This is a genomic window from Gordonia sihwensis (genome assembly GCF_029632925.1).
Lineage (GTDB): Bacteria > Actinomycetota > Actinomycetes > Mycobacteriales > Mycobacteriaceae > Gordonia > Gordonia sihwensis.
The window spans coordinates 1765230-1880572 of record NZ_CP121248.1 but is presented as its reverse complement, the minus strand read 5'-3'; the positions used below and the strand labels follow the sequence as shown (position 1 = coordinate 1880572).

98 protein-coding genes, 7 tRNA genes and 1 riboswitch (2 of these 106 cut by a window edge) are annotated in these 115343 nt (G+C 68.8%); of the genes, 29 read left to right on the top strand and 76 right to left on the bottom strand.

Translation table 11 applies throughout. The annotated features are described in order from the left end of the window. Both P5P27_RS09050 and P5P27_RS09045 read right to left on the bottom strand, forming a co-directional pair. Window positions 1–205, bottom strand: partial view of a hypothetical protein gene (locus P5P27_RS09050; RefSeq protein WP_278127296.1) — the 5' portion only. 563 nt of this gene lie to the left of the window's left edge; the window shows 205 of its 768 coding nt (coding positions 1–205); its start codon is at window positions 203–205; the stop codon falls past the left edge of the window. Between the two features lie 38 nt (window positions 206–243). Beyond that, window positions 244–1200, bottom strand: coding sequence for a heme o synthase (locus P5P27_RS09045; protein ID WP_278127428.1), 957 nt, complete (start codon window positions 1198–1200; stop codon window positions 244–246). 361 nt (window positions 1201–1561) lie between these two features. Here P5P27_RS09045 and tkt point away from each other — a divergent pair, with 361 nt between their 5' ends. The 9 genes from tkt to ehuA all read left to right on the top strand — a co-directional run bounded on the left by tkt (window position 1562) and on the right by ehuA (window position 11406). Beyond that, window positions 1562–3637 carry a transketolase gene (tkt, locus tag P5P27_RS09040; protein WP_006894851.1) on the top strand — a complete coding sequence of 692 codons (2076 nt, stop codon included), beginning with the start codon at window positions 1562–1564 and terminating at the stop codon, window positions 3635–3637. 83 nt (window positions 3638–3720) lie between these two features. After that, window positions 3721–4839 (top strand): transaldolase, encoded by a 1119-nt coding sequence (tal, locus tag P5P27_RS09035; RefSeq protein WP_006894850.1) that lies wholly within the window; start codon window positions 3721–3723, stop codon window positions 4837–4839. Window positions 4840–4878: 39 nt separating this feature from the next. Further along, entirely contained in the window at window positions 4879–6420 is a 1542-nt protein-coding gene (zwf, locus tag P5P27_RS09030; protein WP_006894849.1) for a glucose-6-phosphate dehydrogenase, read from the top strand. Next, a complete protein-coding gene (locus P5P27_RS09025; protein WP_045539959.1) occupies window positions 6417–7361 on the top strand; it encodes a glucose-6-phosphate dehydrogenase assembly protein OpcA in 945 nt (314 codons plus the stop codon). Before zwf ends, P5P27_RS09025 begins: the two co-directional genes overlap by 4 nt. After that, on the top strand, window positions 7358–8083 hold the full coding sequence (gene pgl, locus P5P27_RS09020; RefSeq protein ID WP_278127291.1) for a 6-phosphogluconolactonase: 726 nt from the start codon (window positions 7358–7360) through the stop codon (window positions 8081–8083). The genes P5P27_RS09025 and pgl overlap by 4 nt, the downstream gene beginning before the upstream one ends. 301 nt (window positions 8084–8384) lie before the next feature. Next, complete coding sequence (gene ehuB, locus P5P27_RS09015) at window positions 8385–9218, top strand: ectoine/hydroxyectoine ABC transporter substrate-binding protein EhuB (RefSeq protein ID WP_278127427.1); 834 nt, start codon at window positions 8385–8387, stop codon at window positions 9216–9218. Between the two features lie 16 nt (window positions 9219–9234). Further along, on the top strand, window positions 9235–9963 hold the full coding sequence (gene ehuC / locus P5P27_RS09010; protein ID WP_006894845.1) for an ectoine/hydroxyectoine ABC transporter permease subunit EhuC: 729 nt from the start codon (window positions 9235–9237) through the stop codon (window positions 9961–9963). After that, complete coding sequence (gene ehuD, locus P5P27_RS09005; RefSeq protein ID WP_045539808.1) at window positions 9960–10601, top strand: ectoine/hydroxyectoine ABC transporter permease subunit EhuD; 642 nt, start codon at window positions 9960–9962, stop codon at window positions 10599–10601. Before ehuC ends, ehuD begins: the two co-directional genes overlap by 4 nt. Before the next feature lie 49 nt (window positions 10602–10650). Further along, window positions 10651–11406, top strand: coding sequence for an ectoine/hydroxyectoine ABC transporter ATP-binding protein EhuA (gene ehuA, locus P5P27_RS09000; RefSeq protein WP_039866791.1), 756 nt, complete (start codon window positions 10651–10653; stop codon window positions 11404–11406). A 4-nt stretch (window positions 11407–11410) separates the two neighbouring features. On the opposite strand, the gene ppc is transcribed toward ehuA, so the two are convergent. The 9 genes from ppc to uvrC form a co-directional block, all read right to left on the bottom strand. Continuing rightward, complete coding sequence (gene ppc / locus P5P27_RS08995; RefSeq protein ID WP_278127288.1) at window positions 11411–14263, bottom strand: phosphoenolpyruvate carboxylase; 2853 nt, start codon at window positions 14261–14263, stop codon at window positions 11411–11413. A gap of 50 nt (window positions 14264–14313) precedes the next feature. Then, window positions 14314–14547 carry a preprotein translocase subunit SecG gene (gene secG / locus P5P27_RS08990; protein ID WP_006894841.1) on the bottom strand — a complete coding sequence of 78 codons (234 nt, stop codon included), beginning with the start codon at window positions 14545–14547 and terminating at the stop codon, window positions 14314–14316. Window positions 14548–14670: 123 nt separating this feature from the next. After that, a complete protein-coding gene (gene tpiA, locus P5P27_RS08985) occupies window positions 14671–15468 on the bottom strand; it encodes a triose-phosphate isomerase (RefSeq protein ID WP_006894840.1) in 798 nt (265 codons plus the stop codon). Continuing rightward, complete coding sequence (locus P5P27_RS08980; protein ID WP_045539815.1) at window positions 15465–16682, bottom strand: phosphoglycerate kinase; 1218 nt, start codon at window positions 16680–16682, stop codon at window positions 15465–15467. The genes tpiA and P5P27_RS08980 overlap by 4 nt, the downstream gene beginning before the upstream one ends. Before the next feature lie 5 nt (window positions 16683–16687). Continuing rightward, window positions 16688–17707: a type I glyceraldehyde-3-phosphate dehydrogenase gene (gene gap, locus P5P27_RS08975; RefSeq protein WP_006894838.1), complete on the bottom strand. Its 1020-nt coding sequence runs from the start codon at window positions 17705–17707 to the stop codon at window positions 16688–16690. 141 nt (window positions 17708–17848) lie between these two features. Next, window positions 17849–18832 carry a DNA-binding protein WhiA gene (gene whiA / locus P5P27_RS08970; protein ID WP_039866771.1) on the bottom strand — a complete coding sequence of 328 codons (984 nt, stop codon included), beginning with the start codon at window positions 18830–18832 and terminating at the stop codon, window positions 17849–17851. Window positions 18833–18943: 111 nt separating this feature from the next. Then, a complete protein-coding gene (locus P5P27_RS08965) occupies window positions 18944–19972 on the bottom strand; it encodes a gluconeogenesis factor YvcK family protein (protein ID WP_006894834.1) in 1029 nt (342 codons plus the stop codon). Continuing rightward, window positions 19969–20865 carry an RNase adapter RapZ gene (gene rapZ, locus P5P27_RS08960; RefSeq protein WP_045540113.1) on the bottom strand — a complete coding sequence of 299 codons (897 nt, stop codon included), beginning with the start codon at window positions 20863–20865 and terminating at the stop codon, window positions 19969–19971. The genes P5P27_RS08965 and rapZ overlap by 4 nt, the downstream gene beginning before the upstream one ends. Then, a complete protein-coding gene (gene uvrC, locus P5P27_RS08955) occupies window positions 20862–22862 on the bottom strand; it encodes an excinuclease ABC subunit UvrC (RefSeq protein ID WP_045540110.1) in 2001 nt (666 codons plus the stop codon). Before uvrC ends, rapZ begins: the two co-directional genes overlap by 4 nt. A gap of 108 nt (window positions 22863–22970) precedes the next feature. On the opposite strand from uvrC, the gene P5P27_RS08950 reads away from it, so the two are divergent. Next, window positions 22971–23813 carry a hypothetical protein gene (locus tag P5P27_RS08950; RefSeq protein ID WP_278127284.1) on the top strand — a complete coding sequence of 281 codons (843 nt, stop codon included), beginning with the start codon at window positions 22971–22973 and terminating at the stop codon, window positions 23811–23813. A 42-nt stretch (window positions 23814–23855) separates the two neighbouring features. Here P5P27_RS08950 and P5P27_RS08945 read toward each other — a convergent pair whose 3' ends face one another. The 14 genes from P5P27_RS08945 to mihF all read right to left on the bottom strand — a co-directional run bounded on the left by P5P27_RS08945 (window position 23856) and on the right by mihF (window position 37084). Further along, entirely contained in the window at window positions 23856–24326 is a 471-nt protein-coding gene (locus tag P5P27_RS08945) for a PH domain-containing protein (protein WP_006894825.1), read from the bottom strand. Then, window positions 24323–24793, bottom strand: a complete 471-nt coding sequence (gene ribH, locus P5P27_RS08940; protein ID WP_278127283.1) for a 6,7-dimethyl-8-ribityllumazine synthase — start codon at window positions 24791–24793, stop codon at window positions 24323–24325. Before ribH ends, P5P27_RS08945 begins: the two co-directional genes overlap by 4 nt. After that, a complete protein-coding gene (locus tag P5P27_RS08935; RefSeq protein ID WP_006894823.1) occupies window positions 24790–26127 on the bottom strand; it encodes a bifunctional 3,4-dihydroxy-2-butanone-4-phosphate synthase/GTP cyclohydrolase II in 1338 nt (445 codons plus the stop codon). Before P5P27_RS08935 ends, ribH begins: the two co-directional genes overlap by 4 nt. Continuing rightward, the gene (locus tag P5P27_RS08930) at window positions 26120–26767 is read right to left on the bottom strand and encodes a riboflavin synthase (RefSeq protein ID WP_278127282.1); all 648 of its coding nucleotides are present in this window, start codon (window positions 26765–26767) and stop codon (window positions 26120–26122) included. The genes P5P27_RS08935 and P5P27_RS08930 overlap by 8 nt, the downstream gene beginning before the upstream one ends. 56 nt (window positions 26768–26823) lie before the next feature. Further along, window positions 26824–26973: riboswitch (FMN riboswitch) on the bottom strand. 119 nt (window positions 26974–27092) lie between these two features. Then, window positions 27093–28079 (bottom strand): bifunctional diaminohydroxyphosphoribosylaminopyrimidine deaminase/5-amino-6-(5-phosphoribosylamino)uracil reductase RibD, encoded by a 987-nt coding sequence (gene ribD / locus P5P27_RS08925; RefSeq protein WP_278127426.1) that lies wholly within the window; start codon window positions 28077–28079, stop codon window positions 27093–27095. 34 nt (window positions 28080–28113) lie between these two features. After that, entirely contained in the window at window positions 28114–28818 is a 705-nt protein-coding gene (gene rpe / locus P5P27_RS08920) for a ribulose-phosphate 3-epimerase (protein WP_006894820.1), read from the bottom strand. 46 nt (window positions 28819–28864) lie between these two features. Then, window positions 28865–30277: an RsmB/NOP family class I SAM-dependent RNA methyltransferase gene (locus tag P5P27_RS08915; protein ID WP_278127281.1), complete on the bottom strand. Its 1413-nt coding sequence runs from the start codon at window positions 30275–30277 to the stop codon at window positions 28865–28867. After that, complete coding sequence (fmt, locus tag P5P27_RS08910; protein WP_278127280.1) at window positions 30274–31215, bottom strand: methionyl-tRNA formyltransferase; 942 nt, start codon at window positions 31213–31215, stop codon at window positions 30274–30276. Before fmt ends, P5P27_RS08915 begins: the two co-directional genes overlap by 4 nt. A 1-nt stretch (window position 31216) precedes the next feature. Then, window positions 31217–33247 carry a primosomal protein N' gene (locus P5P27_RS08905; RefSeq protein ID WP_411815861.1) on the bottom strand — a complete coding sequence of 677 codons (2031 nt, stop codon included), beginning with the start codon at window positions 33245–33247 and terminating at the stop codon, window positions 31217–31219. A gap of 71 nt (window positions 33248–33318) precedes the next feature. Further along, window positions 33319–34533, bottom strand: a complete 1215-nt coding sequence (gene metK / locus P5P27_RS08900) for a methionine adenosyltransferase (RefSeq protein WP_278127279.1) — start codon at window positions 34531–34533, stop codon at window positions 33319–33321. Further along, window positions 34530–35837: a bifunctional phosphopantothenoylcysteine decarboxylase/phosphopantothenate--cysteine ligase CoaBC gene (gene coaBC, locus P5P27_RS08895; protein WP_006894815.1), complete on the bottom strand. Its 1308-nt coding sequence runs from the start codon at window positions 35835–35837 to the stop codon at window positions 34530–34532. Before coaBC ends, metK begins: the two co-directional genes overlap by 4 nt. A gap of 9 nt (window positions 35838–35846) precedes the next feature. Continuing rightward, window positions 35847–36146: a DNA-directed RNA polymerase subunit omega gene (rpoZ, locus tag P5P27_RS08890; RefSeq protein ID WP_006894814.1), complete on the bottom strand. Its 300-nt coding sequence runs from the start codon at window positions 36144–36146 to the stop codon at window positions 35847–35849. Next, window positions 36147–36767, bottom strand: coding sequence for a guanylate kinase (gmk, locus tag P5P27_RS08885; RefSeq protein WP_278127278.1), 621 nt, complete (start codon window positions 36765–36767; stop codon window positions 36147–36149). Between the two features lie 2 nt (window positions 36768–36769). Next, the gene (gene mihF / locus P5P27_RS08880) at window positions 36770–37084 is read right to left on the bottom strand and encodes an integration host factor, actinobacterial type (protein WP_006894812.1); all 315 of its coding nucleotides are present in this window, start codon (window positions 37082–37084) and stop codon (window positions 36770–36772) included. 325 nt (window positions 37085–37409) lie between these two features. On the opposite strand from mihF, the gene P5P27_RS08875 reads away from it, so the two are divergent. Beyond that, a complete protein-coding gene (locus tag P5P27_RS08875) occupies window positions 37410–38477 on the top strand; it encodes an alpha/beta hydrolase (RefSeq protein WP_278127277.1) in 1068 nt (355 codons plus the stop codon). Window positions 38478–38600: 123 nt separating this feature from the next. Here the strand turns inward: P5P27_RS08875 and pyrF are convergent, their stop codons facing one another. From pyrF to P5P27_RS08825, 10 genes are all read right to left on the bottom strand, one after another. Continuing rightward, window positions 38601–39443, bottom strand: coding sequence for an orotidine-5'-phosphate decarboxylase (gene pyrF / locus P5P27_RS08870; protein ID WP_278127276.1), 843 nt, complete (start codon window positions 39441–39443; stop codon window positions 38601–38603). A 13-nt stretch (window positions 39444–39456) separates the two neighbouring features. After that, window positions 39457–42786, bottom strand: coding sequence for a carbamoyl-phosphate synthase large subunit (gene carB / locus P5P27_RS08865; protein ID WP_006894809.1), 3330 nt, complete (start codon window positions 42784–42786; stop codon window positions 39457–39459). Further along, complete coding sequence (carA, locus tag P5P27_RS08860; protein ID WP_006894808.1) at window positions 42786–43979, bottom strand: glutamine-hydrolyzing carbamoyl-phosphate synthase small subunit; 1194 nt, start codon at window positions 43977–43979, stop codon at window positions 42786–42788. Before carA ends, carB begins: the two co-directional genes overlap by 1 nt. Further along, entirely contained in the window at window positions 43979–44557 is a 579-nt protein-coding gene (locus P5P27_RS08855) for a PH-like domain-containing protein (RefSeq protein WP_039866783.1), read from the bottom strand. Before P5P27_RS08855 ends, carA begins: the two co-directional genes overlap by 1 nt. Further along, window positions 44554–45909: a dihydroorotase gene (locus P5P27_RS08850; protein WP_278127275.1), complete on the bottom strand. Its 1356-nt coding sequence runs from the start codon at window positions 45907–45909 to the stop codon at window positions 44554–44556. The genes P5P27_RS08855 and P5P27_RS08850 overlap by 4 nt, the downstream gene beginning before the upstream one ends. Continuing rightward, a complete protein-coding gene (locus P5P27_RS08845; protein WP_278127274.1) occupies window positions 45909–46928 on the bottom strand; it encodes an aspartate carbamoyltransferase catalytic subunit in 1020 nt (339 codons plus the stop codon). Before P5P27_RS08845 ends, P5P27_RS08850 begins: the two co-directional genes overlap by 1 nt. Next, the gene (gene pyrR, locus P5P27_RS08840; RefSeq protein WP_045539089.1) at window positions 46925–47410 is read right to left on the bottom strand and encodes a bifunctional pyr operon transcriptional regulator/uracil phosphoribosyltransferase PyrR; all 486 of its coding nucleotides are present in this window, start codon (window positions 47408–47410) and stop codon (window positions 46925–46927) included. The genes P5P27_RS08845 and pyrR overlap by 4 nt, the downstream gene beginning before the upstream one ends. A gap of 161 nt (window positions 47411–47571) precedes the next feature. Then, entirely contained in the window at window positions 47572–48021 is a 450-nt protein-coding gene (gene nusB / locus P5P27_RS08835) for a transcription antitermination factor NusB (RefSeq protein WP_006894803.1), read from the bottom strand. A 49-nt stretch (window positions 48022–48070) separates the two neighbouring features. After that, window positions 48071–48637, bottom strand: coding sequence for an elongation factor P (gene efp / locus P5P27_RS08830; RefSeq protein ID WP_006894802.1), 567 nt, complete (start codon window positions 48635–48637; stop codon window positions 48071–48073). Between the two features lie 21 nt (window positions 48638–48658). Then, the gene (locus P5P27_RS08825) at window positions 48659–49813 is read right to left on the bottom strand and encodes an aminopeptidase P family protein (protein WP_231875729.1); all 1155 of its coding nucleotides are present in this window, start codon (window positions 49811–49813) and stop codon (window positions 48659–48661) included. A 24-nt stretch (window positions 49814–49837) separates the two neighbouring features. Here P5P27_RS08825 and P5P27_RS08820 point away from each other — a divergent pair, with 24 nt between their 5' ends. After that, the gene (locus P5P27_RS08820; protein WP_006894800.1) at window positions 49838–50329 is read left to right on the top strand and encodes a B-4DMT family transporter; all 492 of its coding nucleotides are present in this window, start codon (window positions 49838–49840) and stop codon (window positions 50327–50329) included. Between the two features lie 250 nt (window positions 50330–50579). Here P5P27_RS08820 and aroB read toward each other — a convergent pair whose 3' ends face one another. The 11 genes from aroB to aspS form a co-directional block, all read right to left on the bottom strand. Further along, window positions 50580–51689 (bottom strand): 3-dehydroquinate synthase, encoded by a 1110-nt coding sequence (gene aroB, locus P5P27_RS08815; protein ID WP_006894799.1) that lies wholly within the window; start codon window positions 51687–51689, stop codon window positions 50580–50582. Between the two features lie 30 nt (window positions 51690–51719). Then, complete coding sequence (locus P5P27_RS08810; RefSeq protein ID WP_278127273.1) at window positions 51720–52253, bottom strand: shikimate kinase; 534 nt, start codon at window positions 52251–52253, stop codon at window positions 51720–51722. Then, window positions 52250–53464, bottom strand: coding sequence for a chorismate synthase (aroC, locus tag P5P27_RS08805; RefSeq protein WP_039866780.1), 1215 nt, complete (start codon window positions 53462–53464; stop codon window positions 52250–52252). Before aroC ends, P5P27_RS08810 begins: the two co-directional genes overlap by 4 nt. Window positions 53465–53521: 57 nt before the next feature. Beyond that, entirely contained in the window at window positions 53522–53905 is a 384-nt protein-coding gene (locus P5P27_RS08800) for a prepilin peptidase (protein WP_278127272.1), read from the bottom strand. A gap of 76 nt (window positions 53906–53981) precedes the next feature. Continuing rightward, on the bottom strand, window positions 53982–54827 hold the full coding sequence (locus P5P27_RS08795; protein WP_006894793.1) for a shikimate dehydrogenase: 846 nt from the start codon (window positions 54825–54827) through the stop codon (window positions 53982–53984). After that, the gene (gene mltG / locus P5P27_RS08790) at window positions 54824–56713 is read right to left on the bottom strand and encodes an endolytic transglycosylase MltG (RefSeq protein ID WP_006894792.1); all 1890 of its coding nucleotides are present in this window, start codon (window positions 56711–56713) and stop codon (window positions 54824–54826) included. The genes P5P27_RS08795 and mltG overlap by 4 nt, the downstream gene beginning before the upstream one ends. Window positions 56714–56743: 30 nt before the next feature. Next, on the bottom strand, window positions 56744–57172 hold the full coding sequence (gene ruvX / locus P5P27_RS08785; RefSeq protein WP_006894791.1) for a Holliday junction resolvase RuvX: 429 nt from the start codon (window positions 57170–57172) through the stop codon (window positions 56744–56746). Continuing rightward, on the bottom strand, window positions 57169–59850 hold the full coding sequence (gene alaS, locus P5P27_RS08780; RefSeq protein WP_278127271.1) for an alanine--tRNA ligase: 2682 nt from the start codon (window positions 59848–59850) through the stop codon (window positions 57169–57171). The genes ruvX and alaS overlap by 4 nt, the downstream gene beginning before the upstream one ends. Window positions 59851–59916: 66 nt before the next feature. Beyond that, entirely contained in the window at window positions 59917–61281 is a 1365-nt protein-coding gene (locus tag P5P27_RS08775; protein ID WP_278127270.1) for a replication-associated recombination protein A, read from the bottom strand. A 9-nt stretch (window positions 61282–61290) separates the two neighbouring features. Then, complete coding sequence (locus P5P27_RS08770) at window positions 61291–62436, bottom strand: phosphotransferase (RefSeq protein WP_006894787.1); 1146 nt, start codon at window positions 62434–62436, stop codon at window positions 61291–61293. A 7-nt stretch (window positions 62437–62443) separates the two neighbouring features. Continuing rightward, a complete protein-coding gene (gene aspS, locus P5P27_RS08765; protein WP_006894786.1) occupies window positions 62444–64279 on the bottom strand; it encodes an aspartate--tRNA ligase in 1836 nt (611 codons plus the stop codon). A 136-nt stretch (window positions 64280–64415) separates the two neighbouring features. Between aspS and ypfJ the strand changes: the two genes are divergently transcribed. Continuing rightward, on the top strand, window positions 64416–65288 hold the full coding sequence (gene ypfJ / locus P5P27_RS08760) for a KPN_02809 family neutral zinc metallopeptidase (RefSeq protein ID WP_045539259.1): 873 nt from the start codon (window positions 64416–64418) through the stop codon (window positions 65286–65288). A gap of 10 nt (window positions 65289–65298) precedes the next feature. Here ypfJ and hisS read toward each other — a convergent pair whose 3' ends face one another. Together hisS and P5P27_RS08750 are read right to left on the bottom strand one after the other, a co-directional pair. Continuing rightward, window positions 65299–66564 carry a histidine--tRNA ligase gene (gene hisS, locus P5P27_RS08755; RefSeq protein ID WP_006894784.1) on the bottom strand — a complete coding sequence of 422 codons (1266 nt, stop codon included), beginning with the start codon at window positions 66562–66564 and terminating at the stop codon, window positions 65299–65301. Next, a complete protein-coding gene (locus P5P27_RS08750) occupies window positions 66561–67244 on the bottom strand; it encodes an MBL fold metallo-hydrolase (RefSeq protein ID WP_278127269.1) in 684 nt (227 codons plus the stop codon). Before P5P27_RS08750 ends, hisS begins: the two co-directional genes overlap by 4 nt. A 151-nt stretch (window positions 67245–67395) precedes the next feature. Here P5P27_RS08750 and P5P27_RS08745 point away from each other — a divergent pair, with 151 nt between their 5' ends. Then, the gene (locus tag P5P27_RS08745; protein WP_006894782.1) at window positions 67396–68325 is read left to right on the top strand and encodes a peptidylprolyl isomerase; all 930 of its coding nucleotides are present in this window, start codon (window positions 67396–67398) and stop codon (window positions 68323–68325) included. Window positions 68326–69129: 804 nt separating this feature from the next. Here P5P27_RS08745 and P5P27_RS08740 read toward each other — a convergent pair. The 12 genes from P5P27_RS08740 to tesB form a co-directional block, all read right to left on the bottom strand. Then, window positions 69130–71469 (bottom strand): RelA/SpoT family protein, encoded by a 2340-nt coding sequence (locus tag P5P27_RS08740; RefSeq protein ID WP_372452522.1) that lies wholly within the window; start codon window positions 71467–71469, stop codon window positions 69130–69132. Further along, window positions 71438–72007, bottom strand: a complete 570-nt coding sequence (locus P5P27_RS08735; RefSeq protein ID WP_006898324.1) for an adenine phosphoribosyltransferase — start codon at window positions 72005–72007, stop codon at window positions 71438–71440. The genes P5P27_RS08740 and P5P27_RS08735 overlap by 32 nt, the downstream gene beginning before the upstream one ends. After that, entirely contained in the window at window positions 72004–73704 is a 1701-nt protein-coding gene (locus tag P5P27_RS08730; protein ID WP_278127268.1) for an ABC transporter substrate-binding protein, read from the bottom strand. Before P5P27_RS08730 ends, P5P27_RS08735 begins: the two co-directional genes overlap by 4 nt. Beyond that, window positions 73701–74774: a protein translocase subunit SecF gene (gene secF / locus P5P27_RS08725; protein WP_278127267.1), complete on the bottom strand. Its 1074-nt coding sequence runs from the start codon at window positions 74772–74774 to the stop codon at window positions 73701–73703. Before secF ends, P5P27_RS08730 begins: the two co-directional genes overlap by 4 nt. After that, entirely contained in the window at window positions 74771–76390 is a 1620-nt protein-coding gene (gene secD / locus P5P27_RS08720) for a protein translocase subunit SecD (RefSeq protein WP_278127266.1), read from the bottom strand. Before secD ends, secF begins: the two co-directional genes overlap by 4 nt. A gap of 9 nt (window positions 76391–76399) precedes the next feature. After that, a complete protein-coding gene (gene yajC, locus P5P27_RS08715) occupies window positions 76400–76810 on the bottom strand; it encodes a preprotein translocase subunit YajC (RefSeq protein WP_045539198.1) in 411 nt (136 codons plus the stop codon). Window positions 76811–76930: 120 nt separating this feature from the next. After that, window positions 76931–77998: a Holliday junction branch migration DNA helicase RuvB gene (gene ruvB, locus P5P27_RS08710; protein ID WP_006898329.1), complete on the bottom strand. Its 1068-nt coding sequence runs from the start codon at window positions 77996–77998 to the stop codon at window positions 76931–76933. Continuing rightward, entirely contained in the window at window positions 77995–78588 is a 594-nt protein-coding gene (ruvA, locus tag P5P27_RS08705) for a Holliday junction branch migration protein RuvA (protein ID WP_006898330.1), read from the bottom strand. Before ruvA ends, ruvB begins: the two co-directional genes overlap by 4 nt. After that, window positions 78585–79178, bottom strand: coding sequence for a crossover junction endodeoxyribonuclease RuvC (gene ruvC, locus P5P27_RS08700; RefSeq protein ID WP_006898331.1), 594 nt, complete (start codon window positions 79176–79178; stop codon window positions 78585–78587). The genes ruvA and ruvC overlap by 4 nt, the downstream gene beginning before the upstream one ends. A gap of 102 nt (window positions 79179–79280) precedes the next feature. Further along, the gene (locus P5P27_RS08695) at window positions 79281–80036 is read right to left on the bottom strand and encodes a YebC/PmpR family DNA-binding transcriptional regulator (protein WP_006898332.1); all 756 of its coding nucleotides are present in this window, start codon (window positions 80034–80036) and stop codon (window positions 79281–79283) included. Between the two features lie 54 nt (window positions 80037–80090). Beyond that, window positions 80091–80702 (bottom strand): pyridoxal 5'-phosphate synthase glutaminase subunit PdxT, encoded by a 612-nt coding sequence (gene pdxT / locus P5P27_RS08690; protein WP_045539201.1) that lies wholly within the window; start codon window positions 80700–80702, stop codon window positions 80091–80093. Next, window positions 80699–81550: an acyl-CoA thioesterase II gene (gene tesB, locus P5P27_RS08685; RefSeq protein WP_006898334.1), complete on the bottom strand. Its 852-nt coding sequence runs from the start codon at window positions 81548–81550 to the stop codon at window positions 80699–80701. Before tesB ends, pdxT begins: the two co-directional genes overlap by 4 nt. A gap of 96 nt (window positions 81551–81646) precedes the next feature. Between tesB and P5P27_RS08680 the strand changes: the two genes are divergently transcribed. Then, window positions 81647–83620 (top strand): acyl-CoA dehydrogenase family protein, encoded by a 1974-nt coding sequence (locus P5P27_RS08680; protein ID WP_062367996.1) that lies wholly within the window; start codon window positions 81647–81649, stop codon window positions 83618–83620. Between the two features lie 32 nt (window positions 83621–83652). On the opposite strand, the gene P5P27_RS08675 is transcribed toward P5P27_RS08680, so the two are convergent. The 11 genes from P5P27_RS08675 to P5P27_RS08625 all read right to left on the bottom strand — a co-directional run bounded on the left by P5P27_RS08675 (window position 83653) and on the right by P5P27_RS08625 (window position 94308). Beyond that, window positions 83653–84132 (bottom strand): LuxR C-terminal-related transcriptional regulator, encoded by a 480-nt coding sequence (locus tag P5P27_RS08675; RefSeq protein WP_278127265.1) that lies wholly within the window; start codon window positions 84130–84132, stop codon window positions 83653–83655. Window positions 84133–84236: 104 nt separating this feature from the next. After that, window positions 84237–84971, bottom strand: coding sequence for a hypothetical protein (locus tag P5P27_RS08670; protein WP_278127264.1), 735 nt, complete (start codon window positions 84969–84971; stop codon window positions 84237–84239). Then, window positions 84968–85795, bottom strand: a complete 828-nt coding sequence (locus P5P27_RS08665) for a PP2C family protein-serine/threonine phosphatase (RefSeq protein ID WP_006896385.1) — start codon at window positions 85793–85795, stop codon at window positions 84968–84970. Before P5P27_RS08665 ends, P5P27_RS08670 begins: the two co-directional genes overlap by 4 nt. A gap of 205 nt (window positions 85796–86000) precedes the next feature. Continuing rightward, a complete protein-coding gene (gene pdxS / locus P5P27_RS08660; RefSeq protein WP_231650339.1) occupies window positions 86001–86849 on the bottom strand; it encodes a pyridoxal 5'-phosphate synthase lyase subunit PdxS in 849 nt (282 codons plus the stop codon). 150 nt (window positions 86850–86999) lie between these two features. Continuing rightward, complete coding sequence (locus P5P27_RS08655; RefSeq protein WP_278127263.1) at window positions 87000–87515, bottom strand: LemA family protein; 516 nt, start codon at window positions 87513–87515, stop codon at window positions 87000–87002. A gap of 30 nt (window positions 87516–87545) precedes the next feature. Beyond that, complete coding sequence (locus tag P5P27_RS08650; RefSeq protein ID WP_278127262.1) at window positions 87546–88670, bottom strand: glycosyltransferase family 4 protein; 1125 nt, start codon at window positions 88668–88670, stop codon at window positions 87546–87548. 4 nt (window positions 88671–88674) lie between these two features. Beyond that, the gene (locus tag P5P27_RS08645; protein WP_006896381.1) at window positions 88675–89601 is read right to left on the bottom strand and encodes a phosphatidylinositol mannoside acyltransferase; all 927 of its coding nucleotides are present in this window, start codon (window positions 89599–89601) and stop codon (window positions 88675–88677) included. Next, on the bottom strand, window positions 89598–90296 hold the full coding sequence (gene pgsA / locus P5P27_RS08640) for a phosphatidylinositol phosphate synthase (RefSeq protein ID WP_006896380.1): 699 nt from the start codon (window positions 90294–90296) through the stop codon (window positions 89598–89600). Before pgsA ends, P5P27_RS08645 begins: the two co-directional genes overlap by 4 nt. 8 nt (window positions 90297–90304) lie before the next feature. Next, window positions 90305–90832: an ATP adenylyltransferase gene (locus P5P27_RS08635; protein WP_006896379.1), complete on the bottom strand. Its 528-nt coding sequence runs from the start codon at window positions 90830–90832 to the stop codon at window positions 90305–90307. A 13-nt stretch (window positions 90833–90845) separates the two neighbouring features. Next, window positions 90846–92864, bottom strand: coding sequence for a threonine--tRNA ligase (thrS, locus tag P5P27_RS08630; RefSeq protein ID WP_375004126.1), 2019 nt, complete (start codon window positions 92862–92864; stop codon window positions 90846–90848). Between the two features lie 94 nt (window positions 92865–92958). Then, on the bottom strand, window positions 92959–94308 hold the full coding sequence (locus P5P27_RS08625) for a glycosyltransferase 87 family protein (protein ID WP_231650087.1): 1350 nt from the start codon (window positions 94306–94308) through the stop codon (window positions 92959–92961). Window positions 94309–94511: 203 nt separating this feature from the next. Here P5P27_RS08625 and P5P27_RS08620 point away from each other — a divergent pair, with 203 nt between their 5' ends. The 3 genes from P5P27_RS08620 (at window position 94512) to P5P27_RS08610 (ending at window position 99278) form a co-directional block, all read left to right on the top strand. Next, entirely contained in the window at window positions 94512–96302 is a 1791-nt protein-coding gene (locus P5P27_RS08620; protein WP_082781349.1) for an ABC transporter ATP-binding protein, read from the top strand. Then, window positions 96299–98146, top strand: a complete 1848-nt coding sequence (locus tag P5P27_RS08615) for an ABC transporter ATP-binding protein (RefSeq protein WP_278127260.1) — start codon at window positions 96299–96301, stop codon at window positions 98144–98146. The genes P5P27_RS08620 and P5P27_RS08615 overlap by 4 nt, the downstream gene beginning before the upstream one ends. Before the next feature lie 136 nt (window positions 98147–98282). After that, complete coding sequence (locus P5P27_RS08610) at window positions 98283–99278, top strand: alpha/beta hydrolase (protein ID WP_006896374.1); 996 nt, start codon at window positions 98283–98285, stop codon at window positions 99276–99278. Window positions 99279–99291: 13 nt separating this feature from the next. Here the strand turns inward: P5P27_RS08610 and P5P27_RS08605 are convergent, their stop codons facing one another. From P5P27_RS08605 to P5P27_RS08590, 4 genes are all read right to left on the bottom strand, one after another. Then, the gene (locus tag P5P27_RS08605; protein WP_006896373.1) at window positions 99292–99954 is read right to left on the bottom strand and encodes a TetR/AcrR family transcriptional regulator; all 663 of its coding nucleotides are present in this window, start codon (window positions 99952–99954) and stop codon (window positions 99292–99294) included. A 9-nt stretch (window positions 99955–99963) separates the two neighbouring features. Then, complete coding sequence (locus tag P5P27_RS08600; RefSeq protein WP_045537650.1) at window positions 99964–101724, bottom strand: ABC transporter ATP-binding protein; 1761 nt, start codon at window positions 101722–101724, stop codon at window positions 99964–99966. Continuing rightward, window positions 101724–103529: an ABC transporter ATP-binding protein gene (locus P5P27_RS08595; protein WP_062367992.1), complete on the bottom strand. Its 1806-nt coding sequence runs from the start codon at window positions 103527–103529 to the stop codon at window positions 101724–101726. Before P5P27_RS08595 ends, P5P27_RS08600 begins: the two co-directional genes overlap by 1 nt. Before the next feature lie 257 nt (window positions 103530–103786). After that, window positions 103787–103858: transfer RNA gene (locus P5P27_RS08590), tRNA-Val, on the bottom strand. A gap of 261 nt (window positions 103859–104119) precedes the next feature. On the opposite strand from P5P27_RS08590, the gene P5P27_RS08585 reads away from it, so the two are divergent. From P5P27_RS08585 to P5P27_RS08545, 9 genes are all read left to right on the top strand, one after another. Further along, window positions 104120–104192 (top strand) — tRNA-Gly (locus P5P27_RS08585). A 14-nt stretch (window positions 104193–104206) separates the two neighbouring features. Next, window positions 104207–104280, top strand: a tRNA-Cys gene (locus tag P5P27_RS08580). Window positions 104281–104329: 49 nt separating this feature from the next. After that, a tRNA-Val gene (locus P5P27_RS08575) sits at window positions 104330–104404 on the top strand. Between the two features lie 70 nt (window positions 104405–104474). Continuing rightward, a complete protein-coding gene (locus P5P27_RS08570; RefSeq protein WP_062368134.1) occupies window positions 104475–105551 on the top strand; it encodes a hypothetical protein in 1077 nt (358 codons plus the stop codon). A 52-nt stretch (window positions 105552–105603) separates the two neighbouring features. Beyond that, window positions 105604–105676, top strand: a tRNA-Gly gene (locus tag P5P27_RS08565). Between the two features lie 14 nt (window positions 105677–105690). Then, window positions 105691–105764, top strand: a tRNA-Cys gene (locus tag P5P27_RS08560). Window positions 105765–105813: 49 nt separating this feature from the next. Then, window positions 105814–105888, top strand: a tRNA-Val gene (locus P5P27_RS08555). 118 nt (window positions 105889–106006) lie between these two features. After that, window positions 106007–106879, top strand: coding sequence for a DUF4261 domain-containing protein (locus P5P27_RS08550; protein ID WP_062368089.1), 873 nt, complete (start codon window positions 106007–106009; stop codon window positions 106877–106879). A 78-nt stretch (window positions 106880–106957) separates the two neighbouring features. Then, window positions 106958–110440 (top strand): helicase-related protein, encoded by a 3483-nt coding sequence (locus P5P27_RS08545; RefSeq protein ID WP_006896367.1) that lies wholly within the window; start codon window positions 106958–106960, stop codon window positions 110438–110440. 12 nt (window positions 110441–110452) lie between these two features. On the opposite strand, the gene P5P27_RS08540 is transcribed toward P5P27_RS08545, so the two are convergent. Then, on the bottom strand, window positions 110453–112036 hold the full coding sequence (locus tag P5P27_RS08540) for an HNH endonuclease signature motif containing protein (RefSeq protein WP_278127259.1): 1584 nt from the start codon (window positions 112034–112036) through the stop codon (window positions 110453–110455). 147 nt (window positions 112037–112183) lie between these two features. On the opposite strand from P5P27_RS08540, the gene P5P27_RS08535 reads away from it, so the two are divergent. Together P5P27_RS08535 and P5P27_RS08530 are read left to right on the top strand one after the other, a co-directional pair. Beyond that, window positions 112184–114955 carry a DUF1156 domain-containing protein gene (locus tag P5P27_RS08535; protein ID WP_278127258.1) on the top strand — a complete coding sequence of 924 codons (2772 nt, stop codon included), beginning with the start codon at window positions 112184–112186 and terminating at the stop codon, window positions 114953–114955. Window positions 114956–115172: 217 nt separating this feature from the next. Further along, window positions 115173–115343, top strand: partial view of a DUF499 domain-containing protein gene (locus P5P27_RS08530; protein ID WP_278127257.1) — the 5' portion only. It continues 3204 nt past the right edge of the window; the window shows 171 of its 3375 coding nt (coding positions 1–171); the start codon lies at window positions 115173–115175; its stop codon lies off the right edge, out of view.

Here is a 115343-nt window from a genome sequence, read left to right as displayed (position 1 = left end):
CGCGCAGGGCGGACTTCTGGCCGTATCGACGGAGCGAGCCGATCAGCCCGATGGCGACACCGGCGCCGGCGACCGCGAACAGAACCGAGGTGACGGGAAGATCGACGACGACCGCGACCAGCAGGCACAGTGTCGCCACGAACGCCGCGAGCGCTGTCCTCGTGACGGCCGGGCCCGGCTGCTTCACGCCGCGTGCAGTCCTCACTCTTTCACCTGCGGGCGCCTTGAGACTGCGAGTGTCGGTCAGAAGTAGCTGGCGACGGTCGGCAGGTTGATGACCGCGTCGACAGCGAGGCCGCAGAACAGCAGCGCCAGGTACTCGTTGGACGTCAGGAAGATCTTGAGCGGCTTCACCTCGACGCCCTTGCGGGTCTCGACGTAGAGCTTGGTGACCATGTAGATGAACCACACGCCGGAGGCGACCGCGACGACGAGGTAGATCCACGACGCGACCGGGATGAGCACGAAGGACGTGATGACGGTCAGCCAGGTGTACACCACCATGTGCGTGGTGACGCGCTCGTCACTGGCGATGACCGGGAACATCGGCACGCCCGCGGCGCGGTAGTCCTCGCGATAGCGCATGGCGAGCGCCCAGGTGTGCGGAGGGGTCCAGAAGAACACCACCAGGAACAGCACGAAGGGCTGCCAGCTGAGCGAATGCGTCACCGCCGCCCATCCGACGAGTGCGGGCATGCAGCCGGCGGCGCCGCCCCAGATCACGTTCTGCCACGTGCGGCGCTTGAGCACCAGCGTGTAGACGAAGACGTAGAAGCCGATGGTGATCAAAACCAGGATCGACGGCAGGAACGACCGCTCCCCCGCGTCGTTCGCGGTACCGAAGTAGAGCACGACGAACGACACGACCGCCAGGACGATGCCGAAGATCAGCGCATTGCGCACCGGCACCGCGTGACGGGCCAGCGGCCGACGCTGCGTCCGCTTCATCTTCTGATCGATGTCGGCGTCGGCCACCATGTTCAGGCTGTTGGCGCTCGCGGCACCGAGCCACCCGCCGACCACTGTGATCAGGATCAGGCCGATGTCGACCGTTCCGCGCTCCGCCTGGAGCATCACCGGAATGGTCGAGACCAGAAGCAACTCGATGACACGCGGCTTGGTCAGCGCGATGTACGCCAGGACCATGCCCCACGCACGCGCACCGAGGCCGGCGTTCCCGGCCGGGTTCTCGGTAGACATCGAGGTCGAGGAGGCGTCGGTGTCCGCGCTTTCCCCAATACTCACAGATGCTCCTCACATAAGACCCGGCGTCATCGCGCCGCACGATCCGTCCACGACGGATCCGGGCGACGGTCTGTACGCGACACTGGGCACACCGACGGGCTACTACAACCGATGGTAGACCCGGAGGTCTCTCATAACAGAATCCGCACTGCCCAGATCACACTTGCACTCAATCCTGGCGACCGCGCCCGCCGAAGGTGGTCCATCACACCGGAAAGTCCCCAGCCAGTCGCGCGCGAGCGTGCGGCGGACCGCTAGGCTGGAAATCACCATTGCGTCCGAGCACCCACGACAAGGCACAGGAGACTCCACCACCGTGGCGATTACCGACGAGATCCGCGAGCTCACCCAGCAGGTTCACCCCGCCGACTGGAGCGACCTGGACACCAAGGCCGTGGACACGGCTCGCATTCTGGCCGCGGACGCGGTACAGAAGTGCGGCAGCGGCCACCCCGGCACGGCGATGAGTCTGGCACCGCTGGCGTACACCCTGTATCAGCGCGTGATGCGCCACGATCCGTCCGATCCGGCCTGGGTGGGACGCGACCGGTTCGTCCTCTCGTGCGGCCACTCGAGCCTCACCCAGTACATCCAGCTGTATCTCGGTGGTTTCGGCCTCGAACTGGGCGATCTGGAGGCGCTGCGCACCTGGGGCTCGCTGACGCCCGGCCACCCCGAGTTCCGCCACACCAAGGGTGTGGAGATCACCACCGGCCCGCTCGGACAGGGGCTCGCGTCGGCGGTCGGCATGGCCATGGCGGCCCGGCGCGAGCGCGGCCTGTTCGATCCCGACGCACCGGCGGGCCAGAGCCCGTTCGATCATCACGTGTACGTGATCGCCTCGGACGGCGACATCGAAGAGGGCGTCACCTCCGAGGCCAGTTCCCTCGCGGGTACGCAGGAACTCGGGAACCTCATCGTCTTCTACGACCAGAACCACATCTCGATCGAGGACGACACCAGCATCGCGCTCTCGGAGGACACCGCCAAGCGTTACGAGGCGTACGGCTGGCACGTCCAGATCGTCGAGGGCGGCGAGAACATCGTCGCGATCGAAGAGGCGATCGAGAACGCGAAGGCCGTCACCGACAAGCCGTCGATCATCTGCCTGCGCACCATCATCGCCTGGCCGGCCCCCAACAAGATGAACACCGGCGCCTCGCACGGCTCGGCCCTGGGCGCCGACGAGGTCGCCGCGACCAAGGAGATCCTCGGATTCGACCCGGCCAAGAGCTTCGACGTCGACCCGGCCGTGCTCGGGCACACCCGGTCGCTGCAGGCTCGGGCCGCCGCCGAGCGAGCCGCGTGGCAGGAGGGCTTCGACGTCTGGGCCGCCGAGAACCCCCAGCGCAAGGAGCTGTTCGACCGGCTGGCCGCGCATGCGCTGCCCGAGGGCTGGACCGACGTGCTGCCGTCCTGGGAGGTCGGCGACAAGGATGTGGCGACCCGCTCGGCCTCGGGCAAGGTCCTCTCGGCGCTCGCGCCCGTCCTGCCCGAGCTGTGGGGCGGATCGGCCGACCTCGCAGGCTCCAACAACACCACGATGGACGGTGCCGTCTCGTTCGGTCCCGAAACCATCAGCACCGGGACCTGGAAAGCCGATCCGTACGGCCGGACCCTGCACTTCGGCATCCGCGAGCACGCGATGGGATCGATCCTGTCAGGCATCGTCCTGCACGGCCCGACGCGCGCGTACGGCGGAACCTTCCTGCAGTTCTCCGACTACATGCGGCCCGCGGTGCGTCTGGCCGCGCTGATGGAGATCGACCCGATCTACGTGTGGACCCACGACTCGATCGGCCTCGGCGAGGACGGTCCCACCCACCAGCCGGTGGAACATCTCGCCGCGCTGCGCGCGATTCCCCACCTGGACGTGGTCCGTCCCGCCGACGCCAATGAGACCGCTCACGCGTGGCGGCATCTGCTGACGCGCCGTCACCGGCCGGTCGGGCTGGCCCTGACCCGCCAGAACGTGCCGGTCCTGGAAGGCACCAGCTTCGAAGGAGTCGCCCGCGGCGGCTACGTCCTGTCCGACGCCGACGGGACCTTCGAGGTGGTGCTGATCGGCACCGGCTCGGAGGTGTCGCTGGCGGTGCAGGCGGCGCAGACGCTCGCCGCCGAGGGCATCGGCGCACGCGTGGTCTCGATGCCGTCGCTGGAGTGGTTCGCCGAGCAGGACGACGATTACCGCGAGTCGGTGCTGCCGACCGGCATTCCGCGCGTCGCCGTGGAAGCCGGCATCGCCATGCCGTGGCATGCGATCGTCGCGGGCGGCGAGATCGTCTCGCTGGAGCACTTCGGCGCTTCGGCTCCGTACCAGAAGCTGTACGACGAGTTCGGCATCACCGCCGACGCCGTCGCGGCCGCCGCCCGCCGCGTGCTCAACCGCTGACCTCCTGCGGTCGAGCGAGCGCAGCGCGTCGAAACCACCGCAACACGACATCCGACCCGATCCGGAGAACAGGAGTCATCCCCATGTCTCAGAACAAGAACCTCGCCGCTCTCTCGGAGGCCGGCGTGTCCGTCTGGCTCGACGACCTGTCCCGCGACCTGATCGCCTCGGGCGCTCTTCAGGATGAGATCGACACTCACTCGATCGTCGGCGTCACCACCAATCCCGCGATCTTCCAGAACTCGATCTCCAAATCCGAGAGCTACGCGGCTCAGGTCAAGGATCTCGCGTCGGTGGGCGCCGACGTCGATGCGGCCGTCACCGCCATCACCACCGACGACGTCCGTGCGGCGTGTGACGTCCTGCAGCAGGTCTTCGTCGACACCGACGGCCACGACGGCCGCGTCTCCATCGAGGTGGATCCGCGACTGGCGAACAAGACCGACGAGACCGTGGCGCAGGCGATCGAGCTGTGGAAGATCGTCGACCGCCCGAATCTGTTCATCAAGATCCCGGCCACCGAGGCCGGGCTGCCGGCGATCACCCGGGTGATCGCCGAGGGCATCAGCGTCAACGTGACCCTGATCTTCTCGGTGGACCGCTACCGCGCAGTGATGGACGCGTACCTCGACGGGCTCGACGCCGCACTCCGCAACGGCCACGACGCCGCCAAGATCGAGTCGGTCGCCTCGTTCTTCGTCTCCCGCGTCGACTCGGAGATCGACAAGCGCCTCGACGCCATCGGAACGCCCGAAGCGCTCGAGTTGCGAGGCAAGGCCGGTCTCGCGAACGCCCGCCTTGCCTACGCCGCCTACCGCGAAGTGTTCGAGACCGGGATCCGCTTCCCCGATCTCCAAGCGCACGGGGCGCTGCCCCAGCGCCCGCTGTGGGCGTCCACCGGGACCAAGAACGCCCAGTACCCGGACACCCTGTACGTGAGCGAACTGGTGGCGCCGAACACGGTCAACACGGTTCCGGTGAAGACTCTGAACGCCTTCGCCGACCACGGGTGGGTCGACACCGACTCGATCCTCGGCCGGGCCGAGGCGTCCCAGGAGGTGTTCGACTCACTCACTCGCGTGGGAGTCGATCTGCCCGACGTCTTCGCAGTATTGGAGGCCGAGGGGGTCAGCAAGTTCGAGGACGCCTGGAACGACCTCCTCGAGGCCACCCGGACGCAGCTCGACGCCGCGCAGCGCTAGCCGACACGACGCCCGGACGATACGAGAGGCCAGAGCGATATGGGACGTGCGGTCGACAAGCCGTGGAAGAACCCGCTTCGCGATCCGCATGACACGCGGCTGCCGAGGATCGCCGGGCCGTCCGCCCTGGTGATCTTCGGCGTGACCGGCGACCTCGCGCGCCGCAAGCTCATGCCGGCGATCTACGATCTCGCCAATCGGGGTCTGCTTCCGCCGAGCTTCGCGCTCGTCGGCTTCGCGAGGCGCGACTGGGAGCACGAAGACTTCGCCGACGTGGTTCGGGAGGCGGTGGAGGCGGGCAGCCGCACCGGCTTCCGACAGGAGGTGTGGGATCGGCTCGCCGAGGGCATCCGTTTCGTCGCGGGCACCTTCGAGGACGACGACGCCTTCGCCGCTCTGCAGCAGACGCTCGCCGATCTGGACCGGGAACGCGGGACCGACGGCAACCACGCCTACTATCTGTCGATCCCGCCGAAGGCGTTCCCTGTGGTCCTGAGCCAACTGCGGCGCACGGGGATGGCCGACCAGGACGGCGACAGCTGGCGGAGAGTCGTCATCGAGAAGCCCTTCGGCCACGACCTCGACAGCGCCCGGGAACTGAACGCCCTCGTGGGCAGCGTCTTCCCCGAGGAGTCGGTGTTCCGCATCGACCACTACCTCGGCAAGGAGACCGTTCAGAACATCCTGGCCCTGCGATTCGCCAACCAGCTGTTCGACCCGCTGTGGAGCTCGCACTACGTGGACCACGTGCAGATCACGATGGCCGAGGACATCGGACTCGGCGGCCGGGCCGGCTACTACGACGGCATCGGCGCGGCCCGCGATGTGATCCAGAACCACCTCCTGCAACTGTTGGCGCTGGTCGCCATGGAGGAGCCGGTGTCGTTCTCGCCGCAGCATCTGCAGTCGGAGAAGATCAAGGTCCTCTCGGCGACGCGCAACATCACCCCGATCGACGAGAACTCGGCGCGGGGACAGTACGGTCCGGGATGGCAGGGCTCCGAACCCGTGGTCGGGCTGAAGGACGAGGAGGGTTTCTCCCCCGACTCCACCACCGAGACCTTCGCCGCGATCGCGTTGGAGGTCGACACGCGGCGCTGGGCCGGCGTGCCCTTCTACCTCCGCACCGGCAAGCGGCTGGGAAGGCGGGTCACCGAGATCGCGATCGTCTTCAAGAGAGCGCCGCACCTGCCCTTCGACGACACGATGACCGCCGAACTCGGCCAGAACGCCCTGGTGATCCGAGTGCAGCCCGACGAAGGCGTCACCCTGCGATTCGGGTCCAAGGTGCCGGGCACGAGCATGGAGGTCCGCGACGTCAACATGGACTTCTCGTACGGCGGCGCGTTCACCGTGTCGTCGCCGGAGGCCTACGAACGGCTCCTGCTCGACGTGCTGCTCGGCGAACCGTCCCTGTTCCCGGTGGCGCAAGAGGTGGAGCTCAGCTGGCAGATCCTCGACCCCGTACTCGAGGACTGGGCCCGGTCCGGTACACCCGACGAATACGAGTCGGGCACCTGGGGGCCGGCCTCGGCCGACGAGATGATGAACCGCACCGGACGAGCCTGGAGGCGCCCGTGATCGTCGATCTCCCCGACACCTCGACCCTCGAGACCAGCAAGAAGCTCGTCCAGATGCGGCGCACCGGGGGCGCTGTGACGCTCGGTCGCGTCCTGACGCTCGTCATCGACCTCGACGCCGACGACGATGCGGAGGACGCCGTCGAGGCGTCGAACCGCGCCAGCCGCGAGCATCCGTGCCGCGTCATCATGGTGGTGCGCCACGACCGCTCGGGACCGACGCGGCTGGATGCGCAGATCCGCGTCGGCGGCGACGCCGGAGCGTCGGAGGTGGTGGTGCTCCACCTCCACGGTTCGCTCGCCGATCATCCGCACGCCACCGTGACCCCCTTCCTGCTTCCCGACACCCCCGTCGTGACCTGGTGGCCGAGCCGGGCTCCCGCGCGGCCCGCCGACGACAAGCTGGGACGGCTCGCCTCGCGGCGGATCACCGACGGCCGCCTCACCGACGACCCCGGCGCATTTCTGGGCGCTCGCCGGATCGGCTACTCACCGGGCGACACCGATCTCGCGTGGTCGGCCATCACCCAGTGGCGGGCGATGCTCGTGTCCGCACTGGACCGTCCCCCGCACAACGAGATCCTCCGTGCCCGAGTGGTGGGACCGCACGATGTCACGGGACTCGATCTGTTCGCCGGGTGGCTCGCCGCCGAACTCGGCGTCCCGGTGGTGCGCGCCGTCGGCGACATGTCGGTGACCCTGGTCCACACCGGAGGAGAACTGTCGATGAGTCAGGGACCGGACGGAAGCATCATCCGCAGCTCCGGCCACCCGGACGGACGGTCGGCCTTCGCTCGCCGGACCACCGCCGAATGCCTGGCCGAGGAACTCCGCAGCCTGGACGCCGACGAGGTGTACGAGCTGGCGCTGCAGGGACTGTCCGGCGTCACCCATGAGGACCGGGCGACAGCGGGTGGCACGACGGCGGAGCCGGCCCGATGAGCGCCCCGGTGGAGCACCTGGTCTTCGATTCGTCGGCCGAACTCGTGGCGACGGCCGCCGCACGGTTCATCGCGACGGTGACCGCGGCGCAGGACGCCCGCGGGGTCGCGACGGTCGCGCTCACCGGCGGCAGCAACGGAATCGCACTGCTGCGCGAGCTCGCCCGCCACCCCCGCGCCCTCGACTGGTCCCGCATCGAACTGTACTGGGGTGACGAACGTTTCGTCCCCGCCGAGGATCCGGAGCGGAACTCGCTGCAGGCGCGTGAGGCACTGCTCGACCACGTGCCGGTCGAGGGCGCGCGGGTCCACGTGGCGGCGCCCTCCGACGGCGAGTTCGGCGACGACATCGACGCCGCGGCCGCCGACTACGCTCGCCGCCTGGGTTCCGGGACCGTCTTCGACATCCATCTGCTCGGCATGGGCGGTGAGGGGCACGTCAACTCCCTGTTCCCGCATAGCGCGGCGACCGCGGAGGACTCGCGTCCGGTCGTCGCGGTCACCGACTCCCCCAAGGCGCCGCCTCGCCGCATCACACTGACCTTCCCGGTCATCAACGCCTCCCGCGAGGTCTGGTTCCTCGTCTCGGGCGCCGAGAAGGCGGAGGCGGTCGCCGCGGCGGCGTCCGGCGCCGCGCGCGAGGACTGGCCGTGCGCCGGCGCTCACGGGGTCGAGAACACGGTGTGGTTCCTCGATCGCGCCGCGGCCTCGCAACTGTCCTGACCTCCGGTCCGCACTCCCGCGCCCGCCGACGATGATGCGATGGGCTTCTCAAAGCGCTCATCAGAAGTGATCCACCTTGCTACGGTCGATTCACCCGATAGTCAAGAGTGCGATCATACGAAACCAAGGGCCGCCGTACGTCACTCGCCGTTGAGAGCTCCTCCGCCATCGGCTCCGTCCGGACCGGGCCCGGCGGGAGAACACAGTGGCAAAGAAGATCAAGCAGACACACACGACCAAGCGACGGATCGCCGGCGACCGACGACATGTGTTCCGCACGGCGGCGGCCGTGGCGGCCACGATGATCGTGACCGCGACAGCGCTGACCGCGTGCACCAAGACCGACACCGGCAGCGAGACCACACTCGACGATCTGCGGAAGGCCGGAACCGTCACCGTGGCCTACGCCAATGAAGCGCCGTATTCGTTCGACGCCGACGGGCAGCTCACCGGCGGCACCATCGCACTCCACCGCGAAGTGTTCCGGCGGCTCGGCGTCAACGAACTCAAGGGCGTGAAGACCGACTGGGGCGGCCTCATCCCCGGACTCAACGCCAAACGATACGACCTGGTCAGCGCCGGAATGTCGATCACGCCGGAGCGGTGCGGCCAAGCCGCGTTCAGCGTTCCCGAGATCAACTACACCACCGCGCTGATGGTGCAGCCGGGCAATCCGAAGCACCTCACGGACATGGATTCGATCAAACGCTCCGGCGCGAAGATGGCGGCCATGACCGGTGCCATCGAGGCCGACTACGCCTCCGAACTGGACATCCCCGATCCGATGCTCGTCAAGGACCAGCAGTCCGGGATCGATGCCGTGAACTCCGGCCGGGTGGACGCCTTCGCTCTGACGGCGGTATCCCTGAACTACGCCAAGACGCACACGCCCGGCCTCAACGTCGAAGTCACGCAGCCGTTCATCGCGTTCATCGACGGCAAACCCCAGAATCCGGCGGGTGCGACGGTGTTCCGGAAGGAGGACACCTCCCTGCGCGACGCGTACAACGCCGAGGTGAAGAAGATCCTCGCCGACCGCACCGAGTACATGAAGATCCTCGGCCCGTTCGGCTTCACCGAGGAGAACATCCCCGATCCGTCACTCACCACCGACCGGTTGTGCCGCGGCGAGTGACCGGGTTCGGATCGAGATGAGCCACGATCTCGACGCGCTCGTCGACGCCCTGCCCGCCCTCGGGCGCGGCATCGTCGTCACGCTGGAACTGACGGCCGGCGGCGGTCTGCTCGCCTTCGCACTCGCACTCACTCTCGGCACGCTCGTACGGGTGAGGTCGCTTCCCATCCGGTTCGTGGCCCGCGTCCTCATCGAGTTCTTCCGCGGGACATCCCTCGTCGTGCAGCTGTTCTGGCTGTTCTACGTGCTCCCCCTGCTCGGCTATCAACTCGATCCGGTGTTCTGCGGCGTCCTCGCACTGGGACTCAACTACGGCGCCTACGGGGCCGAAGTGGTCCGCGGTGCCCTCAACGCGGTACCACCGGCCCAGGTGGAGGCCGCCGTCGCGTTGAACTTCACCGCCCGGCAGCGCCTCACCCGAGTGGTCTTCCCCCAGGCCTGGGCGATGATGATCCCGTCGCTGGGCAACCTGCTGATCCATCTGCTCAAAGGCACCGCGTTCGCGTCCTTCATCACCCTGCAGGACCTCACGGCCGGCATCGTCGACCTGCAGAAGACCACCGGCGACACGCTGTTCTCCTTCGGAGTCGGGCTGGTCATCTATCTCGTGCTCGCCTACGTGGTCACGTTGTTCATCAACCTGGCCGAGGCGCGGGCCAAGCACCGTCTCGGCCGCGGTCCCACGCTTCGGGAGATCCTCAGCCTCCGTCCGCAGTCCCAGGACGCTCCCGGGGGTGCGCTGTGATCGAGTGGAGTTGGCAACGCGCACAGGACGCGCTCCCGGTGCTGTGGGACGGATTCCAGATCACCCTGCTCGCCACGGTGATCGGCTTCTTCATCGCCGCTGCGCTGGGGCTCGTGATCGCCGTCATCAGACGGTCGGCGCCGCGTTGGCTGTCCGCGCCGGTGTACGCGGTGGCCGAGTTCATCCGTCTCACCCCGATCGTGGTGCAACTGCTCTTCGTATTCGCCCTGTTCCCGCAGTTCACGCCGCTGTCCATCGGTGTCACGGTCCTCGGAGTGCACTACTCGAGCTACATGGCGGAGGTGTACCGGGCCGGCATCGAGGAGGTTCCCATCGGACAGTGGGAGGCGGCCCGTGCGCTGTCGCTGCCGGCCGGCCGGACCTGGCGAGCGGTGATCCTGCCCCAGGTACTGCGGAACTCGCTGCCCGCACTCGGCAACAACGCCGTGTCGATGTTCAAAGACACCCCCTACCTGTTCACGATCTCGGTGGTCGAACTGGTCACCGCCGCACAGACCTACGGCGCCGCCCACTTCGCCTACCTCGAGGCGTTCACCCTCGCCGGCGCCTTCTTCCTGGTGGCGAGCTACCCGACCTCGGTCCTGATCCGACGACTGGAGAAACGCCTTGCCCGCTGACGACCGGAACCCTCCGAACGCCCCCGACGCAGCCGAATCCGCGGATGCCATGATCCGCTTCGACGGCGTCGTGAAACGCTTCGGCGACCACCTGGTTCTCGACCATCTCGACTTCACCGTCGACCGCGGCGAGAAGGTCACCCTGATCGGCCCCAGCGGCTCGGGGAAGACGACGATTCTCCGGCTGCTCATGACCCTGGAGAAGGTCACCGACGGCGTCATCTGGGTGGGCGGCCGACCGCTGAGCCATCAGCTGCGCGGGGACCGGCTGGTCCCCGCGAAGGAGAAGTACCTTCGCGAGGTCCGCAAGAACATCGGGATGGTCTTCCAGCAATTCAACCTCTTCCCCAACATGACTGTGCTGCAGAACATCACCGAGGCTCCGATCCACGTCCTCGGCCGGAGTCGAGACGAGGCGGTCGAGCATGCGCGGAGCCTGCTCGACACCGTCGGACTCAGCGACAAGGAGTCGGCGCATCCCACGCAGTTGTCGGGCGGTCAGCAGCAGCGCGTCGCCATCGCCCGCTGCCTCGCGATGAGTCCGTCGGTGATGCTGCTGGACGAGGTGACCTCCGCACTCGACCCCGAACTCGTCGACGGCGTCCTGTCGGTGCTGCGCGACATCGCGGTCACCACCGACATCACGATGCTGATCGTGACGCACGAGATGCGTTTCGCCCGCGAGGTCTCCGACCGCGTGATGATGTTCGACGACGGCAGAATCGCCGAGGAGGGTCCGCCCGAGCAGATCTTCGGCGACCCGCGGGAGGAACGCACACGAGAGTTCCTCAAGGCGATCCGCTGACGTCCTACCCGCTGTTGCGCAACGCCGTCGCCAGACCGTTCATCGTCAGCTGAATACCGCGGCGAATGAGCGGCGAGTCCTCGCCCGACCGGAACCGCTGCAGCAACTCCACCTGCAGCAGGTTGAGCGGCTCCAGATACGGGAACCGGTTGTAGACCGACCGTTTCAGCGCGTCGTTGTCGGCCAGCAGATCCGTGGTGCCGGTGATCGCGGTGTACATCTCGAGAGTCCGCTCGTGCTCTTCGACGATCATCGAGAAGACGCGGCGGCGCAGTTCCTCATCCGGCACGAGTTCGGCGTACCGGGACGCCAGACCCATGTCCGACTTCGCCAGCACCTGCGCCATATTCGACATCACAGAGCGGAAGAACGGCCAGTTCTCGTAGTATCGCCGCAAGTCGGCGATCCGCGCGTCGTCCCCGCGGGTCCACTGCGCGAACGCGCTGCCGACTCCGTACCAGCCCGGGAGCATGACGCGGCACTGCGTCCACGAGAGCACCCACGGGATGGCGCGGAGATCGGAGATGGCGGTCGTCTGCTTGCGTGAGGTCGGCCGGCTGCCGATGTTCAGCGCCCCGATCTCCGACAGCGGCGTCGACGCGGTGAAGTACTCCACGAAGCCGGGAGTCTCGTGCACCAGCGCGCTGTACGCCCGCCGCGCGGACTCGGCTAGTGCGTCGAAGTCGGCGTACGCTCGCTCGGGATCGTCGAGGCCTTCCACGTCGAGTAGCGACGACTCGATGGTGGCGGCGAGCAACGACTCCAGATTCCGCCGCGCGCTGACGGGCTCGGCGTACTTCGCCGCGATGATCTCGCCCTGTTCCGTGAGGCGCAGCGAGCCGGTGACGGCACCGGGCGGCTGAGCCAGGATCGCGTCGTAACTGGGTCCGCCGCCGCGTCCGACGGTCCCTCCGCGGCCGTGGAACAGTCGCAGCCGCACCTCCGCCGCGCGGGACGCGGACACCAGGTCGAGTTCGGCGCGATACAGCGCCCAGTTGGCCGCCAGGTAGCCGCCGTCCTTGTTGGAGTCCGAGTAGCCCAGCATCACCTCCTGGATGTCGCCCTGCGCGCGGACCAATGCCCGGTAGAAGCCCAGGTTCAGCGCCGCGGTCAGTGTGGCCGCGCCGCCGCGCAGATCCTCGATCGTCTCGAACAGCGGCACCACGCGCACCGAGCACGACGGCCCGGCGTCGCCCGGTCCGGCGGCATGGTAGATCCCCGCCTCCTTCAACAGGATCAGCACCTCCAGCAGATCCGATACGGACGAGCACATGCTGATGACGTAGTTCGGGACGGCGCGGGGGCCGAACCGCTCGATCGCACCCGCCGCGGCGTGCACCACCCCCAGCTCCTTCATCGCGAGCTCGCTCAGTTCGGCGTCGGGAGTCGTGAGCGGGCGGCGCGAGGCCAGCTCCGCCGTCAGCAGGCCGATCCGGTCCGCCTCCGGCAGCGCCGGGTAGTCGGCGCACACCCCGGCCCACGAGAGGAGTTCGGCTACCACCTGCTCATGTGTCTCGGAGTTCTGCCGCATGTCGAGTCCGGACAAGTGAAAACCGAAGGTGCGCACCGCTTCCCGGAGCGTCGCGAGGCGGTCGTCGGCGATCGAGTCGTCATGAGCGGCGCGCAGCGCCCGGTCGATCACGTCGAGGTCGGCGAGGAATTCGTCGGCGTCGCCGTAGGGTGCCGCCGCACGCGCGGTGTCCAGTTCCGCCGGGTCGACGGCATCCTCGCCGAGCGTGTGCAGCGCACGGGCGAGAACGCGCGAACGCACTGCTGAGACCGCCGAACGGAAGGGTTCGTCGTCGGTGTCCCCCGGTTCGTCGGGCGGGGCGAACCCGGAGCCGAGTGCCGACAGTGCGGGTGAGACCGGCGAGAACAGCCGTGCGGACAGGCTCAACTCCTGATGCAGCGCAGCGAGCTCGTCCAGGTGATGGCGCATCGCGGTGCGTGCGGCACTCGTGGCCGCCTCATCGACCACCTCTGCCGAGACGAACGGATTGCCGTCACGGTCGCCGCCGATCCACGAACCCATGCTGATCATCGACAGGCCGTCGAGACCGGCGTCGGGATAGGCCTCGACCAGGGCCGCGCGGACGTCCTTGTTCAGGGCGGGCACCACGTCGAAGAAGGACGCCCCGTAGTAGCGGAGCCCGGTGGTGATCTCGTCGGAGATGGTCAGCCTGCGCAACCGGATCAGGGCGGTCTGCCACAGCACCAGGATCTGCCTGCGGATGTCCTCCGTCAACCGGGCGTCCTCCTCCGGAGTCAGCTCGGTCCGCGCCCGCACGCGCATCAGTTCGGTGATCCGGTTCTGCGCGTCGAAGACGCTGCGCCGCCGGGTCTCCGTCGGGTGCGCGGTGATCACCGGGACCACCTCCGCCGACCGCAGCGCGGCGGCGACGTCGGCGTCCGTGCGACCTGCGTCGGCGAGCTTGCCGAATGTGGCCGCCAACGACGACGGCGGAGGCGGGTCGCCCGCGCGCTGGTGGATGCGCCGTCGGCGTTCGCGGTGAAGGTCCTCGGCGAGATTGGCGAGCAGGGCGAAATTGGTGAACGCCCGGATGACGGGCATCAGATCGGCGACCGCTCGTCCGTCGTACCGTCCGGCCAGCTGATCACGCGTCACCTCGGCGTAGCGGATGCCGAAGGCGTCGCGGCGGGAACTCTCGACGAGCTCGAAGGTCGCCTCTCCCGCGTGGGAGCGGATCACCTCGCCCAGCAGTCCACCGAGGAAGCGGATGTCCTCGCGCAGCGGTTCGGTGAGGGCGCGCCCGGTGTCGTCGACGCTGATGCGATCGACCATCGGAGTGGCGATGGCGCGGGCGAGGGTCTCGGGAGTCAGCGAATCGGAGGCCATGCGCACAAAACTACGCGCTGCGTCGCCTCACGGCTCACCGAGCGAGCGGACTACGAGAACTTGATGTCGAGGCCGACGCCGATGATCAGGATGACCCAGACGAGACCGACGAAGACGGTGAGCCGGTCGAGATTCTTCTCGACCACCGACGAGCCGGACAGACTGGACTGCACGCCGCCGCCGAACAGCGAGGACAGGCCACCACCCTTGGCGCGATGCAGCAGAACCAGAACGATCAGCAGCACGCTGGTGATGATCAAGCCGATGTCGAGCGCGATAGTCACGGGTCGGTGGTCCTGTTCGTCGAATCTTGCGAAAACGCCTGTGGCAGGTCGCGTCCTTCTCGGATGCAACCTGCCACAGTCTACGCGATGGTGGTCGTGACTAGTGAAACCACCTGCAGCGCGTCACAGCAATGGACCGCCCGCGGCGATGGCCGACAACTGCGCGAACTCGTCGGCCTTGAGCGAGGCGCCGCCCACCAGAGCACCGTCGACGTCGGACTGCGCGACGATCTCTCCGACGTTCTTGGCGTTGACCGAACCACCGTAGAGAACGCGGACCGAATCGGCGGTGGCCTGGTCGGCGATCTCGGCGAGCGCGCCGCGCACCGCACCGCAGACCTCCTGAGCGTCGGCCGCACTCGCGACCCGGCCGGTGCCGATGGCCCACACCGGCTCGTAGGCGACGACGACCTTCGCGATGTCGGCGGCCGACAGCCCGGCCAGCGACGCCTTGATCTGCGCCACGTTGTACGCGACGTGATCACCGGCCTCGCGAACCTCGAGTCCTTCGCCGATGCAGACGATCGGCGTGAGCCCGTGGCGCAGCGCGGCCTTGGTCTTGGCCAGCACCACCTCGTCGGTCTCCGAGTGCAGGGTGCGACGTTCCGAATGTCCGACGACGACGAACGTGCAGCCGAGCTTCGCCAGGAACGCGCCACTGATCTCACCGGTGTACGCACCCGAGTCGTGCTCGGACAGATCCTGCGCACCGTAGGTCAGCAGCAGCTTGTCGCCGTCGACGATGGTCTGCACGCTGCGGATGTCGGTGAACGGCGGGATCACCGTCACGTCGACCTTCTCGAAGTACTTCTCGGGAAGAGCGAAGGAGATCTTCTGGACGAGTGCGATGGCCTCGTAGTGGTTGAGGTTGCACTTCCAGTTTCCGGCGATGAGCGGCTTGCGCGCGCCCGCCCCGCTCACTGCTCCACTCCCAGCACGGCCAGGCCCGGCAGTTCCTTGCCCTCGAGATACTCCAGGGAGGCGCCGCCGCCGGTCGAGATGTGCGAGAACGCCTCGTCCGGAATGCCGAGCGCGCGCACTGCCGCGGCGGAGTCGCCGCCGCCGACGACGCTGTACGCGCCGTCGCGGGTGGCCTCGACGATCGCTTCGGCCACCCCGCGGGTGCCCTCGGCGAACTTCTCGAACTCGAACACGCCCGACGGGCCGTTCCAGAAGATCGTCTTGGCACCGCGCAGCACCGCGGCGAATCGCTCGACAGTCCCCGGACCGATGTCCAGGCCCATGCCCTGCTCGAAGCCGTCCGCCGTCATCGCGATGCTGGTGTCCGCGTCGGCGGCGAACTTGTCCGCGACGACGATGTCGTGCGGCAGGTGGATCACGTCGCCGTACTTCTCGAGCAGGTCCTTGCAGGTGTCGATCATGTCTTCCTGCATCAGCGAGTCGCCGACCGGGCTGCCCTGCGCCTTGATGAACGTGAAGGCCATGCCGCCGCCGATCACCAGGGTGTCGACCTTGGGCGCGAGCGCCTCGATCACGCCCAGCTTGTCCGACACCTTCGAACCGCCGAGGACGACGGCGTAGGGACGCTCGACGTCGGAGGTGAGCTTGCGCAGCACCTCCACCTCGGTGGCCACGAGGTCGCCGGCGTACGCCGGGAGCAGCCGGGCGACGTCGTACACCGACGCCTGCTTGCGGTGGACCACGCCGAATCCGTCGGAGACGAACGCGCCGTCGTCGCCGACGAGCTCGACGAGCGCCTTCGCGAGCTTGTTGCGCTCGGCATCGTCCTTGCTGGTCTCGCGCGGATCGAAGCGGATGTTCTCCAGCAGGAGGACGTCACCGTCGGTGAGTCCTTCGGCGCGCGCGAGCGCATCCGAGCCCACCACGTCGCCGGCGAGCTGGACGTTGCGGCCCAGTTCCTCCGACAGCCGGGCGGCCACCGGCGCCAGCGACAGCGCGGGATCCGGCTCCCCCTTGGGGCGGCCCAGGTGCGCGGTCACGATGACCTTGGCACCCGCCTCGACGAGTTTGGCGATGGTCGGAGCCGACGCGACGATGCGCCCCGGATCGGTGATCGCGCCGCCGTCGAGCGGCACGTTCAGATCCGAGCGCACCAGCACGCCGCGGCCCTCGACTCCTTCGGCCAGCAGGTCTTCCAGAGTTCGGACTGCCATGGTGACTACAGCGACTTCCCGACGAGACCGATGAGGTCGACGAGGCGGTTGGAGTAGCCCCACTCGTTGTCGTACCAGGAGACGGTCTTGGCCTGGTTGCCGATGACCTTGGTCAGACCCGAGTCGAACAGCGACGAGTGCGGATCGGTGACGATGTCGCTCGAGACGATCGGCGCGTCGTAGTACTTGAGGATGCCCTTCAGCGGGCCCTCGGCGGCGGCCTTCATGGCGGCGTTGATGTCCTCGGCGCTGGCGGTCTTCTTCAGCTCCGCGGTGAGGTCGGTGACCGAGCCGGTCGGGATCGGCACGCGCAGCGCGTAGCCGTCGAGCTTGCCCTGCAGTTCGGGCAGGACCAGGCCGATGGCCTTGGCCGCACCGGTGCCGGTCGGAACGATGTTGATCGCGGCGGCACGCGCACGGCGCAGATCCTTGTGCGGGCCGTCCTGCAGGTTCTGGTCCTGCGTGTAGGCGTGAATGGTGGTCATCAGACCCTGCTCGATGCCGAACTCGTCGTTCAGCACCTTGGCCATCGGGCCGAGGCAGTTGGTGGTGCACGAGGCGTTCGAGATGATGTTCTGGCTGCCGTCGTACTTGTCGTCGTTGACGCCCATCACGATGGTGATGTCCTCGTCCGAGGCCGGCGCGGAGATGATGACCTTCTTGGCGCCGGCGTCCAGGTGACCCTGGGCCTTCGCGCGCGCGGTGAAGATGCCCGTCGACTCGACGACGACGTCGACGCCCAGATCGCCCCACGGAAGGGCTGCGGGGCCCTCCTTGACCTCGAGGGCCTTGATCTTCATGTCGCCGACGACGATGGTGTCGTCGCCCTCCAGGCGGACGTCCTGGGGCAGACGGCCGAGGATGCTGTCGAACTTCAGCAGGTGAGCCAGTGTGGCGTTGTCCGTCAGGTCGTTGACGGCGACGATCTCGATGTCGGTGGTTCCGAGCGCCTTCTGCGCCTCGACGGCACGGAAGAAGTTGCGGCCGATGCGGCCGAAGCCGTTGACGCCTACCCGAACAGTCACAAGTTGCTCCTTAAGCGGTGGTGTTGAGCCGGCGGTTCGTTACCGGCCCGCTCCCACCAGCCTAATAGCCGCCGCTCGCGAGGTCACCGGAAGGTCACTTGTGAGCGATGGGGTGTTCGTCACCACGCCGGGCGGGCGCCCCTACGCCTCGTCGAGGAGTTCGGCGGTGACCGCCGACTCGGTGTCCGGGATGCCGTCGGTCCGGGCCCGCTTGTCGGCCATCGACAGCAGGCGACGGATGCGGCCGGCCACCGCGTCCTTGGTCATCGGCGGATCCGCCAGTTGTCCGAGTTCCTCCAGCGAGGCCTGGCGGTGTTCCACGCGCAGCCGGCCGGCGGCCAGCAGATGGTCGGGCACGTCGTCGCCCAGGATCTCGAGCGCACGTTCCACGCGGGCGGCCGCGGCCACGGCGGCCCGCGCCGAGCGGCGCAGGTTCGCGTCGTCGAAGTTGGCCAGACGGTTCGCGGTGGCGCGCACCTCGCGCCGCATCCGGCGTTCCTCCCACACCAGGCGGGTGTCGTGCGCGCCCATCCGGGTGAGCAGCGCGCCGATCGCCTCGCCGTCACGGATGACGACCCGATCGCTGCCGCGGACCTCGCGGGCCTTGGCCGAGATGCCGAGCCGCCGCGCCGCGCCGACGAGCGCCAGAGCGGCCTCCGGGCCGGGGCAACTGACCTCCAGGGACGACGACCGGCCCGGCTCGGTCAACGAGCCGTGCGCCAGAAACGCTCCGCGCCAGGCGGCTTCGGCGTCGCCGACACTCCCGCCGACCACCTGCGCGGGCAGGCCGCGCACCGGCCGACCGCGCATGTCGAGCAGTCCGGTCTGGCGCGCCAGGGCCTCGCCGTCCTTCGTGACGCGCACGATGTAGCGTGCGCCCTTCCGCATTCCGCCCGAGCGGAGCACGTGGACGTCGGCGTTGTAGCCGAACAGACCGTGGATCTCGTGCCGCAGCCGCCGCGCCACGTTGCCGAGGTCCACCTCGGCCTCCACCACGACGCGGCCGCCCACGATGTGAATCCCCCCGGCGAATCGCAGCAGCGCCGACACCTCTGCCTTGCGGCAGCTGATCTGCGTCACCGACAACCGGCTCAGCTCGTCCTTGACCGCCCCAGTCATAGCCACGGTTCAAAGCCTCCTGTCCCCTGATATCCCCCGTTGCCCGACAGCCGCGCCGAGCGTCTCGAGTCCCGGAAGCATGCCAGATGTGCTGGTCCAACCTTACCGGCGATCATTTCAGTCGATCAGCCCGACCACCGTCGCGGCGGTTTTCGCCGGATCGTGCACCGCGGTTCCCGGAACCGCGAGATCCGCCACCCGCAGACGGGCCCCGAACCGGCCCGCCGCGCGTTCGAGATACTCGCGTTCGGCGCCCTCCGGCACCGACGCGGAATCGACGACGACGTCGTCCACCCGAAGGGTGGGAGCGTGCGCGTGCAGCACATGCAGGTGCCGCTCCACCGAGTATCCGGTGGTCTCCCCCGCCTCGGCTGCGAGATTGACGAACAGGATCTTGCGCGCCGACGTCTCGCTCAGCGCATCGAGCTGATCGGGCACCAGCACATGCGGAATCACGCTGGAGAACCACGATCCCGGACCGAGGGTCACCACGTCGGCCTCCCGGATCGCCGCCGCGGCCTGCGCACAACCGGCCGGAGCGTCGGGGATCAGCCGCACCCGCCGCGGCTTTCCCGGTGTGGTCGCGACCGCCACCTGGCCGCGGATCACGCGACTCACCCGGGGGTCCTTCTCCAGTCCGGACACGTCGGCCTCGATCACCAGGGGGACGTCGGCCATCGGCAGCACCCGGCCGTCGACGTCGAAGAGGTCGGTGAGGTCGTCCAACGCTTTCACCACGTCGCCGGTCACCTCGTTGAGCCCGCTGAGGAGCAGGTTGCCGATCGGGTGGCCGGCGAGCGCGCCGTAGCCGCCGAAGCGGTGCTGCAGCACGCGCGCCCAGCGCTGGTGCCGGTCCGCGGAGGCCGGGTCCACGCGCCGTCGCGCCTCGAGCGCGGCCGGGGCCGCCATCAGCGCCGCCAGCGCCATGCGCAGATCGCCCGGCGGAATCAGGCCGAGTTCGGCGCGCAGGCGGCCCGACGATCCTCCGTCGTCGGCGACCGTCACGACGGCCGTGACGTCGGCGGTGAGGTAGCGCAGCGCGGTGAGCGTGTTGAACAGACCGTGGCCGCCGCCGAGCGCCACCACCTTGAGCCCCTCGATCAGGTCGGGTACGGCGATCTCGGGTGCGCCTTCGCCGGCGCTCATTCGTTGCCCAGGTCGCGGTGGGTCACTTCGACGTCGTAGAGCCGGTGGCCGTCGGCGTCGACCACCTCCGACAGTCGTCGCGCCAGATCCTCGGACATCGCGACGCTGCGGTGCTTCCCGCCCGTGCAGCCGATGCCGAGGGTCATGTATCCCTTGCCCTCGCGCAGGTAGCCGCGGCCGACGATGCCCACGATGTCGACGTACCGGTCGAGGAACTCCGCGGCGTCCTCCTGTCCCAGCACATAGTCGCGGACCTGCGGTTCGCGGCCGTTGTGCTCGCGCAGTTCCGGGATCCAGAACGGGTTCGGCAGGAACCGCACGTCGGCGACGAGATCGCAGTCGATCGGCAGTCCGTACTTGAACCCGAACGACTGCACCGCGATGGCGAGCCGGCGGCCCGCGACGTTGGGGAAGACGTTCTCCACGATCGACCGCAGTCGGGTGGAACTCAGGTTGGAGGTGTCGATCACGGTGTCGGCCCCGGCCGCGAGCGGTGCCATGACCGCACGTTCGGCGGCGATCCCCTCTCCCAGAGTGCCGTTGCCCTGCAACGGGTGCCGCCTGCGGACCTGCTCGAACCGGCGGACCAGCACCTCGTCGGAGGCGTCGACGAAGATCATCGACGTGGTGGCGCCGCCGTCCTCCAGATCGCGGCGCAGCGCCGCCATCTCGGCCGCGAAGGAGGGATCGCCGCCCCGGACCACCATCGCGATCCGCTGCGCACCCACCTCGCTGCTCCGCACCATCTGCACGAGCTGCGAGATCAACGAGATCGGCACGTTGTCGCTGACATACCAGCCGTCGTCCTCGAGGACGTTGGCCACCGACGTGCGGCCGGCACCGGACATGCCGGTGACGAACAGCACCGTCGTACGGCTATCCGTTTCAGTCAACTCTGCGATTCCTCCATGTCGGGGACGGTCGTCTCGGGGCTTTCGCGGTCGGAGTCGTGGAGCGCGTCGTGGACGGCCTGCGCGGTGGCCGGGCCGATGCCCTTCACTTCGCCGATCTCCGCCACGGTCGCCTTCTTCAGATTGGCCACGGAACCGAAATGAGTCACCAGCGCCGTCCGCCGCCCCGCACCCAGGCCGGCGATCCCGTCGAGCGCCGAGGCGGTCATCCGTTTGCTGCGCTTGCTGCGGTGGAAGGTGATGGCGAACCGGTGCGCCTCGTCGCGCACGCGCTGCAACAGGAACAGGGCTTCGCTGTTGCGGGGCAGGATCACCGGCTCATCATCACCCGGAATCCACACCTCTTCCAGTCGTTTGGCCAGACCCACGACGGCCACGTCGGTGACGCCGAGCTCGTCGAGGACCGAGGCGGCGGCGTGCGCCTGGGGCGCGCCGCCGTCGACGACGAACAGATTCGGCGGATATGCGAATTTCCTCGGTCGGCGCGAAGTGGCCTCGTCGTCGGCCGCCGTCTGCCCCGATGCGCCCGCCTGATCCGAGGCGGACTCTTCCGGCGGCGGGGTGATGGCCCCGTCGCGGTGTCGGGCGAAGCGGCGCCGGGTGACCTCGGCGATCGACGCGACGTCGTCGGAGCGCCCGTCGCCGGCCGCCTCCTTGATCGAGTAATGCCGGTAGTCCGACTTCCGTGCCAGACCGTCCTCGAAGACGACGAGCGAGGCCACGACGTCCGTGCCCTGGACGTGCGAGATGTCGATGCACTCGATCCGCAGCGGCGCCGTGTCGAGCCCCAGTGCCTCCTGCAGCTCGGTCAGCGCCGCCGACCGAGTGGTCAGATCCCCCGCACGCTGCAGCTTGTGCCGCGCGAGGGCCTCGGTGGCGTTGCGTTCCACCGTCGTCATCAGCGTGCGCTTGTCGCCGCGCTGCGGAACGCGCAGACTCACGTGCGCCCCGCGTCGCTCGGCGAGCCACTTCTCGACATCCGCGGCGTCGTCGGGCAGTGCGGGAACCAGCACCTCGCGCGGGATGCCCGAACTCATGTCCGTCTCGGCGCCGTAGAACTGGGTCAGGAAGGTGCCGACCTGATCGGCGAGCGAGGCGTTCTCCTGGACCTCGACCACCCATCCGCGCTGACCGCGCACCCGTCCGTCCCGGACGTGGAAGACCTGCACGGACGACTCGAGTTCGTCGCCGACCAGAGCGATCACGTCGGCATCGGTCCCCGACCCCAGCACCACGGCCTGCTTCTCCATCGCGCGCCGCAGCGCGGAGACGTCGTCGCGCAGCCGGGCCGCCCGCTCGAAGTCGAGTTCCTCCGCCGCGCTGTTCATCTCGCGTTCGAGGTTCCGGATCAGACTGTCCGTGCGCCCGCCGAGGAAGTCGCAGAAGTCCTCGACGATCTCCCGGTGCTCGGCGGCCGACACACGGCCGACGCAGGGTGCCGAGCACTTGTCGATGTAGCCGAGCAGGCACGGCCGACCCATCTGCTCGCTGCGGCGGAATACCCCTTTGGAGCACGTCCGGACGCCGAAGACGCGGGTCAGCAGATCGACCGTCTCGCGAATGGCCCAGGCGTGCGAGTACGGGCCGAAGTACCGGACGCCGGGCCGGCGCGCCCCGCGATAGACGAAGACGCGCGGATACTCCTCGTTGAGGGTGACCGCGAGCATCGGGTAGCTCTTGTCGTCGCGGTAGCGGACGTTGAACCGCGGGTCGAACTCCTTGATCCAGTTGTATTCGAGCTGCAGCGCCTCCACCTCGGTGGTGACGACGGTCCACTCCACTGAGGCGGCGGTGGTGACCATCTGCCGGGTGCGCGGATGCAGGCCGGTGATGTCGGCGAAGTACGACGTGAGCCGTTGCCGCAGATTCTTGGCCTTGCCGACGTAGATGACCCGGCCGTGCTGATCGCGGAACTTGTAGACGCCGGGATCGGTCGGGATGGTGCCCGGCGCCGGTCGGTAAGTCGATGGATCAGCCACGCCCCCAGGTTAGTCGCCGCCGGTGACACGGGTTCGGCCCGGACGCGGTCACGACACCGCGCGGTGGTACCGCTGCGGCGAGACGCCCGCCGCGCCTAGCCTTGTCGCATGACCGGTCGGCACCGCAGACACCGGCGGCCGGCGGCGTTCGCGCTCGCCGGCGCGCTGATGAGCGCGGTGGCTCTCGGGGCCTGCGCCACCGACTCCGCCGACTCCTTCGCCGAGGACTACACCGCCTATCTGCGCGGCCGGTCCGACGTGACCTCGTTTCGCGTGCACCCCGACAATGCGGTCCTGAGCCGCGGTTCGGTGGACACCCTCGTCTCACTGCGCGCCGGGCTGCCGGACGAGGACGTCGCGCGCGCGGCGCGTGAGCTCGCCGCCCACCGCGGCGGCGCCGTCATCGACGAGCACCGCATCCGCGTCGAGTTCTCGGCACGCGACTCCTCCGGCGGACCCGTCGCGGCCGAGATCTACCTGGTACCCGGTTCCGACAACCCGCGCCTCGGCGATCCGGCGAGGTATCTGGACTGGGTCCGGCGGACCCGGCAGTTCACCGCGTCGAACCCCGGGGTCACTGCGGTGCGCGCCTGGCGCACGGCGATCGCCGCCGAGTCGTCGCGGGACGCGTACCCGCTGGCGGAGAGCCTCGACCGGTTCATCGCCGACGATTCCGGGGGCATTCGCGAACTCTCGGTGACCGGTTCGGACTGCGTGTTGCAGTGGGACGCCGGAGACGCGCCGGCCGATCTCGGGCGGTACCGGGACCTGCTCGCACTGCTGCCGGCCGGCACCTCCCCCGTGCACTGCCGGGCCACCTCGCAGCGGCCCGAACCCGCGGCGGCGGTCTATCTCACGGTGTCCCGGACCACGCCGGACACGGTCGTGGAATCGATACGGGCGCGAGCCGCCGAGATCGGTCTGCCCGCGCAGATCGCGGTCGCCGCATGAGGCGACGACGATGTCGGACGGCCGCGCGCTCCGGCTTCCGGCTCACTCGGCGTTCTGTGCCACCCCGTATCGAGTCTGGAACTCGCGATAGCGCTCCATCGCGTCCACCGCGAGGTCGCCGTCGCGCGCCTGCACGGCCATCACCGGGATGTGCTCGTCGCCGGGGAACAGCAACCGCGCACAGAACCCCTTCTCCGGGTACTCCAGGCCGAGCACCTGATCCCACGGGAAGACCCGCTCGGAGACGAGGTTGAGGACTCCGACGCCCTCGGGTCCGAGCCGCAGTCGCGCGCGGGTCAGGAAGAGGATCGCGCCGCTGATCACGACGCCGACGCCGATCAACGCCACCTTGTCCGACCATCCGACGTTGACGCCCGTGTATGAGATGTCCAGGAGCAGCCCGAAGGTCAGGTGGATGATCATCACCACCGCGACCGCCACCCACGCGGCGATCCGCATCCACCGTGGCCGGTAGACGTACTCCCACGTGTCGTCGGTCGCGGCGTCGGTCATTCCAGTCCCCGGAGGATGAGCGCGGAGGCCAGGGCCGCGGTCATCGCCTGCGCACCTTTGTCCTCGGCCGAATCCGGCAGGCCCGCGCGATTGAGGGCCTGCGCCTCGTTCAAAGTGGTCAGGACACCGTTGCCCACCGGTGTCGACTCGTCGAGCGAGACACGCGTGAGGCCTGCGGTGACCGCATCGCAGACGTACTCGAAGTGCGGGGTCTCGCCCTTGATGACGACGCCGAGCGCGACGACCGCGTCGTGGGTGCGCGCGAGCGCCTGAACGATCACCGGCAGCTCGATGGCACCGGCGACCTGCACCACCGTCGGCTCGGTGACTCCGTTGGCCGCCGCGGCGCGCACGGCGCCTTCCAGCAGCGCGGTGCAGATCGTCTCATGCCACTGCGAGGCGACGATCGCGACCTTCAGTCCGCTCGCGTCCGCGAGATCGAGGGTGGGTTCACCGACGCCGCTCATGCACCTTCTCCAGTTCCCTCTGCCGCCTCGGGCAGGATGTCGTCCAGACCGTCGAGCACATGGCCCATGCGGTCGCGCTTGGTACGCAGGTAGCGCAGGTTCTCGGCGTTCGCGCGCACCGGCATCGGCACGCGGTCCACGATCTCCAGCCCGTACCCGTCGAGGCCGACGCGCTTGGCCGGGTTGTTGGTCAGCAGGCGCATCGATCGCACGCCCAGGTCTACCAGAATCTGCGCGCCGAGACCGTAGTCGCGGGCGTCGGCGGGCAGACCGAGTTCCAGATTCGCATCGACGGTGTCGGCACCGCTGTCCTGCAGCTGGTACGCCTGCAGCTTGTGCATCAGACCGATGCCGCGGCCCTCGTGCCCGCGCATGTACAGCACCACGCCGCGGCCCTCGCGGCCCACCATCTCCATGGCCGCCTGCAGCTGCGGCCCGCAGTCGCACCGCAGTGAGCCGAAGACGTCGCCGGTGAGGCACTCGGAGTGCACGCGCACCAGGACGTCCTCGCCGTTCTCGGCGATGTCGCCCATCACCAGCGCGATGTGCTCGGCGTCGTCGTAGGGGCTCTGGTACCCGACGGCGCGGAAGGTCCCGTACTCGGTGGGAATGCGCGCGTCGGCGACCTTCTCGACGTGCTTCTCGTGATGCCTGCGCCACGAGATCAGGTCGGCGATCGAGATCAGGGCCAGTTCGTGCTCATCGGCGAAGACCCGGAGCTCGTCGGTGCGGGCCATATGTCCCGGATCCTTCTGGCTGACGATCTCGCAGATCACGCCCGCGGGCGCCAGACCCGCGGCGGTGGCCAGATCGACGGCCGCCTCGGTGTGGCCCGGGCGGCGGAGCACGCCGCCCTCTTTGGCGCGCAACGGCACCACGTGCCCGGGACGGGTGAAGTCGTGGGCGTCCGACGTCGGGTCGGCCAGCTTGCGCATGGTGGTCGCCCGATCGGCCGCGCTGATGCCGGTCCCGATGCCTTCGCGGGCGTCGACGGTGACGGTGTACGCGGTGCCGTGCTTGTCCTGGTTCACCGAGTACATCGGCGGCAGCCCGAGCCGGTCGCAGTCGTCGCCCGCCAGGGGCACGCACAGGTAGCCCGACGTATAGCGCACCATGAACGCCACCAGCTCCGGAGTCGCCTTCTCGGCGGCGAAGATGAGGTCGCCCTCGTTCTCGCGGTCCTCGTCGTCCACGACCACGACGGCCTTGCCCGCGGCGATGTCGGCGATGGCGCGCTCCACGCTGTCGAGGACCACGCGTCCCGTCTCACCGCCGACTGTCGACCCGCTGCCCTCGGCGCTCTCGCGCACCCCGCCGGTCCCGATCTCACTCATTCGGCTCACTGCCTTCCACACCACTGGTCGCGAGCCGGCCGGCGCCGGTCAGACGCTCGACGTACTTCGCGATGACATCGACTTCCAAGTTCACGCGCACCCCGGCTCGGGCGCCGGAGAGGTTCGTCTCGCTCAGAGTCGTCGGAATCAACGACACCTCGAACCAGTCCCCGTATTCCCGGTCGACGCCGACGGACGAGACCGTCAACGAGATGCCGTCGACGGTGATCGACCCCTTCTCGACGATGTAGCGTGCGAGCTGCTCGGGAATGCCGATCCGTACCACGGTCCAGTTCTCGCTCGGCGACACCGAGACGATGACGCCGACCCCGTCGACGTGTCCCTGAACGATGTGCCCGCCGAAACGGCCGCCCGCGGCCATCGCGCGTTCGAGGTTGACGCGCGCGCCCGGACCCAGGCGGTCGAGTGAACTGCGCCGCAGCGTCTCGGCCATAACGTCGACGGTGAACTCGTCGTCGGTCAGCTCGGTGACTGTGAGACAGACGCCGTTGACGGCGATCGAATCTCCGAATGAGGCATCGCTGGTGACCAGCGGCCCACGAATACGAAAACGCGCGGCCTCAGTGAGGTCGTCGCGAGCGGTGATTTCGCCGCGTTCCTCCACGATTCCCGTGAACACCGTCTCTCCTTTGCCAGGTGTGCTCGGGAGAGACAGATCGCGGCACGGCGCCGCACTGCCATTCTCTCGTATCCGGACTCTGACCGTCGGCCCCGGAATCGCACCGGAGTCTGCTCGTCCCCTCGCTGTCGCGAGGGCGCTCGCGGGCTCATCCCTTGGAGGGCATCACCGCCGGTGGGGAATTTCACCCCGCCCCGAGAACTCAATATTGAAATTAGCACGCAGCCGGGCCCAGCCGCGTACCCGCTCTCCCGTACACCGGGTCCGGGCACGTCAGAGGGCCTCGCACCGTTAAGCGCGCAGTGCGCGAAACGCCGGCCTGTGCTCAGTCGCGGCGCTCGAGGGTGACCAGCAGGTCGTCGCCGAGTCCGCGCGTGCCGGTCCGGATGAATCGGTGCGCATCCGCGAGTGTTCCGACCGTGCCGTCGTCCACCGCTGCGCGGCCCGCTCCCAGCACCGTGGGTGCCAGGTAGCAGTGCAGTTCGTCGACGAGACCTGCTGCGAGGAACGCTCCGATGATGGCCGGGCCCCCCTCCACCAGGACGTGCAGTGCGTCCGGCAGCGCGGCCACCACCTCGTGCGGGTCACGGCTCGCGACGTGCAGCAGCGGGGACGGTCCACTGCGCACCCGTGCCGTCGGGGGCACGTCGCGCAGCCCGAGGACGACGCGGGTGGGCTGGTGGCTGTACAGCGTCCCGTCCGGCCGCCGGGCGGTGAGCGCCGGATCGTCGGCGATCACCGTTCCGGTCCCGACCACGATGGCGTCGATCCGCGCGCGCTGCGCATGCGCATGCTCGCGTGCGGCGGCGCCGGTGATCCACTGGCTGGTGCCGTCGGGTGCCGCGACGCGGCCGTCGAGAGTCGCCGCGATCTTCGCCGTGACGAACGGACGCCCCCGCTCACGCTGGAAGAGCCACTGCCGCAGCGGACCTCGGCGAGCCTCGTGCTCGAGCACCGACTCATGGACGTCGACGCCCGCGGCCCGTAGCGTGGCGGCGCCGCCGGCCGCCGCCGGATTGGGATCGCCTACGGCGAAGTGCACCGCCGAGACGCCGGCGGCGAGCAGCGCCTGCGAGCACGGGCCGGTGCGACCGGTGTGATCGCAGGGTTCGAGGGTCACGACGGCCGTGCCGCCCCGCGCCCGGTCCCCCGCCTCGCGCAGGGCCATCACTTCGGCGTGCGGCCCGCCCGGCGGCTGGGTCCGGCCCACTCCCACCACCTCGCCGAGCTCGTCGAGGATCACCGCGCCGACGGGCGGATTCGGTGAGCTGAGTCCCTGCGAGTCCGCGGACTCGGCGATCGCACGCCGCATCGCGGCGGCGACGGTGGCCGCACCGACCACCGCGCTACCGGCCGTCGCGGACGAGGGTGGCTTTGCGGCGCAACTGCGCCACGCGGGCGGCGGGATCGTCGCCGCCGTACACGGCCGACCCCGCGACGAAGCAGTCCACCCCGGCCTCGGCGGCCTGCTCGATGGTGGAATCGCTGATCCCGCCGTCGATCTCGATCAGCAGGCGCAGGTCGCCGCTGTCGACCCGGCTCCGGATGGTGCGGACTTTGTCGAGCACCTCGGGCATGAACTTCTGCCCACCGAAGCCCGGCTCCACGCTCATCACCAACAGCGTGTCGAAGTCCCGCAGGATCTCCAGGTACGGCTCCAGCGGCGTGCCGGGCTTGATGGCCAGGCCGGCCTTGCCTCCGGCCGCGCGGATGTCGCGGGCCACGGCCGACGGATCGTCGGCGGCCTCGGCGTGGAAGGTCACGTTGTAGGCGCCGGCCTCCGCGTACGGCGGCGCCCAGCGGCCCGGGTCCTCGATCATCAGGTGGCAGTCGAGCGGAATGTCGGTGGCCTTGAGCAGGCTCTCGACCACCGGCAGGCCGAGCGTCAGATTCGGCACGAAATGGTTGTCCATCACGTCGACGTGAACCCAGTCGACGCCGGGATCGACGTCGGACGGGCCGACCGCCGCGATCTCCGCGGCGAGATTGGCGAAGTCGGCGGACAGGATGGACGGGGCGATCATCGGTGCCGGGCGGCCGGGGTTGCACATGGCGCTGATTCTACGAGAACGCGGCCGGCGCTCTCGCGGCAGCGCGTCAGTCCTTCCGCAGTGCGGCCAGGAACATGGCGTCGGTGTCGTGGCGGTGCGGCCAGAGCTGAACGTACGGCCCGTCTCCCAGCGACTCCGGATCGAAGACATCGCCCGCGACCAGCGGGCGAGCGTCGAGGCGGCTCACCCCGGCCACCTCCGTGAGCACCGTGTCGACCACCTCGACGGTCTCGGCCGGATGCGGCGAGCACGTCGAGTACACGACCACACCGCCCGGCTTCACCAGATGCAGGGCTTCGGCGAGCAACTCCCTCTGCAGGGTCACCAGCTCCGGGAGGTCTTCGGGCCTCCGACGCCAGCGGGCCTCCGGGCGCCGTCGCAGCGACCCCAGTCCCGAACAGGGAGCGTCCACCAGAATCCGGTCGAAGCCCGGCTCCAGTCCTGATGACCGGCCGTCGGCGACGTGCACGGTCACCGGCAGCGAGTCGACCACCTTCTCGATCAGCTCGGCACGATGCGCGGAGATCTCGACGGCGTCCAGATGAGCGCCCGACACCTCGGCGAGCGACCCCAGCAGCGCGGCCTTGCCGCCCGGACCGGCGCAGAGGTCGAGCCACCGGCCGCCGTCGTCGCCGACGTCGGCACGTGCCAGCGCGACCGCGACCAGTTGGCTCCCCTCGTCCTGGACTCCGGCGAAGCCCTCCCGCACCGCGTCGAGCTCGCCCGGATCTCCGCCCTCGGGCAGGTACACGCAGTACGGCGAATAGCGTCCCTCGTCGCCGCCGCTGATCAACGCGAGTTCCTCGGCGGTGATCTGTCCCGGCCGTGCGACGAGATGCACGATCGGCCGCTCGTCGTCGGCGGCGAGCGCCGCCTGCAGCTCACCCGTCGACCCGCCGAGCGCCCGGTGGAATATCTCGCCGATCCACCGCGGATGCGCATACGTGAACGACAGGTTGCCGATGCGATCGTCCATCATCGACGGCGCGAGTTCGTCGATCCAGAGCTGCTCGTCGCGCTGACTCACCTTGCGCAGGACCGCGTTGACGAATCCGGACGGTCCCATCCCGTTCTCGCTGCGCGCGATGTCGACGGAGGTCGACACCGCCGCGTGCGACCCGATCCGCGTACGCAACAGCTGATAGGTCCCCAGCCGCAGTACGTCGAGCAGGCTTCCGTCGATCTCGTCGACGGGGCGGCCCGCCGCGGCGGCGATCACGGCGTCGAGCAGGCCGAGAGACCGAGCCGAACCATAGGTCAGCTCCGTGGCCAGCGCGGCGTCCCGGCCGGTGATCCTCCGCTCGCGAAGCAGTCTGGGCAGCAGTAGATTCGCGTACGCGTCGCGTTCGCGCACCGCCCGCAGCACATCGCGCGCCACGATGCGTGCCGGGTCGAGATCCTTCTCGCGATACTTGCGCTCCGGGCGCCGATCGCCGCTCCGATGCTCCGCAGGGCTCATCCGAAGTGCTCCGTTCCGTCGAGCCGGCTGCCACGTGCCCAGTCGGCGGCGTTCATCGATTTCTTTCCCGGCGCCTGCACCGTCGTCAGCCGCACCGCACCGGACGCCGTGCCGACGAAGACCGCCTTCTTGGTGACCGCGAGCGCTCCGCACTCCAGAGCTCCCGGGACATCGGCGTCGCCGTCGACCGGGATCACCGGGCCGAGTTTGATACGTGCGTCGCCGAGCATCGTCCACGCGCCCGGTGCCGGGGTGTGGGCGCGCACCGTGCGCCCGATGATGTGCGACGGCAGGTCCCAGCGCACGCGCGCATCGTCGGTCGTGATCTTCCCGGCGTGCGAGACGCCTTCGGCGTCCTGGGGCACCGGAGCCAGTTCGCCCGCCGCGATCCCGTCCACGACGGCGCGGAGCAGGCCCGAGCCCGACACCGAGAGCCGCTCGAGGAGATCGCCCGCGGTGTCGGTGTCGCGGATCCGCTCGGTGAGCGTGCCGTAGACGGGTCCGGTGTCGAGTCCGGCTTCGAGAGCGAAGACGCTCGCCCCGGTGAACTCGTCGCCCGCGGCGATGGCCGCCTGCACCGGAGCGGCTCCCCGCCACGCGGGCAGTACCGAGAAGTGCAGGTTCACCCAGCCGCGAGGCAGCATGTCCAGGACGCTCTGCGGGATCAGTCCGCCGTATGCGACGACGACCCCGAGGTCGGCGTTCCACCGGACCAGCGCCTGGGACACCTCCGGATCGGACATCCGGCGGGGCGTCAGGACCTCGATCCCGTAGCTGTCGGCGAGCGTCCCGACCTCCGACCGGATCATCCGGCGTCCGCGGCCGGCCGTGGTGTCCGGTCTGGTGATGACGCCGACCACCTCGTGGTCGGGCGAATCGAGCAGTTCCTGCAGGGTCGGCACCGCCACCTCGGGCGTGCCGGCGAACACCAGCCTCATGTCAACCAATCGTAGGGGGATCGACTTGGACCCTGATGCCCGCGGTGTCGTCGTGCCGGGCGTTCCGGAGCGCCTGGGCGTTACGCAGTGCCTCGGCCAGTGACCGCCCGGCGCTGCGCGGTGTGCGCAACAGCATGCGATCCACCGGCCCCGACTCGTCCAGGCCGGCGGGACGGCGCACCCCCGCGGGCAGCGGCACCGGCCCCAGCGTCTCGGCCTCCGGCGGCATGGTGAGCAGGTCGAGGAACGCCGACACGGCCGCGGGCGGTCCGTCCACCGACGCCATCGTCACCGCGGGCGGGAACTTCAACTCCAGCCGTTGCCGCAGCTCGGCGGTGGCGAATCCCACCGGATCCCACCGGATGAGCGCCTGTACCGGCGACGCGGCCGCGTCGGCAACCACCACCACGCGGCCGCCCTCGGCACGGGGCCGCACCAGCGTCGCCACCGCCATCCAGGCGCGGACCGCCTCCTCGGCGGCACGCAGATCCTCCCGGGCCAGCTGCGCCCAGGTGTCGAGCAGCACCGCGGCCCCGTAGCCGCCCGGCGCGCGCGGCGCCGCGCCCGGCGTGGCGATCACCACCCGCGGCCCGGCCGGCACCTCGTCGACGATCTTGTCGCCGGAGGAGGTGACGATCGGGACGCCGCGGAAGGCGCGTCCGAGTTCTTCGGCGGTGCGCCGATCCCCGATCATCAACGCGCGCACCGCGGTGCCCGCGCACACCGGACAGACGAAGCGGTTCTCCGGTCGTCCGCACCACCGGCAGGCGAGGTCGCCGCGTTCGCTCATCTGCAGCGGACCGTTGCAGGCTCGGCACCGGGCGTGCGCGCGGCACCGGGCGCACGCCACCGACGGCAGGTAACCGCGCCGAGGCACGCTGAACAGCACCGCCTGGTCGGCGGCGAGGGCTCGCCGGGCCGCGTCGAAGGCGATCGCCGGTATCCGCGCGGTCCGCGCCATCGGATCGCCCGCCACGCGGCGATCCTCGTCGGAGAGTCCGTCGACGCGCGGCATCGCCTCCCGGACCGCGGCCCGCGGGGCGACGACGTCGAACGCCCAGCCCGACTCCACCAATGCCTGCGCGTCGGTGGTGCGGGAGTGTCCGCCGATCAGCAGCGCCGCCCCGCTGCCGTGGGCGCGGAGAACGGCCACCTCGCGCGGGTGCGGATAGGGCGACCGCGGCTCGTCGAGACTGTCGTCCCCGTCGTCGAAGACCACCACCAGGCCGAGATCGACGACGGGTGCGAAGACGGCGCTGCGCGTGCCGATCACCACCCGTGCCCGTCCGCGCAGCGCCGACAGCCAGCGCCGGTACCTCGCGGTGGGACCGAGGCCCGCGGCGAGAGTCACGCAGGCGTCGCCGAGCAGCGGTTCGCACGCCGCTTCGAGACGATCGAGATCCCGCTGGTCGGGCACCACGATCACCACCCCGCGCCCGGATGCCGCGACCGACGCCGCGAGTTCGGCCAGCCGGGCGGCCACGTCCTCGCCGGGCAGCGCCTGCCAGCAGGCGTGCGGATGCCCTCCGGCGACCGCCTGTTCGATGAACGACCGCCCCGAGTCGTAGACGTCCCAGCCGGCTGCGGCCGGCTCGGCGATCGGCCGCGCCACGTCGTGACTGGCCGCCTCCTTCTCCACCCGTGCGTGCCGCGGCGGGATCGCCAGCCGCAGGACGTCGGCCATCGTGCCCGCGTACCGGTCGGCGACCGCACGGCACAGCGCGGCCAGTTCGGGGGTGAGGACGGGTTCGGGCGAGACGACGCGATCGAGCCACGACAGCGCGCCCTCGTGTTCGCTGCGGTCGAGCCGTTCCAAGAGGTAGCCGTCCACCAACCGGCCGGCGAAACGCACACGGACGCGGACGCCCGGCTGGGCGTCCGCGTCCGTCTTGGCGTCCACGAGGTAATCGAAGGGCCGGTCCAGGTGAGCCAGCCCGAGCATCGGCAGCACACGGGCCACCGGTCGCTGCGGTGCGGCGACCCGCTGATTGCGCGGAGGCTTCGCGGCCACGCGCTCGGTCTCGGCTGTCACACGTCGAGATTAGCGATCGCCTGAGACCGCGCCGCGGCGGACCGCTCCCCGACCTGCAGCCTCGCGCACTCTTACAGGCCTGCGGCCTCGCGGAGTGCGGCGACGCGGTCGGTGCGCTCCCACGGCAGATCCACATCGGTCCGGCCGAAGTGTCCGTACGCGGCGGTCGGTGCGTAGATCGGCCGCAGCAGGTCCAGATCGCGGATGATGGCCCCGGGACGAAGGTCGAAGACCTGCGAGATCGCCTTCTGAATGGTGCCGGGGTCCACCTTCTCGGTGTCGAAGGTCTCGACGAACAGACCGACGGGCGCGGCCTTGCCGATGGCGTAGGCCACCTGGACCTCGATGCGGCTGGCCAGGCCCGCCGCAACGGCGTTCTTCGCCACCCAGCGCATCGCGTAGGCGGCGCTGCGGTCGACCTTCGACGGGTCCTTGCCCGAGAACGCACCGCCGCCGTGACGCGCCATGCCGCCGTAGGTGTCGACGATGATCTTGCGGCCGGTGAGACCGGCGTCGCCCATCGGTCCGCCGAGCACGAAGCTGCCGGTGGGGTTCACCAGCAGACGCGGGTCGGAGGTGTCGAGCTTCACCGGGAGGTCGCGTTCGGCGAAGACCGGCTCGAGGACGTGCTTGCGGATGTCGGGGGCGAGCATGCCCTCGATGTCGATGTCGGCGGCGTGCTGCGTGGAGACCACCACGGTGTCGAGACGGACCGGGGTGTCGCCCGCGTACTCGATGGTGACCTGAGTCTTGCCGTCGGGACGCAGGTACGGCAGGACGCCGTCCTTGCGGACCTGGGTCAGCCGGCGCGAGAGCCGGTGGGCCAGCGCGATCGGCAGCGGCATCAGCTCGGGCGTCTCGTCGGTGGCGTAACCGAACATCAGGCCCTGGTCGCCTGCACCCTGCTGGTCGATGTCGTCGTCGTGGGTGCCGGTGCGCTTCTCGTGCGAGTGGGTCAGGCCCTGGGCGATCTCCGGCGACTGCGCGCCGATCGCGATGTTGACGCCGCACGACGTGCCGTCGAAGCCCTTGGTGGACGAGTCGTAGCCGATCTCGAGGATCTTCTCGCGCACGATGGTCGGGATGTCGACGTAGGCGGTGGTGCTGACCTCGCCCGCGACATGCACCTGACCGGTGGTGACCAGGGTCTCCACGGCCACCTTGGCCTTCGGATCCTTCGCGAGCATCGCGTCCAGGATCGAGTCGCTGATCGCGTCACAGATCTTGTCCGGATGACCCTCGGTGACGGATTCGCTCGTGAATAGACGGGACGCTGAGGCGCTCATCGGTTCCTCTCGGGGTTGTGTGTCAGTTCGTTGCCGTCTCGTTCGCCGGTGCCGGCGCGCGAGGGCACCTGTCCATCTGGCACGAGAGCGGCCACTTCGTCAAGGATTCTGCTCGCCATCAAAGTTTTTGAGCCGAATGGCAGTCCGGTCTCGCGGCCGTCCGCGGTCAGCAGCCAGCCGGTGTTGTCCTCGGTGCCGAACGCCTTGCCGCCGCCGACGGCGTTGACGACCAGCAGGTCGCAGCCCTTTCTGCGGAGCTTGGCGCGGCCGTGGTCGAGGACTCCGCCGTCGGCGTCACCGGTCTCTGCGGCGAATCCGACGATCACGGTACTCCGGGGAATCCGGCCCTGCGCACGGTCGGCGACCAGGCCGGCGAGAATATCGGGGTTGGTGTCCAAGTGGATGGGAGAGGGTCCGTCGTCGCCCTTCTTGATCTTGGCGCCGGCCACCGCCGTGGGCCGGAAGTCGGCGACGGCGGCCGCCATGATCACCACGTCGGCATCCGCGGCCCGCGTGGTCATCTCCGACTGCATCTCGCGTGCGGAGTCCACGTGAACGATCTCGACCGATGCCGGCTCACCCGGATCCGAGGTGGCGCCGGAGACCAGCGTCACCCGGGCTCCGCGCTGCGAGGCCGCCCGGGCCAGGGCGTACCCCTGTTTGCCGGAACTGTGGTTGCCCAGGTATCGCACCGGGTCGAGAGCCTCGCGGGTGCCGCCGGCGCTGATCACCATGCGCACACCCGACAGGTCGTAGGGCAGAGCGTCGGCGCGGGTCAGCAGGAGATCCCCCAGCGCCGCGATCTCGGCGGGCTCGGGCATGCGCCCGGCACCGCTGTCGGTGCCGGTGAGACGCCCCACGGCCGGAGTCATGACCGTCACGCCGCGACTCCGGAGGGTCGCGACATTGGCGACGGTAGCCGGATGCTCCCACATCTCGGTGTGCATCGCCGGAACGAACAGCACCGGACAGCTCACCGTGAGCAGCGATGCGGTCAGCAGGTCGTCGGCGCGACCCGCGACCGCGCGGGCCATCAGGTCCGCCGTCGCCGGCGCGACGATCACCAGGTCGGCGCGGCGTCCCAGCGCCACATGCGCCACCTCGTCGACGTCGTCGAAGACCTCGGTGCTGACCGGGTTGCCCGACAGCGCCTCGAAGGTGGCGGCCCCGACGAAGTTGAGGGCGGCCCTGGTCGGCATCACTCGGACGTCGTGCCCCGCCTCGGTGTAGTGCCGGATGACCGAACACACCTTGTATGCGGCGATACCGCCGCCCACACCGATCAGGATGTGCGCTTTGGACACCTGTGGGGCCTACTCGCCCTCGGTGTGCTCGAGCAGGTCCGAGTGGATCTCACGCATCGCGATCGAGAGCGGCTTCTCCTGGACGCCCGGCTCCACGAGGGGGCCGACGTACTCGAGGATGCCCTCGGCGAGCTGGTTGTAGTAGTCGTTGATCTGCCGGGCGCGCTTGGCCGCGTAGATCACCAGGGCGTACTTCGACGAGGTGCGCTCGAGCAGTTCGTCGATCGGCGGATTGGTGATACCCAGCGGGGCGTCGTAGACGGGCTCGTCCACAACCACGGTTGATTCGGTCTCGGTCTGAGTGCTCACTCAATTCTCCTGCGAAGTCTCTGCTTGGGCCTGCTCCTCTAACGGCGGCCCAACCAGCAAGTTTACCAATTGTTCGGCGGCCGCGTCGACATCGTCGTTCACCACGACGTGTTGGAACTCCTCGCGGGCGGCCATCTCCGACCGCGCCGTATCCAGTCGACGGTCGATCACCTCCTGGGATTCAGTGCCGCGGCCGGTCAGCCGCTCCACCAGAGTCTCCCAGCTCGGCGGCGCCAGGAACACCGTCGTCGCCTCCGGCATCGCCGTCACCACGTTGCGGCATCCCACCAGGTCGACCTCCAGCAGCACGGGCGAGCCGGATTCGAGGGCCTCGCGCACCGGAGCCGCGGGTGTTCCCGAACGTTGCAGTCCTCCGTGGATGTCGGCCCATTCGAGGAGTTCGCCGTTCTCGATCATCGAGTCGAACTTCTCTCGGCTCACGAAGTGGTAGTCGTGACCGTCCACCTCACCCGGCCGCGGATCGCGGGTCGTCGCCGACACGCTGAACCACAGATCGGGAACGAGCTCGCGCAGCCGTGCGACGACGGTCGACTTTCCGACAGCCGAGGGGCCGACCAGTACAACCAGTCGGCCCCTCCGTCGGGTGTGCTCCCGGGTCACGCTCAGGAGCTGAACTTCTCGAGAAGCGCCTTGCGCTGGCGGTCACCGAGACCGCGGACACGGCGAGTCGGAGCGATCTCCAGCTCGGTCATGATCTCCTGCGCCTTCACCTTGCCCACCTTCGGCAGGGCCTCGAGAAGGGCCGAGACCTTCATCTTGCCGAGGATCTCGTCGTTCTCTGCGTCGGCCAGCACCTGCTGCAGGTTGGTGCCGCCGCTCTTCAGGCGGTTCTTGAGCTCCGCGCGCACCCGGCGAGCGGCAGCCGCCTTCTCGAGCGCTGCAGCGCGCTGCTCATCGGTCAACTGGGGAAGAGCCACGGTTCCTCCGTCTTTCGTGTCTACAGTTCGGTTTGTCCACGCGACGCTATACGAACATCTCGTGTTTTTCCGCTTCGGGGCCGTGCGGCCCCTACGAGCGAATCGGATCCAGCCTAACGCTCGACGCCTTGTCCCATGCAATCGGAGTCCCATGCAATCGGACCAGCACAAACGGTACCCGCTCCGCCGCCGTTTCCGGTGAAGCGCACCGGGCGCGCCCGCACTCGGTGTCGCAGGAGAGCGCCGATCACCTCGGAACCACATCGATCGTCCGGGAACAACACGGCGTGCGACGGCGGATGCGGCACAAGGTACCGTGCCCTCCATGCTCAGTGACCTTCGAACCCTTGCTCGTGTCCTGACCGACGACCTCGCCCCGTCCAGCGCCAGCGAGTCGGTGGTGCTCTCGGAGCGCCCGCACGCGAGGCTCGTCCGCTACGGTTCCGCCGACCGGCTCCGGGCGGCGCGGGAGTCCGGGCAGGTCCCGGTGCTGCTGGTCCCGCCGCTGGCGGTGCCCGCCCATTGCTACGACCTGGCACCCGGCGCCCAGCCGGGCAACTCGGTGGTCGAGTTCCTGCTCGGCACCGGTACCGTTCCGTACGTCATCGACTTCGGCGACGTGGGCTACGCCGACCGCCGGCTCGGTTTCGAGGACTACTTCGGCACCTTCATCCCCCGCGCGATCGGCGAGGTGATCGACGATTTCCGGGCCGGGCCGGACGCGGTCGACCTCATGGGCTGGAGCCTCGGCGGCACCCTGTCGCTTATGACCGCGGCCGCACAGCGCGACCTGCCGATCCGGTCGGTCATCACCGTCGGCACACCGCTCAACTACCAGAAGATCGAGCCCTATCCCCTGCTCCGGAGGTTGCTCGGACCCACGCAGGGCAAGCCGGTCACCTATCTGCTCCGCGCGCTGGGCGGCATCCCGTCGATCGCCGTACAACTCGCCTACCGAGCGAGCTCGTGGGATCGCGAACTGCGCAAGCCTCAGTACATCCTGGCGAACCTCCGAGACACCGACGCGCTGGTCCGCATGCAGGTGATCGACCGCTTCCAGAACTCGCTGCCCGGCTACCCGGGAAAGGTCAGCGAGCAGATGCTGGTGAATCTCATCCTGCGCGATGAGATCGCACGCGGCGAACTGCACTTCGGATCGGTCACCGTCGATCTCACGTCCATCACGGCGCCGGTCTTCATGGCCGGCTCGCACCGTGACGCGATCGTCAGCCACGCGGCGGCCGAGCACGGACTGAGCCTGTTCACCGACTCCGTCCACGCCGAGTTCCACACCGTCGAGACCAGCCACCTCGGACTGCTGACCGGGGCCATCGCCGAACAGGAGACCTGGCCCGCGATCGCCGCTTTCCGCGAGGAGATCGGCCGCTACTGAACGGCCCCGAGGCTCCGCGCCATCCGCGAAACCCGCAGACCCCGCACAGCCGCGATGTTCGACGACGGAACCCCCGTCCGGGACGGGGGTTCCGTAGTCGAGTGTCGCGTCAGTGGTGAGCGGCTACCGCAGCGCCGCCTCGACCTCGTCTCGGGTCGCGGACGCCGCAGTCGCGAGGGCCGCCGGATCGGGTCCCGCGCGCAGGATGCTGCGGCTGGCCGCCGGCAGCAGCCACGACGGATCCGAACCGTCGAAGATCCGGGCCAGATCGGCCGCGGTGGCGCCCTGAGCGCCCAATCCCGGCGACAGCACGGGACCGGCCAGGCGGCTCAGATCCAATCCGTGTTCGCGTGTCGCGCCGACCACCACGCCGACCGTTCCGGAGCCATCGGCGTTCACCTCCGCGGCGGCGTCGACGATCGACTGTCCGACGGTCCGACCGCCGGCGTCGGCCGTCTGCACCGAGCCGCCCTCGGGATTGGAGGTGCGGGCGAGGGCGAAGACGCCGCGCGCGGTGGTCCGCGCCTTGTGAACAGCCGGTTCGAGCGATCCGAAACCCAGGTACGGCGAGAGGGTCACCGCATCGGAGCACAGGGGCGACGCGTCGTCGAGCCATGCCGCGGTGTACGCCGCCATGGTGGAGCCGATGTCGCCGCGCTTGGCGTCAGCGAGGACCACCGCCCCCGCCTCTCGGCAGCCGGCGATCACATCCTCCAGGACCGCGAAGCCCGCGGCGCCGAAGACCTCGAAGAAGGCGACCTGCGGTTTGATGACGGCGGCGGTGGGACCGAGGCCCTCGACGCAGGCGTCGGCGAAGGCGCGCAGCCCGTCGACGGTCACCGGCAGACCCCACTGCTCGAGCAGCGCCCCGTGCGGGTCGATTCCCGCGCACAGCCGTCCGCGCTCGGCGACGACCGCCCGGTATCGCGCCGCGAAACCGGACGATCGTGCCGTCGCCTCTATCACTTGACAGCTTCCATCACTTGCCCGCCTGCATCTCCGCGTGGCGGCGCTGCAGTGATCGCACGCTCATCGTGGCGTTCAGCGTCGCCTCAATGCCGAGCACCGCGGCGCCCGCACCCTGCACGGTGGTGATGAACGGCACCGTCGCGGCGATCGCGGCGGCACGGATCTCGTACCCGTCGACGCGCGGTCCGGCGGTGCCGAACGGCGTGTTGATGATGAGGTCCACCTTGCGCTCTCTGATGGCGTCGATGACGGTCCGCTCACCCTCCTTGGCCTCGAAGTACTTGCGCACGGTCTCCACCTGGATACCGTTGCGGCGCAGCACGTCCGCGGTACCGCCGGTGGCGAGAACGGTGAAGCCCAGGTCGGCGAGGCGCTTCATCGGGGAGATGATCGAGGCCTTGTCGCGATCGGCCACCGACACGAAGACCGTGCCCGAGCGAGGGAGCGCTCCCCCGGCCGCCTCCTGCGACTTGGCGAAGGCGCGGCCGAAATCGTCGTCGAGTCCCATGACCTCACCGGTCGACTTCATCTCGGGACTCAGCAGCGAGTCGACGCCGGTCCCGTCCTCCCGCCGGAAGCGGTTGAACGGCAGCACGGCCTCCTTGACCGCCACCGGGGCGTTCGCCGGGGTGACCGAACCGTCGCCCTCCGCGGGCAGGATGCCCTGGGTGCGCAGTTCGGCGATCGACATGCCCAGCATGACTCGCGCGCACGCCTTCGCCAGCGGCACCGCGGTGGCCTTCGAGACGAAGGGCACCGTGCGGCTCGCCCGCGGGTTGGCCTCGAGCACGTACAGCACGTCGCCGGCGAGCGCGTACTGAACGTTCATCAGGCCGCGCACGCCCAGACCCCTGGCCAGCGCCGCGGTCGAGGTCCGCACCCGCTCCACCACATCGGCGCCGAGCGTGATCGGGGGCAGCGCGCACGCCGAGTCGCCGGAGTGGATGCCCGCCTCCTCGATGTGCTCCATGATGCCGCCGATGTAGACCTCGTCGCCGTCGCACAGCGCGTCGACGTCGATCTCGACGGCGCCCTCCAGGAACCGGTCGACCAGCACCGGGCGGTCGTCGGAGATCTCGGTGGCGTTCGCGATGTAGTCGGCCAGCCCCTGCTCGTCGTAGACGATCTGCATGCCGCGGCCGCCGAGCACGTACGACGGGCGGACCAGCACCGGGTAGCCGATTCCGGCCGCGATGTCCTTGGCGCCCTCGAAGGTGGTGGCGGTCCCGAACTGCGGTGCGGGCAGGCCCGCCTCGACGAGTACCTTGCCGAACTCGCCGCGGTCCTCCGCCAGATCGATCGCGGCCGGGCTGGTGCCGACGATCGGCACGCCCGCGGCCTCGAGCCGTGCGGCGAGCCCCAGCGGAGTCTGCCCGCCGAGTTGGACGATGACGCCCGCGACGGTGCCCGACTGCGATTCGGCGTGGTACACCTCCAGGACGTCCTCGAAGGTCAGCGGCTCGAAGTACAGGCGGTCGGCGGTGTCGTAGTCGGTGGAGACCGTCTCCGGGTTGCAGTTCACCATGACCGTCTCGTAGCCGGCCTCCGACAGCGTGAGCGCGGCGTGGACGCAGGAGTAGTCGAACTCGATGCCCTGGCCGATTCGGTTGGGTCCCGAGCCCAGGATCAGCACCTTGGGCCGCTCGGTCTGCGCGGCGATCTCGGTGGTCGCCGCCGGATCGAGTTCGTAGGAGCTGTAGTGGTACGGGGTCTTCGCTTCGAACTCGGCGGCGCAGGTGTCGACCGTCTTGTAGACCGGGCGCACGCCCATGCCCGTCCGCAGTTCGCGGATCGCGTCCTCGTCGGTACCGCGGAGGACTGCGATCTGGCGGTCCGAGAGTCCGTTGCTCTTGGCGACCCGCAGGGTGAACTCGTCGAGGCTCTCGGCGTCGCGGACCTCGTGACCGATCTGTCGGATGCCGTCGATCTCGGCCAGGAACCACGGGTCGATCGAGGTCGCCTCGTAGATCCGGTCGATGCCGACGCCCGCCTCCAGCAGCAGCATGATCTTGTACATGCGGCCGTCCCTGCCGACCGACACCTCCGACAGCAGCGCCTCGGTGTCGATGGTCGCCGGGTCGGGCCGGTCGGCCTCGGTCCAGAAGCCCGCCGCCTTGGTCTCCAGTGATCGCATCACCTTGCCAAAAGCCTCGGCGAAACTGCGGCCCAGGCTCATCGCCTCGCCCACCGACTTCATCGTGGTGGTGAGTGTGTCGTCGGCGCCCGGGAACTTCTCGAACGCGAAACGCGGAGCCTTGACGACCACGTAGTCGAGCGCCGGCTCGAAGCACGCGGGCGTGACCCGGGTGATGTCGTTCATGATCTCGTCGAGCGAATAGCCGATGGCCAGCTTGGCCGCCATCTTGGCGATCGGGTAACCGGTCGCCTTCGACGCCAGCGCCGACGAGCGCGACACTCGCGGGTTCATCTCGATGACCACCAGGCGGCCGTCGCGCGGGTTCTGGGCGAACTGGATGTTGCAACCGCCGGTGTCGACGCCCACCTTGCGGAGGATGGCGATCGACTGATCGCGCATGATCTGGTACTCGCGGTCGGTCAGCGTCATCGCGGGTGCGACGGTGATCGAGTCGCCGGTGTGCACACCGACCGGATCGACGTTCTCGATCGAGCAGATCACGACGACGTTGTCCTTGTTGTCGCGCATCAGCTCGAGCTCGTACTCCTTCCAGCCGAGGATGGACTCCTCGATCAGGACATTCGCCGTGGGCGAGGCCGCCAGGCCGCCGCCGGCGATCCGGTCCAGATCGGCTTCGTCGTAGGCCATGCCGGAGCCGAGTCCGCCCATGGTGAACGACGGCCGCACCACCACCGGGTAGCCGAGCTCCTCGACGGTCGCGTGCACCTCCTCCATGGTGTGGCAGACCCGCGAGCGGGCGCTCTCGCCACCGATCTCGGTGACGATGTCCTTGAACATCTGGCGGTCCTCGCCGCGCTGGATGGCGTCGAAGTCGGCGCCGATCAGCTCGATGTCGTGCTTGGCGAGAATGCCCTTCTCATGCAGGCCGACCGCCGCGTTGAGCGCGGTCTGACCGCCCAGGGTCGCGAGCACGGCGTCGATCGGGTGGCCGCCGGCGGCCTCGGTCTCGATGACCTTCTCGATGTACTCCGGAGTGATCGGCTCCACGTACGTGGCGTCGGCGAACTCGGGATCGGTCATGATCGTGGCCGGATTGGAGTTGACCAGCGACACGCGCAGGCCCTCGGCCTTGAGCACCCGGCAGGCCTGGGTGCCCGAGTAGTCGAACTCGCAGGCCTGGCCGATGACGATCGGGCCGGACCCGATCACCAGAACGTGGGAGATGTCTGTACGGCGAGGCATTACGCGCGGGTTCCTTTCATGGCGGAGTTCTCCATCACGTTGACGAACTTGTCGAAGAGGTTGGCGGCGTCGTGCGGTCCGGACGCGGCCTCCGGGTGGTACTGCACGGAGAACGCCTGGCCGGACAGCAGCTCCACACCCTCCACGACGCCGTCGTTGGCGCAGACGTGGGAGACGCGGGCACGGCCGAGGTCGGTGTCGAACTCCTCGCCCGCTTCGCCCTCGAGGGCGAAGCCGTGGTTCTGCGAAGTGATGGCGACCCGGCCGGTGGTGGTGTCGAGGACCGGGATGTTGATGCCCCGGTGACCGAACTTGAGTTTGTAGGTACTGCGGCCGAAGGCCCGTCCCAGGATCTGGTTGCCGAAGCAGATGCCGAACGTCGGCAGTCCCGCGTCGATCACCTCGCTGGTCAGCGCGACGGCCGCGTCGGCGGTCGCCGGGTCGCCCGGCCCGTTCGACAGGAAGAAACCGTCCGGGTTCAGAGCGCGGATGTCGGCGTAGGTGGCGTCTGACGGGAGCACGTGCACCTCCACTCCGCGGGCGGCCAGCATGCGCGGGGTGTTGGCCTTGATGCCCATGTCGAGCGCGGCGACGGTGAACTTCGCCTCCCCGCCGGCCGCCTCGACGATGTACGGCTCGGACGTGCTGACCTGCGCCGCGAGATCGGCACCGGCCATCGACGGCTGGGCGCGGACCGCGTCGAGCATCTCCTCGGTGCTGCCGATCGCATCGCCGGAGAAGATCCCGGCGCGCATCGATCCGCTGTCCCGGAGCACGCGCACCAGTGCGCGGGTGTCGATGCCCGCGATGCCGACCACTCCCTGACCGATCAGCTCGTCTTCGAGCGACGAGCCGGCTCGCCAGTTGGAGACGCGTCGCGTGGGGTTGCGGACCGCGTATCCGGCAACCCAGATCTTCCCCGGATCCTGGTGGTCGATGAAGTCCGCCGACCACCGGACCGACGAACGCTTGCCGAGCAGGCTCTCACTGTCCTCGGTGTTCCAGCCGGTGTTACCGATCTGCGGCGCCGTCGCGACGACGATCTGCCGGTGGTAACTCGGGTCGGTCAACGTCTCCTGGTATCCGGTCATCGCGGTGCAGAAGACCGCTTCGCCCAGAGTGCGTCCCGTGGCGCCGAACGCCTGACCGGTGAAAACCTGGCCGTTCTCCAGCACCATCACCGCTTTGTTCATCACTTGTCTCTCTTCTTCGTCTTCTTGGTGCCAGATTCATGTTCGTCCGTGAGTTCGAGCTCGCGGAAAGCCTTCTCGGTGATCTCCTCGTAGGCCGCCACCCACTCCGGATAGACCGACTTGTCGTCGGCGCGCAGCCCGGAGTCCACCTGGATCCCCGTCGGCAGCGCCCAGCGGATCACCAGCACACCGTCGCGGCTCATCGCCTTGCCCGCGAGCCCGCGTTCGGTGCGGACCGCCACGATCGACTCCTCGGGGATCCAGATCTGCGAGGCGCCCGAGCGCTCGATGAGCAATCCGGCCGGGAACGCCGACAGCTGAGCGTTGGCGCGGTCTCCGAAGTCGCCGACCGCGATGCGGTTCTGCCAGCTCGGCGCCATCGTGCTGCCGAGGTACAGGCCGGTGTGCGGGCCGCGGATGAGCTCTCCCGGGTCGGCGGGCGCCACCGGCAGTTCTCCGACGCTCTCCGCCTGCCTGCGGCCCCGGTTGCGCCAGCCGCGCACCACCATCGCCACCAGCGTCAGCCACACCGCGAGGGCGACGACGGTGACCACCACGTAGTACAGGACCTCGTTCACCGCCACTCACCCGCCGTCTCGCCGAACGCCGGGTCAAAGACCGTGTCGTCGAGCGCCGCGGGTCCCCGCGCCGCCGTGACCCGACCGCGCAGGACCGTCGCCTGCACGACGCCCGGCAGCCGCATCGACTCGTAGGGGGTGTTGCCGGACTTGCTGGCCAGTGTCTGGCCGCGGACCTCCCACGAACCGTCCGGATCGATGATCGTCAGATTCGCCGGCTCACCGACGGCGATCGGCCGCCCCTGGTCGTCGAGGCCGACGATCTGCGCCGGCCGTTCGCTCATCACTCGCGCGACGCCGCGCCAGTCGAGCAGTCCGGGCCGGACCATCGTCTCCACCACGATCGACAGCGCCGTCTCCAGACCCAGCATCCCCGGTCGCGCCTGCGAGAACTCGCAGCACTTCTCCTGCGCCGCATGCGGTGCGTGGTCGGTGGCGACGCAGTCGATGATCCCGTCGGCGAGTGCCGCCCGCAACGCCGTCTTGTCGGTCTCCTCGCGCAGCGGCGGGTTGACGCGGTTGACGCCGTCGTAGGTCTCCAGCCGCGAGTCGTCCAGCAGCAGGTGGTGCGGAGTGACCTCCGCGGTGATCTCGATCCCCTGGCCGCGGGCCCAGCGGATCAGCTCGACCGTGCCCGCCGTGGACGCGTGCGCGATGTGCACCCGGGCCCCGGCATCGCGCGCCAGCAGCGCGTCGCGCGCGACGATCGACTCCTCGGCGGCACGCGGCCAGCCGGTCAGACCCAGCCGCGCGGCGGTCGGACCGTCGTGCGCGACGGCTCCCACAGTCAGCCGCGGATCCTCGGAGTGCTGCGAGATCAACACTCCGAGCCCCTTCGAGTACTCGAGCGCCCTCTTCATGATGACCGGATCGTGCACGCACTTCCCGTCGTCGCTGAACAGCTTCACCGCAGCGTCGCCGTCGGCCATCATGCCCATCTCGGCGAGTTGCTCGCCGGCGAGTCCGACGGTGACCGCACCCACCGGGTGCACGTCCACCAGACCGATCTCCCGGCCGAGGCGCCACACGTGATCGGTGATCGAGGCGTTGTCGGTCACCGGGTCCGTGTTCGCCATCGCGAAGACCGCCGTGTAGCCGCCGCGCGCCGCCGCTCGCGAGCCCGATTCGACGGTCTCGGTGTCCTCGCGGCCGGGCTGGCGCAGATGCGTGTGCAGATCGACGAAGCCGGGAAGCAGTACGCCGCCTCCGCCGTCGATCGTGTCCGCCCCCTCGGGAGCCGGCAGGCCGGCGCCGATCGCGGTGATCTCGCCGTCGACGACGGCGACATCCACCGGGTCGCCGTCACCGTAGGGCCGGACGTTGGTGATCAGGACCGAACCGGTGACGGACACTACTTCACTCCTCGGGAATCGTCGGGGGCGCTGCTGTCGGGTGTTCTGCTGTCGGGTCCGCCGATGGACTCCTCGGCTCCCGCGATGAGGCGGAACAGCACCGCCATGCGGACGTGGACGCCGTTGCGGACCTGTTCGAGGACGGTGGCCTGCGGGGTGTCGGCGACGTTGAAGCCGATCTCCATGCCGCGCAGCATCGGGCCTGGATGCAGCACCACGGCGTCGTCGCGCAGCATCGCCATGCGGGTGTCCGAGAGCCCGTAGCGCACCGCGTACTCGCGCGCGCTCGGGAAGAATCCGCCGTTCATGCGTTCGGCCTGGACCCGGAGCATCATCACCGCGTCCGCGGCCGGAAGCTCGGCGTCCAGATCTGTGGCGACCCGGACCGGCCACGTCTCGACGCCCGTCGGCAGCAGGGTCGGCGGTGCCACGAGGACCACCTCGGCACCGAGGGTCGCGAGCAGCCGGGCGTTCGACCGCGCCACGCGCGAGTGCAGGATGTCGCCGACGATCGCCACGCGGCGACCTTCGAAACCGCCCAGACGCTGGCGAATCGTGTAGGCGTCGAGGAGCGCCTGCGTGGGGTGTTCATGCGTGCCATCGCCGGCGTTGATGACCGACGGGCCGGTGGTCGGCAGGCCGGTGACATCGCTGCCGTCGTTGGTCCACCGCGCCACCTGGGCGGCCGCGCCGGATGCCGGGTGCCGCACCACCAGGGCGTCCGCGCCGAGGGCGCGCAGCGTCTTGGCGGTGTCGCGCAGCGACTCGCCCTTGTTGACCGACGAACTCGATGCGCTGACGTTGATCGCATCGGCGCTCATCCACTTGGCGGCGACCTCGAACGAGACGCGGGTGCGCGTCGAGTTCTCGTAGAAGACGGTCATCACCGTCCGGCCGCGGAGGGTGGGGAGTTTGCGGACCTCACGGCCGGCGAGCGCCTGCTCGAACCGCTGGGCCTCGTCGAGGATGTCGAGCGCGTCGCCGCGGGACAGGTCGGCGGCGGAGAGCAGGTGCTTCATCGGAGCACCACCTCGTCGATCCCGTCGTGCTCCACCAGGTGGACTTCGACGTCCTCGTCCCGGGAGGTCGGGACGTTCTTGCCGACGTAGTCGGCGCGCAGGGGCAACTCCCGGTGGCCGCGATCGACCAGCACCGCGAGTTGCACCGCGGACGGACGGCCGAGATCGCGCAGCGCGTCGAGCGCGGCGCGCACGGTGCGGCCGGAGAAGAGGACGTCGTCGACGAGGATCACCAGCGCGCCGTCGACGCCGCCCTCGGGGACGAGCGTCCGTTCGAGCGGGCGATGGGGCTTGTCGCGAAGGTCGTCGCGGTAGAGCGTGATGTCGAGGTAGCCGGTCGGCACCCGGACGCCGGAGAACTCGGCGATCCGCTCGGCCAGCCGCACTGCCAGCGAGGTGCCCCGCGTGGGGATACCGATGAGCAGGACCCGACGGGCGTCGGGAGCGTCCAGAGCGGTCTTCTCGATCACTTGATGTGCCATGCGTGCCACCGTGCGCCCGACGTCAGAAGCGTCGAGTAACACACGCTGAGGGCGCGCACGATCGACCGGCGGAGCCAAGTCGACCTCCTTCTCCGCCTCACTGGACGGGTCGTTAAAGGAAATTCTCTTGTCGAGCCAGAACTTGCTCTCGAGCAGCCAGTCTACTCCGCCGAGGCCGCCGCCCTGACCTGAGGGGCCAGTTCGGCGACCTTGCCGAGGACGCCGTTGACGAACGACGGGGAATCGTCCGTCGAGAGCTCCTTGGCGAGCTCGACGGCCTCGTCGAGCACGACGTCGATGTCGACGTCGGTCGCGTACAGCAGCTCCCAGACGGCCAGCCGCAGAATGGCGCGGTCGACCGCCGGGAGCCGGTGCAGCTTCCAGTTCTCCAGATGCGACTCGATCACGGCGTCCACCTGGGAGGCGTCCGTGGTGACACCCTCGACGACGCGCACGGTGTACTCGTACATCGTTCCGACGCTGTCGTCGGTGGGGTAGATCTCGCGCCGCTCAGCGATCAGCTGGGTGGCCTTCACGCCCTTGGCTTCCGCCTCGAACAGAAGGTCCACCGCGCGCTTGCGCGCCTTGTGGCGGGTACCGGGTTTCTTCACGTGAGTCGCAGTGCCTGTCTTGCTCGGGGAACGTCGGTGGTGCGGTGTGTCAGCTGTTGACGCGGCCGAGGTAGCTGCCGTCGCGGGAATCGATCTTCAGCTTGTCGCCGGTGTTGATGAACAGCGGCACCTGGACCTCGGCGCCGGTCTCCAGCGTGGCGGGCTTGGAGCCGCCGGTGGATCGATCGCCCTGCAGACCCGGGTCGGTGTGCTGGACCTCGAGTTCGACGGTGACCGGGAGCTCCACCGACAGCGGCGCGCCCTCGTGGGTCGAGACCTGGACGGTCATGTTCTCCAGCAGGAAGCGCGCACCGTCGCCGATGACCTCGGGGGCGATGGTGATCTGGTCGAAGGTCTCGCCGTCCATGAAGACGTAGTCGGTGCCGTCGTTGTACAGGTAGGTCATGTCGCGACGGTCGACGGTCGCCGTCTCCACCTTGACTCCGGCGTTGAAGGTCTTGTCGACGATCTTGCCCGACAGGACGTTCTTGATCTTGGTGCGCACGAACGCGGGGCCCTTGCCCGGCTTCACGTGCTGGAACTCCAGAATCTGCCAGAGCTGGTCGCCCTCCATCTTGAGGACGAGGCCGTTCTTGAAGTCGGCGGTCGACGCCATATGTGTTGTCTCCTCGGAAAGTCACAGGGCGCGGAGCGCCCTCGGGGTGGTCGTCAGCAATCGCGGTCCGGCATCGGTGACCACCAGGGTGTCTTCGATCCGCACGCCGCCGCGCCCGGGCAGGTAGATCCCGGGTTCAACGGTGACCGTTGCGCCGACAGGCAGTGTACCGCTCGCGGCGGCCCCGATTCCCGGACCTTCGTGGATCTCCAACCCCACCCCGTGCCCCAGACCGTGCACGTAGTACTCGCCGTACCCCGCGTCCGCGATCACCTCGCGGGCGACGGCGTCGACCCCCGCCAGGTCGGCGCCGGGAACGAGGGCCTCGCGGCCGGCGAGCTGCGCGGCCTCGACGATCTCGTAGATCTCGCGTTGCCACGCCGCCGCGGCCCCCAGCACATACGTGCGGGTCATGTCCGAGTGATAGCCGCCGGCGACCGCGCCGAAATCCATCTTGACCAGGTCGCCGTCGGCGAGCACCGCATCGGTGGGGCGATGGTGCGGGATCGCCGAGTTCGGCCCGGCGGCGACGATCGTCTCGAAGGCGATGGCGTCGGCGCCGCGCACGTACATCTCCCACTCGAGGTCGCGCGCCACGGCGCGCTCGGTGCGGCCCGGGACGATCGCGTCGCGTTCGATCAGAGCGGCGAGGGCCTCGTCGCCGATCCGGCACGCTGACGTGATCAATTCCACTTCACCGGCGTCCTTGACCGCGCGCAGCGCTTCCACAGTTCCGCGCAGCGGGACCAGTTCCGCGCCGGCGTGCTGCGACAGGTCGGTGAACGCCGCCACCGACATCGCGTCCGCCTCGATGCCGATCCGAACGCGCGGGCGCAGGCCGGCGGCGTGCTCGACGAGGGCGCGCGGGCAGTCGCGGGCGATCAGCGCCGGCAGGTCGGGTACCTGTGCGGCCACCTGCGACACATATCTGCCGTCCGTCGAGATCGTGTCCTCGGGCCGCTCCGGCCGCTCGGCCCAGACGAGGACCGCCGCGTTGCTGCCGGTGAAACCTGTGAGGTAACGCACGTTGACCAGGTTCGACACGACGATCGCGTCCACCTGGTCCCCCGCCGCGTCGTCTCCCAATGCCCGGGACAATCGAGCGCGCCTGGCCGCGATCGTCGCGCCGGCCTCGGCGTGCGCCGGTTCTTTCCGCATGTCAGCGTTGTTGAACATGTTCCTCCCCGGTATGGTGCATCCATGAGTTCGTGGCTACTGCGTGGCGCCGTGATGTCGATTGTGCACATCGCCGCCCGAATCATTCTCGGTGTCGTCGTCATCACGGCACCTCTGTCCTCGCCACTCGGACGCTGGCTCGCGGTGATCGCCGTGGTGCTGATCGCGGTGATCTGGGGCGGATACGACGGCATCAGGGACGCCCGCGCGCACAGCGACCCCGACGACTACGAGGATCTCACGATGCGCTGGCTCAAGGTCGGCCTCGTGGCCGCCGTCGTGTCGTGCCTCGTGTGCTGGATCCTCGGAACCTTCTGGCTGAACGGTATCGGCCAGGCCTCCTTCTGGATCGAGATGACCGCCGGCGTCTCGTTCATCACCCTCATCGTCTACCTGCCCGCGTTCTTCGGCGTCAGCCTCGGGCGCTTCTTCGTCCGCCGCGACCAGCGGAAGGCCGAGTTGAAGGCGCAGGAAGCAGCAGAAGCGCAGACCGCTCAGCTGGCCACCACTGCCTGAGCATCGTCTCCACGACGGCGGGCCGGGAACCTCCGAGGTTCCCGGCCCGCTGTTGTTTGTGCTGTGAGGGGGTTTCGACTCGCTTCGCTCGCTCAACAAGCCTAAGGAGCAGCCCGCTCAGCCAGCCTGCCGGGCAGCCCGCTCAGCCAGCCTGAGGGGCGGCCCGCTCAGCCGGCCTGCCGGTGGGCACTTCACATCCAGGGTGGTTGAGCGAGCGGAGCGAGTCGAAATCATCCCACCCTCGAACCGCTCACAGCATGATCGGGGCGGGGCCCGAGGCTCCGCCGGAGGCGACGGCCGAGTAGGCGGCCGCGATCAGCGACGGGTCCGGAGCCTCCAGACGGCCGGGCTTCGCCAGACCGTCGAGCACCACGAATCGGAGCATGCCCGACCGGTTCTTCTTGTCGCCGGCCATCGTCTTGAGGAGTTCGCCGAGCGCGTCCTCGTCGTAGGTCGTGGGCAGACCCACGAGTTCGAGGATCCGGCGATGGCGGTCGGCGGTCTCGTCGTCGAGCCGGCCCGCGAGCCGCCCGAGTTCGGCGGCGAAGACCATGCCGACGGAGATCGCGGCACCGTGGCGCCACTTGTAGCGTTCACGGCGTTCGATCGCGTGACCGAGCGTGTGACCGTAGTTGAGGATCTCCCGCAGTGAGGACTCCTTCAGATCCGCGGACACGACGTCTGCCTTCACCTGGACCGACCGGCGGATCAGCTCCGGCAGCACCGTCCCCTTCGGGTCGAGGGCGGCACCGGGGTCGGCCTCGATCATGTCGAGGATCACCGGATCGGCGATGAATCCGGTCTTGATGACCTCGGCGAGCCCGGCGACGACCTCGTTGTGCGGGACCGTCTCCAGCGTCGCGAGATCGATGAGCACGGCGTCGGGCTCGTGGAACGACCCGACGAGGTTCTTTCCGGCATCGGTGTTGATGCCGGTCTTGCCGCCCACCGCGGCGTCGACCATCGCCAGCAGCGTGGTCGGCACGTGGATGACGCCGATGCCCCGCATCCACGTCGCGGCCACGAAACCGGCGAGGTCGGTGGCGGCACCGCCGCCCAGGCTGATGACCTTGTCGTTGCGCATCATGCCGATGCGTCCGAAGACCTCCCAGCAGAAGGAGGCGACGGAGAGGTCCTTGCCCTCCTCGGCGTCCGGGATCTCGACGCGATGCGCATCGAAGCCCTGTTCGGCCAGATACTCGCGGATCTGCTCAGCGGTGGCCTTGAGGGTCGGCTGATAGACGATCGTCACGCGATCGGCGCCCTGCGCCGCTTCGGCGACGTCGGAGAGCAGACCCCGGCCGATCGTCACGTCGTAGGGACTCGCCGCGCGGACGGCGACCTTCACCGGTTCGGTCATGCCTGATCTCCCATGTTCATTGGTCGGCGTTCATTGGTCGGCCCGCACCGCCTGCAGTCGGGCCCGGATGTCGTCGACGACAGTCTGCGGGTTCCGGGCCGCGTCCACCTCGACGGCCGCGACGGCGCGATAGGTCGGTTCTCGGCGCGACAGCAGGTCCGCATAGCGCCGACGTGGGTCGGGGTCGGCGAGCAACGGTCGGTCGGACGCCGCGACGCGCGCGAACCCGGTGTCGGGGCCGACCCTGAGATACACCACGGCGTGGCCGGCGAGCGCCTCGCGGATCGTGTCGGTCATCACCGCTCCTCCGCCCAGCGAGACCACACCGTCGAACCGGCCCAGAACGTCGGTGACGACCTCGGACTCCAGCCGGCGGAAGGCCGGTTCGCCGTCGGCGGCGAAGATGTCCGGGATGCTTCTGCCGGAGCGGCGTTCGAGTTCGTCGTCGGTGTCGCAGAAGGCGACGCCGAGAGCGTGGGCCAGTGCGCGGCCGACGGTCGACTTGCCCGCTCCCATCGGGCCGACGAGAACCGCGGCCGGACGGCCGGTGGCCTGTGCCGTCACGACTGCGGGTGCGGCGGACGGCTCTCGATCACGTCGAGGTAGCTGCGCAGGTTGGCGGCGGTCTCGGAGACCGAGTCGCCGCCGAACTTCTCCAGCGCCGCCTGTGCCAGCACCAGCGCGACCATCGCCTCGGCGACCACACCCGCGGCGGGCACGGCGCACACGTCGCTGCGCTGGTGGATGGCGGTGGCGGGCTCGCCCGTGGTCATGTCGACGGTCGACAGCGCCCGAGGGACCGTCGAGATCGGCTTCATCGCGGCCCGGACACGGACCGACTCGCCGTTGGTCATCCCGCCTTCCAGCCCGCCCGCACGATTGGTGGAGCGAAGCACCCCATCGGCTCCGGGGACCATCTCGTCGTGGGCCTGGCTGCCGCGACGCCGCGCCGTCTCGAAGCCGTCACCGACCTCGACGCCCTTGATGGCCTGGATGCCCATCAGGGCCGCGGCCAGCCGAGCATCGAGCCTTGTCTCGCCGCTGACGTGCGAGCCGAGTCCGATCGGGACACCAGTGGCGATCACCTCGACGACGCCGCCGAGCGTGTCGCCGTCGCGCTTGGCGGCCTCGATCTCGTCGATCATCGACTGCTCGGCGTCCTTGCCGAAGGCGCGGACCGGGCTCTCGTCGATCGCCGACAGATCGGCGGCGGTCGGCGCGGGACCGTCGTACGGCGTACTCGCACCGATCGAGACGACGTGCGAGACGATCTCGATGCCGAAGACCTGCCGCAGGAAGTTCCGGGCCACCGTGCCCGCGGTGACGCGCGCCGCCGTCTCCCGTGCGCTCGCCCGCTCCAGCACCGGACGGGCGTCGTCGAAGCCGTATTTCAGCATGCCGGAGTAGTCGGCGTGCCCGGGTCGCGGGCGGGTCAGCGCCGCATTGCGCGCGCTGCCCTCGAGTTCCTCGGCGTCGACCGGATCGGCCGACATCACCTGTTCCCACTTGGGCCACTCGGTGTTGCCGATCTCGACGGCCACCGGGCCGCCCATCGTCAGCCCGTGGCGGACTCCGCCGATCATCGTGACCTTGTCGGCCTCGAACTTCATACGGGCGCCGCGGCCGTAGCCCAGCCGGCGGCGGGCCAGTTGTTCGGCGATGTCGGACGAGGTGATCTCCACTCCGGCGACCATCCCCTCGACGAGGGCCACCAGGGCCGGGCCATGGGATTCTCCGGCAGTTATCCAGCGCAACACAATGGTCAATTGTTCCAGAAGGGTCCACCGGCGGCACAGGCAGGCACTCCGGACGGTTCCGCCGTCGCGCACCGGTCATGTCAGCAGCAGGAACAGGATGGTCGACGCCGCGAGTGCGGGCCCGTGCGGCAGGCTGGTCTTTCTGGCGACACCGCAGGTCACGAGGGAGATCACCGCCGCCGCCACCACGACGAGGCCGCTCACGATCGGTTCACCGACCAACGCGCCGCACGGCACGGCGAGCTTGACGTCGCCGCCACCGCAGTGTCCGCGCGCGAAGCCCAGCACATACGGCACGACGGCGACCGCCGCCGACGCTCCGACGACGGGCAGACACACCGCCACGGCGGCGGTGCCCACCATCGCCGGAACGACCACGGAGTTCGGGATGCGCCCGGTCCGGCGGTCGATCGCGGCGACGAGCAGAAGCCAGGCGGCTGCCAGAAGTTCGGGGACCATCGCTCGAGCGTCCTCGTCCCCTGTGGACCGCGACAATCACCCGATCCACAGGCCCCGACACCCGACCGGGGTCGACTCAGAGCGCCAGACCGACCGCCGCAGCCATGGCGGCCTTCGGGGCAGGTCTGCCGGTGAACTGCTCCACCTGGCTGTAGGCCTGGTTCAACAACATCACCAGTCCCCCGACCACGGTGCCGCCGGCGGCGGCCGTCGCGGCGGCGAGCGGCGTCGGCCACGGGTCGTAGATCACGTCGATCAGGCGCGGCGTGGCGGTCACCGCCGGAATCAGCGCCTCGGCGGCCGGCGCCGGCACTGTCGACACGGTGACGTCGGCGGCCGCGCACGCCTGACGCACCGTCGCGCCGCCGTCGAAGGGCACCACCTCCACCGACAGGCCGAGTTGCTCGGCGAGGTCGCACGCGCCGCGCGCCCGCTGGGCACTGCGTGCGACGATCGACACCGCTGAGACGCCGGCGTCGGCCAGCGCCGCTAGCGTCGGCAGAGCGGTTCCGCCCGCGCCTATCACCACGGCTCGCGATGCCCCGGCCGGGAGTCCGGCCGCTGCCAGCGCGCCGGTCATCCCGTCCACGTCGGTGCAGTCGGCCCGCCACCCGGCGTCGGTGCGCACCAGGGTGTTGGCCGATCCGATCAATTCGGCTCGGCGCGTCCGCTCGTCGGCGAAGGCCAGCGCCGCGAGCTTGCCGGGCATGGTCACCGAGAAACCGATCCATTCGGCACCCGCGCGGGAGACACGGTCGGGAAGCTGCTCCGCCGTGGTGTCGATGGCCTCGTACGTCCAGCCTCGCAGACCCAGCGCCCGGTAGGCCGCACGGTGCAGCGCCGGGGACTTGGAGTGCGCCACCGGCGAGCCGAGCACCGCGGCCTTGCGTGGTACGGGGTCCACGGGATTCTCGCCCGTCATTCGCAGCCGGTGGTCAGGAGCTTGTTCTTGCACGCCACCTGACGGTTCTTCTTGTGCTGGTCGAAGGTCTTCGAGAACAGCGTGGTGCCCTGCTTGTCGACGGTGACGAAGTACAGCCAGTCGCCGCTGGCGGGATTCAGCGTGGCGTGGAGCGCACGCTCACCGACCGCACCGATCGGTGTGATCGGCAAGCCCTCGTGCTGGTAGGTGTTCCAGGCGTTCTCGTCCTTGTAGACGTCACCGCGCACATCGACGTCCGTGACGGCCGCGGTGTAGTTGATCGTCGAATCCATCTCCAGCCGCTGTCCGGCCTTGAGCCGGTTCAAGATCACGCGGGCGACCTTGGGGAAGTCCTCGTCCTTGTTCGCCTCGCGTTCGACGATCGACGCCGTCACCAGGTTCTGGTAGGGCGTGAGTCCGGTGTTGTTGTCGGACTGCAGGCCCCATGCCGTGAAGCGCTTGTCGGAGTTGGTGATCAGGGTGTGCAGTATCTCCACGGCGGACATCCGCGGGTCGAGATCCTCCCACGCACCCGAGGCGATGAGCCCCTCGATCCGGCGATGGTCGTTGCCGAGCCGGTTGAACGCCTCGAGCGCCCACGACGGGATGCCGAGTTCGGTGGCGCTGGCGGTCGCGGCGGCCTCCATCAGCTGATCGACGGTGACCCCGTAGGTCTGATCGTCGGTCTTCACCGTCGTCGCGTCGGCGATCCGCTGGAAGATGCCCGGCGTCGTCTTGCCGTCGACGCCCTTCTTGGTATCGAGCTGCAGACCTTCGGGCACCACCATGAAACCGACGCGATTGTCGCTGCCCTGCATCTTCTGCACCGCCGCCTCGGCCGAGATGCCCTTGGGCAGTTTGTAGAAGCCCGCGGCGACGGTGTCGTTGCCGGTGGCGTTGACGAAGGCCTTGCGGCTGCCGACAACGCCGGCGTCGGTGAGAGTGTCGCCGATGTCACGCACCGTCGCATCGCTCTGGATCTCCACCAGCGCCGAGCCGTGCCCGGTGCTGCTGTCGTAGTCGGTGCTGGAGTCGAAGACGCCGAGCGCCTTCAGCGCGATGCCCGCCAGGACCAGGATGACCACGAGGAGGATCGCCAGAACGGCGACGACCACCTTGCGGTTGCGCTTGCGGGCGGGCATCGGACGATCGACGAGATCGGCGTCCTCATCGGCGGCGCCGGCCGGCGCATAGCCCGCCGCCGCGACGTCCTGGCCCACGGTGCCCGCGGCTCGAGGGTCCGCGGACGCGTACTCGGCAGGTGCATGGTCGGCCGGCGCATACTCAGCCGATGAATAGTCGGTCGGCGCATAGTCGGTGGCGGCGTACTCCGCCGGCGGCGCGTCGTACCGGGCGTGCGATCCGGTGGTCTCGCCCGGGGTGACGTCGTCCTGCGTGACATCCAGGATGTCGAAGAGACCGGTCGGCTCGGGTTGTTGCACCGGCTGAGCCTGTGGGACCTGAGTCTGTGGGACCTCGGTCTGGGGCACCTGAGTCTGCGGGACCTGAGTCTGCTGCTCCTGCGCGTGACGTGCCGGCGGGTTCACGATCGTCGGCGGTTCCGTCGAGTGCGGCGAGGTCCGCGGTTCGGTGAAGCTCAGCCCCTCCACCTCGGTCGGGCGGTACTGGACCTGGAAGTACGGCGACGGCTCGCCGGCAGGCGGCTCCGGGGTCCGGTACTCGATCGTCGGATCCGGCAGTGAATCCCCCACCCGGACGATCGGAATGCTGCCCGTCGTCGTCGGATCACCGGGCGCACGCCGGCGGCGATGCCGGTTGCCCGACTGTCCGGCGCCCATCGACTCCGCGAAGTAGCGGCGCCGGTCTCCGTCAGACGGCAATCGTCCGCCGGATCCTTCGCTGCGCGGGTCGTCCTGGTCAGACACTTGAGAGATTCCTCCTCGTCGGCTGGCGGCTCATCGTTGCGCGTCGAGCCATCCCTGAAGGATAGCGACAGCCGCAGCCTGATCCACGACGGCACGCGCGTCTTTCGCTTTCACTCCCGACGCACGCAGCGCAGCAGTCGCAGTGACTGTGGTGAGCCTCTCGTCGTAGAACTCGATCGCGACTCCGTCGGCTTCGGCCGCCAGTTGACGTCCGAAATACCGCGCGGCACGGACCGCCGGTCCCTCTTCGCCGCGCAGTGTCCGCGGCAGGCCGATCACCACGCCGATCGCCTCGTACTCGGCGATGATCTCCACGATCCGCGCCACGTCGGAACCGTCCTTGGCGCGCCGGACCGTCTCGACCGGGGTCGCCAGGATTCCGTCGGGGTCGCACACCGCGACCCCGACGCGCACGCTTCCCACGTCGATGGCGATGCGGCGTCCGCGAGGTGAGATCACCGGCCGCCGACGACCTCGCGCAGCCGCGCCAGAGCGGCGTCGATGCCCGCGGCGTCGGTGCCCGAGCCCTGTGCCAGGTCCGGCTTGCCGCCGCCCCGGCCCGACACCAGCGGTGCCAGTTCCTTCACGAGGTCGCCCGCCTTGACACCGGCCGCGCGCGCGGCGTCGGTGGTGCCGATCGCGAACGGGACCTTGCCGTCGGCCGACGAGAAGAGTGCGACAACCGCATTGCGGTCGGCGACGCGGCCACGGAGGTCGGTCACCAGTCCGCGCAGGCCGTTCGCGTCCACACCGTCCGCGACGCGGGCCGCCACGAGCAGCGTGTCACCGACGGTGACGGCCTCGTCGATCAGGCCCGCGACCGCTGCCCGGGACTGCTCCGCCCGCAGTGCCGCGACGGTCTTCTCGGCCTCCTTGAGCTTCAGGACCAACTGCTCGACCCGATCGGGCACCTCCTCGGAGGGCACCTTGAGGGACGCGGCCAGGCCGGCCATCAGGGCACGCTCCCGCGAGAGGTAGCGGAAGGAGTCCATGCCGACGTATGCCTCGACGCGGCGCGTGCCCGACCCGACCGACGACTCGCCGATCACCGTGATCGGACCGATCTGCGCCGAGCTCGCCACATGGGTGCCGCCGCAGAGTTCCATCGAGAACGGTCCGCCGATCTCGACCACCCGGACGCGGTCACCGTAGTTCTCGCCGAACAGCGCCATGGCCCCCATCGCCTTGGCCTTCGCCAGATCGGTCTCGAAGGTGTTCACCGCGTAGTTGGCTTCCACCGCCTGGTTGGCGATCCGCTCGATCTCCTCGCGCTGAGCGTCCGTGAGCCCACTGCCTGCATGGAAGTCGAAACGCAGGTAACCCGGACGGTTCAGCGAACCGGCCTGGGTGGCGGTGGGACCGAGGACCTCCCGCAGTGCGGCGTGCACCATGTGCGTCCCCGAATGCCCCTGAGTGGCGCCGTGACGCCAGCCCGCGTCCACCGCGGCGAGCACCTCGTCGCCCTCGACGATCTCGCCCTCGTCGACCACCACCCGGTGCAGCCACACCTTCTTGCCGACCTTCTGGACGTCTCGGACGGCCAGCCGCACACCGTCTCCGGTGGTGATCGTTCCCCGGTCGGCCATCTGGCCGCCCGACTCGGCGTAGAGGGGGCTGCGGTCGAGGATCAGTTCCAGTTCGGTGCCGGGGGCGGCGGACCGGACACGCTGACCGTCGGCCACCAGGCCCAGTACGCGAGCCTCCGACACCAGTTCGTCGAAACCGGTGAACTCGGTGGGTCCGCGGTCGAGGAACTCGCGGTACACCGACTGGTCGGCGTGCGACGACTTGCGCGCACTCGCATCGGCCTTCGCGCGGCGGCGCTGCTCGCCCATCAGCTCGGAGAAGCCCTCGCGGTCCACCTCCAGACCCGCTTCGGCCGCCATCTCCAGGGTCAGGTCGATCGGGAAGCCGTAGGTGTCGTGGAGGGTGAAGGCGTCGCTGCCGCTGATCGAGGTGCTTCCGGCCCTCTTGGTGGCGTCGGCCGCCTCCGAGAACAGCTTGGAGCCCGCTGCCAGCGTCCGGGCGAAGGTGGTCTCCTCGGCCACCGCGACCGACAGGATGTGGGCCCGCTGCTGCTCCAATTCGGGGTACGACGGGCTCATCACATCGATCACTTCGGCGATGATCCGCTCCATCGTGGCCTCGCCGCCGCCGGTGGTGCCCGACCCCAGCAGCCGCATGGACCGCACGATGCGACGCAGCAGTCGGCGCAGCACGTACCCGCGACCGTCGTTCGCGGGAACCACACCGTCGCCGATCAGCATCGCCGCGGTGCGGGCGTGGTCGGCGACCACGCGGAAGCGGACGTCGTCCTCGTGCTTGCCCGCTCCGTACTCGCGGCCGGTGCGGCGGGACGCGAGGTCGATGATCGGCTTGAGCAGGTCGGTCTCGTAAACGTTGTCGACGCCCTGCAGCAGGCAGGCGACCCGCTCGATGCCCATGCCGGTGTCGATGTTCTTCTTCGGCAGCGGACCGAGGATCTCGTAGTCGTCCTTGCTGGTGCCCTCACCGCGTTCGTTCTGCATGAAGACGAGATTCCAGATCTCGATGTACCGGTCCTCGTCGGCCTCGGGACCGCCTTCGACGCCGTACTCGGGACCGCGGTCGTAGAAGATCTCCGAACACGGACCGCACGGTCCGGGCACGCCCATCGACCAGTAGTTGTCGGCCATGCCGCGCCGCTGAATCCGTTCGGACGGCACGCCGATCTCGTCACGCCAGATGCTCTCGGCCTCGTCGTCGTCGAGGTACACCGTCGGCCACAGCCGCGTCGGGTCGATGCCGTATCCGCCGTCCTCGACCGAATTGGTCAGCAGTTCCCACGCGAACCGGATCGCCTCGCGCTTGAAGTAGTCGCCGAAGGAGAAGTTGCCCGCCATCTGGAAGAAGGTGTTGTGGCGGGTGGTGATCCCGACCTCTTCGATGTCGAGGGTGCGCACGCACTTCTGCACGCTCGTCGCGCGGGTGTACGGCGGTGTCTGGTCGCCGAGGAAGAAGGGCTTGAAAGGCACCATGCCGGCGTTGACGAACAGAAGGTTCGGATCGTCCAGAATCAGCGAGGCGCTCGGCACCTCGGTGTGTCCGGCGCGGATGAAGTGATCCAGGAATCGCTTCCGGATTTCATGCGTCTGCACTGCGGCGGTGTCCTTCGTAGAAGTCGGGCAGAGAATCAACAGCCGAGTTTACGCCCCACCGGCGCGTCACCTGCGGGAGCGCCCCCGGGAAGTGAGCCCGCGCACGATGGAGCGCAGACGACCCACGCGCGGGGCGAGTTCCCGTTCGAATCCGTGGTCGGTCGGCTCGTAGTAGTCGACGCCGACGAGCGCGTCCGGTGCGTACTGCTGCGCCAGCACCCCGTCGGGGTCGTCGTGCGGGAACCGGTATCCGATCGCGTTGCCCAACTTCTTGGCTCCCGCGTAATGACCGTCGCGCAGATGCGGCGGGACGGCGCCGGCCTTGCCCGCCGCCACATCGGTCATCGCCTTCCCCAGCGCCGACGTCACCGCACCGGACTTCGGCGCGGTCGCCAGATGGACGGTGGCCTGGGCCAACGCGAGCTGCGCCTCGGGCATCCCGACCATCTGCACCACCTGCGCGGCGGCGACCGCCGCCTGCAGCGCCGTCGGGTCGGCCATGCCGATGTCCTCACTGGCGTGGATCATCAATCGCCGCGCGATGAACCGGGGATCCTCCCCCGCGGTGATCATCCTCGCCAGATAGTGCAGCGCGGCGTCGACATCCGATCCGCGGATCGACTTGATGAAGGCACTCGTGACGTCGTAGTGCTGATCGCCGTCACGGTCGTAGCGGACCGCGGCCCGGTCGATGGCGGCTTCCACGTCGGCGACCTCGATCACATCGCCGGCCTCGGCCGCGTCCGCGCTCGCCTCCAGTGCGGTCAGCGCGCGCCGCGCGTCACCGCCCGCCACCGCGACCAGGTGGTCGAGCGCCTCGTCAGACAGTTCCACCGAGCCGTCGAGGCCGCGCGGATCGGCGACGGCCCGGCGCAGCACGGTCTTGACGTCGTTGTCGGTCAGCGATCGCAACTGGAGCACCAGCGACCGCGACAGCAGCGGCGCGACCACCGAGAACGACGGATTCTCCGTGGTCGCCGCCACCAGCAGCACGATCCGGTTCTCCACGGCGTCCAGGAGCGCGTCCTGCTGAGTCTTCGAGAACCGGTGGACCTCGTCGATGAACAGCACCGTCTGCTGTCCGTGCGCCAGCCGTCGCCGGGCCATGTCTATGACGGCACGGACTTCCTTGACGCCCGACGAGAGTGCCGAGAGCGCCTCGAAACGACCGCCGGTGGCCTGGCTGATGAGCGAGGCCATCGTGGTCTTGCCGGTGCCGGGCGGACCGTAGAGCAGTACCGACGCGGCACCCGAACCGGCGATCAGCCGCCGCAGCGGCGAACGCCCGCCGAGCAGATGTTCCTGGCCGACGATCTCATCGAGCGACGCCGGACGCATCCGGACGGCGAGCGGCGGCGCGGGCCGACCGGCCGCACCGGACTCGACCGCGTCACCGGAATCGTCCGGTGTCCCGAACAGACCGTCGTCCACAGCTCCCGATCACCCGAACCAGTAGATCCGCAGGGCCTCTTGCATCCGGTCCGCGGCGTCGATGAACTCGCCGCCGACATCGTACGAGTCCCCCGAATCGGCGAGGTCGGCCCACCGGGACAGCACCACGCGCGCGTCCGTGGTGTGCAGCGCCCAGTCGTGTCCGCTGGAGTCGCCGCGGATGAGCCAGTAGGTGGACAGCCACACCCACAGCGCACGCGCGTGGAAGATCCGTTCGGCGAGGCCGCGATCGCTGATCGACGGCCACAGCGGCTTCACCTCGCCGCGCCAGGCGTCGGCGAGGGACTTCTCCAACTCGAGCCGCTCGGGCACCACATCGACGGCGAGCCGGGCCGGGAAGGTCGCGAGTGCGTACGCCACATCGAGTGCCGCATCGCGGAACTCGCCCCACTCGTAATCCATGAACTGGACGCCGTCACCGTTGATGAGAATGTTCTCCGGGCCGACGTCGGCCGGGCTGAACGCCCGGAAGTCCCCTTCGTCGAACAGCCGCAGGCTGTTCTCGAGCGTCTCGCGGGCGCCTGCCGGCAACTCGACGTCGATGCGTTCGAGAATCTGCTCATACGCGTCCACCGAGGCCGCGGCCTCGTCGACGATGCCGCCGTCGGAGGCGAAGATGCGCGAGGCGGTGCCGCCGCGGTCCTTGCCGCTGATGTGCATCAGGGTGCGGAAGTCCTCTTCGCCCCCGAGAGTGGCGGCGTGCATCCGGCCGAGCGCCTGCCCCCACGCGCTCACACCCCGTTCCACCTCGTCGGCGTCGTTGGAGCCGAGCAGTTCCACCATCGGCCGGCCGTGGCCGAGGTCGGTGAGCACCAGAATGCGCGCCTCCAGTTCGGAGGCGAGGAGCTGGGGCCCGGGCCGCGAACGGGTGGGCAGCGCCGTGGCGTAACGGTAGGACGCGATCTCGCGGAGCACCTGCGACGCGGGAGTCTGCTGGTCGAAGGCCTTGACGACGACGGTTCGGTCCAGCGACACCGGGTTGTCGAGCACGCGGGCCCGGATGACGGTGGACCGCCCGGTCCCGCCGAGGTCCTCGGGTCCGTCGAGCCGCACCGCGGTGCCCGCGCGCTTGGCGAGGACGCCTTCGGCGGCCTCCAGAACTGACGTGATCCGTTCGTCAGCGATTACAGTCATGGCTTCCTCAGGCTTCGGACGCCTTCGTTCCGGCGGCGGCACCGGCCTCGTCCACCTTCTTCTTGTCCGAGTTGTTCTCCGGCTTCTGCGGCTTCGCGTCGATGCCGGTCTCCTTGCGCTGCTCGGGAGTGATCGGCGCCGGAGCGTCGGTCAGCGGGTCGATGCCGCCTCCCGACTTCGGGAAGGCGATCACCTCGCGGATCGACGGCTCGCCGGCGAGCAGTGCGGTGATCCGGTCCCAGCCGAAGGCGATGCCGCCGTGCGGCGGCGCACCGTACGAGAAGGCGTCGAGCAGGAAGCCGAACTTCTCCTGCGCGTCCTCCTCGCTGATGCCCATGATCTTGAAGACACGCTCCTGCACATCGCGACGATGGATGCGGATCGAACCGCCGCCGATCTCGTTGCCGTTGCAGACGATGTCGTAGGCGTAGGCCAGCGCCTCGCCGGGGTTCGATTCGAGCAGATCCATCGACTCGGGCTTCGGCGAGGTGAAGGCGTGGTGGACGGCCGTCCACGCGCCCGTCCCCACCGCGACGTCGCCGGCGGCCGTGGCGTCGTCGGCCGGCTCGAACAGCGGGGCGTCGACGACCCAGGTGAACGCCCAGTCGCCGTCCTTGATGAGTCCGAGCTTCTCGGCGATCTCACCGCGGGCCGCGCCCAGCAGCGCCCGCGAGCTCTTGACCGCACCGGCCGCGAAGAAGACGCAGTCGCCCGGCTGGGCTCCGACGTGAGCCGCCAGACCTTCGCGCTCGGCGTCGGAGATGTTCTTCGAGACCGGCCCCGTGAGGCTGCCGTCCTCCTGGACCAGCACGTACGCCAGGCCGCGGGCGCCGCGCTGCTTGGCCCACTCCTGCCAGGCGTCGAGCTGCCTGCGCGGCTGCGACGCGCCGCCGGGCATCACCACGGCGCCGACGTACGGCGCCTGGAAGACGCGGAACGGGGTGTCGGCGAAGAACTCGGTGCACTCGACGAGTTCGATGTCGAAGCGCAGATCGGGCTTGTCGCTGCCGAAGCGCCGCATGGCGTCCGCGTACGTCATCCGCGGGATCGGCGTGGTGATCTCGACGCCGATCAGCTTCCACAGCGCCGCGAGGATCTCCTCGGCGAGGGCGATCACGTCGTCCTCGTCGACGAAGCTCATCTCGATGTCGAGCTGGGTGAACTCCGGCTGCCGGTCGGCGCGGAAGTCCTCGTCCCGGTAGCAGCGTGCGATCTGGTAGTACCGCTCCATGCCCGCGACCATCAGCAACTGCTTGAACAGCTGCGGGCTCTGCGGCAGTGCGTAGAACGATCCCGGCTGCAGTCGCGCGGGCACGAGGAAGTCGCGGGCGCCCTCGGGTGTCGACCGGGTCAGCGTCGGCGTCTCGATCTCGACGAAGTCGTGCGCACCCAGCACCGACCGCGCCGCCGCACTCACCTGCGAGCGCAGCCGGATGGCCTTCGCCGGTCCCTCGCGGCGCAGATCGAGGTAGCGATGGCGCAGTCGCGCCTCCTCGCCGGGCTGCTCGTCGAGCTGGAACGGGAGCGGAGCCGACTCGTTGAGGACCACGAGTTCGCGGGCGTTGATCTCGATCGCACCGGAGGCGAGCGAGGCGTTCTCGCTGCCTTCCGGCCGGACCTCCACCTCGCCGGTGACCTGGACGCAGTACTCGGCACGCAGCCGATGAGCCGCTTCGGCGACCTGTTCGTCGCGGAAGACCACCTGCACCAGACCGGACGAGTCACGCAGATCGATGAAGACGACTCCACCGTGGTCGCGCCGGCGCGCCACCCATCCGACGACGGTGACGGTCTGCGAGGCGTCCTCACGACGCAACGATCCGGCGAAATGAGTGCGGAGCACTGGGTTCCTTCCTTCTGCGCAGCACAGAGCTGCCAGGGTTCACGCTGTTCCAGCCGATTCTACGGACCCCCACCGACAAAGCGACAGTCGCATCGACGTCACGGCCGGCCGCCGATGTCGCGGCTACTGTAAGCCCATGACGTTTCGAGGGAGCGGCCCGCTCGAGGGCGGGAATGTGAGCGCCGGCGGCTCGGGAGGAGGCGGCGGGCGCATGGTCGTCGGGGGCGCGGCCGGCATCGTCGTGGCGATCGTGGCGCTGCTGTTCGGTATCAACCCCGGGGACATTCTCGGCGGAGGCTCGGACTCGTCGTCGAACCAGCAGGTCGCCGGTTCGGGCGCCGGTTCGAACAACGCCGAGATGCAGCGCCATCTCGACAGTTGCACCGTCGAGATGGCCAACACCGACGACGCGTGCCGCATCAAAGCCACGACGATCAGCCTCGACAAGGTGTGGTCGAACCTGATGCGGGGCTACACCCAGCCCAAGACGGTGGTCTTCAGCGGCAGCGTGAACACGGCGTGCGGCGCCGCGTCGTCGGCGATGGGGCCGTTCTACTGTCCGGGCGACGAGACCGCCTACTTCGATCCGTCGTTCTTCGCCGACCTCAAGAGGATGGGCGGGTCCGACGGTCCGCTGGCCCAGGAGTACGTCGTCGCGCACGAGTTCGGCCATCACGTCGAGAACCTGACCGGCGTGCTGGCGAAGGGGCAGCGCATGGGCAACGCCGGCTCGGTGCGCATCGAACTCCAGGCCGACTGCCTCGCGGGCGTGTGGGCCCATCATGCCGACAAGGGTCCCGACGCGATGCTGGAACCGCTGTCCGACGAGCAGATCCAGACCGTGATCCAGAGCGCCAAGGCCATCGGCGACGACACCATCCAGGGCTCGCGCTCCAACCCGGAGAGCTGGACGCACGGTTCGGCGGCGCAGCGCGTCCGCTGGTTCAAGATCGGCTACGACGGCGGCGACGCCCGCCGGTGCGACACCTTCGCGACCAACGACCTCTGATCGCGCCGGCTCAGGCCAGCGCGGCGACCACCGACGCGACCGCGTCGTCCAGGCCGATCCGGCGCTGTTCGCCGTTCGACAGATCCTTGAGCTCGATCGTGCGCTCCTCGAGTTCGCGATCCCCGAGAACCAGGGCGAGGCGGGCACCCGAGCGGTCGGCCGCCTTCATCGCGCCCTTCAGTCCGCGATCACCGTAGGCGAGGTCGACGCTGACGCCCGCGGCACGCAACTGCGCTGCGAGCGAGACCAGCTCACTCTTGGCCGCGGTTCCGAGGGGAACGCCGAATACCTGAACCCGGCCTTCGCCGGCCACCGAGACGCCTTCGGCCTCCAGCGCCAGCACCGTCCGGTCCACGCCGATCCCGAAACCGATGCCCGAGAGATCCTGCTTGCCTCCCACCTGACGCATCAGACCGTCGTAGCGCCCACCGCCGCCGATCCCCGACTGCGCGCCGAGACCGTCGTGGACGAACTCGAAGGTGGTCTTGGTGTAGTAGTCCAGCCCGCGCACCAGGCGCGGATTGATCACGTACTCGACGCCCAGCCGGTCGAGGTGACCCCGGACCTGCTCGAAGTGATCGCGTGCCGAGTCGCTCAGGTGGTCGAGCATCAGCGGTGCGCTCGCGGTCGCCTCCTTGATCTCCGGCCGCTTGTCGTCGAGCACGCGCAACGGATTGATCTCCGCTCTCGCGCGCGTCGCCTCGTCGAGGTCGAGACCGAACAGGAACTGCTGCAACGCTTCCCGGTACTGCGGGCGGCAGGTGTCGTCGCCCAGCGAAGTGAGTTCGAGTCGGTAGCCGGACAGACCGAGACGCTTGTATCCCTCGTCGGCCACCGCGATCACCTCGGCGTCGAGCGCGGGGTCGTCGACGCCGATGGCCTCGATCCCGACCTGCTGGAGCTGGCGGTAGCGGCCGGCCTGCGGCCGCTCATACCGGAAGAAGGGGCCCGCGTAGCAGAGCTTGACCGGGAGCTGGCCGCGATCGAGACCGTGCTGGATCACCGCGCGCATGACGCCCGCCGTGCCCTCCGGACGCAGCGTCACCGAGCGGCCGCCGCGATCGGCGAAGGTGTACATCTCCTTGCTGACGACGTCGGTCGACTCGCCGACGCCGCGGGCGAAGAGCGCGGTGTCCTCGAAGATCGGCAGTTCGATGTGCCCGTAGCCCGCGCGGTGCGCCGCGCCGGTCAGTGCGTTCCGTACCGCGAGGAAGTCCGCCGAGGCCGGCGGGAAGTAGTCGGGGATGCCTTTCGGCGCCGCAAATTCTCCACTCACAGTCCGAAACGTCCTTTCTTGTTCGCATCGGGAAGATCGAGCAGGAACGGGTTGGAGGCCCGCTCGGCTCCGATCGTGGTCTGAGGTCCGTGACCCGGGAGGATCACGACGTCGTCGCCGCGCACCATCAGCTTGTCCGCGATCGACTCGAGCAGCGTGCGGTGGCTGCCGCCGGGCAGGTCGGTCCGGCCGATCGACCCATTGAACAGTACGTCGCCGGAGAAGCAGACCTCACCCGAGTCCGGCGTCAGCAGCACACTGCCCAGCGAGTGCCCGGGCGCGTGGTCCACCGACCATCGGATTCCCGCCGCGTCCACGTCCTCGCCGTCGACGAACTCGATGACCTTCTCCGGTTCGACGAAGGTCATGTCGCCGATCATCGACGACAGCGCGCTGCCCAGGCCCATGCCGGGATCGGTCAGCATCGGGCGGTCGTCGGCGTGGATGTACACCGGGATCGAATACTCGTCGGCGAGTTCGGCGGCATTCCAGGTGTGGTCGAGATGACCGTGGGTCAGGAAGACGGCCACCGGCGTCAGGTCGTATTCGGCGAGCGCCGCGCGAACCTGGGGCGCTGCGTCCTGGCCCGGATCGATGATGACCGCGTCGCTTCCCCGGTCCTCGGCGACCAGATAGCAGTTGGTCTGGAACATGCCCGCGGGGAATCCGGCGATCAGCACGGTGGCACACCTCCTCGTCAACGCCCGGCGATCTGCAGGGCGACACGTCGGAGTCCATTGTCTCATCGGCCCCGAAGACCGCTGCGATAGCATGGGGCGCGCTGCCGTGACAGTGCTCAGTCCCACATGCCGCACAGGAGGTTCCACCAGCGTGTCGTCCAACGAAGAGCGTCGCGACGCTGCCCGCCGCAAGCTGGAAGAGCGGCTCGAGAGCGAGCGCCGTGCCGCACGGCAGCGGCGGATCACGATCATCTCAGTGTGCAGCGTGGTGGTGCTGGCCGCGGTCGCCGTCGGCGGCTACTTCTACTACCGGCATTGGGACGACCAGCGGCACACCGAATGCACGTACACCAAGACGCCCAACGATCTGGACCAGCAGCTCAAGTCGCTCGAAGAGCAGCTCAAGACCGCGCCGGCCGATCAGAAGGCCAAGGGCGAGCAGTACATCGCATTCATGCGCGAGGGTGCAGGCAAGCTGCGCACCTCCCCGATGCCGGAGAGCCGGACACTCAACACCGGCACCGTCGGATGGACGCTGGACACCAACCTCGGACAGGTGCCGATCACCCTGGACCGCTCCGAGGCGCCGTGCAATGTGAACGCGATCGTCTCGCTCTCCGACAACCACTACTACGACGGCACCGACTGCCACCGGCTCGCGCAGAGCGATCAGCTCCACATCCTGCAGTGCGGCGACCCGACGCGCACCGGCGCCGGCGCCCCCGGCTGGAGCAGTCCCGACGAGAACCCCACGAACCTCAAAGAGGGCGAGATCAGCCCGCAGATGTTGCAGATGGGCATGACTCCCCCGGTGGTCTACCCGCGCGGCACCGTCGCGATCGCGAACCGGAACGACGAACAGAACGGCGTCGCCAACACCGGCAGCGCCCAGTTCTTCATCGTGACCAAGGACACCCAGCTCACCCCGACCCTCGCCGTGGTCGGCAAGGTCGACGACGCCGGCATGAAGATCATCGACAAGGTGGTCGCGGGCGGCATCGATCCGGGTCCAATCGGCACCGACACCAACGGTTTCCCGAAGACCCCGCTGCAGATCAAGTCGACCTCGATCACCGAGTAGCCCGAGCAGAGTGCCCCTGCTCCCCGGCTCGTCGAGCCAGGGAGCGAAGCGGCACGGCGCATCGAGACACACCCGCGCGATCTCGATACGCTCCGTCGCTGCGCTCCTCCGCTACTCGAAAACCCTGTTATCCAGGCCCGTCGAGAAAGCCGAGGGAAGCAAAGCGACACGGGCACATCGAGACCCACCCGCAATCTCGACACGCTCCGTCGCTCCGCTGCGCCCCAGGCCGGTCGAGAAAGCCAAGAGAGCGAAGCGACACGGCGCATCGAGACACACACGCAATCTCGACACGCTCCGTCGCTGCCCTGCTACCCAGGCCAGTCGAGAAAGCCAAGAGAGCGAAGCGACACGGCGCATCGAGACACACGCACAACCTCGATACGCTCCGTCGCTCCGCTGCTACCCAGGCCAGTCGAGAAAGCCAAGAGAGCGAAGCGACACGGCGCATCGAGACACACGCACGCAATCTCGATACGCTCCGTCGCTGCGCTCCTCCGCTACTCGATGACCCTGTTATCCAGGCCGGTCGAGAAAGCCAAGAGAGCGAAGCGACACGGCGCATCGAGACACACGCACGCAATCTCGATACGCTCCGTCGCTGCGCTCCTCCGCTACTCGATAACCCTGTTATCCAGGCCCGTCGAGAAAGCCAAGAGAGCGAAGCGACACGGCGCATCGAGACACACGCACGCAATCTCGATACGCTCCGTCGCTCCGCTCCTCCGCTACTCGATGACCCTGAAGAGGCAGATAGCCCTGAACCAGGCCCGTCGCGCCCTCCGAACCCTCAAGGGGCGCGGGTCAGGCGGCGGACGTCACGCGGTAGACGTCGTAGACGCCCTCGACGTTGCGGACCACGTTCAGCACGTGGCCGAGATGCTTGGGGTCGCCCATCTCGAATGTGAACTTGCTGACCGCGACACGATCACGGTTGGTGGTGAGCGAGGCGGAGAGGATGTTGACGCGCTCGTCGGCGAGGACGCGGGTCACGTCGGAGAGCAGCCGGTGCCGATCGAGAGCCTCCACCTGGATCGCGACCAGGAACACCGAGGACGGGTTGGGCGCCCAACTCACCGGGACCAGGCGTTCGGGCTGCGACCGCAGGTCGTCGGCATTGGTGCAGTCGGAGCGGTGCACGCTGACGCCGCCGCCCCGGGTCACGAAGCCCAGGATCTCGTCGCCCGGCACCGGGGTGCAGCATTTGGCGAGCTTGACCAGCACGTTGTCGACGCCCTCGACCACGACGCCGCTGTCACCGCTCTGCCTGCTGCGGGTCGGCGACGACGGAGTGGCCCGATTGGCGATCTCCTCTTCGGCCGCGTCGACGCCGCCGAGCATCGCCACCAGCCGATGCACCACCCGTCCCGCGGGCACATGACCCTCTCCGACCGCCGTGTACAGCGCATCGACGTCGTTGAAGCCGAACTCCTTGGCCAGCGCGTTGATCGACTCGCCCGAGACCAGCCGGTGCACGGGCAGACCGCCGCGGCGGACCTCCTTGACGATCGCGTCCTTGCCGGCTTCGAGTGCCTCCTCGCGGCGCTCCTTGGCGAACCATTGGCGGATCTTGGCCTTGGCGCGGGGCGAGACGACGAAGTTCTGCCAGTCCTTGCTGGGTCCGGCGTTCTCGGCCTTGGACGTGAACACCTCCACCACTTCGCCGTTCTCCAGCGCCCGCTCCAGCGCCACCAGTCGCCCGTTCACGCGGGCTCCGATGCACCGGTGGCCGACCTCGGTGTGGACCGCGTACGCGAAGTCGATGGGCGTCGACCCCGCGGGGAGCGTGATCACGTCGCCCTTCGGGGTGAAGACGAAGATCTCCTTCACCGCGAGGTCGTAGCGCAGGGACTCGAGGAACTCCCCCGGGTCGGCCGCCTCCCGCTGCCAGTCGAGCAACTGCCGCATCCACGCCATGTCGTCGACCTCGGCGATGTCGGTCGCCTTGCGCCCCTTGCCCTTCCGGCCCTCCTTGTAGCGCCAGTGCGCGGCGATGCCGAACTCCGCGGTCCGGTGCATCTCGAAGGTGCGGATCTGCACCTCGAGCGGCTTGCCCTCGGGGCCGATCACCGTGGTGTGCAGCGACTGATACACGCCGAAGCTGGGTTGCGCGATGTAGTCCTTGAAGCGACCGGCCATCGGCTGCCAGAGCGAGTGGACCACGCCGATCGCGGCGTAGCAGTCGCGGACCTCGTCGCACAGGATGCGCATGCCGACGAGATCGTGGATGTCGTCGAAGTCCTTGCCCTTGACGATCATCTTCTGATAGATCGACCAGTAGTGCTTCGGCCGGCCTTCGACGGTGGCGGTGATGCGCGAGGCGCCGAGCGCGGTGTTGAGGTCGGAGCGCACGCGCGCGAGATAGGTGTCCCGGCTGGGTGCGCGGTCGGCGACGAGCCGGACGATCTCCTCGTACTTCTTCGGATGCAGAATCGCGAAGGCGAGATCCTCCAGTTCCCACTTCACGGTCGCCATGCCCAGCCGGTGCGCGAGCGGTGCGATCACCTCGAGGGTCTCGCGCGCCTTGCGGGCCTGCTTCTCGGGCGGGAGGAACCGCATGGTGCGCATGTTGTGGAGACGGTCGGCGACTTTGATGACCAGCACCCGCGGGTCACGCGCCATCGCGATGATCATCTTGCGAATGGTCTCGGCCTCCGCCGCACTGCCGAGCGCCACCTTGTCGAGTTTGGTGACGCCGTCGACCAGATGCGCCACTTCGGCGCCGAAGTCCGCCTCGAGCTTCTCCAAGGAGTAGCTGGTGTCCTCGACCGTGTCGTGCAGCAGCGCCGCCACCAGCGTGGTGGTGTCCATGCCCAGGTCGGCGAGGATGGTGGCGACCGCCAGTGGATGCGTGATGTACGGATCACCGGACTTGCGGAACTGGCCCGAGTGGGCCTCCTCCGCCACCGCATAGGCCTGCTGCAGGACGGCGACGTCGGCTTTCGGATACACCTCGCGGTGCAGACTCACGAGCGGTTCCAGGACCGGCGCGACCCCGCTGCGCGGCGGCGCCGTCATCCGCCGTGCCAAACGCGCTCGCACGCGGCGCGAACTCAGCGGTGAACCGTCGTCCGGGCGCTTGGTGTCGGGATCGCTCATAACGCGATGGTACTCAGCCGCGGCAGAGGTTATGCACTCGAACAGCGGGTCCGAGGTCCGCCGCGATCGTGGCCCGGCCGGGCAGATCCGCGAGTTCCATGATCACCGCGATCGCCTCGACCCGCGCGCCGGCGGATTCGAGCAGCCGGGTGGCGGCCACGACCGTGCCCCCGGTCGCCAGGACGTCGTCGACCACGGCGACACGGCGCCCCGTGAAGTCGATCCCCTCGGCCGGCACCTCGAGCCGCGACGTGCCGTATTCGAGCTGGTAGTCGACGCCGATGACCGGCGGCGGCAGCTTGCCCGCCTTACGGACCGCGACGAGACCTGTGCCCAGTTCGCGGGCCACGGCACCGCCGACGAGGAAGCCTCGCGCGTCGATGCCCGCGATGAGGTCGGCCCCCGCGCAGGCCTGGGCGAGTGCGCCGGTCACCGCGGCGAACGCCGCCGCATCGGCGAGAACGGGCGTCAGATCTTTGAATTCGACACCGGGCGAAGGGAAGTCGGCGACGAGCCGGGCATGCTGCTCGATCGCGGCCTGCGCCAGGCCCCGCAGGTCGGACGAGCGTTCGGTGAGGCTCACCCCGACACGCCCCAGCGGTCCATGTTCCAGCCGGTGCCCGACACGCCGAGCCCGGGGACCACATGCGTGACCGACGACGATTCCCGTGCGCGGACGGTGCCGAACAGCGGAACCGTCGGCAGCTCGTCCCACGCCGCCGTCTCGATCGTCCGCAGCAGCGGTAGCCGGGCGCTGTCGCTGCGCGTCGCCGCCAGCTCGGTGATCGCGTCGCTGACCTGCTTGTTACGGAAACCCGACAGGTTCAGCGGGTCGCCGCCGAAGAGTGCGTACGCCTCGGGGAAGCCCGATGCGGTGCTCGACGCGGCGAAGCTCCCGTCCGAGAGCAGCAGCGCGTCGACGTCCTTGCCGAGCGCGGTCACCGACAGATCGGGCGAGGCGACGTCCTCCACGGTGAAACCCGCGGGAGTGCAGGCGTCGGCGATCATCCGGACCGCGTCGGCGTTCTCCTGCGACTTCGCGAGGTATCCGATCCGGATCCGGGGTTTCGCGCGCGCCCCGTTCTCTCCGATCACACGCTGGGCCAGCAGTTCCTTGGCTCGCGGCACGTCCGACCGCGGGTACCGGCGGCCGTACTGGACGTTCAGCGACGGTCCCAGAGGATCCGCGGGTGAGGCGGTGCGCAGATTCCACACCACGCCGTTGGTGCCGAAGCGGCGGGCGAGAGCGTCGCGCGGCATGCACGACGCCAGTGCCTTGCGTACCAGCGGATCGGCCGCGGCCCCCTTGCCGGCGAACACCAGCTGCGTCACCGACAGCGGAGCCGGTTCGCGCAACGTCGATCGGTCGACGGGGGTGGTGGGCGCGGCGCGTCCGGACACCCGATCGCCGAGCGCGAGGTCGGCGGTGTCGATGACGGTGGACCGGGAACCGTCGAGGGCGGCTTCGCCGTCGGTGCCCCGCGGCCAGACGGTGATGGTCTGCGCCGCCGGGCGCGCGCCCCACCACTTGTCGTTCGCGACCAGCTTGAGACCGCCGTCGACGGTGTACGAGTCGATGCGATACGGACCGGCGGACGGGAACCGGTCGGCCTCGACCGCGGCTCCCGGCCGAAGGTCGAAACCGGTGTTCCACGCCTTCGCGATCTTGGCGATCGCGGTCCGGTCGCCCGAACGGATCGGGTCGACCACGTTGGGCACGCCCGCCAGCCGCGCCACGACGTGCGCGGGCAGCAGCGTTCCGGAACCGAAGAGCTCGTTCCACTGGCCGTAGGCGCTGCCGCGTTTGAAGACCACGGTGGCGGTCCGGGCGCCCGGTGTGCATTCCACACGCGCGATGTCGCGGTAGCCCGCGTTGGTGGCGGCGTCGAAACCCGGTACCGAGCCGCCCATCGCGGTCGCCGCCAGGAACAGATCGTCGCAGCTGAGCGCGGTGCCGTCGGAGTAGACCGCGGCGGGTGTGAAGTCGTAGCGCAGAGTCAGGGCCTCGCCCTGTTCCTGCGAGACGGTGCCCACGTCCCGATCGGCGAGGATCTGGCCCTCCGGGCCGACGATGGAGAAGCCCGGGAGCACGCGGGTCAGCGCCATCAGGGCACCGTCGGCATGCGCGTCGACGGTGTTGACGTTGTACGACGACACCCGTGCGTCGATGAGGTAGTCCACGTCCGACCGCTTCTCGCCGCCGCACGCGACGAGTGCTCCACCCGCGGCCGCACCGACCGCGAGCAGAGCTGCGGCACGGCGCAGCCGCGGGTGAATCATGCTGAGACCTTCTCTCGGCGGGCGAGGACCTTGGCCGTGTGCCGCTTGATGTCGGTCGATCGTTCCTTCATCGTCACCAGCAGCGGCGAGGCGAGGAAGACCGAGGAGAAGGTGCCGACGACCACGCCGACGAGCTGGATCAGCGCCAGATCCTTCAGCGTGCCGACACCGAGCATCCACACGGCGACCACCATCAGCGCGATGATCGGCAGGATCGAGATCACCGTGGTGTTGATCGAGCGCATCAGCGTCTGGTTCACTGCGAGGTTGGTCTGCTCGGCGTATGTGCGACGCGTGGTCGCGAGCACCGATCTGGTGTTCTCCTCGACCTTGTCGAAGACCACCACCGTGTCGTAGACGGAGAAGCCGAGAATCGTCAGCAGGCCGATCACCGTCGCGGGCGTCATCTCCCAACCGACGAGCGAATAGATGCCGGCGGTGACGACGAGGTCGAAGATCAGCGAGGCCATCGCCGCGATCGACATCTCCTTGTCGAATCTGATCGCGATGTAGATGAACGCCACCACCAGGAACACCGCGAGCGCGATCAGCATCTTTCGCGTGATCTCCTTACCCCACGTCGAGCTGACGTCGGAGGAACTCACATCGGCCTGGGTCACCTCCGGCTCGAAGGCCGTGCCGAGCGCGTGCAGGAGCTTGCCGGTCTCCTCGGTCGTGAGCGTCTCGGTGCGCAGCTGGATGGTCGCGGAGTTGCCGCTGCCCGCCTGCTGAACCGACTGCGGGTCCTTGCCGAGGGTGTCGCTGAATACCTTCGACACCTCGCTCGTGGTGACGCCGGCGCGTGCGGGCACCGACACCTGGGTTCCGCCCTCGAAGTCGATGCCGAAGGTGAACCCGCGGATCGCGATCGACAGGATGCAGATCAGCATCATCACGCCGGAGATGACGTACCACATCCGGCGGCGCCGCCCGACGACGTCGAAGGCGCCGGTGCCGGAGTACAGGCGGGAGAGGAAGGACTGGTCCTTGGCCGCGACGTAGTCGGCGTCGGCCCAGTCCGCGGGCGCCGTGCCGGAGCGCGACGTGTCTGAGGTCGTCTTGTCGCTCACTGCGACTCCCCCTCTGATCGATCAGCGGCGGAGCCGGAGGTGCGTGCCGCTGCGCTCGCCTTGCGACGAGCCCGCGCCACCTCCGATACCGCGCCGAGGCCGTTGACGGCCGGTCGGGAAAGGAACTCGTTCCGGCTCGCGAGCACCACCAGCGGGTGCGTCACGAGGAACACGATGACGATGTCGATCAGCGTGGTCAAGCCCAGGGTGAACGCGAATCCGCGCACCGCCCCCACGGCGAGCAGGTAGATGATCGCCGCGCAGATGAAGCTGACCGCGTTGCCGGTCCAGACCGTGCGCCGCGCGCTCTGCCAGCCGCGGGACACCGCCGACCGCACCGTCCGGCCCTCACGCATCTCGTCCTTGATGCGCTCGAAGTAGACCACGAACGAGTCGGCGGTCATGCCGATGCCGATGATCAGACCGGCGATGCCCGCGAGGTCGAGCGTGAAGTCGATCCAGCGGCCCAGCAGCACGATGATGCCGTACACCATCGCACCGGCCAGGATCAGCGACAGCACCGACAGGAAGCCCATCGCGCGGTAGTAGATCAGCGAGTAGATCAGGACCAGGATCAGGCCGACCAGGCCGGCGATCAGGCCGGCCTGCAGCGAGTGCAGTCCGAGGGTCGCCGAGACCGTCTGTGCGTCCGACATCGCGAACGACAGCGGCAGCGAACCGTATTTCAGTGCGTTGGCCAGCTGGTTCGCCTCGTCCTGGGTGAAGGAGCCGCTGATCTCGGTGGTGCCGAGAATCTGCTGGTTGATCGACGGCGCACTCAGCACCCGGGTGTCGAGCGTGACCGCGGTCTGGGTTCCGACGTGCTTGCCCGTGTAGTCGGCCCACGTCTTCTTGCCGTCGCCCTTGAAATCGACGTTGACCGTCCACGCGCCCGTCTGGTTCTGCCCGGCCTTCGCGCTCGCGATATCGCGGCCGTCGATCAGCATCGGCTCGAGCAGGTACACCATCCCGTCCTTGTCACCGCAGGTGACGAGGTACTCGTTCGGCCGGTCGTGGCCCACCAGCGGGTCGTTGGCCGACGCCGAGCAGTCGAGCTTGCCCATCTCCTGTCGGAGCTTGTCGAGGGCGGCCTTGTCGGCGTTCGCCGGGGCCTGCCGCAGGCTGCGCTGCTCGTCGATGGCCGCGGTCTGCTCCTCCGGCGTCATATCGGCGACCTTCTTGGCCGTCGGATCCGGTTTCTGCTTGGTCGCCGGCTGCTGCTCGACGACCGGACGAATGTAAAGCCGCGCGGTCTGACCGAGCGCACGAGCCTGTTTGCCGTCGTCACCCGGCACGGTGATGACGATGGTGCTGCCGTTGACGACGACCTCCGAGCCGCCGACGCCGAGGCCGTTGACGCGCTGGTCGATGATCTGGCGCGCCTGGTCGAGCTGTTCGGCCGAGGGCGCCTTGCCGTCGTCGGTGCGAGCGGTCAGCACCACCCGGGTGCCGCCCTGCAGGTCGATGCCGAGTTTGGGCTTCGGGCTTCCGCCGCCCGTGAAGAACACCAGCGCATAGATGATGCCGAGGACGACGAAGAACACCGTGAGCGGCTTCCACGGTGCAACCTCGGGCCGCAGCTTGGTGCCGGCGGCGCGTCGATTGGGTTTAGTCACGTGGGTCGTCTACTTCTCTTCGGGCTTCGCTTCGTTCTTCTCGTCGCGCGATTCGTCGGCCGCCGGCGCGTCCGGAACGATCTCTGATGTCTCGATCGCGGTGGTCTCAAGCGCTGTGGTCTCCACCTCGGGGGCCTCATCGGTGGCCTCGCTCTCCGGCGTCACGACCTCGCGGATGGCCAGCCGGTTCCACTCGGTCACCACACCGGGAGCGAGCTCGAGCTTCACGACGTCGCTGTCACCGTCGCCGGTGTCGACCACGGTGGCGAAGAGACCCGAATGCAGCTGCACGCGCGCACCGGCCTCGAGGGAGTTCTGCATCTCGTTCATAGCGGCCGCACGCTTCTTCTGGTTGCGGATGCTGAAGAACATGAAGCCGGCCATCAAGACCAGCATCAACGGGAGGATCAACGATTCCATGGGGACCAGTGTGCCAGGCCCGCCGGGCGCGAGACTCACAGGTGGCGCTCGCGTCGCGATTCTGATTCACCCTCCGACCGATCGCGTCGCACGACCGCCCGTCCGACGGCGTGACGTGCGTCAGTCGAAGAGGGTTCCGGTGCCGTCCTCGCGCACGCGGACCCCGAGCACTCGGTCCATCGCACCCGCCGGCGGCTGAAGACCCAGGTGATGCCAGGCCGCCGCGGTGGCGACACGGCCTCGCGGAGTCCGCGCGATCATTCCGGCGCGCACCAGGAACGGCTCGCACACCTCTTCCACCGTGGCCGGTTCCTCGCCGACGGCCACGGCGAGGGTCGAGACGCCCACCGGCCCCCCGCCGAAGCCGCGCACGAGAGCGCCGAGGACCGCGCGATCGAGCCGATCCAGTCCCAGTTCGTCCACGTCGTACACCGCCAGCGCCGCGCGCGCGGCCGACAGGTCGACGCGGCCGTCGCCGCGCACCTCCGCGTAGTCCCGCACTCTCCGCAGGAGCCGATTCGCGATCCGGGGTGTTCCGCGCGAGCGTCCGGCGACCTCGGCCGCGGCCTCCGGTTCGATGGCGATCCCGAGGATCGCCGCCGACCGCTGCAGCACCCGGACCAGCTCGCCGGTCTCGTAGAACTCCATGTGCGCGGTGAATCCGAACCGGTCGCGCAGCGGGCCGGTCAGTGCGCCGGATCGCGTGGTGGCGCCCACCAGGGTGAACGGCGCCACCTCCAGCGGGATGGACGTGGCGCCCGGGCCCTTGCCCACGACGACGTCGACGCGGAAGTCCTCCATCGCCAGGTACAGCATCTCCTCGGCGGGCCGGGCGATGCGATGGATCTCGTCGATGAACAGCACATCGCCCTCGACGAGATTCGACAGCATCGCCGCCAGATCGCCCGCCCGCTCCAGCGCGGGGCCCGAGGTGATGCGGATCGCCGCCCCCATCTCGCCGGCGATGATCATCGCCAGCGACGTCTTGCCCAGCCCGGGAGGCCCCGACAGCAGGATGTGATCGGGCGTGCGGCCCCGCGCCCGCGCCGCGTGCAGCACCAGTTCGAGCTGTTCGCGGACGCGCGGCTGCCCGATGAAGTCGGTCAGGCTCGACGGCCGCAGACTCGCGTCGAGGTCACCGTCGCCCGCGATGGGACCGGCCGCCAGGAAGTCTTCCTCCGGATTCATCGACGCGGCCCGAGGGCGGTGAGCGCGGCGCGAAGGAGAGCCGACGAGTCGGCGTCGGCGTTGTCGGCGAGTACCGCGGCGACGGCCTTCTGCGCGGCGCCCTCGGTAAAGCCGAGGCCGACGAGAGCCTCGGTGACCTGGGCGCCGGCTCCGGCAGGCACCGAGACTCCCGCCTGCGACGACGCCGGTCCGGCGGTCACCTTGTCGCGCAGCTCCACCACCAGCCGTTCAGCCACCCGCTTGCCGATCCCCGGAACCGCCGTGAGCGCCTTCGCATCCGAATCGGCCAGCGCACGCCGCAGGGTGTCCGGCTCGAGGACCGCCAGCGTCGCCATCGCCAGACGCGGACCGACGCCGGTCACCGTCTGCAGCAACCCGAACAGGTCGCGCGCCTCGGGATCGGTGAAGCCGTACAGCGTCATCGAGTCCTCGCGCACCATCATGGCGGTGAGGAGCCGCACTGTGGTCCCCCGCTTGAGCGACCCGAGAGTCGGAGGAGTCGCCAAGACGCGATAACCGACTCCGGCGCATTCGATCACAGCGTGATCGAGCGCGATGTCGATGACCTCGCCGGACACGGACGCGATCACGACGCCGCCTCTCCACCCAGCACAGCGCGGGCCTCCTCCTGTGCCGCCTTGAGACGGGCGCGATGACGGTTCTGCGCCTCGCGCGCCCGCTTGGCGGCCTCTTCCATGCGATCGTTGACCGGACCGCGCCAGCAGTGACAGATGGCCAGCGCGAGCGCGTCGGCCGCGTCGGCCGGCTTCGGCGGCGTCTGCATTCCGAGAATCCGCGTGACCATCGCCGTCACCTGCGCCTTGTCCGCCCGGCCGGAGCCGGTGACAGCGGCCTTCACCTCGCTCGGCGTGTGGAACCGCACCGGGATTCCGCGTTGCGCCGCGGCCAGCGCGATCACGCCCGCCGCCTGTGCCGTACCCATCGCCGTGCTCACCTGGCGTTGCGCGAAGACCCGCTCGATCGCCACGACGTCGGGTCCGTGCGTGTCGATCCAGTGGACGGCGCCCACGTGGATCGCAAGCAGCCGTTCGGCCAGCTCCATGTCGGCCGGGGTGCGGACCACGTCGACGTCGAGCGCGGTGACTCTGCGGCCGGTTCCCGCCTCCACCAACGCGATTCCGCATCGGGTGAGGCCGGGGTCGACGCCCATGACTCGCACTCGCGCCTCACTTCCCGATCAAGGCCGTCGTCGCACCCGATCGGCACGACGACGGCATCCTCCGCTGCCTCGCAGCGGTAAGAACACTTGTTCGAGACTCTATCAGTCGTTCTCGAGCTCGGCGAGCACCTCGTCGCTGATGTCGACATTGCTGTAGACGTTCTGAACGTCGTCGGAGTCCTCCAGCGCATCGATCAGCTTCATCACCTTGCGCGCACCCTCGGCGTCGACGGCCACCTCGACCGACGCGCGGAAGTCCGGCTCGGCCGAGTCGTAGTCGATTCCCGCCTCCTGGAGCGCCGTGCGCACGGCGACCAGATCACCGGGTTCGCTGACGATCTCGAAGGAATCACCCAGATCGGTGACCTCCTCGGCACCCGCGTCCAGCACGGCCATCAGCACGTCGTCCTCGGTCTGATCGCCCTTCTCCAACGTCACCACGCCCTTGCGGGTGAACAGGTACGACACCGAGCCCGGGTCGGCCATGTTGCCGCCGTTGCGGGTCATCGCCACCCGGACCTCGGTCGCGGCACGGTTGCGGTTGTCGGTCAGGCACTCGATCAGGATGGCGACGCCGTTGGGGCCGTAGCCCTCGTAGGTGATGTTCTGCCAGTCGGCGCCGCCGCCCTCTTCACCGCCGCCGCGCTTGCGTGCTCGCTCGATGTTGTCGTTCGGGACCGACGACTTCTTCGCCTTCTGAATCGCGTCGTACAGCGTCGGATTGCCTGCCGGATCACTACCACCCGTACGAGCCGCCACCTCGATGTTCTTGATCAGCTTGGCGAACATCTTGCCGCGCTTGGCGTCGATGACAGCCTTCTTGTGCTTGGTGGTGGCCCATTTGGAGTGGCCGCTCATTGTGGTGTTCCCTTCGTGAAAAGTCAGCGATGCCTGTCAGGGCACGGGCAGATTCTACGCTGTGGCAACCATATCGACGAAGAACTCGTGCACGCGCACGTCGCCGGTGACCTCCGGATGAAACGACGTGGCCAGCACATTTCCCTGCCGTACGGCGACGACACGCCCCGCCGCGGGCCCGCGGTCCACCGTCGCCAGGACCTGCACTCCCGGCCCGGTCTCCTCCACCCACGGCGCCCGGATGAACACCGCGCGCACCGGACGCGCCCCCGGTCGGTCGGTGATGCCGGCGAAGCTCAGATCGGTCTCGAACGATTCCACCTGACGCCCGAACGCATTGCGCCGCACCGTCACATCCAGTGCGTCGAGATGCCGGGCGTCCGGCCGGGTGTCGAGGATCTTCGACGCCAGCATGATCATCCCCGCGCATGAGCCGTACGCGGGCAGCCCGTCGCGCAACCGCTTCACCAGCGGGTCGTAGAGCTCGAACACACCGAGCAGCCGGCTCATCGCCGTCGATTCGCCGCCGGGGATCACCAGGCCGTCCACCGCGTCGAGCTCCGATTCCCGGCGCACCGGCACCGCCTCGGCACCGCACGCGGCCAGCGCCGCCACGTGCTCGCGGACATCGCCCTGCAGAGCGAGCACACCGATCCGCACGCTCACCGGTCCTGCCTCATGATCGACGCGGCCGAGTCGGTAGCGACCGACCTGGTCAGTCCCTCCTGGGTCACCGCGGCCACCATCCGGCCGGAGCGGTCGAAGATCCGGCCCTGGGTCAGGGCCCGCCCGCCGCCCGCCGACGGCGAGGTCTGGTCGTACAGCAGCCAGTCGTCGGCCCGGAACGGCCGGAGGAACCACATCGCGTGATCGAGCGAGGCCGTCTGCGCCTTCGCCCCCGGGTGCACCGTCATCGACGACCCCAGCAGCGTCATGTCACTCATGTACGCCAGAGTGCACACGTGCAGCAGATGGTCGTCCGGCAACGGGAGCCGGTACTTGAACCAGACCCGCTGTTGTGCGGCCAGCCCCGGATACCTGGAGGTCTCCGCCTGACCGACGATCCGGATGTCGAAGTTCGCCCACTCCTCCAGCAGCGCCCTCTGACTGTCGTCCGCCGACTCGCGGCCCGGCAGCGACTCCGGGTCCGGCACCTCGGGCATCCGATCCTGGTGCTCGATGCCCTCGTCGTGGGTCACATGGAACGACGCCGACATCGAGAAGATCGCCTCGCCGTCCTGCACGCCGGTCACCCGCCGGGTCACGAACGAACGCCCGTCGCGGATGCGGTCGACCATGAACACCGCGGGCTCGTCCGGCCTTCCCGGCCGGAGGAAATAGCCGTGCAGCGAGTGGACGGCGAACTCCCGGTCCACTGTCCGGGTCGCGGCCACCAGGGCCTGCCCGGCCACCTGACCGCCGAACGTCCTGCGCAGTTGGCTCGGGAAGGAACCGCCGCGATAGATGTCGTTGTCGATCCGCTCCACGGCCAGAATCTCTTCAATGCTCGCCACCCGGCGATTATCGCACCAGCTGCCGAGACCCGCGCACACCGCTCCACGCACTCCGCTCCGCTCCCGGCGTCGGCAACCCCTCGGTAGGGTCAGGGCATGAGCCCCGAGACGAGTTCTGCAGACGCAGGCACCGACGACACCGGAGCGGATCTGGCCGCCCGGTTGCGCACCGTCCTCGACGGGCGGTGGGCCGCCACCCGCGACACCGTGCGCGACCACATCCAGACTCACGCACTGCTCCCTCAGTCCGGACTGTCCCTCGACGACTATCGCGCCCGCGTGCTCGGCCAGATGAAGGAGATGGTCGCCCTCGGTTTCCCCGCTGCCGGCTTCCGGGCCGAGCACGGCGGCACCGGTGACGTGGGCGCAGCCGTCACCGCCATCGAGACCATCGGCTACGGCGACCTCTCACTGATGGTCAAGGCCGGCGTCCAATGGGGCCTGTTCGGCGGAGCCATCGAGAACCTCGGCACCGCACGCCACCACGACGAATACGTCCGCGGCCTCATCGACCTCGACGTACTCGGCTGTTTCGCGATGACGGAGACCGGCCACGGATCCAACGTCCAGCACTTGGAGACCACCGCCACCTATCGACCCGACACCGAAGAGTTCGAAATCCATTCGCCGACGCCGAACTCGCGCAAGGACTACATCGGCGGGGCCGCCGCCCACGCCCGCTACGCCGCGGTCTTCGCACAGCTCGTCACCGGCGGGCCGGGCGAGGAACCGGTCGGCCGCGGCGTCCACTGCTTCGTGGTGCCGATCCGGGACGCCGACGGCGCCGACCTCCCCGGCGTCACCACCTCCGACTGCGGCTACAAGGGCGGTCTCCCCGGAGTGGACAACGGCCGGATCTCCTTCGACCACGTCCGTGTCCCGCGCGCCAACCTGCTCAACCGGTACGGCGACGTGGCCGCCGACGGCACGTACTCCAGCCCCATCGAGTCCGACAACCGCCGGTTCTTCACCATGCTCGGCACCCTGGTCCGCGGCCGCGTCACCGTAGGCGCCTCGGCCGGTGCCGCGGGACGCTTCGGCCTGGCCCTCGCGGTGAACTACGCCCTGGTCCGCCGACAGTTTCAGGCGCCCGGCGGCGACGGCGAACTACTGCTGATGGACTACCGCACACACCAGCGACGGCTTCTCCCCCTGGTGGCGCGCGCATACGCCTTCGCACTCGCACAGAACGAGGTCACCGCCGAACTCCACGACTTGCAGACCGCGGACCCGGACACCGTCGACCCGGCCGACATGCGCCGTCTGGAGACCAAGGCCGCCGCCATCAAAGCCGGTCACACGGCGCTGGCCCAGCGCGCGATCTCCGAGGCGCGCGAAGCCTGCGGTGGCGCCGGGTACCTGTCGGAGAATCTGCTGCCCCTGCTCCGCGGCGACATCGACGTCTTCACCACCTTCGAGGGCGACAACCTGGTACTCACGCAACTCGTCGCCAAGCAGCAGCTCACCTCGTACGCGGACGACATCCGCGACCTCGACCCCGTGGGATGGGTGAGGTTCGTCGCCAACATGGCAGGCAGCGTCGCGCTGGAGAAGACCGCGGCGCGGCAGGTGGTGCAGACCCTGCTCGACGGCTCCGACGGAGACCCCGAGAACAGCGCCCTCACACACCCCGGAACTCAGCTCAGGCTGCTCCGCAACCGGGAGGATCACCTCACCCGGACGGTCGCGGGACGGCTGGGACGCGCCCGCGAGGACGACGCCGATCCGGTAGCGGTCTTCACCGACACCCAGGATCACCTGATCAAGGTCGGGCAGGCGCACATCGAGCGGATCGTTCTCGAGACCTTCGTCGAGGTGATCGGACGAGTCCAGGACCGCGAGACCCGCCGGTTGCTCAAGCGGGTCCGCGACCTGTTCGTCTACTCGGTCCTCGAAGAGGACCTGTCGTGGTTCCTCATGCACCGGCACATCAGCGTGGAACGCGCCAAGGCCGTCCGTCGCGGCGTCAACGAACTCTGCGCCGACCTGCGGCCGCACGCTCAGACGCTCGTCGACGCCTTCGGCGTGCCGCCGGTCGGTCTCGACGTGCCGATGCTGCGGCACCGGTAGGACCGGCAGGTTCACCGGCGACTGGCCGGGCCTCAGAGCTCGTCGATGTCGACGATGTCGTCCTGAATCGCACGGGCGACGAGCGCGGCCTTGGTGGAGGCCGGACGGCCGAGTTCGGCGTACTTGGCCCGGATGCGGGTCAGATGGGTGTTGACCGTGCCGAGCGAGATGTACAGCGCCTCGGCGACCGCAGGCTTCGAATCGAGCATCAGCCAGGTGCGCAGCACCTCCACCTCCCGATCGGTGAGCGTCGGCTGCGGCAGCCGCGCCGCCGGAACCGCCGCGTCGGCCTGCCGGCCCGCAGCGGCGGGAGCGGGCGCGGCGTACAGCGGGCGGCCGGGCAACGGCATCACCCGGGCGCTGAGCCGGGCGAGCGCCTCCCGGCGACGACGGTCGACGGCCGACGCGGCGCCGCTGCTCGCCGAACCCGGTCCGCGTGAGTGGCGGGTGCGTGCGGCCTCGCGGGCGGCGGGGGCGGCGGCAGGAGCGGCGGCGATTGCGGTGACGGTCATCTCGAATTCCCTTTCTCGGCGCTGGAACTCACTGTTCCGCGGCTGTTGAAGAGAACGCTATGGGGCTCGGCCAGATCCGTCGATGGGGAGAACTCCCCATGCCATCACTGCTGGTCAGAGGCCTGATTGCGCGCGTACTCCGCGTCGAGGAGCGGGAGATCCTCACGACTGATGACCCGGGTCGAGAGAGCGTACTCGACGAGCCGCAACCTGCGGTTGGTCGCCAGCTTGCCCCCGCCCGCCCGCATGCCGCTCACACCGATCATGTCGAGCTTGTCGCACACGTTGTCGAGCTTGCGGTTGAACTTCGTCAGCGGCCAACCCAAGCGTGCCGCGGCCTGCGCCGAACTCGGGATGGCGCTGGCACCGGTACCGTCGCGCTTCAGGATCGCCTCGGCCAGCACCAGGATCGCCAGCCGCTGGCTCTCGGTGAGATTCGGCACCCCGCGCGTGGTGTCACCGCCCACCAGGGTCTCCACGGTGGGTGCGGAGACGTCGGGCGAGCCCGCCTGCACCTGTACCTCGTAGGTGGTCGGGCCGGCGGTGAAGACGATGCTGGTGCGACCGAACACGAGCGGCATCCGCGCGCCCGGACCGAGCGTCGCGGTGAAGCCGAGGTCGGCGGCGGTCACCGTCGCGGACAGATGCGTCCCGAGATTCGTCAGCCACCACATGCCGTTCTCGTCGTGCAGCACGAGGAACCGGCGGTGCAGATAGGGGTTGTCGTCGACGGTCAGCGTGGCCTCACGGCCGATGTAGAACGGTGCTCCGGGAAGCACGGGCATCCGCTCGCCGCAGTACTCGACGAAGGTGGTGCTCGCTTCCGGTCGCACCGTCACTGGCTCGCAGTCGCGTTCGGGTCCGGTTCGGCGGCGGCGGACGGCAGTGTCGCCGACAGGACCACCACCGTGACATTGTCGTGCGCCCCCGACTCCAGGGCGGCCTCGACCAGAGCCGCGGCGGCGACCTCGTTGTCGGGCGAGGCCTCCAGGATCACGGCGATCTCGTCGTCGCTCAACTCGCCGTCGAGCCCGTCCGAGCACAGCAGCACCACGTCGCCGTCGGCTGCGGCGAAGGCGAAGTAATCGGCGACGGGAACGGTCATGCCCGCACCGAGCGCACGAGTGATGACATTCCGGCGCGGGTCGACACGGGCCTGTTCGGACGTCAGATATCCGGCGGCGACGAGTTCCTGCACTTGGGAGTGATCGACGCTCACCTGGCGCAGCTCGCCCGCCGAGTACAGATAGGTGCGCGAATCACCGATGTTGAACGCGACCCAGTTCGGAACACCGTCCTCGATCGCCAGAACGACGCCGGTGGCTGTGGTGCCCGCGCGCCGGCCGGTCTCAGTGCCGAACTCACCGATCCGCTCCTGCGCCTTCTCCAGCAACTCGGCGATGTCCCGCCGCGTGTCGGCGGAACTCTCCCCCACCGGTGCCTGTGCCAGAGTCAGCAGCGCCGCCTCGCTCGCCAGCTCGCCGCTGTCATGGCCGCCCATGCCGTCGGCGACGATGTACCGTCCGGGAACGGCCAGCGCGGCGTCTTCGTTGGCTTCGCGAACCCGACCGACATGGCAGACGACCGCCCAGTCGACGACCACGTCTCCGACCTCGTCCCGGCCGGTGAGCGCGTCGTCGCGCAGAATCCTCGGTTCGTCCATCGTCTCCCCTGCGATCTGTAGTCCTGCGATCGTGGCGCCGGCGACAGCTGCAGCAGGTTACGTCGCCCACGCGAGTGTACTTCTACCACAGCGTCAACGCCGCGATACCCCGGAGCGAGACCTTCGGCTCGCTCTCGAGACGCGAACGAGGTTCCCGGCGATACTCGCCGCGGAACCTCGTTCGATGCTGCGTCTTATCGGCGGATCACCAGCCGCGCTCGGCGAGCCGGTGCGGCTGCGGGATGTCGTCGACGTTGATGCCGACCATCGCCTCGCCGAGGCCTCGCGAGACCTTCGCCAGCTGATCCGGGTCGTCGTAGAAGGTGGTGGCCTTGACGATCGCGGCGGCACGCTGCTCCGGATTGCCCGACTTGAAGATGCCCGAGCCGACGAAGACGCCCTCGGCGCCCAATTGCATCATCATCGCCGCGTCCGCCGGGGTGGCGATGCCGCCCGCGGTGAACAGCGTGACGGGAAGCTTGCCGGCCTTGGCGACCTCGACCACCAGCTCGTACGGGGCCTGCAGTTCCTTGGCCGCCACGTACAGCTCGTCCTCGGGCAGCGAGGTGAGGCGGCGGATCTCCTGGCGGATCCGACGCATGTGGGTGGTGGCGTTCGAGACGTCGCCGGTCCCGGCCTCGCCCTTCGACCGGATCATCGCGGCGCCCTCGTTGATGCGGCGCAGCGCCTCGCCGAGGTTGGTGGCACCGCAGACGAAGGGCACGGTGAAGGCGAACTTGTCGATGTGGTTCTCGTAGTCGGCCGGGGTCAGCACCTCGGACTCGTCGATGTAGTCGACGCCGAGGCTCTGCAGGATCTGCGCCTCGACGAAGTGACCGATGCGGGCCTTGGCCATCACCGGAATCGACACGGCCTCGATGATCCCGTCGATCATGTCCGGGTCGCTCATCCGCGACACGCCGCCCTGAGCGCGGATGTCGGCGGGAACGCGCTCGAGAGCCATGACCGCGACGGCGCCCGCATCCTCGGCGATCTTGGCCTGCTCGGGGGTGACCACGTCCATGATGACGCCGCCCTTGAGCATTTCGGCCATACCGCGCTTGACGCGAGCCGTGCCGGTCGCCGGTGCGTTCTGAGCCTCAGTGGACACTGATTGATCTCCCTGTTCAGTGGTGTCGGATGTCCCTCCAAGTAAACCCGATCGGCTCGGTGCCGACCAACGCCGGGTCCGGCGGGAAGGGAGTCAGCGGGAACCGCTGACGCGTTCGGTGATCTCGAAGTACTCCGGGAGCCGGGAATGTCCGCCCAGCCGGAGCCAGCGCACCATTCGCCGACCGCCCAGGGCTCGCGCATCGCGGACCGCGTCGTTGTAGAAGCGCCGCGCCATCGTCACCCGCGTCTGGGCATCCGCGAGTTCGGCGACGAGAACCGGTGGCCGGTCGGTGTCGGCCACCCCGGCCAGTGCCACCGACAGCCGGTTCTCGGCGGCTTCCCGCTCCTGACGCGATGCGGCTTCGGCGTCGGTCGCGGCGGCGGCGAGGTCACGGGCGCCCTCGCCGTCCGGGGCCGTGGACGCGATGGCCCGTGCGACGACGGCGCGGCGCTCCAGCGCCGCGACGAGCGCCTCGTAGGCGAGGTCGACGCGCACGTTGAGCCGGTCGAGCCGGGTCGCGCGCGTGGCCGCCAGGATCGCGAGCCAGAGCAGCGCCGCTCCCGCGATCGCGCCGACGACGATCCACACGATCGTCACATTCGTCACAGTCGTCTCCGATCGGCTTCCGGCGCGGCCCTAGTCCGACACCACGACGGGACCGGCGCCCAGCGTGACGGTGTCGTACACCCGTTGGATCTCGTCGGCCACATGGCTCCAGTCGTACCGCTGCGCCCGCGCCCGCCCGCGAGCGATGAGTTCCTGCCGTGCCTGCTCGTCGCTGAGCAGGCCGACGACCGCCTCGGCGAGCGCGATCGGCGAGCCGGTCTCCACCACCCGGCCGGCGTCACCGCCGTCGAGCACTCGTTGGAATGCGACCAGATCGCTGGCCACCACCGCCGTCCCGGCCGCCATCGCCTCCACCAGGACGATGCCGAAGCTCTCGCCGCCGAGGTTGGGCGCCACGTATACGTCGGCGCTCGCCAGGGCCCGCGCCTTCGTCTCGTCGTCGACCATGCCGAGGAACTGCAGATGTCCGGACAGGTCCCGGGCGCGCCGTCGCAGCGCCTTCTCGTCTCCGCCCCCGACCACCAGCACGGTCACGTCCGGAAAGCGTTCGACGATGTGCGGCAGGGCGCGCATGAGGATGTCGATGCCCTTGCGTGGCTCGTCGTAGCGGCCGAGGAACATCACGGTCCGGCCCGGCGCCGGGAAGCCCTCGAGCGGTGTCGCCTCGGCGAACGACGCGACGTCGATGCCGTTGGGGATCTCCACCGCGTCGTTGCCCAGCGACTCCATCTGCCAGCGGCGCGCGAGTTCGGACACGGCGATCTTGCCCGAGATCCGCTCGCGGTACTGGCGAAGCATCGAGTCGAACGCCGTGAGCCACAGCGACTTCGTGGTCGCCGTGTGGAAGGTGGTGACGATCGGTCCGGTCGCGACCATCAGCGACAGCATCGACAGGCTGGGCGCGTTGGGTTCGTGGACGTGCAGGACGTCGAACTCGTTCACCTCGATCCACCGCCGCAGTCGGTGGTAGGCCTTCGGCGAGAAGGTCACACGCGAGACCGACCCGTTGTAGGGGATCCCGAGCGCCGGGCCGGCGGAGTCGAAGTAGTCCGGCACCTGGACGTCCGGCCCGGCCGGCGCGAGGACCCGCACCTCGTGCCCGCGCCCGATGAAGACCTCCGCCAGTTCGATCACGTGCGCCTGAACGCCGCCGGGCACGTCGAACGAGTAGGGGCAGATCATGCCGATCTTCACCGCGCTACTCCCCGTCCACCCCGAGCCGGTCGCGGCGCGCCTGCGACCAGTCGCTCTCCCACAGCGGCTGCAGCATGTGCCAGTCGGCGGGCGCACTCGCGATGCCTTCGGCGAATGCGTCGGCCAGGGCCTGGGTGGCGGCGGCCACGCCACCGGAGGTGTCGATGACGGTGCCGCAGCGGATCAGGGACGTGTCGGCGTCCGGGTAGCTGTGGTGCACGGCGAGAAGGGTCGCGCCGGTCTCGATGGCGAGTTTCGCCGGCCCCGCGGGCATCCGCGTCCGCTCCCCGAAGAGTTCGACGGGCACCCCGCTGTGCGAAAGGTCGCGGTCGCTCATCAGGCAGACGATGCCACCCGCGCGCAGCCGATCGGCGAGGAGCCGGAAGGGCGGCTGCTCGCCGCCGGTGAGCGGGAAGACCTCGAAGCCGAGCGACTCCCGGTAGGCGACGAACTGGTCGAACAGCGACTCCGGCTTGAGCCGTTCGGCGACGGTGGCGAACTGTCCGTAGTGCGCGACCAGCCACACCCCGCAGATGTCCCAGTTGCCCGAGTGCGGCAGCGCCATCACCACGCCCTTACCGGACGTGCAGACCTCGTCGACCACGCGGCGGTCGTGGTCGGACATCCGCACACTGGCCACGATGTCGGCGGGATCGGTGGTCGGCAGCCGGAAGGCCTCTCGCCAGTACCGCGCATACGAGCGCATCGCCTGTTCGACGAGTGCGTCGGGCACCTGCTCCGGCGTCGTGCCGACCACCCGCGCAAGATTTTTGCGCAACTGCTCCGGCCCCCCGCCGCGCCGGCCGGCGACGGTCCCGACGGCGTCGAAGACACTGCGGGCCACCGACTCCGGCGCCCAGCGGACGGCCGCCCACCCGGCGCGATAACCGAAGTCGGAAGCGTACTCGGCGAGCTTGTCGAGCACGATCACGCCTCCCCGTCGCCGGTGCGGCCGGACTCGTCCGGGCCGTCATCCGTGCCGGCCTCGTCCGGAACGGCGATGGGGATCAGATCGCGGGCGCCCGGCGAGCAGTAGATGGACCACATCCGCTGACCCACGGTGATCACCGACAGCACCGCGAGCGCCCACATCGCGACGTGGATCGCCCACCACCAGTGCAGGCCGGGGAAATCGGTGAAGCCGGCGCCGACCAGGACGATGATGAGCCGGTCGGGCCGCTCGATGAGGCCGCCGTCGCCGTACAGCCCGGCGGCCTCGGCACGCGCCTTGGCGTAGGAGATGACCTGCGAGGTCACCAGGCAGATCAGCGTCGCGATCAACAGCGGACGGTGCGGCGCGGTGAAGGCCGCCCACCAGGCGAGCGCTCCGAATATCGCGCCGTCGGCGATCCGGTCGCAGGTGGCGTCGAGCACCGAGCCGAATCTGGTGCCTCCGCCGCGGGCGCGGGCCATCGCGCCGTCGAGCATGTCGAACATCACGAACGCCCACGTGACGAGGGCGCCCGCGAAGAGGTAACCCTGCGAGAAGAGGGCGATCGAGGCCCCGACCGTGATGACGGTGCCGACGAGAGTCATCGCGTCCGGGGTCAGCCCGGTGCGGATGAGCGCACGGCCGATCGGCAAGGTGACCTTGGAGACCGAGGCCCGTCCGAGGATGCTGAGCATTTCCGTCCTTAAGAAAGTTCGTTCCACGCCTGTGCCAGCAGCGCGCGCGTCTGCTGGAGGAGTTGCGGAAGCACCTTCGTGTCCCCCACGACGGTGATGAAGTTCGAGTCGCCCGTCCATCGCGGGACGACGTGCTGGTGCAGGTGTTCCGACAGCGAGCCGCCGGCCGGCGCCCCCAGGTTGAGTCCGACGTTGAACGCATCCGGATTCGAGACCGACTTGATGACCCGGATCAGCCGCTGCGTGAACGCCATCAACTCGAGGCTCTCCTCGGGAGTGAGATCCTCGAGGTCGGCCACCTGACGGTACGGGACCACCATGGCGTGGCCGGGGTTGTACGGGTACAGGTTCAGCACCACGTACACCGACTCCCCGCGCGCGACGATCAGCCCGTCCTCGTCCGACATCCGCGGGATGTCGAGGAACGGGTGCCCGGTGAGTTCACCGCCGTCGACCGCCCGCCTGGGCGCGGCCGCGGTGATGTAGCTCATGCGGTGCGGCGTCCACAACCGCTGCAGGTGATCCGGATCGGTCATCGACGCTGCTCCCTCATCGACGCTTGCGTGCGGCATCGAGGAAGTCCTGCATGGTGGCGGCGGTCGGCGAATCGTTGCGGCGCGACTCCTCCCACTCGTCGATCGCCACGATCGCGTCGTCGACGGGCACCCCGTTGAGCTGGGTTCCGTCGCGGAACCGGAAGCTCACGGCGTTCGCCTCCACGTCCCGCTCGCCGGCGAGCAGCATGAACGGCACCTTGGCGGTGGTGTGGTTGCGGATCTTCTTCTGCATCCGGTCGTCGGAGAAGTCCACTTCGGCGCGCACCCGTCGGCCCTTGAGGCGCCGGACGACGCCCTGCAGGTGGTCGGCGAAGGCGTCGGCGACCGGGATGCCGACCACCTGCACCGGCGACAGCCACACCGGGAACGCGCCCGCGTAGTGCTCGGTGAGGACGCCGAAGAACCGCTCGATGGAGCCGAACAGCGCGCGGTGGATCATCACCGGTCGCTTCTTGGTGCCGTCGGAGGCGGTGTACTCGAGTTCGAAGAGCTCCGGCTCGAAGAAGTCGAGCTGCAGGGTGGACATCTGCCATGTGCGGCCCAGCGCGTCCTTGACCTGCACGGAGATCTTGGGCCCGTAGAACGCGGCGCCGCCCGGATCGGGAACCAGCTCCAGACCGGAGGCCTCGCCGACCTGACGCAGCGTCTGTGTCGCCTCGTCCCAGACCTCGTCCGATCCGACGTACTTCTCCGGATCCTTGGTGGAGAGCTCCAGGTAGAAGTCGTCGAGACCGTAGTCCTTGAGCAGTTGCAGCACGAAGTTCAGCGTGGTGGTCAGCTCCTCGACCACCTGCTCCTGCGTGCAGTAGATGTGCGCGTCGTCCTGCGTGAAGCCGCGGGCCCGGGTGAGACCGTGCACCACGCCGGACTTCTCGTACCGGTACACCGAACCGAACTCGAACAGCCGCAGCGGGAGTTCACGGTACGACCGCCCGCGCGACCGGTAGATCAGGTTGTGCATCGGGCAGTTCATCGGCTTGACGTAATAGTCCTGGCCGGGCTTGCGGACGGTGCCGTCGTCGTTGTACTCGGCGTCGAGGTGCATCGGCGGGAACATGCCGTCGGCGTACCAGTCGAGGTGCTTCGACACCTCGAACAGATGCCCCTTGGTCAGATGCGGCGTGTTGACGAACTCGTAGTCGGCGGCAGCGTGCTGCTCGCGCGAGTAGTCCTCCATCTCCTTGCGGATGATGCCGCCCTTGGGGTGGAAGACGGGCAGACCCGAACCGAGTTCGTCGGGGAAGCTGAACAGGTCCAGTTCGGCGCCGAGCCGGCGATGGTCGCGCTTCTCGGCCTCGGCGAGACGGTCCAGGTAGGCGTCCATCGCCTCGGTGGACTCCCAGGCGGTGCCGTACACGCGCTGGAGGTCGGCGAGCGACTGATCGCCGCGCCAGTAGGCGGCCGAGCTGCGCGTCAGCTTGAAGGCGGCGATGTACTTGGTGGTCGGCACGTGCGGGCCGCGGCACAGGTCGCCCCAGATCTTCTCCCCGGTCCGCGGATTGAGGTTGTCGTAGGCGGTGAGCTCGCCGCCGCCGACCTCCATCACCTCGGCGTCGTCGGCCGCGCCCTTGTCGTCGATCAGTTCGAGCTTGAACGGCTCGTCCGCGAGCTCGGCCCGTGCCTGCTCCTTCGACTCGTAGACGCGGCGGGAGAACCGCTGACCGGACTTGATGATCTTCTTCATCTGCTTCTCGAGAGCCTTGAGGTCCTCGGGGGTGAAGGGATCGTCCACCTGGAAGTCGTAGTAGAAGCCGTCGGTGATCGGCGGCCCGATGCCCAGATGCGCCTTCGGGTTCAGCTCCTGGACGGCCTGCGCCAGCACGTGCGCGCACGAGTGGCGGATCACCGCGCGTCCGTCCTCCGAGTCCGCGGTGACGGGCTCGACCAGCGTGTCGGTCTCCGGCGCCCACGACAGGTCGCGCAGCGTGCCGTCGGCCTCGCGGACGACGACCACCGCCTGCGGTCCCTTGTTGGGCAGTTCGACACCGTCGGGCAGATCCGCGTCCCGCATGGCGGCGCCGGCGGTAGTGCCCGCCGGAACCCGGACGGTCTCGGGCAGGCGGGCTCTTTCGGCAGCGACGTTGTCGGGCACGGTCGTGATTCCTCTATTCGGTGTCGAGAGGGGCGGCTGCCGCATGTCGGTCACGGACACGCGGCACGGTCGCGTTGAATCGTATCGCGCGCATCCCGTCGCACATCCACAGAGTGACCGCGATCGTGATCAGGAGCAACAGGACATACGCCCCGCTGCCCGCCAAACGGAACGGCAGTTCCCACGCCGGGCCGATCGGGGCCCGGAGGAACCGGAACACACCGAACGAGAGTTTGATGTCCTCGTGCCCGTGGGGGCCGACGACGGTGACCCGATGCCACCAGGTGAACGTCAGCGCCACCACCGTGGCCGGTGCCAGCCACCACAGCCACGTGACCGGGCGGCGCCGGTCGGCCGCGTCGAAGCAGTGCACCACCGCCACCATCAGCAAGGGCACCACCCACACCCAGTGATGTCCCCAGGAGAAGGGCGAGACCGCGCACGAGGTCATGCCGGTGATGCTCAACGCGAGCAGTTCCTGGCCGGCGCGGTGGGCCGCGTACGCCGCCCACAGACCGAGCAGTCCGACGACCACACCCACCGGAATCCACAGCCAGCTCGGCGTGTGCCCGAGTCCCATGGGCACCAGTCGGGCGAAGAAGCCGTTGAGCGACTGATTGGCCGGGTGGTCCATCGGCCCGATCCGCCCGGTCTGCGAGAGGCTGTCGGTCCAGAACCCCCACGCCTCCGAACCGAGGATGGCCAGACCGATGGCGATGGTGACGCCGAAGGTGACGACCGCCGTCACCGCGGCGCGCCATTGCCTGGTGATCAGCAGGTACGCGGTGAAGAAGATCGGGGTCAGTTTGATACCGGCGGCGAGCCCGACGCCGATTCCGCGCATCCGCTCGCTTCGCCGCACCTGATCCGCGATCACGATCAGCGCCAGCACCAGGTTGATCTGACCGTTCCAGAACGTGGTGTGGACCGGTTCGAGACCGATCACCGACACCGCGAACAGAACGACGAAGGCGACGAATCGCCCGTCGATCCGGAACCGCAGCGAGCGCAGCGAGACCGCGACCAGACCCAGCAGGCACACGACGTTGCCGACGTTCCACAGGAACTGGGCGGAGTGCTCGGGGATCCAGGCCAGCGGCACCAGGATGATCGCGGCGAACGGGGTGTAGGTGAATTGCCACACCTTGTACACAGGGAGGTCGTAGAGCGGGCGTCCGTCCCACACCGCCGCGGCCCCTCCGCGGTAGACGCGCGTGTCGATGCCCATGTTGAAGAGTCCGAACACCGGGTGGTCGAACGGCGCCACCCAGATGTTCCAGGCGATGATCAACGCCGCACCGACAGCGGCCAGTGCCACCATCGACCATGTCACCGGACGTGTATCCGCCCCGCTGATTTTCACTCGGCGATAATACGTCCGGTCCGTCCGCCGAGGCGGTACGGCGCACAGGGGTGGCGGACCAGGGTTCTTTGTGGAGTTCGACCCGTCCGCCCCCTCCGCCCGGCGACGCTGGCCATACTGGCATCCGGTGCCGGCGTCCGGCACGCATGAGACACGAGCACGCGCCCGCACGGGGCCGTCGCTCGGGAAGGGAGCCGTTCCAGGTGAGTGGAGCACACGCGGCCCGGCCGGGCGCCGATCTCGTCCGGCTCGCCGCATCGTCGATGCGCAACCGCCGCGCGATCGTCGCCGGAGTGATCCTCGCCCAGATCCTGGCGATGGCCGCGAGCCTGGCCCAGCCCACCTTCAACGCGCTCATCATCGACAACGGAGTGGTGGCGGGCGATGTTCCGTACATCGAACGGATGGGCGCGATCATGCTGGCGGTCGCGATCGGCGGACTGGTCGCCTCGCTCGCCGCCATCGCGCTCGGCGCGGCGCTCTCGGCGGGCACGTCAGCCGACCTGCGTCGATCGGTGTACCGGCACGTCGCCGACTTCTCCACAGCCACCTATCACGAACTCGGAACGCCCACGCTCCTGACTCGGACCTCCCTCGACACCTCGGTGGTCGGACAGGCGGTGTTCCTGACCACCAGCGTCGCGGTGGCGGCACCGCTGGTGACCGTGGGTGCGATCGCCATGTCGCTGCGGGAGTCGGTGCGCCTGGCACCCGTCATCGTCGTCACCGCCATCGTGCTGAGCATCGGCATCGGGATCTTCGTCGTCTATGTCACGCCCCTGGCCACGCGCGTCCAGGGTGCGGTCGACCGCGTCAACCGGGTGCTGCGCGAACAACTCGGCGGTACCCGGATCATCCGCGCGTTCCGCCGCGAGCGGGCCGCCAGCACCCGGTTCTCCGAGGTCAATCGCGATCTGACGGCTCTGGTCCGCAGGGTCGCGGCACTGCAGTTGATGCTGCTGCCCGGGGTCCTGTTGATCGCGAATCTGGCGAGCGTCGCCACCAGCCTGTTCGGCGCCCGTCTGATCGAGGACTCGCATCTGACGATCGGTGGCCTCACGGCGTTCACCGGGTACCTGATGCAGATCGTCGCGGGTATCACGGTGTTCATCGCACTGGCCGGAATGCTCCCCCGCGCCCGCGCCAGCGCCACCCGCCTGGCGGCCGTGATCAACCGTCCCGCGGGCCTGGACGACGACGGGACCGCCGTCGTCGACGGTCCGTTGCCGCTGACCTTCCGGTCGGCGACCGTGCGGTATGAAGGTGCAGATCACCCGGCCGTCGACGCGGTCTCGCTGACGTGCCTGCCGGGGACGGTGACCGCCGTGATCGGCGGCACCTCCAGCGGCAAGTCGTCGCTGCTCGCGCTGGTGCCGAGACTGCTCGACCCCGCATCCGGGACCGTGGAGGCCGGCGGCGTCCGACTCGGGGCGTGGCACCTGCCCGACCTGCGCGCGGCCGTCGCCCACGTGGGCCAGGGTCAGTCACTGGTGGCGGGCACGGTCGAATCGAATCTCCGCCTCGGCGACGCCGAGGCCGACGACGACCGTCTCTGGCGCGCCCTCGAGGCGGCTCAGATGGCGACGACCGTCGTCGACCGCGGCGGACTCTCCACCGAGGTGGCGCAGGGCGGATCCAACTTCTCCGGCGGACAGCGGCAGCGGCTCGCGGTGGCACGCGCGCTGGTGAGGCGACCGCGGATCCTGTGCCTGGACTCGGCGTTCTCGGCGATGGACCGCAGTACCGCCGAATCGGTGCTCTCGGGAATCCGGGCCACTCTGCCCGAGGCGACGATTCTGCTGGCCGACCAGCAGGTGGACAACGTCCGCTCCGCAGACCTGATCGCCGTGCTCGACGCCGGCCGGATCGTCGCGACTGGACGCCACGAGGACCTGCTCACCCGATGCGCCGTGTACCGCGAGTTCGCCCAGGCACAGGCCGCTCCTGCTCCTGCTCCTGAGGGGCCGACTGTGGCGACGGGGGTCTCACGATGAGGATCGTCCGCGCGCTGCGCGAGTTCCGGCGTTTCCTCGGCTCCGACCGCAGGCTGAGCTTCGCGCTGGTCCTGTCGGTGGTCGCCGCCCTGTCGACGGTCACCGTGCCGGTGCTCCTGGCCCGCCTCACCAACATCATCTTCTCCGGCGCCGTGAGCACCAGGCTGCCCGCGGGCGACACTCGGGAGCAGGCCGTCGAGCAACTCCGCAGAAGCGGGCAGGGCGATCTCGCCAACGTGGTCGAGACCACCGGCGCGGTACCGGGCGCCGGGATCGACTGGGACCGGCTGTGGGCCGCCGCCGCAGTCGCGTTGATCGCCATCGCCCTGGTCACGATCACCCGCATCGGCAGCGGCCTGCTCGTGAACAGCGCGGTTCAGGACGCGATCCGCACCATCCGCGAACGGGTGGAGCGCAAGATCCACCGTCTGCCGGTCTCCCGACTCGAGGGCGGTCGGCGCGGCGAGGTGCTCAACGCGATGACCGTCGACGTCGACAACATGTCGACGGTGATCGGCCCGCTCTTCGTCCAACTGCCGGTGCTGATGCTCACCGTGGTGGCGGTGGCGGTCGCGCTGATCCTGCTCTCCACCTTCTTCGCCCTCATCGCCTTCGCCACGATCCCGGTCACCGCGGCCCTGGCGTTCACGGTGGTCCGGTTCGCCCGCCCGCACATGCAGGCGCAGTGGCGGACCACCTCGTCGATCAGCGCACATATCGAAGACGTCTACGGTGCCCACGACATGATCGCCGCGTATGACGGACATCCGCAGACTTCGCGGGAGTTCGACGAGCTCAACCGCCGGCTGGAACGCGCGGCGCGCAGCGGGCAGGCGTGGAGCGGTTCCATCACCCCGGTCCTCACCTTCTGCAACGCCCTGGTGTTCGTGATCATCGCGGTCCTCGGTGCGCTCAAGATGCTCGACGGCGCCGTCACGCTCGGGACCCTGCAGGCCGTCGTGATGTACACCCAGCAGCTCTCGGCCCCGATGACGGAGTTGTCGAGCACGCTGCCGACCCTGCAGTCGGGCTTCATCTCATTCGGTCGCGTGCGCACGTTCCTGGGCGCCGACGAGGAGCCCGAGCCCGCGGTCGACGATGAGCCGGTCGCCGCTCACGGACGGCACACGCTTCCGCCGACGGTCGCCTTCGAGCGCGTGCACTACTCCTATGCCGACGGCAGCCCCGTCCTGCGCGGAATCGACCTGACGCTGCCCGCCGGACGCACCACCGCGCTGGTCGGCGCCACCGGGTCGGGCAAGACCACACTCACCGGGCTGCTGCAGCGGTTCGCCGACCCGACCGCCGGACGGATCCTGATCGACGGCGAGGACATCGCGGGGATGTCGCGCTCGAAGGTGCGGTCGATGATGGCGGTGGTGACGCAGGATCCGTGGTTGTTCAGCGGGACGGCGGGCGAGAATGTCGACTACGGACGCCCCACCGATGGCCGGGCGGTCGACGAAGCGATGGTCGACTCGCTGCTGGCAGGGCTGCCGAGCGGACCCGAGACGCCGGTCTCCGGCGACAGCACCCTACTCAGCGCGGGCGAGAAACAGCTCATCACGGTCGCGCGAGCGCTCGCCGCCGACCCCGACATCCTCATCCTCGACGAGGCCACCAGCGCCGCGGACCCGCGCACCGAACTCATCATCGGCCGTGGTCTGGAGGCACTGCGGAACCGCACCACCACGCTCATCGTCACCCACCGGTACTCCACGCTCGCGACCGCCGACACGATCGCAGTGCTCGCCGACGGCAGGATCATCGAGCACGGTTCGGCCTCGGAGCTGCTGGCTGCGGGCGGTGAGTTCGCCCGAATCTACGGGCGCGGCCCGACCTGATGTTCGACAAGGGCCGATAGCGGACACGGAATGTGCAAGTATGTGACCAGCCTCATTGCCTGATTGGGCTCCGCTCGCCTGACAGGGCTCCGCGAAAGGCTCCGCTCCCCCGCCCCGACGACAGGAACTCCGAACCGTGATCCGCAGACCCTCCCGAATCGCCCTCGCCGCCACGGCGGCCGCCCTCATCGTCGGAGGCGCGAGCCTGCCGGCCGCGCCCGTCTCGGCCGCGCCGGCCTCCGCGCTGGTGTCGTCCAGCGCCACCGGTCCCACCAGCACCGACATCGTGGTGCACTCGGCGGCGATGAACCGCGACATACCGCTGACCGTCCTTCTGCCGAAGGACCGGTCTCGGCCCGCCGGCGTGCTCTATCTCCTCAACGGGGCCGGTGGCGGCGAGGACTCCGCGACCTGGCAGGGCAAGACCGACGTCGTGAACTTCTTCGCACAGAAGAACGCCTACGTGGTGATTCCGATGAAGGGCGCGTTCAGCTACTACACGGACTGGCTCAAGCCCGACGAGAAGCTCGGCGTCAACAAGTGGTCGACCTTCCTCGGCGAGGAACTGCCCGCAGTCATCGACAGCACCTACTCCACCAACGGCCGGAACGCCATCGCCGGCATCTCCTCGTCGGCCACCTCGGTGCTGAACCTGGCGATCGCCCACAAGGGTCTGTATCGCACCGTCGCCGCCTACAGCGGCTGCGCGGCCACCTCCACCCAGCCCGGCCAGACGTATGTGCGGCTGGTGGTCGAGACCCGCGGCGGCGGCGACGCCCGGAACATGTGGGGGCCGTACAACGGTCCCCTGTGGCGTCAGAACGATCCGGTCGTGAACGCCGCCGGGCTGCGCGGCGTCTCGCTGTACCTGAGCGCCGCGACCGGTCTGCCCGGCAAGTACGACACCCCGCAGTACGTCCCGGACTCGGCGACGCTCACCGACCAGATCGTCGTCGGCGGCGCGATCGAGGCGGCGACCCGTCAGTGCACCGAGGACCTGGCCGCGAAACTGGGCCGTCTCCGCATTCCGGCGACGGTCGACCGTGTTCCGGCCGGTTCGCACTCCTGGAAGTACTGGCAGGACCAGCTGCACAAGTCCTGGCCGCAGATCGCCCGCGGTATCGGCGCCTGACGCCGGGCGCGGCTCAGATCTCCGGCCAGTGGTGTTCCAGGCCGGCGAGGATGAAGTCGATCTTGGTGTCGACCGCCCCGCGGTCGATCCACGAGTCGTCCGGACGCAGAGCGGTGTCGCCCGCACCGAGCGCCCGGCGGATCCGGTCCAGTCCGGAGTCGCCGCGCTCGTCTACCGCGCGCATCGACTCCACCGACAGGTGCGAGGCGAATACCGAGTCGCCCAGGAAGTCCAGGGCGAACATCGCCTGGCCGCGGGTCTTCCCCTCCGCCGCCAGGGCCGCGACGTAGGCGGCGAAGACGTGCTCGATCCGTGACGGCGCCGGTGCGAAGGCGTATACGAGCAACGCGAGGCCGGGGAAGTCGTCGCAGACTCGCCAGCACTCGTCGGCCCACAACCGCAGTACGTCGCGCCATCGGCTGCCCGGCTCCGGCAGCGCGATGGTCGCCCCTGCCGCGTCGAGGCAGGCGATCACCAAGTCGTCGCGCGAGGGGAACAGCCGATAGATGGCAGCCGTCACGACGCCGAGCCGTTCGGCGACCGCCGAGAGCGTGAACCGGTCGATGCCCTCGGCGATCGCCGCGGCGACCACGTCGTCGGCGGTGAAGGCGGGCTTGCGCCCCACCTTCCGTCCGCCGCGGACGGGCCGGTTGTCCGGTGAGCTTGAACCCTGCACCGGTCCAGATTAGTCGGCGACGATCCGCCACCCCTGCGCACTGTGCAGCCGGTTCCAGAAGTGCGAGTACGTGCCGTCCTGGGCCAGGAGTTGCTCGTGCGTGCCTTGCGCCTCCACTCGCCCGTCGTCGGTGAGCGCCACGATCTGGTCGGCCGCGGCGATCGTCTCCAGACGATGCGCGATGATCAGCACGGTGGCCTGCGTGCGCAATCGTTCGACGGCAGCGACGATGTTCGCCTCGTTCTCCACATCGAGCGCCGAGGTGGCCTCGTCGAGCAGCACGATCGGTGACCGTTTCAGCAATGCCCGTGCGATGGCGACTCGTTGCCGTTCGCCTCCGGAGAGTGCTCGCCCACCTTCCCCCACCCGCGAATCCCAGCCGTCCGGGAGCCGCTCGGCGATCTCGGTGACGCCGGCCAGGTCCGCCGCCGCGCGGATCTCATCCCGCGACGCGCCGCTCCGGCCGACTGCGACATTGGCCTCAAGGGTGTCGTCGAACAGATAGACGTCCTGGAATACCAGCGACAACTGCCCCATCAGTTGCTCGGTGGTCTGCTCGGTCACCGGCACGCCGCCGACCTTCACCGTGCCGGCGTCGACGTCATGGAAGCGGCTCACCAGTCTGATCAGCGTGGTCTTGCCGCTGCCGGAGGGACCGACCAGGGCCACCATCGCACCGGCGGGCACCCGGAGCGAAACGTCGCGCAGGACCGGATCCTGATCGGTGTGGTAGGCGAAACTCACCCGGTCGAGTTCGATCGTGCCGGGAGCGGTCAACTCGGCCGGAGACGGCGGCTCAGGCAGCGGTTCGGCGGTGAGCACCTCGTCGATGGCGTCGAGCAGCGGCCGCCGAGATTCAAGGCTCATCGCGCTCTCGGTGATGGTGGAGAGGGTGGAAGTGAAGCGCAGTGCGAAACCGACGAACGCCAGCGCCGGAATCGGTTCGAGCGCCCCCGAGACGGCCAGCGCTCCGGTGATGGAGATCAGCGCGACGATCACTCCCTGGGTCGCCATGCCGGAGAGCAACAGACCGGCGGTCTCGATCCACTGTGCTCTTCTTCGGGCGCGGAGGGTGTCACCGAACGCGGCGTCCAATGGTGCGAACGAGCGGCCCCGACCGCACGATCGCAGTGCGCCCTGGCACTGCGCGTACTCGACGATGCGGTTCGCCAGGTTCACCTCTTCCGGCTCGTGAATCCGCTCGCCACTGCGCATCAACGCAGTCGACGCCAGGGTGATGATCACGAACACCGGTGCGGCGATCGTCAGAATCAGACCGAGCCACGGATTCCAGAACCACGACGCCACCACGATCACGATCGCCGCAGTCATCCGCGAGACCAGCGGGCCGATCATGTGGGCGAAGATCTCGCCCGCCATCATCAACTCCGACGAGACCATCCGCGACAATCGGCCGGAGAGCGGGCGTGCGAACCAGCCCAGCGGCTGTCTCGACACCTGGTCGCCCACCAGCCGGTGAATGCTGTGGAGGAAGTCCAGAGCGACCGCGTACGTGCGCCGCTCCTGAATGTAGATGAGCGCGAAGGCCGCCGCCGCGAGCACTGCGAAGACGATCAGCCATCCTGCGGTTCCCGATCCCCACACCCGTTCGCCGGATGCAAGCGAGCTGATGGCTGGGAGCAACGCGACCAGGGCCAGACCTTCGACCAGACCGGCCAGCACTGCGGCCAGCAACGCCGGGGCCAGCGCCTCGGGCGCGGAGACCATCCGCTTCATCCGCGGGATGATGTCGATCAGTGGCAGGTTCATCATTTCTCGCCTTCCTCGACCGACTCCCACAGGCGGGCGTAGCCGGGCTCGCCGAGGAGGTCGTCGTGCGTGCCGGTTGCGAGCACGCGCCCTCTGTCCACGAGCACGATCTGATCGACGCCCTCGACCACCTCGGGTCGGTGCGCCACCAGAAGCACTGTCTTGTCGCGGGCCAGATCACTGAGCGCCTGCTGGATCTGGTGCGTGGACTCCGGATCGGTGAGCGCGGTGGCCTCGTCCAGGATGAGGACGGGGGCGTCGACCAGTACGGCACGCGCGATGGCGATGCGCTGCGCCTGACCGCCGGAGAGCCCGCTCGCCGAGCCGTAGACGGTGTCGAAGCCGTCCGGGAGACTTTCGATGTCGTCGAGGATCCGGGCGGCACGGGCGGCTGCGCGGATCTGTTCGTCGGTCGCGTCCGGCCGGCCGAGGGCGATATTGTCGCGGAGCGAGATCGACGGCAGTTGCGGTTCCTGCAACACGAAGCTCACGTGCCGGTAGAGGTGGTCGATCTCGGCGATCGGTACGCCGCCGAGGCGGATCTGCCCCGCGCAGGGATCGTCGAAGCGCGCCAGCAGAGTCGCGATGGTCGACTTGCCCGAGCCCGAAGGGCCGATCAGCGCGGTGATCGTGCCCTCGCGGAGGGTGAACGAGACGTCGTCGAGTGCCAGGTCCGCTCCCGGCCCGCCGTACGAGTAGCTGACGTGGTCGAATTCCACGTCGTGTCCTTCGGGCTGGGCGCGAACACCGTCGTCGTCGAGGGTCGGGGTTTCGAGCAGGTCGGTGAGCCGCCGCGCGGACGCGCCCGCCATCTGCGATGACCACATGGAGTTCATCAGCACCTCGATGCCGTACGGGACCAACAATGCGATGAGCGAGGTGGCGAGCACGTCGGCCGTGGTGACCTCGCCGCGGTGCACCAGCCAGGCGCCGCCGCCGATGTTGATCAGCAGTACCAATGGGACCGCGAGCAGGGAGGTACCCAGCGAACTGACTCGAAGAAGCGGCTTCACCCAGGCGTAGTAGAAGGCCTGGAAATCGCCGGCGGCCTCCTGATAGGCGCTGTGCGCGCGGCCCACCCGTCCGAATGCCTTCACCACCGTGATACCCTTGACGAACTCGACCATCCGTGCCGAGACCACGCTGAGCTTGGCGTCCATCTCAACGGTCTTCTCCGCCATGCCGCGCATTCCCAACGCCATCGCGGCGGCGTACAGGGGAACCGTCGCTATGGCCAGCAGTCCCAGCCGCCAATCGATGACGAACGCGTAGGCCGTCAACGCCAGGGGCATGACCACGGCCTGGGTGCCGTCGACGGGCTGGTGGGCGATGAGGTGGTGGATGGTTCCGATATCGTCTTGCAGCGATTTCCGCACGCGGCCGGAGTTCGTCGACGTGAACCATGTGAGCGGCACACGCGAGAACCGTTCCACCATCCGCAGGCGGATCGTATGCCCCAGTCGGATGTCCGCGAAGTGGGTGACGCCCAGCGCCACGAAATAGACGGCGAGCCGCAGGGTGAAGGTGACGATCAGGATCTCGATCCAATGGTTCACATCATTGCCGTCGACGGGTGCCTCCGCACGGGCCGCATCGAGCAGGACCTCGCCGATGTGCACCAGCGCGACGTACGGGACCACTGCGAGCACACCCGAGATCACCGCGAGTCCACGACCGAGGGCCAGTTGCGGGGCCACCGGGCGCATCAGTTCGCGGAGCGCGCGGGAGTCCTCGCGCTGCTGAACCTTCGGATCGGTCGGCGGGTCGTCTGCGGTCTGCACCGGTGGCGCTTCCAGCGTCGTCATATCGCTCCTCACGCATGCATCTTAGGTTTGCCATACCTATTAATGAAGTCCGTTCAGAATAGGGTCGATGCAGGGTCATGACAAGCCCCCGAGCGGGGCGAAAGTAGAGAGAAGGAGGCACTCACTGGACCGAGATCTGCGAAACAGCAGGATGAGAGGCGGAACGTCGTCGAGTCCCGATCGCGCTCGCGCGTCGAGTGGCAAGTCGCGCGTCGAACAGCAAGAAGACCCGCAGTAACCTGCGGGTCTTCTTCTTGTGGTCCCGGCTGGGATCGAACCAGCGACCTCCCCGGTGTGAACGGGACGCTCTTCCACTGAGCCACGGGACCGTATCGAGTTATGAACGACCTGCGCCGGTCGCACGAGAAAACAGATTACACATCGCGGCCGACGGCACCAAATCCCCCGCTCGAAAGCCGGGAACACTCGCGAGGAACGGCCGCGAGCCCGTCTCCGGGGCGCCAAGAACGCTCCCATCTGCGGAATCACATCCATGTAAGTCGCTGACCTCACGATTTGTCTTGACGACATACGTGCCGCTAGTGTTCTTCTCGCTGGTGAGCAACGCCCACAAGGAAGCTCACCGGTATGCGGATGTAGCGCAGCTGGTAGCGCATCACCTTGCCAAGGTGAGGGTCGCGGGTTCGAATCCCGTCATCCGCTCGGAAAGATCACCTGGTGGCGTGGCCGAGTGGTGAGGCAACGGCCTGCAAAGCCGTGCACACGGGTTCGATTCCCGTCGCCACCTCCACCGAACACCGGTACCGAGTTCGAGTAACGGCACCAACTCAATAAGACCCGCGCGATTAGCTCAGTGGGAGAGCGCTTCCCTGACACGGAAGAGGTCACAAGTTCAATCCTTGTATCGCGCACCAGATCCGACAGCGAGGCCCGGCGACCGCCGGGCCTCGTCTCGTTGTCCGACCCTCATGCTGTGCTGTGTCCATGACACTGATGCTCGTCGCCGCCGCACTCGTCGTGGTCGCCGTGGCGATCCTTGTCCGGCAGCCCGCGTCCGGCAGTTCCGATTACCGCCCGCGCGATGCCCGACGCTCCGACGGCGACGACCGACGCCCGCTTCGCCGCCCACGGCCCGTTCGAGACGCACTGGCTCGGCGACTCACGACGCACACCGAGCGTCTCCGCGAGTCGCGCCGAATCCGCAAGCAGCAGTACGACGACGCCGCCCGGGCCGCCGCGGATGCGGGCGGCCCGGACCCGTGCGGCGAGACGGTGTTCGGCGAGACAGCCCGCGACGGAACGGTGTCCGGCCACCTGGCGCTGGCGCTGGACACCTGGAGAGGTCGTGACTTCACCCTGCGCGCCCGAGCGGTCGGCTTGAGTTGGCTCCCTTTCGTCGAACCGCCCGAGCACGTGGAGACCGCTGAGATCGCCGACATGCGACTGCGCCGGCGCTACCGACCGGACTCCGAAGAGCAGGCCGCGCTACGGCTGATGCAGGCGGACGAGAACGGCCGGCTGGCGGTGCTGGCCGCCGTAGTGGCGGCGCGGCTGCACCAGAACCCGGCATGGCACGACGATCTGCTGGATCGATACCAGGCCCGCATCGACCTCGACGCCGAGGTTCGGACGGTCGCCGAGTCCGCCGCCGCGATTCGCAGGGCGCGCCGAATCCTCGGTTCGCAGCCCCTCGGCCCCCGCGCATCCGATCCGGAGATCGTCAACGCCTACATCGACAAGTCGAGCGGCCTGGACCAGCGCGCCGACGCCCTCACGGATCGAGTCCTGGCGTTCCTGACGTACGCCGAGGGCGCCGACCGCGCCAGAGAACAGCTCGACCGACGTGCCTGGCTCGATGCCACTGCCCCGATCGACGACTTCGAGTCCCGGGTCGACGCCGCATTCGACCGGAGCGTCGCCGACCATCTCCGTCAGCGAGCCGCCGACGTCACCGCATTCGCCGCGAGCGACCTCGGAGCGTCCGAGGCGGAGCGGCTGATCTGGCGGAGTCCACGGTCCGACGGGGACCCCGGTTTGCAAATGTCGCCGCCGTACCGCTAGTGTTTGTTCTCGCCGGTGAGCGACAGCGTCCACAAGACGAGTTCACCGGCATGCGGATGTAGCGCAGCTGGTAGCGCATCACCTTGCCAAGGTGAGGGTCGCGGGTTCGAATCCCGTCATCCGCTCGGAAAGATCACCTGGTGGCGTGGCCGAGTGGTGAGGCAACGGCCTGCAAAGCCGTGCACACGGGTTCGATTCCCGTCGCCACCTCCACCGAACACCGGTACCGAGTTCGAGTAACGGCACCAACTCAATAAGACCCGCGCGATTAGCTCAGTGGGAGAGCGCTTCCCTGACACGGAAGAGGTCACAAGTTCAATCCTTGTATCGCGCACCACGCAGACGAAGCCCGCCGGATCCCGGCGGGCTTCGTCGTTCCCGGTTCTGGCAGGATTGACGGCGTTCCGCTTCGGCCGGACCGCCCCTCGAACCCCACTGCAAAGGACCGGACTCCAGTGCCCAGCCTCGCGATGCTGTTCCAGAGCCGACTCGATCCCGCACTCTCCGCCGAGCGCCTCGCCGCACAGATGCTCAACGACTTCCCGGACCTGGACGCCGATCTGCTGAGCGTCGGCGACGCTGCTGCCGGGTCGGGGGCGGCCGACGACGCCGACTCGCCCCTGGCGTTGTCGTACGGCGACCGGCAGATCTTCCTGATGGGGATCGCGGCACCGGTGGGCGACGACCTCGCCGAGATCGCCCAGTACAGCCGGCTGTGGCCCGATCACACTCCGGCGCCCGCCGACTACTCGGCGCACACCATCGTCACCGTCGTCCGGCCGGGGCATGAGACGAACCATGTCGAGGCGATCGCCGATGCGGTCCTGCTGTCGAAGGTCATCGCTGCCGCGGTGGCGCTGTCGGAGTCGATCGTCGCCGTGTACTTCGGCAGCGCGAATCACGTGATCCTGCCTCCGCTGTTCCGCGACCTGGCGATCGAGACGCTCCCCGATCCGATGCTCCCGGCGTGGGTGGCCCTGAACGTCGCGCCGCGACCCGACGGCATCATGACCGGACATACGCGCGGACTCGACATGCTCGGGCTGCCCGACGTCGAGATCGTGCAGTCGCACGAGTCCGCCGAGGACACCTTCGGCCGCATCGTCAACACCGCGATCTACCTTCTCGAGAACGGCCCGGTGATCGGCGACGGCGACACGCTGGGCGCCACGGAGGCCGCCGAGATCGTCGCGCACCACGCGCCGTCGCAGGTCGACGCGGACAAGACCGTCCTGTCGCTGGAGTTCGTCGGAGAGGACTTCCCGGAACCCGAACTCGCCGACGAGCCGGCGCAGCCGAGGAAGCGGCGCTGGTTCGGACGTAAGTAGCACCACCGCAAGTAACACCACCGCAAGTAGCACCACCGCGACGCGGGAACTGTCCGATGCGCCCACTATGGTGTGCACATGAATCTGCGATCCCTCACCGATCTGCGTCCCGGGCAGCGCTTGTCGGGCCGCTGGCGCGAGCCGGTCCACCTCGTCGCGGTGATCCCGAGCGGAGATTCGGCGGCCACGGTGGTCGTCCGCGACGACCGACTGGGCGTCCGCGAGGAGATGCTGTTCGCCGACGACATCGCTGACATCGTCGTCGAGGACGATGTCGAGCGCTCGTGGACCTTCGACGCCGACCCGCGGACGTTCCGCCTCGCGACGGAGGCGCTGCGCATCGCGATGACCGGCGCCCACGACCCGATGGCGGCGGTCGGAACCAGCGACATCTCTCCCCTGCCGCACCAGATCCGCGCGGTGTACGGGGAACTGCTGCCGCGCACTCCCCTGCGCTTCCTGCTGGCCGACGATCCCGGCGCGGGCAAGACGGTGATGGCGGGGCTGTACGCCAAGGAACTGCTGCTCCGGGGCGATCTCGCGCGGCTGCTGATCGTCGCGCCGGGCGGGCTGGTGGAACAGTGGCAGGACGAACTGTCGGAGAAGTTCGGCCTCACAGCCACTCTCCTGACCCGGGATCTGATCAACGCCAGCCCCAGCGGCGACCCGTTCCCGGCCCACCCGTTCATGATCGCCCGCATGGATCAGCTCGCCCGCGACCCCGACCTGATCGGTCACCTCGAGGCGAGCGAGTGGGATCTGGTGGTGGTCGACGAGGCGCATCGCATGTCCGCGTCATGGCAGGGCTGGGACGGCGAGGTCCGGGAGACCGAGCGGTTCAAGCTCGGCCGCGTCCTCGGCGGCGTGGCACGCAACCTGCTTCTGATGACGGCGACGCCGCACGCCGGCAACGACGACAACTTCCAACTGTTCCTCTCCCTTCTCGACGAGGACCGATTCGCCGGCCGCCCGCAGTCGGACGCGGTCGCCGACACCTCCGGCCTCATGCGACGGATGGTCAAGGAGGAACTGCTCACCTTCGAGGGCAGGCCGCTGTTCCCCGAACGGATCGCCGAAACCGTTCCCTACGAGCTCTCCGACGGGGAGGCGGAGCTGTACGAGGCCGTCACGCAGTACGTGCGCGTGGAGATGAACCGTGCGGAGAGTTCGCCCGACTCCCCCAAACGCCGCACCGTCGGGTTCGCGCTCACCGTCCTCCAGCGCCGGCTCGCGTCGAGCACCCACGCGGTGCTGCGAAGTCTGCAGCGTCGCCGCGATCGGCTCGCCTCGCGTCGTGCCGACCTGATCGCCGGCCGGATCCCCGTCGACGATCGGATGCCGCTGCCGCCCGCCGACGCCTTCGACGATCCCGACGAATACAGCGCCGAGGAGTACGAGCGCATCGAGGAGGAAGTGGTCGACGCGGCGACCGCCGCACGCACCGTCGCCGAACTCGACACCGAGATCGCGATCCTGGAAGACCTCGTGGCGCTGGCGACCCGTGTGCGCGACCGCGGCATCGACCGGAAGTGGTCGGAGCTGCGTTCACTGCTGACCGATCGAGAACTGTTGCGCGGCAAGGACGGTCGTCCGCGCAAGCTGATCGTGTTCACCGAGCACAAGGACACGCTCGACTACCTCACCGCGCAGATCCGCAATGTGCTCGGTTCCGACGACGCGGTGCTGACGATTCACGGCGGCACGCGGCGCGGCGAGCGCGTCGCGATCCGGGAGCAGTTCACCAACGAGCCGTCGCGGCTGGTGCTGGTGGCCACCGACGCCGCCGGCGAGGGGCTCAATCTGCAGGCCGCGCACCTGATGGTCAACTACGACCTCCCGTGGAATCCGAACCGGCTCGAGCAGCGCTTCGGCCGCATTCACCGCATCGGGCAGAAGAACGTGTGCCGCCTGTGGAACATCGTGGCCGCCCAGACTCGCGAAGGTCAGGTCTACACGCGTCTGCTCGAGAAGATGGAGCAGCAGCGTTCAGCCTACGGCGGCAAGCTGTTCGACGTTCTCGGCGACGAAGCGTTCGCCGGCCGGCCGCTGCGCGACCTGCTGTGGGATGCGGTGCTCTACGGCGACGATCCCGCGCGGATCGACGAGATCGAGCGCATTGTCGACGCCGAGGTGGCTTCCGGCTGCGACACGCTAGTCACCGAGCGCGCACTCGCCCGCGAGACGCTCGATCCGCTCGAGATGGCGCGTCTGCGCCGCGAGATGGACGAGGCGACCGCGCGCAGGTTGCAGCCGCACTACATCGCGCAGTTCTTCACCGATGCGTTCACCGCGCTCGGCGGTCGGCTGTCGAAGCGGGAGCGCCACCGGTTCCAGATCTCGAATGTTCCGGCGCCGCTGCGTCATCGAGACATCCGCCGGGAGCACGCGGGGCGGCCGGTGACGAGGGCGTACGAGCGCGTCACGTTCGAGCCGTCAGCGGTGTCGTCGGGCGCCGTGCGCGCCGACCTCCTGGCACCCGGGCACCCGCTGCTCGACGCCGTGATCGACTCCGTCCTGGACGGGAGTGCCGACGTCCTCGCCGCGGGCGCCACACTGCTCGACCCGACCGATCCCGGCACCGCCCCGCGCGCGATCTTCGCCCTGACCTCCGAGATCGTCGACGGCTCCGGGACCGTGGTCAGCAAGAGATTCGCGTTCGTCTCGATCGACGCCGACGGGTCCGTCGCCGATGCCGGTCCGGCGCCGCATCTCGACCTGCAGCCGATCCCGGAGGGCGCGCCGATCCGCGGGCTAGACTCGTTCGTCGGCCGTTCACTGACGGACCAGGCATTGTCGTGGGCCGCGTCCACCGCGGTGCCCCGTCACCTGAGCGAGGTCCGCGACCGCGTGGTCCCCGACGTCGAGCGGACCGAGAGAGCGGTGCGCACACGGCTGATCGAGCAGATCAACTACCTGGACTCCGAAGTCGCACGCCGGCGTGAAGAATCGGCGGCCGGCAAGACCACGCGCGGGCGGCGCCTCAGCCCGGAACGGCTCGAGCGGCGGGCGCGCGAGTTGGAGGCCAGGCTCGGGCGCCGCCTGCGCGAGCTCGCCGACGAGCGTGTCCTCACCGCACGCCCGCCGAGGCTGGAGACCGCGGTTCTCGTGGTCCCCGCCGGGATGCTCGGCGAGTCGGTGGGCCGACACGCCGCCGACACCACGGCCACCGACCGGCGGGCCGTCGACGCGGTGCTGCGTGCCGAGTGCGCCCTGGCCCGCATGCCCGAGGAGATGCCGCACAACAACCCCGGATACGACGTCCTCTCCGTTCCGGCTCCGGCTGCGGACGGCGGTCGTGCACCATCGGTGTACATCGAGGTCAAGGGCCGGATCGCCGGCGCCGACACCTTCTTCGTCTCCTACAACCAGGTGCTCCAGGGCAAGAACACCGGTGAGAACCACCGGCTCGCGATGGTCTCGGTGAGCCCCGACGGCCCCGATCACGACGAGGTCCGCTACCTCACCGACTACTTCCGCGACGTCGACCTCGCTAACACCGACGTGAGCGGAGTCGAACTCAACTGGCACAAGGCCTGGAAGAAGGCACTCCCGCCGCATTGACGGCTCGCGGTGTCAGAACGGCGGGGCGCCGGCGTCGTGGGCGATGGCTTCGCGAGCCCGGCGGTTCGCCGCTCGCTTCTGCATGCGGTACCGGTGCTTGGCCTGCAACCGTGTCAGCGAGCGTTCGGGTTCGTCACCGGCGTGTCGTGCTTCTCGGCGTGTCGGAGAGCCGTGTCCGCACTGAAGGTGGCCCAGTTCGGGAAGGAGCCACATGTTCAGTGCCTGCTGCCGGACGGTGATCCCCTCCGGTGAGGTGACTTCGGTCCAGACGACGCCGGCGGCGTCCACGATCTGATCGTCGACCCACCCGTTCGCGTGGGTCTTCAACCCGTGATGGAATCGGCATTTCGCATTGAGATTGCAGATGCAGGTGACGCCGCCCGCCGACGGATCCGCGTGGTCGTACTCGCATACGTGGTCGAGGTCGCACTTCCACGCGGGCCGGGCGCAACCCGGCCACGAGCAGGTGCCGAACAGCCCGCGGACGGCAGTATCCAGCGCCGCGGACGGACGGTATCCGCTGTCGGGCCGACTCGCCTGCGCGATGACCTCGTCGAGGTTCAGCTCGCGACGCACAGCGTCGGGCCGTGACGCCATCTCACGAATGTGTGTCGCCGAGATCGGTCCGTGGCCGTCCAGATGCGCCGCAGTCTGCGACGTCCCCTCGAGCACTTCTTTGCGAACCACCACGTGCAGGACGATCCGCGCGCACCGCGACGCGATGTCGGCCGGCGCGAGTCGAGCAGTGCAGTCCTCTCGACCGCACTCGCATACGAAGTCCGTGCCGTTGATGCGCGCCATCGCCGCATCACTGCGCCGGGCGCCCTTGGAGCGTGGGTCGTTGGGGCAGACGCCGGCGATCACCGCATCGAGTACATCCTTGGCGATCGCCACGTCCTCGGCCGACGCGGTGACGATGAGTTCCGAGGCGGTGTCGGTCAGCGGGTTCACCTGCACGCGCTTGGCTGCCCGCACCTCCTCCCGGGTCAAGGTCACCGCGTCGGGATCGTGCTCGGCGACGATCGCCCCGAGCATCGTCTCCACGCGCGCCGCCGAAAGACCGCCCACTTCGCGCAGTCTCGCGGCCGCTTCCGCGTCGATGAAGGCCAGGACGTCCGCATCGTCGACGAGGGCCGTCTGCTCCACCGCGCGCCGGAAACTCGCCGAGTTGATCAGTCCGTCGCGCAACATCCGTCCGAGGGCCGGGATCCGCTCCATGCAGGCCACGGCGGATTCGACGAACCGCTCTGCCGTGTAGTGCTGCACACCCGCGGCGACCGCATACGACGCCGCGACTTGGCACAGTGGGTCGTAGAGCCGGGTGTAGGCGTCCGCCGACGGATCGGACTCCAACTCGGATTGCTTCGCCATGAGCAGCGAGTACAGCGCCTCGTATCGATGCCACAGCACCAGCCCCTGGTAGCAGTCCGCGCGCGCCGCGAACCCGAGCAGTGCCGCTCGATCGCTTCGCGATCCCGACACCTCGGATGCAACGGTGGGCGAGTTCTCGACGTCCGGACGTTCGATCCGGATGACGATCGCGTCGTCGGCCACCGTCACAGACGAAGCCCTACGCTCTCTCACCTGCACTTTCATCTCCAACCCCCTGATCGTCGAACTTACGTTCGATGATACTCGAGAGGTCCGACATTCTCAGGCGAGTCACACCGATTGCGATACACACTGTCGTGTGCGCTATGTTGAAACGTTCTCGTCCGCCATGCGCTTCACCAAGGGGTACACGTGTCCAGCGATGCACACAGTAATGTTCAGCGACGCAAGTTGATCGAGGTCAGCATCCCGCTGCAGAAGATCAACGAGGAGTCCGCTCGCGAGAAGTCGATCCGCCACGGACATCCGTCGACACTGCATCTGTGGTGGGCGCGCCGGCCACTGGCCGCGGCACGCGCTGTGCTGTTCTCTCAACTGGTGGACGACCCCGCGTCGCGCCCAGACCTGTACCCCACCGAGGCGGAGCAGATCGCGGAGCGAAAGCGACTCTTCGAGTTGATCGAGCGACTCGTGGTGTGGGAGAACTCGAACGACGAGCAACTGCTCGCCGAAGCTCATCGCAAGATCATGGAGTCGACCGACGGCAATCCCCCACCGATCCTCGACCCGTTCGCCGGCGGCGGAACCATTCCCCTTGAAGCGCAACGACTCGGACTCGAAGCTCACGCGTCAGACCTGAACCCCGTCGCCGTGCTCATCAACAAGGCGCTGATCGAGATTCCGCCGAAGTTCGCCGGACAGCCGCCCGTGTGGCCCGGAGCCGCCGACGAGACCATCCAGGACTGGCCCCGCGCCACAGGTCTCGCCGAAGACGTCCGCCGCTACGGACAGTGGATGCGCGACGAAGCCCAGAAGCGCATCGGCCATCTGTATCCGAAGGCACCCCTGCCCGACGGTACCGAGGCAACCGTGATCGCGTGGATCTGGGCGCGGACCGTGACGTGCCCGAATCCCGAGTGCCGGATAGCGATGCCCCTCGTCAGGTCGTGGTGGCTCGGCAAGAAGAAGGGCAAGGAGGCGTACGTGGTCCCCGTGATCGAAGGCAAGACCGTGCGGTACGAGATCGGTCACGATCCGGCTCAGGCGCCGACGAAGGAGACCGACGGGACGATGTCTGGCAAACGTGGCGGCGTCTGTATCCGCTGCGGTACCGCCGTCAGCACCGACTACATCAAAGCTCAGGGAACCGAAAGGCGAATGGGCGCAGATCTCATAGCCACGGTCGCCGAAGGCACTCGCCGTCGAATCTATCTACCGCCGTCGGACGTACATCGCCGGGCCGCTGAGGTGGAGCCACCGCTCGACGTACCGAACCAGCGACTGGGATTCCATCCGAAGGACGTGTGGACGCCGCCATACGGCCTCGACACCTTCGCCTCGCTTTTCACTCCACGCCAACTCACCGCGCTGACCACATTCAGCGATCTGGTCGGAGAAGCACGCGAGCTCGTCTTGCGGGACGCGCTCGCCGCGGGAATGACGGAGGGTAGGCCTCTCGATAACTCGGGCGTCGGTGCGTTTGCCTACGCAGACGCAGTCGCCACGTATTTAGGCCTCGTAACGAGCCGGTGTGCCGACTATTGGTCGGGCCTGTGCAGTTGGCACAACACTGGAGAGAAGATGCGCAACACGTTCGGCAGGCAAGCGATACCGATGGTATGGGACTACACAGAATGCGACCCGTTCTCTTTCTCATCCGGAGGTTTCGACGGTCAGCTTGACTGGACTGCGAAAGCCGCAAATCGCACGCCAGCGAGCGCACATGGGACCGTAGGGTCCGCCGGAGCCGCTGACGCGGTCGCACAGCACGCGCTCATCTCCACCGACCCTCCCTACTACGACAACATCGGCTACTCCGATCTTTCTGACTTCTTCTATGTCTGGCTTCGCCGGTCGCTCAAGGACATCCATCCGTCGATCTTGTCGACCATGCTCGTGCCGAAGACCGAGGAACTCGTGGCCAACCCTTACCGGCATAACGGCAAGGAGGGCGCGCACAAATTCTTCGAAGACGGATTCCGGGAGGTCTTCCGTCGCGCCCGTGAGCACGCTTACGAGGACTTCCCCATCACCGTCTACTACGCGTTCAAACAGCAGGATTCGTCGAAGGACGGCCAGGCGTCGACCGGCTGGGAGACCTTGCTGGAGGGCATGATCCGCTCCGGCTGGCAGATCACCGCGACGTGGCCGATGCGATCGGAGCTCGGTAACCGCATGCTGAGCCAGGGAACCAACGCCCTCGCCTCCTCCATCGTTCTCGCTCTCCGACCGCGCCCGGAGGACGCGCCGCGCGTCGACCGCCGTGCGTTCCTGGCGCGGCTGCGCAATGAGCTTCCGGCGAGCCTGCGCGAATTGCAGCAGGGCGCCATCGCGCCGGTCGATCTGCCGCAGGCGGCGATCGGGCCGGGCATGGCGATCTTCTCCGAGTACAACGCGGTGCTGGAGGACGACGGGTCGAAGATGACGGTCCGGACCGCGCTGCAGCGCATCAATGCGATCCTCGACGAGGTGCTCGGCGAACTCGAGAACGACTTCGACGCACCCACCCGCTTCGCGCTGACCTGGTTCCGACAGAACGGCTTCGACAGCGGCAAGTTCGGCGACGCCGAGTCGCTCGCGAACGCCCGCAGCATCTCGCTCGACGGCATGGAGCGCTCGGGCATTCTCACCAAGGGCGGTGGCCGGGTCGCGCTGATCGCGCCCACGGACATGCCTGCCGACTACGACCCGTCCACCGACTCGTCGATCAGCCAGTGGGAGGTGGTGATGCACCTGGTGCGGGTCCTCGACTCGGAGGGCATCCCGGCGGCGTCGACCCTGCTGAGCCTGGTGCCGGATGCGGTCGACACCGATCTGTGCCGCGAACTCGCGAGCCTGCTCTTCAAACTCGCCGAGGATCGCAAATCGACGGCCCTCGCGGTCAGCTTCAACGGCCTCGGCGCCGCATGGAGCGACATCGCCCGCGGTGCGCGGGGTGCGGTGCACCAGGAGATGCTGCTGTGATCGGCGCGTTCGCCGCCGAGTCACGTGACTCGACACGCCCGGAGCGGCCGACACGCCGTGCAAGCCCTATGCGGGGCGGGAGGCCCCGGCCGCTGTCGTAGGCGGGCATCCGTCACACCGGCGGCGGGACGTGACCTCGACGTCCTGATTGTCCGACCGCTGCGATAACCTTCGTCGCGAATACACACATCTGTGTGAATAGTGAAAGGAGCCCTCCGTGGCGCCGAGTAATCGGGATCGGATCCATCAGGCGTTCGAGCTGCTCGGACCGGCGGTCGATCGTTTCCTGACCGAGACGATCGGCCCCGATCTGCCGGCGGGGGCGAGCGGTTGGATCGACGTGCTGCGCACGGTCAAGGCACCCAGCGCGCACCCCGACAAGAAGTAC

What these genes read in the sequence shown, in the direction of transcription:
- P5P27_RS08730 (WP_278127268.1), bottom strand. Translation starts at nt 73,704, where the DNA reads ATGATTCACCCGCGGCTGCGCCGTGCCGCAGCTCTGCTCGCGGTCGGT.
- P5P27_RS08950 (WP_278127284.1), top strand. Translation starts at nt 22,971, where the DNA reads ATGACCGGTCGGCACCGCAGACACCGGCGGCCGGCGGCGTTCGCGCTC.
- zwf (WP_006894849.1), top strand. Translation starts at nt 4,879, where the DNA reads ATGGGACGTGCGGTCGACAAGCCGTGGAAGAACCCGCTTCGCGATCCG.
- P5P27_RS09045 (WP_278127428.1), bottom strand. Translation starts at nt 1,200, where the DNA reads ATGTCTACCGAGAACCCGGCCGGGAACGCCGGCCTCGGTGCGCGTGCG.
- P5P27_RS08540 (WP_278127259.1), bottom strand. Translation starts at nt 112,036, where the DNA reads ATGAAAGTGCAGGTGAGAGAGCGTAGGGCTTCGTCTGTGACGGTGGCC.
- P5P27_RS08915 (WP_278127281.1), bottom strand. Translation starts at nt 30,277, where the DNA reads ATGAGCCCTGCGGAGCATCGGAGCGGCGATCGGCGCCCGGAGCGCAAG.
- P5P27_RS08945 (WP_006894825.1), bottom strand. Translation starts at nt 24,326, where the DNA reads ATGACCGACGCCGCGACCGACGACACGTGGGAGTACGTCTACCGGCCA.
- P5P27_RS08635 (WP_006896379.1), bottom strand. Translation starts at nt 90,832, where the DNA reads ATGACCGATCCGGATCACCTGCAGCGGTTGTGGACGCCGCACCGCATG.
- aroB (WP_006894799.1), bottom strand. Translation starts at nt 51,689, where the DNA reads ATGACCGAACCGGTGAAGGTCGCCGTCCGCGCGGCGAGTCCCTACGAC.
- P5P27_RS08825 (WP_231875729.1), bottom strand. Translation starts at nt 49,813, where the DNA reads ATGTTCAACAACGCTGACATGCGGAAAGAACCGGCGCACGCCGAGGCC.
- ppc (WP_278127288.1), bottom strand. Translation starts at nt 14,263, where the DNA reads ATGGCCTCCGATTCGCTGACTCCCGAGACCCTCGCCCGCGCCATCGCC.
- ribD (WP_278127426.1), bottom strand. Translation starts at nt 28,079, where the DNA reads ATGCGGCGTGCGATCGCCGAGTCCGCGGACTCGCAGGGACTCAGCTCA.
- pgsA (WP_006896380.1), bottom strand. Translation starts at nt 90,296, where the DNA reads ATGCTCAGCATCCTCGGACGGGCCTCGGTCTCCAAGGTCACCTTGCCG.
- thrS (WP_375004126.1), bottom strand. Translation starts at nt 92,864, where the DNA reads ATGCGGGACGCGGATCTGCCCGACGGTGTCGAACTGCCCAACAAGGGA.
- P5P27_RS08980 (WP_045539815.1), bottom strand. Translation starts at nt 16,682, where the DNA reads ATGGCAGTCCGAACTCTGGAAGACCTGCTGGCCGAAGGAGTCGAGGGC.
- ypfJ (WP_045539259.1), top strand. Translation starts at nt 64,416, where the DNA reads ATGACGTTTCGAGGGAGCGGCCCGCTCGAGGGCGGGAATGTGAGCGCC.
- P5P27_RS08965 (WP_006894834.1), bottom strand. Translation starts at nt 19,972, where the DNA reads ATGAGCGCCGGCGAAGGCGCACCCGAGATCGCCGTACCCGACCTGATC.
- tal (WP_006894850.1), top strand. Translation starts at nt 3,721, where the DNA reads ATGTCTCAGAACAAGAACCTCGCCGCTCTCTCGGAGGCCGGCGTGTCC.
- efp (WP_006894802.1), bottom strand. Translation starts at nt 48,637, where the DNA reads ATGGCGTCGACCGCCGACTTCAAGAACGGCCTCGTCCTCAAGATGGAG.
- fmt (WP_278127280.1), bottom strand. Translation starts at nt 31,215, where the DNA reads ATGAGGCTGGTGTTCGCCGGCACGCCCGAGGTGGCGGTGCCGACCCTG.
- P5P27_RS08570 (WP_062368134.1), top strand. Translation starts at nt 104,475, where the DNA reads ATGACACTGATGCTCGTCGCCGCCGCACTCGTCGTGGTCGCCGTGGCG.
- P5P27_RS08795 (WP_006894793.1), bottom strand. Translation starts at nt 54,827, where the DNA reads ATGACGGGCGAGAATCCCGTGGACCCCGTACCACGCAAGGCCGCGGTG.
- ribH (WP_278127283.1), bottom strand. Translation starts at nt 24,793, where the DNA reads ATGAGCGGCGTCGGTGAACCCACCCTCGATCTCGCGGACGCGAGCGGA.
- P5P27_RS08680 (WP_062367996.1), top strand. Translation starts at nt 81,647, where the DNA reads ATGAGCCCCGAGACGAGTTCTGCAGACGCAGGCACCGACGACACCGGA.
- P5P27_RS08935 (WP_006894823.1), bottom strand. Translation starts at nt 26,127, where the DNA reads ATGAGTGAGATCGGGACCGGCGGGGTGCGCGAGAGCGCCGAGGGCAGC.
- pyrR (WP_045539089.1), bottom strand. Translation starts at nt 47,410, where the DNA reads ATGGCACATCAAGTGATCGAGAAGACCGCTCTGGACGCTCCCGACGCC.
- ehuB (WP_278127427.1), top strand. Translation starts at nt 8,385, where the DNA reads ATGATCGTGACCGCGACAGCGCTGACCGCGTGCACCAAGACCGACACC.
- P5P27_RS08845 (WP_278127274.1), bottom strand. Translation starts at nt 46,928, where the DNA reads ATGAAGCACCTGCTCTCCGCCGCCGACCTGTCCCGCGGCGACGCGCTC.
- P5P27_RS08695 (WP_006898332.1), bottom strand. Translation starts at nt 80,036, where the DNA reads ATGAGCGGCCACTCCAAATGGGCCACCACCAAGCACAAGAAGGCTGTC.
- P5P27_RS08615 (WP_278127260.1), top strand. Translation starts at nt 96,299, where the DNA reads ATGAGGATCGTCCGCGCGCTGCGCGAGTTCCGGCGTTTCCTCGGCTCC.
- P5P27_RS08770 (WP_006894787.1), bottom strand. Translation starts at nt 62,436, where the DNA reads ATGACTGTAATCGCTGACGAACGGATCACGTCAGTTCTGGAGGCCGCC.
- yajC (WP_045539198.1), bottom strand. Translation starts at nt 76,810, where the DNA reads ATGGAATCGTTGATCCTCCCGTTGATGCTGGTCTTGATGGCCGGCTTC.
- carB (WP_006894809.1), bottom strand. Translation starts at nt 42,786, where the DNA reads ATGCCTCGCCGTACAGACATCTCCCACGTTCTGGTGATCGGGTCCGGC.
- P5P27_RS08545 (WP_006896367.1), top strand. Translation starts at nt 106,958, where the DNA reads ATGAATCTGCGATCCCTCACCGATCTGCGTCCCGGGCAGCGCTTGTCG.
- pgl (WP_278127291.1), top strand. Translation starts at nt 7,358, where the DNA reads ATGAGCGCCCCGGTGGAGCACCTGGTCTTCGATTCGTCGGCCGAACTC.
- ehuC (WP_006894845.1), top strand. Translation starts at nt 9,235, where the DNA reads ATGAGCCACGATCTCGACGCGCTCGTCGACGCCCTGCCCGCCCTCGGG.
- P5P27_RS08595 (WP_062367992.1), bottom strand. Translation starts at nt 103,529, where the DNA reads ATGACGACGCTGGAAGCGCCACCGGTGCAGACCGCAGACGACCCGCCG.
- P5P27_RS08800 (WP_278127272.1), bottom strand. Translation starts at nt 53,905, where the DNA reads ATGGTCCCCGAACTTCTGGCAGCCGCCTGGCTTCTGCTCGTCGCCGCG.
- P5P27_RS08665 (WP_006896385.1), bottom strand. Translation starts at nt 85,795, where the DNA reads ATGGACGAACCGAGGATTCTGCGCGACGACGCGCTCACCGGCCGGGAC.
- P5P27_RS08820 (WP_006894800.1), top strand. Translation starts at nt 49,838, where the DNA reads ATGAGTTCGTGGCTACTGCGTGGCGCCGTGATGTCGATTGTGCACATC.
- rpe (WP_006894820.1), bottom strand. Translation starts at nt 28,818, where the DNA reads ATGTGCAACCCCGGCCGCCCGGCACCGATGATCGCCCCGTCCATCCTG.
- P5P27_RS08675 (WP_278127265.1), bottom strand. Translation starts at nt 84,132, where the DNA reads ATGACCGTCACCGCAATCGCCGCCGCTCCTGCCGCCGCCCCCGCCGCC.
- ehuA (WP_039866791.1), top strand. Translation starts at nt 10,651, where the DNA reads ATGATCCGCTTCGACGGCGTCGTGAAACGCTTCGGCGACCACCTGGTT.
- ruvB (WP_006898329.1), bottom strand. Translation starts at nt 77,998, where the DNA reads ATGAATCCGGAGGAAGACTTCCTGGCGGCCGGTCCCATCGCGGGCGAC.
- pdxS (WP_231650339.1), bottom strand. Translation starts at nt 86,849, where the DNA reads ATGGCCGAAATGCTCAAGGGCGGCGTCATCATGGACGTGGTCACCCCC.
- P5P27_RS08875 (WP_278127277.1), top strand. Translation starts at nt 37,410, where the DNA reads ATGCTCAGTGACCTTCGAACCCTTGCTCGTGTCCTGACCGACGACCTC.
- P5P27_RS08600 (WP_045537650.1), bottom strand. Translation starts at nt 101,724, where the DNA reads ATGAACCTGCCACTGATCGACATCATCCCGCGGATGAAGCGGATGGTC.
- metK (WP_278127279.1), bottom strand. Translation starts at nt 34,533, where the DNA reads ATGAGCGCCTCAGCGTCCCGTCTATTCACGAGCGAATCCGTCACCGAG.
- carA (WP_006894808.1), bottom strand. Translation starts at nt 43,979, where the DNA reads ATGAACAAAGCGGTGATGGTGCTGGAGAACGGCCAGGTTTTCACCGGT.